This window comes from Streptosporangium sp. NPDC002607 (assembly GCF_053592655.1).
Map to the genome: position 1 here is coordinate 115,344 of NZ_JBSFWD010000010.1, position 115,343 is coordinate 230,686.

General features: G+C 68.3%; 92 protein-coding genes and 1 pseudogene (2 of these 93 cut by a window edge). 44 read left to right on the forward strand and 49 right to left on the reverse strand.

Features of this window, described 5'->3' with window-relative positions; all coding sequences use genetic code 11:
• Positions 1-950, forward strand: the 3' portion of a protein-coding gene (locus ACWD3H_RS14660; protein WP_451955314.1) for a DNA cytosine methyltransferase. 940 nt of this gene lie to the left of the window's left edge; 950 of the gene's 1,890 nt are visible here — the last part of the coding sequence; its start codon lies off the left edge, out of view; its stop codon occupies positions 948-950.
• A gap of 5 nt (positions 951-955) precedes the next feature.
• Here ACWD3H_RS14660 and ACWD3H_RS14665 read toward each other — a convergent pair whose 3' ends face one another.
• Positions 956-1,411 carry a very short patch repair endonuclease gene (locus tag ACWD3H_RS14665; protein WP_451955315.1) on the reverse strand — a complete coding sequence of 152 codons (456 nt, stop codon included), beginning with the start codon at positions 1,409-1,411 and terminating at the stop codon, positions 956-958.
• A gap of 172 nt (positions 1,412-1,583) precedes the next feature.
• On the opposite strand from ACWD3H_RS14665, the gene drmA reads away from it, so the two are divergent.
• Both drmA and drmB read left to right on the forward strand, forming a co-directional pair.
• On the forward strand, positions 1,584-5,480 hold the full coding sequence (gene drmA, locus ACWD3H_RS14670; protein WP_451955316.1) for a DISARM system helicase DrmA: 3,897 nt from the start codon (positions 1,584-1,586) through the stop codon (positions 5,478-5,480).
• A 2-nt stretch (positions 5,481-5,482) separates the two neighbouring features.
• The gene (drmB, locus tag ACWD3H_RS14675) at positions 5,483-7,225 is read left to right on the forward strand and encodes a DrmB family protein (protein WP_451955317.1); all 1,743 of its coding nucleotides are present in this window, start codon (positions 5,483-5,485) and stop codon (positions 7,223-7,225) included.
• Positions 7,226-7,268: 43 nt separating this feature from the next.
• Here drmB and ACWD3H_RS14680 read toward each other — a convergent pair whose 3' ends face one another.
• Positions 7,269-9,152, reverse strand: coding sequence for a DEAD/DEAH box helicase (locus ACWD3H_RS14680; protein WP_451955318.1), 1,884 nt, complete (start codon positions 9,150-9,152; stop codon positions 7,269-7,271).
• A 1,132-nt stretch (positions 9,153-10,284) separates the two neighbouring features.
• Between ACWD3H_RS14680 and ACWD3H_RS14685 the strand changes: the two genes are divergently transcribed.
• Positions 10,285-12,237: an ATP-binding protein gene (locus ACWD3H_RS14685; RefSeq protein WP_451955319.1), complete on the forward strand. Its 1,953-nt coding sequence runs from the start codon at positions 10,285-10,287 to the stop codon at positions 12,235-12,237.
• A 3-nt stretch (positions 12,238-12,240) separates the two neighbouring features.
• Here the strand turns inward: ACWD3H_RS14685 and ACWD3H_RS14690 are convergent, their stop codons facing one another.
• The gene (locus tag ACWD3H_RS14690; RefSeq protein WP_451955385.1) at positions 12,241-12,486 is read right to left on the reverse strand and encodes an HNH endonuclease; all 246 of its coding nucleotides are present in this window, start codon (positions 12,484-12,486) and stop codon (positions 12,241-12,243) included.
• Between ACWD3H_RS14690 and ACWD3H_RS14695 the strand changes: the two genes are divergently transcribed.
• Entirely contained in the window at positions 12,397-13,050 is a 654-nt protein-coding gene (locus ACWD3H_RS14695; protein ID WP_451955387.1) for a hypothetical protein, read from the forward strand. The two genes, ACWD3H_RS14690 and ACWD3H_RS14695, sit on opposite strands and share 90 nt — an antisense overlap.
• Before the next feature lie 669 nt (positions 13,051-13,719).
• Here ACWD3H_RS14695 and ACWD3H_RS14700 read toward each other — a convergent pair.
• A complete protein-coding gene (locus ACWD3H_RS14700) occupies positions 13,720-14,388 on the reverse strand; it encodes a hypothetical protein (protein WP_451955320.1) in 669 nt (222 codons plus the stop codon).
• 358 nt (positions 14,389-14,746) lie between these two features.
• Between ACWD3H_RS14700 and ACWD3H_RS14705 the strand changes: the two genes are divergently transcribed.
• The 5 genes from ACWD3H_RS14705 to ACWD3H_RS14725 all read left to right on the forward strand — a co-directional run bounded on the left by ACWD3H_RS14705 (position 14,747) and on the right by ACWD3H_RS14725 (position 20,679).
• Positions 14,747-15,271, forward strand: coding sequence for a hypothetical protein (locus ACWD3H_RS14705; RefSeq protein ID WP_451955321.1), 525 nt, complete (start codon positions 14,747-14,749; stop codon positions 15,269-15,271).
• 33 nt (positions 15,272-15,304) lie between these two features.
• The gene (locus tag ACWD3H_RS14710; protein WP_451955322.1) at positions 15,305-15,610 is read left to right on the forward strand and encodes a hypothetical protein; all 306 of its coding nucleotides are present in this window, start codon (positions 15,305-15,307) and stop codon (positions 15,608-15,610) included.
• A gap of 393 nt (positions 15,611-16,003) precedes the next feature.
• Positions 16,004-16,573: a hypothetical protein gene (locus tag ACWD3H_RS14715; RefSeq protein WP_451955323.1), complete on the forward strand. Its 570-nt coding sequence runs from the start codon at positions 16,004-16,006 to the stop codon at positions 16,571-16,573.
• Between the two features lie 997 nt (positions 16,574-17,570).
• On the forward strand, positions 17,571-18,128 hold the full coding sequence (locus tag ACWD3H_RS14720; RefSeq protein ID WP_451955324.1) for a hypothetical protein: 558 nt from the start codon (positions 17,571-17,573) through the stop codon (positions 18,126-18,128).
• A 457-nt stretch (positions 18,129-18,585) separates the two neighbouring features.
• Positions 18,586-20,679, forward strand: coding sequence for a C2 family cysteine protease (locus ACWD3H_RS14725; protein ID WP_451955325.1), 2,094 nt, complete (start codon positions 18,586-18,588; stop codon positions 20,677-20,679).
• A gap of 198 nt (positions 20,680-20,877) precedes the next feature.
• Here the strand turns inward: ACWD3H_RS14725 and ACWD3H_RS14730 are convergent, their stop codons facing one another.
• The 4 genes from ACWD3H_RS14730 to ACWD3H_RS14745 form a co-directional block, all read right to left on the reverse strand.
• Positions 20,878-21,501, reverse strand: coding sequence for a hypothetical protein (locus tag ACWD3H_RS14730; protein ID WP_451955326.1), 624 nt, complete (start codon positions 21,499-21,501; stop codon positions 20,878-20,880).
• A 389-nt stretch (positions 21,502-21,890) separates the two neighbouring features.
• Positions 21,891-22,673, reverse strand: coding sequence for a neutral zinc metallopeptidase (locus ACWD3H_RS14735; protein ID WP_451955327.1), 783 nt, complete (start codon positions 22,671-22,673; stop codon positions 21,891-21,893).
• A gap of 308 nt (positions 22,674-22,981) precedes the next feature.
• Positions 22,982-23,146, reverse strand: coding sequence for a hypothetical protein (locus ACWD3H_RS14740; RefSeq protein WP_451955328.1), 165 nt, complete (start codon positions 23,144-23,146; stop codon positions 22,982-22,984).
• A gap of 81 nt (positions 23,147-23,227) precedes the next feature.
• Positions 23,228-24,181: a LysR family transcriptional regulator gene (locus tag ACWD3H_RS14745; protein WP_451955329.1), complete on the reverse strand. Its 954-nt coding sequence runs from the start codon at positions 24,179-24,181 to the stop codon at positions 23,228-23,230.
• A gap of 730 nt (positions 24,182-24,911) precedes the next feature.
• Here ACWD3H_RS14745 and ACWD3H_RS14750 point away from each other — a divergent pair.
• From ACWD3H_RS14750 to ACWD3H_RS14760, 3 genes are all read left to right on the forward strand, one after another.
• Positions 24,912-27,518 carry a collagenase gene (locus ACWD3H_RS14750; protein ID WP_451955330.1) on the forward strand — a complete coding sequence of 869 codons (2,607 nt, stop codon included), beginning with the start codon at positions 24,912-24,914 and terminating at the stop codon, positions 27,516-27,518.
• A 747-nt stretch (positions 27,519-28,265) separates the two neighbouring features.
• On the forward strand, positions 28,266-29,144 hold the full coding sequence (locus ACWD3H_RS14755) for a hypothetical protein (protein WP_451955331.1): 879 nt from the start codon (positions 28,266-28,268) through the stop codon (positions 29,142-29,144).
• A 201-nt stretch (positions 29,145-29,345) separates the two neighbouring features.
• Positions 29,346-30,116 (forward strand): DUF899 family protein, encoded by a 771-nt coding sequence (locus ACWD3H_RS14760; protein WP_451955332.1) that lies wholly within the window; start codon positions 29,346-29,348, stop codon positions 30,114-30,116.
• Between the two features lie 301 nt (positions 30,117-30,417).
• Here the strand turns inward: ACWD3H_RS14760 and ACWD3H_RS14765 are convergent, their stop codons facing one another.
• Positions 30,418-33,204, reverse strand: coding sequence for a hypothetical protein (locus ACWD3H_RS14765; RefSeq protein WP_451955333.1), 2,787 nt, complete (start codon positions 33,202-33,204; stop codon positions 30,418-30,420).
• Positions 33,205-33,509: 305 nt separating this feature from the next.
• Here ACWD3H_RS14765 and ACWD3H_RS14770 point away from each other — a divergent pair, with 305 nt between their 5' ends.
• The 7 genes from ACWD3H_RS14770 to ACWD3H_RS14800 all read left to right on the forward strand — a co-directional run bounded on the left by ACWD3H_RS14770 (position 33,510) and on the right by ACWD3H_RS14800 (position 39,772).
• Positions 33,510-34,676, forward strand: a complete 1,167-nt coding sequence (locus ACWD3H_RS14770) for a Cmx/CmrA family chloramphenicol efflux MFS transporter (protein ID WP_451955334.1) — start codon at positions 33,510-33,512, stop codon at positions 34,674-34,676.
• Between the two features lie 174 nt (positions 34,677-34,850).
• Positions 34,851-35,375: an ArsR/SmtB family transcription factor gene (locus tag ACWD3H_RS14775; protein WP_451955335.1), complete on the forward strand. Its 525-nt coding sequence runs from the start codon at positions 34,851-34,853 to the stop codon at positions 35,373-35,375.
• Positions 35,372-36,529: an MFS transporter gene (locus ACWD3H_RS14780; RefSeq protein WP_451955336.1), complete on the forward strand. Its 1,158-nt coding sequence runs from the start codon at positions 35,372-35,374 to the stop codon at positions 36,527-36,529. The genes ACWD3H_RS14775 and ACWD3H_RS14780 overlap by 4 nt, the downstream gene beginning before the upstream one ends.
• Entirely contained in the window at positions 36,510-37,727 is a 1,218-nt protein-coding gene (locus ACWD3H_RS14785) for an aminopeptidase (protein ID WP_451955337.1), read from the forward strand. Before ACWD3H_RS14780 ends, ACWD3H_RS14785 begins: the two co-directional genes overlap by 20 nt.
• A gap of 226 nt (positions 37,728-37,953) precedes the next feature.
• Positions 37,954-38,973, forward strand: coding sequence for a sigma-70 family RNA polymerase sigma factor (locus ACWD3H_RS14790; protein ID WP_451955338.1), 1,020 nt, complete (start codon positions 37,954-37,956; stop codon positions 38,971-38,973).
• 24 nt (positions 38,974-38,997) lie between these two features.
• Entirely contained in the window at positions 38,998-39,372 is a 375-nt protein-coding gene (locus ACWD3H_RS14795; RefSeq protein ID WP_451955339.1) for a VOC family protein, read from the forward strand.
• A 124-nt stretch (positions 39,373-39,496) separates the two neighbouring features.
• Positions 39,497-39,772 (forward strand): winged helix-turn-helix transcriptional regulator, encoded by a 276-nt coding sequence (locus ACWD3H_RS14800; protein ID WP_451955340.1) that lies wholly within the window; start codon positions 39,497-39,499, stop codon positions 39,770-39,772.
• A 13-nt stretch (positions 39,773-39,785) separates the two neighbouring features.
• Here ACWD3H_RS14800 and ACWD3H_RS14805 read toward each other — a convergent pair whose 3' ends face one another.
• From ACWD3H_RS14805 to ACWD3H_RS14820, 4 genes are all read right to left on the reverse strand, one after another.
• A complete protein-coding gene (locus ACWD3H_RS14805) occupies positions 39,786-40,505 on the reverse strand; it encodes a GntR family transcriptional regulator (RefSeq protein ID WP_355554423.1) in 720 nt (239 codons plus the stop codon).
• Positions 40,506-40,632: 127 nt separating this feature from the next.
• Positions 40,633-42,327 carry a dihydroxy-acid dehydratase gene (locus ACWD3H_RS14810; protein ID WP_355554421.1) on the reverse strand — a complete coding sequence of 565 codons (1,695 nt, stop codon included), beginning with the start codon at positions 42,325-42,327 and terminating at the stop codon, positions 40,633-40,635.
• 50 nt (positions 42,328-42,377) lie between these two features.
• The gene (locus ACWD3H_RS14815; protein ID WP_355554419.1) at positions 42,378-43,352 is read right to left on the reverse strand and encodes a cyclase family protein; all 975 of its coding nucleotides are present in this window, start codon (positions 43,350-43,352) and stop codon (positions 42,378-42,380) included.
• Positions 43,353-43,370: 18 nt separating this feature from the next.
• The gene (locus ACWD3H_RS14820) at positions 43,371-44,234 is read right to left on the reverse strand and encodes a carbon-nitrogen hydrolase family protein (protein ID WP_451955341.1); all 864 of its coding nucleotides are present in this window, start codon (positions 44,232-44,234) and stop codon (positions 43,371-43,373) included.
• Between the two features lie 153 nt (positions 44,235-44,387).
• On the opposite strand from ACWD3H_RS14820, the gene ACWD3H_RS14825 reads away from it, so the two are divergent.
• From ACWD3H_RS14825 to ACWD3H_RS14840, 4 genes are all read left to right on the forward strand, one after another.
• A complete protein-coding gene (locus tag ACWD3H_RS14825) occupies positions 44,388-45,143 on the forward strand; it encodes an SDR family NAD(P)-dependent oxidoreductase (protein WP_355612739.1) in 756 nt (251 codons plus the stop codon).
• Between the two features lie 29 nt (positions 45,144-45,172).
• The gene (locus tag ACWD3H_RS14830) at positions 45,173-46,219 is read left to right on the forward strand and encodes an ABC transporter permease (RefSeq protein ID WP_355612735.1); all 1,047 of its coding nucleotides are present in this window, start codon (positions 45,173-45,175) and stop codon (positions 46,217-46,219) included.
• A 25-nt stretch (positions 46,220-46,244) separates the two neighbouring features.
• The gene (locus tag ACWD3H_RS14835) at positions 46,245-47,414 is read left to right on the forward strand and encodes a substrate-binding domain-containing protein (protein ID WP_355554411.1); all 1,170 of its coding nucleotides are present in this window, start codon (positions 46,245-46,247) and stop codon (positions 47,412-47,414) included.
• A 71-nt stretch (positions 47,415-47,485) separates the two neighbouring features.
• A complete protein-coding gene (locus ACWD3H_RS14840; RefSeq protein ID WP_451955342.1) occupies positions 47,486-49,978 on the forward strand; it encodes an ATP-binding cassette domain-containing protein in 2,493 nt (830 codons plus the stop codon).
• 75 nt (positions 49,979-50,053) lie between these two features.
• Here the strand turns inward: ACWD3H_RS14840 and ACWD3H_RS14845 are convergent, their stop codons facing one another.
• The 7 genes from ACWD3H_RS14845 to ACWD3H_RS14875 all read right to left on the reverse strand — a co-directional run bounded on the left by ACWD3H_RS14845 (position 50,054) and on the right by ACWD3H_RS14875 (position 58,878).
• Complete coding sequence (locus tag ACWD3H_RS14845; protein WP_451955343.1) at positions 50,054-52,363, reverse strand: glycoside hydrolase family 31 protein; 2,310 nt, start codon at positions 52,361-52,363, stop codon at positions 50,054-50,056.
• Positions 52,360-53,442, reverse strand: a complete 1,083-nt coding sequence (locus ACWD3H_RS14850; RefSeq protein ID WP_451955344.1) for a glycoside hydrolase family 15 protein — start codon at positions 53,440-53,442, stop codon at positions 52,360-52,362. The genes ACWD3H_RS14845 and ACWD3H_RS14850 overlap by 4 nt, the downstream gene beginning before the upstream one ends.
• A 28-nt stretch (positions 53,443-53,470) precedes the next feature.
• Positions 53,471-54,733 (reverse strand): ABC transporter substrate-binding protein, encoded by a 1,263-nt coding sequence (locus tag ACWD3H_RS14855; RefSeq protein ID WP_451955345.1) that lies wholly within the window; start codon positions 54,731-54,733, stop codon positions 53,471-53,473.
• A 12-nt stretch (positions 54,734-54,745) separates the two neighbouring features.
• Positions 54,746-55,552 carry a carbohydrate ABC transporter permease gene (locus ACWD3H_RS14860; RefSeq protein WP_355554401.1) on the reverse strand — a complete coding sequence of 269 codons (807 nt, stop codon included), beginning with the start codon at positions 55,550-55,552 and terminating at the stop codon, positions 54,746-54,748.
• Positions 55,545-56,474, reverse strand: a complete 930-nt coding sequence (locus ACWD3H_RS14865) for a carbohydrate ABC transporter permease (protein ID WP_355612715.1) — start codon at positions 56,472-56,474, stop codon at positions 55,545-55,547. Before ACWD3H_RS14865 ends, ACWD3H_RS14860 begins: the two co-directional genes overlap by 8 nt.
• A complete protein-coding gene (locus ACWD3H_RS14870; RefSeq protein WP_350953592.1) occupies positions 56,471-57,733 on the reverse strand; it encodes an ROK family transcriptional regulator in 1,263 nt (420 codons plus the stop codon). Before ACWD3H_RS14870 ends, ACWD3H_RS14865 begins: the two co-directional genes overlap by 4 nt.
• Before the next feature lie 125 nt (positions 57,734-57,858).
• Positions 57,859-58,878: a metallophosphoesterase family protein gene (locus tag ACWD3H_RS14875; RefSeq protein ID WP_451955346.1), complete on the reverse strand. Its 1,020-nt coding sequence runs from the start codon at positions 58,876-58,878 to the stop codon at positions 57,859-57,861.
• A gap of 394 nt (positions 58,879-59,272) precedes the next feature.
• On the opposite strand from ACWD3H_RS14875, the gene ACWD3H_RS14880 reads away from it, so the two are divergent.
• Positions 59,273-60,961, forward strand: a complete 1,689-nt coding sequence (locus ACWD3H_RS14880) for a protein kinase domain-containing protein (RefSeq protein ID WP_451955347.1) — start codon at positions 59,273-59,275, stop codon at positions 60,959-60,961.
• Positions 60,962-61,108: 147 nt separating this feature from the next.
• The gene (locus ACWD3H_RS14885; protein WP_451955348.1) at positions 61,109-62,050 is read left to right on the forward strand and encodes a transglycosylase SLT domain-containing protein; all 942 of its coding nucleotides are present in this window, start codon (positions 61,109-61,111) and stop codon (positions 62,048-62,050) included.
• 131 nt (positions 62,051-62,181) lie between these two features.
• Here ACWD3H_RS14885 and ACWD3H_RS14890 read toward each other — a convergent pair whose 3' ends face one another.
• Positions 62,182-62,406: a hypothetical protein gene (locus tag ACWD3H_RS14890; protein ID WP_451955388.1), complete on the reverse strand. Its 225-nt coding sequence runs from the start codon at positions 62,404-62,406 to the stop codon at positions 62,182-62,184.
• Between ACWD3H_RS14890 and ACWD3H_RS14895 the strand changes: the two genes are divergently transcribed.
• A complete protein-coding gene (locus tag ACWD3H_RS14895; RefSeq protein WP_451955349.1) occupies positions 62,355-62,762 on the forward strand; it encodes an HAD hydrolase-like protein in 408 nt (135 codons plus the stop codon). The two genes, ACWD3H_RS14890 and ACWD3H_RS14895, sit on opposite strands and share 52 nt — an antisense overlap.
• On the opposite strand, the gene ACWD3H_RS14900 is transcribed toward ACWD3H_RS14895, so the two are convergent.
• The 3 genes from ACWD3H_RS14900 to ACWD3H_RS14910 all read right to left on the reverse strand — a co-directional run bounded on the left by ACWD3H_RS14900 (position 62,749) and on the right by ACWD3H_RS14910 (position 66,049).
• On the reverse strand, positions 62,749-64,314 hold the full coding sequence (locus tag ACWD3H_RS14900) for a GMC oxidoreductase (protein ID WP_355554384.1): 1,566 nt from the start codon (positions 64,312-64,314) through the stop codon (positions 62,749-62,751). The genes ACWD3H_RS14895 and ACWD3H_RS14900 overlap by 14 nt on opposite strands.
• Positions 64,315-64,478: 164 nt before the next feature.
• Complete coding sequence (locus ACWD3H_RS14905; RefSeq protein WP_355554382.1) at positions 64,479-64,973, reverse strand: carboxymuconolactone decarboxylase family protein; 495 nt, start codon at positions 64,971-64,973, stop codon at positions 64,479-64,481.
• Entirely contained in the window at positions 64,970-66,049 is a 1,080-nt protein-coding gene (locus ACWD3H_RS14910) for an NAD(P)H-dependent amine dehydrogenase family protein (protein ID WP_355554380.1), read from the reverse strand. Before ACWD3H_RS14910 ends, ACWD3H_RS14905 begins: the two co-directional genes overlap by 4 nt.
• Positions 66,050-66,290: 241 nt before the next feature.
• On the opposite strand from ACWD3H_RS14910, the gene ACWD3H_RS14915 reads away from it, so the two are divergent.
• The 3 genes from ACWD3H_RS14915 to ACWD3H_RS14925 all read left to right on the forward strand — a co-directional run bounded on the left by ACWD3H_RS14915 (position 66,291) and on the right by ACWD3H_RS14925 (position 75,086).
• Complete coding sequence (locus ACWD3H_RS14915; protein ID WP_355554378.1) at positions 66,291-66,707, forward strand: hypothetical protein; 417 nt, start codon at positions 66,291-66,293, stop codon at positions 66,705-66,707.
• 7 nt (positions 66,708-66,714) lie between these two features.
• Positions 66,715-71,112 carry a CHAT domain-containing protein gene (locus ACWD3H_RS14920; protein ID WP_451955350.1) on the forward strand — a complete coding sequence of 1,466 codons (4,398 nt, stop codon included), beginning with the start codon at positions 66,715-66,717 and terminating at the stop codon, positions 71,110-71,112.
• A gap of 326 nt (positions 71,113-71,438) precedes the next feature.
• Positions 71,439-75,086 carry a CARDB domain-containing protein gene (locus ACWD3H_RS14925; RefSeq protein ID WP_451955351.1) on the forward strand — a complete coding sequence of 1,216 codons (3,648 nt, stop codon included), beginning with the start codon at positions 71,439-71,441 and terminating at the stop codon, positions 75,084-75,086.
• 76 nt (positions 75,087-75,162) lie between these two features.
• Here the strand turns inward: ACWD3H_RS14925 and ACWD3H_RS14930 are convergent, their stop codons facing one another.
• Both ACWD3H_RS14930 and ACWD3H_RS14935 read right to left on the reverse strand, forming a co-directional pair.
• Positions 75,163-75,933, reverse strand: coding sequence for an ABC transporter permease (locus ACWD3H_RS14930; RefSeq protein ID WP_451955352.1), 771 nt, complete (start codon positions 75,931-75,933; stop codon positions 75,163-75,165).
• The gene (locus ACWD3H_RS14935; RefSeq protein ID WP_451955353.1) at positions 75,930-76,862 is read right to left on the reverse strand and encodes an ATP-binding cassette domain-containing protein; all 933 of its coding nucleotides are present in this window, start codon (positions 76,860-76,862) and stop codon (positions 75,930-75,932) included. Before ACWD3H_RS14935 ends, ACWD3H_RS14930 begins: the two co-directional genes overlap by 4 nt.
• 216 nt (positions 76,863-77,078) lie before the next feature.
• On the opposite strand from ACWD3H_RS14935, the gene ACWD3H_RS14940 reads away from it, so the two are divergent.
• Positions 77,079-77,249 (forward strand): hypothetical protein, encoded by a 171-nt coding sequence (locus ACWD3H_RS14940; protein WP_451955354.1) that lies wholly within the window; start codon positions 77,079-77,081, stop codon positions 77,247-77,249.
• Between the two features lie 46 nt (positions 77,250-77,295).
• Here the strand turns inward: ACWD3H_RS14940 and ACWD3H_RS14945 are convergent, their stop codons facing one another.
• Together ACWD3H_RS14945 and ACWD3H_RS14950 are read right to left on the reverse strand one after the other, a co-directional pair.
• Positions 77,296-77,985, reverse strand: a complete 690-nt coding sequence (locus tag ACWD3H_RS14945; RefSeq protein ID WP_350926617.1) for a response regulator transcription factor — start codon at positions 77,983-77,985, stop codon at positions 77,296-77,298.
• Between the two features lie 2 nt (positions 77,986-77,987).
• The gene (locus ACWD3H_RS14950) at positions 77,988-79,220 is read right to left on the reverse strand and encodes a sensor histidine kinase (RefSeq protein ID WP_451955355.1); all 1,233 of its coding nucleotides are present in this window, start codon (positions 79,218-79,220) and stop codon (positions 77,988-77,990) included.
• Positions 79,221-80,082: 862 nt separating this feature from the next.
• Here ACWD3H_RS14950 and ACWD3H_RS14955 point away from each other — a divergent pair.
• Positions 80,083-81,231 (forward strand): anion permease, encoded by a 1,149-nt coding sequence (locus tag ACWD3H_RS14955; protein WP_451955356.1) that lies wholly within the window; start codon positions 80,083-80,085, stop codon positions 81,229-81,231.
• A gap of 94 nt (positions 81,232-81,325) precedes the next feature.
• Here ACWD3H_RS14955 and ACWD3H_RS14960 read toward each other — a convergent pair whose 3' ends face one another.
• From ACWD3H_RS14960 to ACWD3H_RS14970, 3 genes are all read right to left on the reverse strand, one after another.
• The gene (locus ACWD3H_RS14960; protein WP_451955357.1) at positions 81,326-82,009 is read right to left on the reverse strand and encodes a response regulator transcription factor; all 684 of its coding nucleotides are present in this window, start codon (positions 82,007-82,009) and stop codon (positions 81,326-81,328) included.
• Between the two features lie 135 nt (positions 82,010-82,144).
• Positions 82,145-83,563 carry an MATE family efflux transporter gene (locus tag ACWD3H_RS14965; protein ID WP_451955358.1) on the reverse strand — a complete coding sequence of 473 codons (1,419 nt, stop codon included), beginning with the start codon at positions 83,561-83,563 and terminating at the stop codon, positions 82,145-82,147.
• 5 nt (positions 83,564-83,568) lie between these two features.
• Positions 83,569-83,844, reverse strand: coding sequence for a hypothetical protein (locus ACWD3H_RS14970; RefSeq protein WP_451955359.1), 276 nt, complete (start codon positions 83,842-83,844; stop codon positions 83,569-83,571).
• Between the two features lie 99 nt (positions 83,845-83,943).
• On the opposite strand from ACWD3H_RS14970, the gene ACWD3H_RS14975 reads away from it, so the two are divergent.
• The 4 genes from ACWD3H_RS14975 to ACWD3H_RS14990 are packed head-to-tail and all read left to right on the forward strand — an operon-like array spanning position 83,944 to position 88,851.
• The gene (locus tag ACWD3H_RS14975) at positions 83,944-85,503 is read left to right on the forward strand and encodes an ABC transporter substrate-binding protein (RefSeq protein ID WP_451955360.1); all 1,560 of its coding nucleotides are present in this window, start codon (positions 83,944-83,946) and stop codon (positions 85,501-85,503) included.
• Positions 85,504-85,526: 23 nt separating this feature from the next.
• Positions 85,527-86,507 carry an ABC transporter permease gene (locus ACWD3H_RS14980; RefSeq protein WP_451955361.1) on the forward strand — a complete coding sequence of 327 codons (981 nt, stop codon included), beginning with the start codon at positions 85,527-85,529 and terminating at the stop codon, positions 86,505-86,507.
• Positions 86,504-87,334 carry an ABC transporter permease gene (locus tag ACWD3H_RS14985; RefSeq protein ID WP_451955362.1) on the forward strand — a complete coding sequence of 277 codons (831 nt, stop codon included), beginning with the start codon at positions 86,504-86,506 and terminating at the stop codon, positions 87,332-87,334. The genes ACWD3H_RS14980 and ACWD3H_RS14985 overlap by 4 nt, the downstream gene beginning before the upstream one ends.
• Positions 87,331-88,851: an ABC transporter ATP-binding protein gene (locus ACWD3H_RS14990; protein ID WP_451955363.1), complete on the forward strand. Its 1,521-nt coding sequence runs from the start codon at positions 87,331-87,333 to the stop codon at positions 88,849-88,851. Before ACWD3H_RS14985 ends, ACWD3H_RS14990 begins: the two co-directional genes overlap by 4 nt.
• 111 nt (positions 88,852-88,962) lie before the next feature.
• Here the strand turns inward: ACWD3H_RS14990 and ACWD3H_RS14995 are convergent, their stop codons facing one another.
• The 4 genes from ACWD3H_RS14995 to ACWD3H_RS15010 all read right to left on the reverse strand — a co-directional run bounded on the left by ACWD3H_RS14995 (position 88,963) and on the right by ACWD3H_RS15010 (position 93,089).
• The gene (locus ACWD3H_RS14995) at positions 88,963-90,027 is read right to left on the reverse strand and encodes an iron ABC transporter substrate-binding protein (RefSeq protein WP_451955364.1); all 1,065 of its coding nucleotides are present in this window, start codon (positions 90,025-90,027) and stop codon (positions 88,963-88,965) included.
• Between the two features lie 358 nt (positions 90,028-90,385).
• Positions 90,386-91,255 carry a M56 family metallopeptidase gene (locus ACWD3H_RS15000; protein WP_451955365.1) on the reverse strand — a complete coding sequence of 290 codons (870 nt, stop codon included), beginning with the start codon at positions 91,253-91,255 and terminating at the stop codon, positions 90,386-90,388.
• Positions 91,255-91,635, reverse strand: a complete 381-nt coding sequence (locus ACWD3H_RS15005; protein WP_350916141.1) for a BlaI/MecI/CopY family transcriptional regulator — start codon at positions 91,633-91,635, stop codon at positions 91,255-91,257. Before ACWD3H_RS15005 ends, ACWD3H_RS15000 begins: the two co-directional genes overlap by 1 nt.
• A gap of 197 nt (positions 91,636-91,832) precedes the next feature.
• On the reverse strand, positions 91,833-93,089 hold the full coding sequence (locus tag ACWD3H_RS15010) for an MFS transporter (RefSeq protein WP_451955366.1): 1,257 nt from the start codon (positions 93,087-93,089) through the stop codon (positions 91,833-91,835).
• A 67-nt stretch (positions 93,090-93,156) separates the two neighbouring features.
• On the opposite strand from ACWD3H_RS15010, the gene ACWD3H_RS15015 reads away from it, so the two are divergent.
• Positions 93,157-94,476, forward strand: a complete 1,320-nt coding sequence (locus ACWD3H_RS15015) for a sensor histidine kinase (RefSeq protein ID WP_451955367.1) — start codon at positions 93,157-93,159, stop codon at positions 94,474-94,476.
• Between the two features lie 51 nt (positions 94,477-94,527).
• Here ACWD3H_RS15015 and ACWD3H_RS15020 read toward each other — a convergent pair whose 3' ends face one another.
• Positions 94,528-95,838: an ATP-binding protein gene (locus tag ACWD3H_RS15020; protein WP_451955368.1), complete on the reverse strand. Its 1,311-nt coding sequence runs from the start codon at positions 95,836-95,838 to the stop codon at positions 94,528-94,530.
• Positions 95,835-96,500, reverse strand: coding sequence for a response regulator transcription factor (locus ACWD3H_RS15025; protein ID WP_451955369.1), 666 nt, complete (start codon positions 96,498-96,500; stop codon positions 95,835-95,837). Before ACWD3H_RS15025 ends, ACWD3H_RS15020 begins: the two co-directional genes overlap by 4 nt.
• 233 nt (positions 96,501-96,733) lie before the next feature.
• Between ACWD3H_RS15025 and ACWD3H_RS15030 the strand changes: the two genes are divergently transcribed.
• Together ACWD3H_RS15030 and ACWD3H_RS15035 are read left to right on the forward strand one after the other, a co-directional pair.
• Positions 96,734-97,480 carry a COG4705 family protein gene (locus tag ACWD3H_RS15030; RefSeq protein ID WP_451955370.1) on the forward strand — a complete coding sequence of 249 codons (747 nt, stop codon included), beginning with the start codon at positions 96,734-96,736 and terminating at the stop codon, positions 97,478-97,480.
• Complete coding sequence (locus tag ACWD3H_RS15035) at positions 97,477-98,607, forward strand: AbrB family transcriptional regulator (protein WP_451955371.1); 1,131 nt, start codon at positions 97,477-97,479, stop codon at positions 98,605-98,607. Before ACWD3H_RS15030 ends, ACWD3H_RS15035 begins: the two co-directional genes overlap by 4 nt.
• Before the next feature lie 37 nt (positions 98,608-98,644).
• On the opposite strand, the gene ACWD3H_RS15040 is transcribed toward ACWD3H_RS15035, so the two are convergent.
• Genes ACWD3H_RS15040 through ACWD3H_RS15055 form a run of 4 tightly spaced genes read right to left on the reverse strand, consistent with a single transcriptional unit; the run spans position 98,645 to position 103,638 of the window.
• Entirely contained in the window at positions 98,645-99,235 is a 591-nt protein-coding gene (locus ACWD3H_RS15040) for a sarcosine oxidase subunit gamma (RefSeq protein WP_451955372.1), read from the reverse strand.
• Positions 99,228-102,110 carry a sarcosine oxidase subunit alpha family protein gene (locus ACWD3H_RS15045; RefSeq protein ID WP_451955373.1) on the reverse strand — a complete coding sequence of 961 codons (2,883 nt, stop codon included), beginning with the start codon at positions 102,108-102,110 and terminating at the stop codon, positions 99,228-99,230. The genes ACWD3H_RS15040 and ACWD3H_RS15045 overlap by 8 nt, the downstream gene beginning before the upstream one ends.
• Complete coding sequence (locus ACWD3H_RS15050; RefSeq protein ID WP_451955374.1) at positions 102,107-102,388, reverse strand: sarcosine oxidase subunit delta; 282 nt, start codon at positions 102,386-102,388, stop codon at positions 102,107-102,109. The genes ACWD3H_RS15045 and ACWD3H_RS15050 overlap by 4 nt, the downstream gene beginning before the upstream one ends.
• A gap of 29 nt (positions 102,389-102,417) precedes the next feature.
• Positions 102,418-103,638, reverse strand: coding sequence for a sarcosine oxidase subunit beta family protein (locus ACWD3H_RS15055; protein WP_355565082.1), 1,221 nt, complete (start codon positions 103,636-103,638; stop codon positions 102,418-102,420).
• A gap of 73 nt (positions 103,639-103,711) precedes the next feature.
• Between ACWD3H_RS15055 and ACWD3H_RS15060 the strand changes: the two genes are divergently transcribed.
• A complete protein-coding gene (locus ACWD3H_RS15060; protein WP_355565085.1) occupies positions 103,712-104,386 on the forward strand; it encodes a GntR family transcriptional regulator in 675 nt (224 codons plus the stop codon).
• 13 nt (positions 104,387-104,399) lie between these two features.
• On the opposite strand, the gene ACWD3H_RS15065 is transcribed toward ACWD3H_RS15060, so the two are convergent.
• The 4 genes from ACWD3H_RS15065 to ACWD3H_RS15080 form a co-directional block, all read right to left on the reverse strand.
• Positions 104,400-105,782, reverse strand: a complete 1,383-nt coding sequence (locus tag ACWD3H_RS15065; protein WP_451955375.1) for a multicopper oxidase family protein — start codon at positions 105,780-105,782, stop codon at positions 104,400-104,402.
• A gap of 295 nt (positions 105,783-106,077) precedes the next feature.
• On the reverse strand, positions 106,078-107,133 hold the full coding sequence (locus tag ACWD3H_RS15070; RefSeq protein ID WP_451955376.1) for a TRM11 family SAM-dependent methyltransferase: 1,056 nt from the start codon (positions 107,131-107,133) through the stop codon (positions 106,078-106,080).
• A gap of 362 nt (positions 107,134-107,495) precedes the next feature.
• Positions 107,496-108,629 carry a sensor histidine kinase gene (locus tag ACWD3H_RS15075; protein ID WP_451955377.1) on the reverse strand — a complete coding sequence of 378 codons (1,134 nt, stop codon included), beginning with the start codon at positions 108,627-108,629 and terminating at the stop codon, positions 107,496-107,498.
• A 35-nt stretch (positions 108,630-108,664) separates the two neighbouring features.
• Complete coding sequence (locus tag ACWD3H_RS15080; RefSeq protein ID WP_451955378.1) at positions 108,665-109,327, reverse strand: response regulator transcription factor; 663 nt, start codon at positions 109,325-109,327, stop codon at positions 108,665-108,667.
• Positions 109,328-109,523: 196 nt separating this feature from the next.
• On the opposite strand from ACWD3H_RS15080, the gene ACWD3H_RS15085 reads away from it, so the two are divergent.
• The gene (locus tag ACWD3H_RS15085) at positions 109,524-109,766 is read left to right on the forward strand and encodes a hypothetical protein (RefSeq protein WP_451955379.1); all 243 of its coding nucleotides are present in this window, start codon (positions 109,524-109,526) and stop codon (positions 109,764-109,766) included.
• Positions 109,767-109,779: 13 nt separating this feature from the next.
• Here ACWD3H_RS15085 and ACWD3H_RS15090 read toward each other — a convergent pair.
• The 4 genes and pseudogenes from ACWD3H_RS15090 to ACWD3H_RS15105 form a co-directional block, all read right to left on the reverse strand.
• A pseudogene (locus ACWD3H_RS15090) lies at positions 109,780-109,959 on the reverse strand (GPP34 family phosphoprotein); the annotation flags it as partial.
• 383 nt (positions 109,960-110,342) lie between these two features.
• Positions 110,343-110,978 carry a GyrI-like domain-containing protein gene (locus ACWD3H_RS15095; protein ID WP_451955380.1) on the reverse strand — a complete coding sequence of 212 codons (636 nt, stop codon included), beginning with the start codon at positions 110,976-110,978 and terminating at the stop codon, positions 110,343-110,345.
• A complete protein-coding gene (locus ACWD3H_RS15100) occupies positions 110,975-111,748 on the reverse strand; it encodes a MerR family transcriptional regulator (protein WP_451955381.1) in 774 nt (257 codons plus the stop codon). The genes ACWD3H_RS15095 and ACWD3H_RS15100 overlap by 4 nt, the downstream gene beginning before the upstream one ends.
• Positions 111,749-112,073: 325 nt before the next feature.
• Complete coding sequence (locus ACWD3H_RS15105; RefSeq protein ID WP_355569288.1) at positions 112,074-113,267, reverse strand: esterase-like activity of phytase family protein; 1,194 nt, start codon at positions 113,265-113,267, stop codon at positions 112,074-112,076.
• A gap of 329 nt (positions 113,268-113,596) precedes the next feature.
• On the opposite strand from ACWD3H_RS15105, the gene ACWD3H_RS15110 reads away from it, so the two are divergent.
• The 3 genes from ACWD3H_RS15110 to ACWD3H_RS15120 form a co-directional block, all read left to right on the forward strand.
• Positions 113,597-113,848 carry a hypothetical protein gene (locus tag ACWD3H_RS15110; protein ID WP_451955382.1) on the forward strand — a complete coding sequence of 84 codons (252 nt, stop codon included), beginning with the start codon at positions 113,597-113,599 and terminating at the stop codon, positions 113,846-113,848.
• Between the two features lie 441 nt (positions 113,849-114,289).
• Positions 114,290-114,847 carry a helix-turn-helix domain-containing protein gene (locus ACWD3H_RS15115; RefSeq protein ID WP_355569295.1) on the forward strand — a complete coding sequence of 186 codons (558 nt, stop codon included), beginning with the start codon at positions 114,290-114,292 and terminating at the stop codon, positions 114,845-114,847.
• Positions 114,840-115,343 carry the 5' portion of an SRPBCC family protein gene (locus ACWD3H_RS15120; RefSeq protein ID WP_355569298.1) on the forward strand. It continues 378 nt past the right edge of the window, so 504 of the gene's 882 nt are visible here — the first part of the coding sequence; its start codon is at positions 114,840-114,842; its stop codon lies beyond the right edge, outside the window. Before ACWD3H_RS15115 ends, ACWD3H_RS15120 begins: the two co-directional genes overlap by 8 nt.

Below are 115,343 nucleotides of genomic sequence, written 5' to 3' on the forward strand. Positions count from 1 at the left end.
GCTACAGCGCGGAAACCTTTGACGACAAGTACAAGCGACTCGACTGGAACGACCTCAGCCGCTCCATCACCGCCCACATCGCCAAGGACGGCTACTGGTACATCCACCCCGAGCAGCACCGAACGATCACCGTCCGTGAGGCTGCCCGGATCCAGACCTTTCCCGACCACTTCCGCTTCGCCGGCACCCGAAGTGACGCGTTCCGCCAGATAGGCAACGCTGTACCACCAGAACTGGGCAGGTTTGCAGCCCAAGCAATCACCCCGGACAACACCCACCAGGAAGAGCTGTTCTCCTCCCCGAACCGATGGGCACTCATCCACAGGCAGCTGTCGGAGTGGGCCACCGGGCAGAGGGAAGGAGCGAACTGGTTCTGCTTCCCCGGACCGGACATGACGGCGACCGTGGCCGCCGTCGTGACCCTGCTCAGCCGCGGTGGCCGAACCGACATCCGGCACATGGCTCCCGCCCTGCACCCTCTCAGGGGACTGGAAAAGCTCACCCAGAAGGAGTACCGCGCGCTCGTCGAGGCGATCGACGACCCCAAGGTCGCGCAACGCCTGGAACGCCTGTCGGCTCTGACCACGAAGCAGAACGTGTGGAGAGATCCCGCCGCTCTGGCGGAGACACTCGCACTACATCCGGCAGAGGAGGCCCTGCTCACGCTGCTCAGTGACCACGACCTCATGCTCACGTCACAGCTGTCCCTCCGCGTGGCGGCCAGAGTCTCGGGCAGCGACTCCGACAAGACCAACCGACTCACCGACGGCCGCGTGGACATCGCACGACTGATCGGTGGAGGAAAGACCGCGCCACTTCGCATGGCCGCGCTCCGCGTGCTCGGTCTGACAACGTGCCTTCCGAACGAGCCACTCTGCGGCACCTGCCCGTTGTCAAGAACGTGTACCTTCGCCCTCCAGGAACGCCCGGGCACCGCAACCCTCTGGTAGAAGCCTCAGCCGGAGAATTTCTCAACCCCTCTGGCTTCGCGGGCCACACGCTCGGCCGCGACCTGCACGTCACGCTTGATCTCGCACTCCCAGACACGAAGCACACGCCATCCGGCCTCCTCCAGAAGGAAGTCGTTACGCCGGTCCCTGGCCTGATTCGTTTCGATCTTCTGACGCCACCGACCGGCGTTCGGCCCCCTGAACTCGGCGGGGGAATGGTCGGGACAGCCATGCCAGAAACAACCGTCCACAAACACCGCCAGCCTCCAACGTGGGAGCACGAAATCGGGAGTGCAGCGGGGAACGACCTGCGGATGCAGACGGAATCTGAGCCCAAGTCCATGAACGGCACGGCGTAGCGCGATCTCCGGCCAGGTGTTTCGAGTGCGTCTTCCCCGAAGGTGGACACCCTTGTCCGTCGCCTCCCATTTCCGACCATCAGGCGCGACAGCACCGTTCATGCAGGTTTCCTCTCGAATGCGAATGTGCAAGGCGTATTCCGGACTCCGGCAGAATCCGCGATGAGCGGAAAACTGTCGGCCCAGGTCCGTACCATCACTCTCCGACGGACAGGTTTTTACCATGTGACGTCCCAACTTTTAATGGTCCACCAACACGGCGAGGGGTTCTCCGGTGAGTGAGCGGGACAGTCTTGTTGAAGCTCTCGTGGCCGAGGCGCTCGGGCCTCGGGGGGGACCCACGGAAACGCTATCCTCCGACGAGGACCCTCTGGACGAATACATCGTCGGCGTCCTTGCTCCGGCCTCCTTGTCCCCTGCGGAACTTGACGCATACGAAGAACTCGCAGGTGAGGACGGGTTCGGAGCGGACGACGACGAGGAGTCCGATCCCGGTGTTCCGAGTCGCTCCACTTCCGTCGGATCCCCTTCCCTGAAGCTGGACCCGATGTCACGTCCTGCATCCATGGGGATCTCACTGTCGGTCGAGACCTCGGCATCGCCAGTCCTGGACGTCTGTGTCACGTGGGCACGGTACGCGAGAGGCGACGACACCGCCTGGCAACGCAGGCCGTACGGACAGATCTGGCGCAACGTCGACTGCTCCGAGGAGCCGGCTCTCAGCGACCCGCGGGACCCCGGACTCTCCGTGCGGATCCGGAGCCGGAGGGACCACCAGACCGGAACGTGGCAGGTGTCGTGCTTCATCGTCAACGACACACAGGTCGACACTGCGTCCCCCCGTGGCGAGCATCACGTCTACCAACCGCAGATCCGGATCCGGTGCGGAAAAGGCCGGATCGTGCCGGTTGAACGCCAACGGGCGTCACACGACCCCGAAGAGGAAGGACTGACCCTCCTCTACCAGGACCGTCCCGCCCTGGCCCGGGGCCACCTGTGTTCGGCGCTCTGGAGGTCCGTGGATCCCGAGCGACCCCACCCCACCGGTCTGCGTGGCACACGTGCCCCCTTCGTCTGGTCGGACGGAGAGCACCTCTTCGACGCCGGGACCGTCGCCGAGTTTTCGCCCGCGGACGTCCGCTCGGAGTTCGTCCCCGTCGTGCCGGTGAACGCACCGAACAAAGCATGGCCACAACACGTGGGCGTCACACCGGAGTTGAACCCGGACAGGCTGTGCGAGCTGGTCGACGCCGTGTCCCTCCGCCAAGCGCTCGTACCCCTCACCGATGGATACGAACGGTGGATCAATCACCTGGAGAAGCAGGCCGGGCACCCTCTTCAGGGAACACCGGCCCACCGACACATCGCAGGGTGCCAGCGGGCTCTCAGCCGAATCCGAGACGGCATCGATCTTCTCCACGACGACGAGGACGCACGCCTCGCCTTCTGCTTCGCGAATCGGGCGATCTCCCTCCAGTCGAAGTGGACGAAGGGGAAGACCAACCCTTGGTGGCCGTTCCAGCTCGCCTTCCTGCTGGTCAACCTGCGTGCGATGGTGGAGGAAAACCACCCGGACCGGGAGACCTGTGACCTGCTCTGGTTCCCGACCGGAGGCGGGAAGACCGAAGCGTACCTCGGGCTTGCAGCCTTCACCCTCGCCCACCGGCGACTCCAGGCCCGGCGTCACAACAGCCCTTGCGGCGGAGCCGGAGTCACGGTCCTGTCCCGGTACACCCTTCGACTTCTCACAATCCAGCAGTACCGCCGAGCACTGGCTCTCGTGACCGCCTGCGAGTACCTCCGTACGTCGGGACCGGCAGGCAACAGAGGCTGGCGCCCGAAGAGTCTCTCGAGCCTGGGCGACCTTCCCTGGGGCACACACCGGTTCTCGATTGGCCTCTGGGTCGGTGGCGGCGTCACACCCAACGGACTCGGCGATTTTCAGTACAGGGACAGCAACAACAAGCTCGTAAACAACTACGGGGCGATCTCAATCCTCGACGGGAAGAAAGGCGAGGGCGAACCGGCCCAGATCCTGAACTGCCCTGCATGCCGATCCACACTCGCGCTCCCGGCCGACGGCATCCGGGACGGAGACTCCACGACGCTGCACCTAGTGATGGGCGACATGGATCCCCTCCGGAGACCCGATCCCCAACAGCTCTCACAGGGGGAGATCGAGGTGACCTCCGTCTCGTACACCCCACACCAGAACGCCTCGTTCACAACGGTTTCGATCACCTTCGACGTTGCCGCGGACGTTCCCAGCAACCTGATCGACAACTGGGTCAAGGATCACGTCCGTAGACAGTTCGGTGACGACTGCCACAGCCTCTACGCCCGTGCTTCCAGGTCCGGTTACTTCATCAGGCAGGCCCTTTGGGGCAGGGGTGACAAGGACATCGACTTCGATATCTTCTGCGCGAACCCTGCCTGCCATCTCAACACCGACATCAGCTGGAGCGAAACCACCGAGATCGGCGACTGGCCCGTACCGGAGGCGTTCGATGACGGAAACCGTCGGTCCACCCACTGCCCCATCCCTGCCTGGACGGTGGACGAGCAGGTCTACGCCCGCTGCCCGTCTGTCATCGTCGCCACGGTGGACAAGTTCGCGCGCCTTGCCTATGAGCCACGGGCCAGTTCTCTCTTCGGCAACGTGAACCAGGTCAACGAGCATCTCGGCTACTTCCGCGCAGGAGCCCCTCCTACCGGCCCGGCCTCCCGACCTGAGCGCCCTCGACAACTGCCCCCGCAGGGAAGGAACATGGCGGTATCCGGCTTCCGGCCACCGGCCCTGATCCTCCAGGACGAGCTTCACCTGATCGAGGGCCCCCTGGGGAGCATGGTCGGGCTCTACGAGACCGGCATCGATCTCCTCTCGAGCGACCACAGACTCGACGTTCCAGTGAAACCCAAGTACATCGCTTCCACCGCAACGGTCCGTCAGGCGGAGGAACAGGTGCGGTCCCTGTTCGCCAGGAATCTGGAAGTCTTTCCCCCACCAGGCATCAGAGCCGAGGAGTCGTTCTTCTCCTGGGCGGAGTCCTCCCATCCACTGGACCACCAACAGCCAGGACGGCTCTACGTGGGACTCGTGGCTCCGGGCCGTGGCGCACAGACGCCCCTCGTACGAACATGGTCACGTCTGTTACAGGAACCCGCGGATCGGCGCGCGGCAGGAGCACCGGCAAAGGACCTGGATCCGTTCTGGACACTCGTCGGTTACTTCAACGCCATCCGCGAGCTCGCGGGAGCCGTGGCCCTCGTTCGTCAGGACATCATCCAGCGCCTGGCGAGCATCGCTACCAACCCACGGAAACTCGTCGAAACCGACGATCCCATGGAGCTGTCCAGCCGGGCGGACTCGCTGAATCTGCCCGCCATGCTGGAGGACCTTGCCGTGTCGCTCCATGGCAGCCGGGACCCGGTGAACGCAGTGGTGGCCACCTCCATGTTCGGCACCGGTGTCGACGTCGACCGACTCGGTCTGATGTTCGTGAACGGGCAGCCCAAGACCACGTCGTCGTACATACAGGCGACCGGTCGCGTCGGCCGGTCCATGGGTGGACTCGTGGTGACGTTCTACCGGTCCTCACGCCCTCGGGACCTCAGTCACTACGAGTACTTCGCCAGCTATCACAGCACCCTGTACCGTCACGTCGAACCCGTGACGGTCAACCCGTTCGCCCCCCGCGCACGGGACCGAGCTCTCGGCCCCGTGGCCGTGAGTATCCTGCGGCAGGCTGCTTTGCTTTCCGACGGAACCGGACCGGTCACGGTGAACCAGCGCTGGCGACTCCAACAACGGTTGCAGAAGGGCTGGCACTGTGGGGCCGAGGAGATGAGGACCGCGCGAAACGACGCCGACGTGGAACTCCTTCCTCAACTTCTGGAGGAGCGCGCCGCCCAGCAACCCGTGCTCCGTCGTCCCCCTTCGGGAGACACCGCCGAGCACGCCGCCTCCGAACTGGACCGCTGGCAACACCTCGCCGCCCAGAGCGGCGCAAACCTGCTGTTCCACGAGAGCACGACCACCCGGACACCGTCCCACCCGGTGGTCTTGGGCGACCTCGCCCACCAGGTGGCGGGTGTTGGTGAGGCGTACGAGAACGCTCCCAGCTCCCTTCGCGAGGTGGAGGCCACCACCACGATCAGAGGAAGGAGCTGAGGGTGTCCAAGTCCTACCAGGTGATCCGCCCGTCCCAGTTCATCACGACCTTCGGCCCCGGCAGCATCGTCGAGACGCCGTCGGGACCGGTCGTGCTCAAGTCCATGGACGCGCTCTTCACCTCGATACAACGGCAGCCTCACGACTTCGAGATCATTGACGACCGGCTCTCCAAGGGCAGTCTCGACGGCCATCGGATATCGAGAATCCCCACGAACGCGGAGATCGGCGAACCCACCGACAACTCGATCTATCCCACGTTCCAGTTTCCCTACTGGGCACTCTGCGGCCAGCACCCGGCATACCAGGTTTTGTACGAGGTCAGCAGTGGTTGCCCCGAATGCCCTCGGGCGCAGGACTGGCAGCTTCGCCAGAAGGGTGGTCGAGAGGCAATTCGTTTCGTGACGGCCTGCGAGGCCGGCCACCTCGACGAGGTTCCGTGGCGCAGTCTCGCCCACCCGAACACAAAGCCCTGTGGAACCCGCCACTACCGCTGGTACGGGGGTGGCCGAGCGCTCCGGCTCGTGCGAATCGAGTGTCCGACATGCAGGATCCCCGTCAGCTTCGGGACTGCCTACGGACGTCAGTGGAAGTGCAGCGAACGACAGGCGGAACTCGGTAACCGCCCTGAGCAGAGTGCCTGCGGCCAGCCTGCAACGATCGTGCAGCGTGGCGCCGCCAACCTTCGGATCTCAGAGATCGTCACTGCGCTGACCATCCTTGACATGCCTGCCCGGCTCCATGACCTGCTCGGAAACCGAGGTCTCCTGTCACGTGTCGACGTCCTCGTCGATGCAGATCTTCTCAACCACTCCAGCCTTCTCGCACAGGCGAAGAAGGCAGGAGTTGCCCCGGATGACGTGGACTACCTCGCCCGAACCCCCTGGTCGGAGACCAAACTGGCTCTGGACCAGCTCCTCGGCGCTCAGCCCACCGGACCCAACGCCGTACGAGATGCCGAGCTGGGAAGGCTTCGTGAAGGTGTCACCAGCGGGGCGCCACTCGGAGCCGAATCCCAGCGGGCCGGATCTCCCCCACTCTTCGAAATCAGGCGCGCCGACGTGCGGTCGGTGACAGGGCCCCAAGGTCAACTGACTTTCCGTGTCGCTCCAGTCAGCAGACTCCGCATGGTGATGGTCCAGACCGGCTACCGGAGGCTGGCTCCCGAGACCGGGCAGATCATCTCCACCGCCTTCAAGGACCGCGGGATCACCTGGTACCCAGGAGTTGAGCAGTTCGGCGAGGGGATCTTCATCGATTTGGCGGACACACCTATCACCCTCACCGGCCGCAGAGCCGCCCCCTGGCAGGACCGCCACATGCGAGGAGAACCTGACGACCTCGTCCAGCATCCGGTGCACGTGTGGTGGCACAGCCTTTCCCACCGCCTGCTCTGGGCTCTCTCCGTCGACTCCGGCTACTCCTCAGCTGCGATACGCGAACGCGTCTACGTACAGACGGAGAACAACACCGTCGTCAGCAGCGGGCTTCTGCTCTACACCGTCCAACCCGGCGGGGACGGAACGATGGGCGGCCTGATCTCTCTTGTCAACCGCTTCAAGCGCGTCCTGGAGCGGGCGCTCCAGGACGTAGACACCTGTTCCAACGATCCTCTCTGCGAAGAGGCTCCCCTGTCCGGGGCGGACGGTGCCGCCTGCTACTCCTGCCTCTTCGCTTCGGAAACTTCGTGCGAGCACCGCAACCACGGACTCGACCGACTTCTTCTGGTGGAAAACCTGCCGTAGCGGTACCGGCGGGAAATCGGTGTGGCCGCCGGCCACACCGACCTCAGTTGTCCGACTTGTAAAAGTCCGCGTACTTGTTGTAGGCGAGTTCGTCGCCATGGTGGCGAATGTTGTCCCGGACGTCAATCACGAGGCACTTCTCGGTTCCTTTGAATCGAGGACCCCGCATACCACGGCCTATCATCTGGGCGTACAGCACCCGACTCGTGGTGGGTCGGCCGATCACGAGAGCACCGACCTTGGGGGCGTCGAAACCCGTGGTGAGCACACCGAAGTTACAGAGCACGGAAATCCTGCCCGCACGGAACTCCTCGATCATGGCACGCCGGGTGGTGGCCCTGGTTTCACCGGTGACCACTTCGGCCGAACGTCCCTTCCGGCGCAGGAGGATCGACATCGCTTCGGCGTGCTCGACGGTGCACCCGAAGAACAATGTTGGGCATTTATCCGAGATCTGCATCAACCTGGCGAACAGCGCCCTGTTACGCGCCTCCGACTCTCCAATCTCCTGGAGGAAGCCCGAGTGGAAGTCATGAAACTGCTCGAAGTGCTCAAGAAAGCGCCGATCACGTCCCATGTCGAAGCGAGGCGCCGCATGCTCCAGTACCTCGTGTTCCACCATGGAAAGCACTTCACGTGCCCGTAGTTCCTTGATCGGGTTGGCTCCCAGCGACTCCGCCCTGAGGAGTCGCTCATGGAGCATCCCTGCCATACGCCGGGTCTCCCCGTCGTCGCTCCTGAAGGGGGTCGCGGTCAAGCCCAGCAGGGGGATGTCCGATTGAGCCGATGCGGACAGGTCGATTCCGAGAAAACGCAGAACGTCCCTGTAGCTCGGTGCATCGATCCTGTGTGCTTCGTCCACAACGACCGCGCCGAGCTGCTCGCCGAGCACTTTGAGAGCAGCGCGCTTCTCCGAGTCCACTTCGCGAACAGCAGCCTGAAGTTTCTGGATACTCGCCACGACAACATCGGACTTGTCCGGAACGGGGGCAGAACTCCCCCAGAATCTGGCAATCTCCAGATTCTCCCTCACCGGGTCGGAACGGTGACCAAGGTCGATCCAAACTTCCCTGAATGCCTGTACAGCCTGCTCACAGAGCTCCTCACTCTGTGCGATCCACAGCAGAACCGGTCGGTCCGCCCGTGCAATACGCCAGGCGACCAGACTCTCCACTGCCGTACGCGTCTTGCCTGCGCCCGTGGGCATCGTGAGAACACCGCGGTTGCTCCCGGCCTGCCCACCGAGGACCTCGACAGCCTGGTCCTTCAACTCGGATTGGAAGTCAGTAAGATCCGCCAGCGGAACAAAAGGCTGCACCTGTAGGGTTTCGGGTTCCTTGGGGGAGCCCGCCAGGCCGGCGAACACTGCTGGAATGTCCAGTTCCCGGACGAAGTGCCGCGGCCAACTCTTGCCCGAATGCCACTTCCGTTTCGCCACCGTATCGGCCTGCTTCGTCACGCTCCCCCGCACAGAAGCGCTTCCCTCGTAATCTGCCACACGGTCACGCTGATCAGGCGTCGCCCTCAGGTACAGGACCTTCCTGACCTCCTGGGACTCCAGGAGGGACAGCCCACGACGGTCAACGATGAACTCCGCCAGCTCCCCATCGGCAAGCTTGGTCCGCGGTCGACCTGCGGTCGCCACCCGCTCCGCGGCGACGACCAACGTTTCGACCGTTTTCCGACTCCTACCCCTGCCGTTCCTGTCGAGCGACTCGACCACATTACGGAGGTCGGAAGTGCTCAGACGCTGACTGAGGATCTCCACCATTCGACCCCTGTCCCCGTCGCCCAGCTGCCCGAAGACCTCCACTGCCACCCCTCCTGCAACGTTCCACGTCTCCACCGTCGAGGACGCCTTCAACGAACCCCTGACAGAGGTTGGGAACTTGTTATAGCAGGTTGAAAACCATTCATCTGCAACCATCGGTTCGAAGCATGACACCGACCCCGAAATAGATCATAACGATTCAGCAGCAGAGAGTGGGTGGTGACGATCCTCAACATTTCTTCACTGACTAAACCAAACTTCTCGAAACTACATAAAACATGGCGATGTATCAACTAAAACGCGCTGGGTTGAGCGAGGGTCTGATGCACCCCGGCTTTCGCGGAGTTGCTTTGGTTGACTTGTGTACCTCTGCCCCCTTCAGGAGAGGTCGGCATGTAAGGAGATACCTACCTGAGTTCCGCCGGAGGACTTGGACCTGTTGCAGGTCGGCCAGAGCATGCGGCAGGTGGCGTTCGATCCGCAGATCAGCGACCAGACGATCTACAACTGGCGCGGGAGGAGCTGATCGACGCCAGTCAGAAAGCTGGCATCGTCTCCGGTCACATCGGGCTGGCCGTGACCAGGCGTGCCGCCAAGCTATCCAAAGAGGCGCCACCCCCAAAGACGGTTCGAGGCCATCACGGTGATGGCCGCCGAAGGACTCCCCATCCAGGTCTGCTGCCGGATTGCAAACGTGTCGGAGTCGGGCTTCTGCGCTTGGCGAAGTTGCCCGCCCTCGGTTCGGGAATTGCAACACGTCTGGCTGACCGAGCAGATTCGGCAGGTATACGCCGCTTCCCGCGACCTCTACGGCGGGATGCGGATGCATACCATCACGCTGGGACGCGGTATAGCGGTCGGGCGCGGAGCGGTGGCCGTGCTGATGAGTCGGGCTAGCCTCAAAGGCCTGCCCGACAACCGGCGACATCGGCCCGTCCACCAGACGCCAATCGCCGCGGGCCTGGTCGACCGCTGATTCGCCCGCACCGCGTCGAAGAGGACGTGGAGACGAGCTTCGTTTCCTTCGGAAGCAGTAGTCACACCAACCGCGACCCACCGGAACAACCTCGCATTACGGTTGTTTCGAACATAATTACGACTTTTAGATATAAAATTCACCCAAGCAGAAAAGGGCCTGGCATGATCACATCCGTTTTTGTGACTACACATCCGGCACACCCGAATGGTAACGTAGAGTAAATCCAGGTTCCGGAAACTTTAAAAGCAAGATTGGCTGGTGTTTACAATGTACGCGGACAGGAATGATCGAAATTTCACGATGAAAGTCTTGGGGCGTACGCTGGAACATCTCGGTTCTCAAATGTACAAGCGACGTGATGTCGCGATCGCAGAGCTGGTCGCTAACTGTTGGGACGCCGGCGCCAAGAGAGTCGACATAGTCATTCCCATGGAGCAGGATTACGACCCCTCAACCAGTGTGATCTTTGTTACCGATGACGGCACTGGCATGACAGATGATGATGTTGAGAACAACTACCTGGTCTTAGGTCGAAACCGACGATCTTCGGGACAGATTTCGATGGAGGGACGGCCGGTGATGGGCAGAAAGGGGGTCGGCAAACTCGCCGGATTTGGCCTTGCGCGAACAATGCAAGTAACCACCTGGCGTGAAAATCGCTCCTGCACCCTCACTCTGGATTCCAGGGCTCTCAAAGTGAATCCAAATGAGAGCAGCGCCGTAGTTATTCCTGGCTATACGGAACGCGCACGACACGACCTGCCCCACGACAGTGGAACCAGAATCGTTATGTCGAATCTAAAACACAAGACGCCGATCAACATTGAATCTTTGAATAGGGCTCTCGCGAGACGGTTCAGCACTAGAGTGCGCGGGAAAATGGAGATCTACTTAAATAGTGAACGAGTATACGATCCCGCCATAACGTTTGACCTGCGTGAACCAGAATCAGGAGAAGCGAAGAAAGAAATCACTCCCGGCCAGGTAGTCACATGGTGGGCTGGTTTTAGCGAGACAGTTCTTCCGAAGGAACTGCAGGGATTTACCATCATTGTCAACGGCAAGACCGCTCAGGCGCCCCCGTACTTCTTTGACGTTGAAGGCACTGCCAGCGGTCAGCACGGGACCAAATATCTCACCGGAGTGATCGAGGCGGATTACCTCGATAGCGGCGACGATGACGAGAGCGACCTCGTCTCCACCGACAGACAGGAGATTGACTGGGATGATGAAGTAACCAACCCTCTCAGGGAATGGGGAGATGCCCTGACGAGACGACTCTTGCGCGACAGGAGCGACAGAAAGGGAGAAATTTTCAAAACACAAGTGAAAAGCGATCCCAAGTTCGTCGAGCGTCTCGCCCGACTGGAACCGCAATCAGTCGCACAGATAGACAAGTTTCTAGAGCTACTTGGAAAAGCTGGCACCGAAGATGGAAAGGTAACACCTCTTGCAGATACCATCGTCCGAGCTTTCGAGTACCAGCAATTCCATGACTATATATCGGAACTGAACACTGCGGCGGTCGACCCAGAGGGATTTCAGCAGGCCGTAGAGTACATTCGCGAGTGGAAGTTGCTTGAAAGCCGAGCGATTCTTGAGGTAGTCCGCGGAAGACTCGACATCATAGATAAATTTTATGAAATGATCGTCAATGACGCTCCAGAGACTGCGCACCAAAAAGGGCGTGAGAACATGCACGACCTCATCGCAGACTACCCGTGGCTACTAAACCCCGAATGGCAAGTCTTCTCAGAAGAAAAGCGTGTCACCACAATGCTGAAAAACTGGGGCCGCGAAGATCTGGACGATCCAAGCTACGAAGGACGCTATGACTTCTTAGCGCTGACCAACAACAGCGAACTCGTGGTGATTGAGATTAAGCGTTCAGGTCATGCGGTGACGACGAAAGACCTGTACAACCTTGAAGAGTACGCCCGTAAGCTCGGCGAAGCAGAAAAGGTCGGATTCATGGCCTTTATATCGAGCGAGACATACGATATAAGTGGTGGCCTACGCAAGTCTTGGGACGAACGCGAAGACGCAGCGCTACTCACCTGGCGAGAGATTCAAAAGCGTGCCAGAGTCTACTATGAACACTATCGAGCGATCCTGGAGGGCGACGTAGAAAGCGTTTATTTTGCCAAAAAACAGAAAGAAGTAGCGAGAACCCGCCAAGTACTACAAGCAGGCGCTTACAGAGGCCAAGAGCGGCGAAAAGACGGCGTTGGCCCTCAGGATGTCGAATACGAGCTTCCCTAGAAGCTAGGAGCGATGTGTCTTCCAATGCTCTCTTAACCATCTGACGTGTCCGGAGGAGAGAGCTACTAGGAGCGGAGCTCCATGAAGGCGTCCGTACTCACCGAAGCGAGTGATGGACGACGCAACATCGATGGTCTTGGTATCTGGGTGGACAGCTAGTTGCCCCAGGTCGAAGAGACGATGAATGTCACGGCGCATGAGCATGCCGCCGTGGGAATGGTGGGCTGCGTGGTCAGCGTAGCTGTACAAATGCGCAGCCTCCAGAGCAGCTGCCGGAGCCGGACCAGTGAAGGCGCACATATCTCCGTGCTCTTGGAGGAGATTTCGGCGGAATTCCGCTTGGCCGATCCGCACACGGACGGTGGCTGTGGAATGGCCGCCTCGGACGCGCTGTTGCGTGATCCGAAGGAGAGGGAGTGCGAAGTCTCCGAGGCGCTGACTGATCTCTGTGATGAAGGCCGGCCAGTTGAGCTTTCGGAAGCTGTGTTGAGTTGCTGGGATGAGGCACAGCTGTCGAAGCTCACTGCCGGAAAGTGTTCCCGCCAAGTCGATCCACGCGACGTCATGATGCGAAGCATAGGCGGTCACATCCTTGTCCTGGCGGACCGCTGTGTCGAACTCGCTCTTGCATCCGTAGCAACGGTACTTAAGACGTTGCTGGCTACGGGTTTTGATGCTCGAATTACCACAGCTCGGACATTTGTAAATCGGCTTCTGGATCTGGGTGGTCGTGATCTCTTCGATCACCGAGACACCCAGCAGCGCATGTTTGTCCCAGAGCGCGATGACGTCGCCAGCCGCGACGGCGGCTGAGTGGGGAACGGTACTGTCCCAGCGGTAGGAGCTCCTGGGCACATCGAGGTAGCCGTCATTGCCTCCATGTTCTCGCTTACCCGACACGGTCAATGCCAGCCATGCTGCCGGCTCGCTCATGCTGCCTCCAAGAAGTCGAATCTAGAACATCAACGCTGGCCAAATACCTACGACAGGAAAATCGTAGCGATCCCTCGAAACCGTGGAGACTTTCCGCTTTCCCTCCGTCGCGGGACATTCACGGGATGATCTCATGAACGAGGCGGGCTGAGCATAGCGTCTGCGCTGGTCAAACCGCGTAAGCCAGCCTTACGACCATCGCTCTCCTAAAGCGGGTGTCGCATGTTCGAATCATGCCGGGGGCACTCTTCTGACCAGCGGATACACCCCTGACCTGGAGTGATCCACGATCGCGCCTCAGCGCACCTAGGCAACCGAACGCAGCTGTAGGCAGCCCTGCGCCAGTGGCCGCGGAATATACACGGAATGATCTTGACGGCGTTTCCGCAGGCCGTCCCCAATTCGGCGAACCACCGGCACGCCAGAGCCTCCCGATTCCATAGCCGCCTCAGAGCCCCCAACAGAATGATCTCTGTGCGGGTCATGCCCATCGTGTAGATGAACCGGTCAGCGGGCTGGCTGGAAACCGCATGTGGATGAGCCCACGGACTACGGACGAGGGCTGGAAGCGCTCTCCAACTCGGTGATGTACGTGACATCGGTGTCCGAGGGCAGGCCGAAGACCTCGCGGGCCTCTTCTCTGACCACATCGTGCATGTCCGAACCGGTGGCGGTCAGTTTCAATGCCCGCGGTGCTCCTCCGTGAGAGAACATCTCGCGCACCGAAGGGACATTCAGGTCCCCGTCCAGAGGTTCCTCCACCTGCCGTACAGTGAAGCCTCCGTTGACCGACTCGACGGTCAGAAGAAGCGAGGTCCGGTAACCGGTGCCGCCGACGAGCAAGGTCCCAGAGCGGGCGAGTTCCTCACACGCGGCCACGATCCCGAGCAGTAGTTGAGAGCTTTTCCGGCGTACCTCCACGAATTCCTCATGGCAGAACACGCGCGGACTCAGATCCGGCCTGTCACTGGCCAAGGCATAGCTTCCGGCACGATCGGGATCTGTCTCCAAAAAACGGTCAGCGGCCTCAAGGAGCGCCTCGCGCGTCGAGGAGTCGACCGAGACAACCTCCTCTTTGGCTGTGCCAGGGTAATCAGACCAGGACGGTTGCAGCGCGGACCAAGCGGCGGCCGCGACCCCAAGCGCTAGAGCGGCGCTTCCCCCTGCAGCCAGCCACCGGCCCGAAGCCGCCATTCGTCCCCCGTGCGGTTTTGACATCGCTGCTCCCCTGGTTTCAGCCGAGCCGCTTTCTGTTCTTCTCACCGCCGCTACAACGAGAGATCAAAGCACAATGTAGATCATTTTGTTGTGAGTTCTCAGAGGGCGTTTGATCTGCGTTGTTTGCCCTAGTACGTCCCTCGCCAGGTTGGTGTGGCTTTGGGCTTTCCCTCGTAACGTAGAGACATTGGTCCTCCCCTCGTACCGTGGAGGTCTGACCTAAGTCATGGGAGAGGGCTTTTTGAGATCTCTGAGCCCTGCCGAAGATCAGAGACCACAGGCCGACCGCGACGGTCACGTCCTGTGTGAACTCCTCACAGAATGATCTCCCAAAGCGTCGCGACGGTACGGTGTGCCGATGGGGGACATCTACGAACTCGTGCTGTCGGTGAACATTCGTGCTGACGTGACCAACGACGAGCTCGCCGAGCTGCAGTGGCATGTGGGGCAAGGGCCACGACCTGAGCGGCTGCCGATCGGCTCTGACAGATACGTGGAAACCTATCCACTCGGTGATCCCGACGACCCCGATTGCGAGTGGGAAGACGCGGAGGCGGAGCCCGTGTTCGCGCAGCGAGGCGCTGCCTGGCGGGTAGGGGGCGCGCTCGTCGCCGAGTTGGTCGCGCGAGAGCGATCGGACGGCTGGGCGCTGACGGTACGCCAAGAACTCCATCCCGACGACTTCTACCGGCTCCGGACACTGCTGGACTGGCTCGGCCGGTGCTCGGTCAGCGCACATGCCGGCGGTGTCGAATCCTTCGTCGGCTACCTGCGCTTCCACGAGAGCGCTGAGATCGCGCCACTTGTTCTCCTGAACGGGCGGATTCGCGTGCCGGAGGACATCGAATCGCATACCCCGCACTGGGAGGACGCCACGTTGTGACCGGTCCGGCCCGTGACATGGTGGAGGAGACAGGTGATCAGGAAGGATCCGCTGAGATTCGGGCCTGGACGGGCATGGTGCTACTGGCTGATGTTTGTGCTGAGCGTCGCTTTGGTGCTCACAGTCGGAGTCCATATGGCCAACCGTGACGACCTGGAGAAGGCGAGGCGATCAGTCACCACGCCGGCCGAGGAAGACGACACGTCGAACGCGAAGATCATCGACAAGGATCAGCGCATCGAGATTGACGAGGACAGCCCGTTCTGGCCGCTGATCGAGGAGCTTCGAAGTGCTTCCCCTCACAGCGATTCCACGGCTACGGATTCCAAGAAGGAGTGATCGGGCCGGCTGCGAGCGGCCGCCGGCCCTGGAGAGGTTATGGAATGATCATGTTCCGGGTGACTGTTGATCGAGAGATCATCGCAGGTCAGAGCAGGTGTCTTGCTGGATGAGCGATCGCACTCCTAAGCGGGTGTCGCATGTTCGAATCATGCCGAGGGCACTCTCTTGACCAGCCGGTAGGCCCCTGACCTGGGGCTTAGTGCTTTCTCTCTTGATGATCACATGCAGCCGAGTGCCGCCGTAGGCAGCCGCATGTCAGTGGTCACGGGATATACGCGGGATGGCTCTGGACACCTTTGCCCAGGTCGAGGCGTGAACTTCTGTGTGGCAGAGCCTCACCTACCGCCGTCCACGGTCCCGGCGTTCCCGCCGCGCGGAAAGCTGGACACCATGACCTCGTATCAGGATCAGCTACGCGCTCGTTTCCGTGCCGCCCCTCTTCAGCCGCCGCCCGCGCCGTGGCAGCCGTTGACCCCAATAGCGGTGGGCGGTCTGTCCTGTGTCGGGTTCGGTGCGGTCCCCGAAAGTCACGATGACCTGTTGCTCGTCGTATCAAGCAACGGCAGAGGCCTGTTCGAGTGCTCGACGGGCACCCGGATCGCTCGCGACCCGGACCCCGATGCTGGGTGGCCCGACACCAACGAGCTCGTTCATGAGGGGATCGGCCCGCTTTCCGGCGTCGCCGTGCCCATGGCCGGCCTCTGGGGAGGCGGTCTCCACACCACCACGCCCGATGGCTGGACGGTCGATGTCATGGCCCCGGACTGGCCCGTTGAGAGTGTGATGCTCTCCTTGAACGGCAGTCCCTATCGAGGCGAAGCCGGCTCATCCTGGTGGCATGTTCATCGAGAGGATTCCTGCGAGCTGCGCGCTGTCGGTTTCTCCCCCAGCGGCAAGACTCTTGCGATCGCCTCAAGCTGCACGCTGACGCTCTTCACCCGACCGCTTGGTCCTGGCTAGAAAGCAGAACGGATACGTATCCGGGGTCCAATCATTGAGAGCATCGTCAATTTTACCGTTGATTCGGTGCCGTTGCCCCTCCATGCACTCGTCATAGACATGGAGTAGCCAGCTGGTGAGGTGGACGGCCCGAGGATGTCTTCACATATGTAGCCACAGCCATAAAAAATCCATTGCGGTAGTCTCGTGATCAATGAGAGATTCTCGGTCTACGCACACCCAACACCTTGAAACGCCTACGGAAGTGGGACGATGGTCAGACGGTTCACGCGTAAATTCGACCCCCAGAAGCCTCGCGACTACGAGGCTGAGCTCTACGATACTCACCAGTCCCAGCAGCGACCCGCCATCCCCCGTGCGCCTATCGGCTCAGCCTTGGTTCTGCCTGGCTCCCGGCCCCACGCCCTCTACCATTCCCTTCACGACTGCGCAGCCCTGGTAGCCGACACGTATCTGGCAGAGCATTGTGGACATGAAGCCCGAGTCACCGTATCCAAGCTCAAGCTTGTCCGTACGATGAAGGATCGAGTCGGATGCGTCCTGTGCCTGCCCACGGAAACCGACTACACGAAGATCAAAAACTGCCTGATATCGACCAACTCGGGACCTCTAGAGGGCATGCTCCTGCAATGGCGACGAGACCGAACGAGGCGCTGGCACGGGATCGTGGTCTATAAGCTGCGAACTCACCTCGTCGCAGATATTCGGGCAGCTGGAGAGCTACAACCGTTACCTGCCCGTCAGTAGCCAGGCGGCTACTGCGGCGCCAGACCGGTAGCGACGTGGCGGCGCGCTGACCCGGCACGCTTGCCGCTCATACTCCTCGGCGAGTGCGTCGACCATCGAGTCGAACTCATCCACCACCCGCAATCACCCCTCATTCGGCGCTGTGGCATTCCCGTATTACTGTGGCTCAGGCGACAAAAGGGAAAGTCGTAACGTCGTTCGCGCGACGCGGTGGCGTACAAGGAGCGGCTGGCGGAGCTACCTTGTCCACATGCGACGGGTCGTCGGTTTATTCGCCATCGGAGCACTTGTTTTTGGAACAGCCGGGTGCACTGTTCCCAGAAACGGGATCACCGGCATCACCATTGACGCCGTGGGAAACCTCGTTGTCGTTCTCGCCTGGTGTGGTCGCCAGCCCGACGCAGTGATTGTCTATCACGATCGTTCCTCTGAGGGGGCCGCCGCCCCTTCAGAGTACGAACCTTCCTCTGGCGGCTCATCCATAAAGGATGCCGTCTACGTCGCTCCTCGTATTGAGGGTGGGATCGCGTCTTTCCGCCTTGACGCACCCGACAGCGGATGGGAAGCCGTGCTCAAGCCTTCGGCGTTCGATTCGACCATCACCTACAGCGCATACGGTGCGACCAATGACAACAGCTATTCAACACGTCATGTCCGGTTTCGAATAGGTGATGCGGAAGAGCTCAAGCGCAGGCCGGGCACCGTGCTCGACAATCGGTACGATCTTCAGACGGGGGAGGAGTCCAACGTGTTCGTGCCGCGGGCGGAGTTCGATCGGCAAGGCCAGGAGGAATCCTGCCTGGAGTAGAAATCCCCCAGTCCGTCGGCCGCGACACCGGAGAACGTTGACATCCGGGCGGCCCGGTGAAGAGAACCCGGCCGGGTCAGGGAGCATTCGAGGAAATGGCCCTGAAACGGGAGCCCTGTGTCGGCCGGGGTGAAGTGTCAGGGGACACCGGGCCGGAAGCCAAGGATTCTCAAGACGGAGCGCGTTCCGGACTGGCGGCGGCCACCGCCGCATCGGCCGTCGTCAGCGTGACGCCCGCCGAATCGGCCGACCCTGTTCACATGGTTGCCCAGAGTCACAAAGATGTATCCATTCATTGACCGTATACAGGCCAAGTGAAAGGATCTGCCGACTCGATCGGAAATACGCCCCGGAGTGGCCTGTGAACGGAACATTCATCAGCGAGTCTGGATTTACCCCTAATGGTAGTAAAACGCCCAAAATTCTCCCCGTCGGGATGGTCTTCACCTTCGCCGACATGCCTTTTAAGCTCGAAAATGGAAACGTCCGGATCACGATCGGCAGCGAGACCGGCTGGGTGGACGCCGCGGCGGTGGTCTCCGACGCCGACGCGGCCCAGGTCGAGGCACTCGTCACCGTCGGATCCGCGCCGTCGATCCAGGACGTCACGAGCGTGCCGGAGTTCGCCGCCCACTGCGAGGCGGTGCAGTCCGCCATCACGAACCTGACCGACGCCGTTCCCGGCCGGGCGATGCTGAAGGGGCGACTGGAGAAACACCTCGACCGGTTGTCGGGTCTCCTGCTGAAGGTCAGCGCCGTACGGAAGGTGGCCGAGCAGGCCGCTCTGCACTTCGCCACCGAGGACAGCGCAGGACGGTGGCCGACCATGTTGCGGCTGTGGGCCGGCCGCACGGCAAAGGAGCGCGAGGCGGCGTTCAAATGCATTCCCCCCGAGCTCGCCGAGGCGCTCACCGATCTGATCGAGGTGTACGCGGACGGGGCGGCGGACTTCGACAGCGCGGAGGCGGAACACAGTGAGCTGTCCATCACCCTTCGGGTGGCGCTCGACACGGCGACGCTGCGCCCGGGGACCTTCCTGACAGACGAGATGCAGGCGAAGGCGGCGTACGCGAAGCTGCACCTGCACGGACCGAACCTCTTCTCCACTCAGAACGGTTTCATGGTCGAGCTGCCCGAGCCCCGTGTCGCCAAAGGGCTCACCGTCCACTCCAACGACGTGGTCCTCGACAAGCCGGCGGAAGTCCCCGACGAGAAGCTGCCGAAGGTGGTAAGCCTGACCCAGGAGAAGGAGAAGCTGTACCTCGGGGGCGGGCCGAGTGGCGATGACGTGTGCCAGGGAAGCCTTGGCGACTGCTATTTCCTGTCCCTGCTCGCGTCCATCGCCGACCACGACCCCGATCAGCTGAAGCGGATGATCAGGAAGAGCGAGTCGGCCTTCCTGGTCACGTTCACTCGGACGATCTCCTTCATGGATCGATCGTTCCGGCTGCCGCAGCTCGTCGAGGTCGAGCCGCTCTTCGCGCAGAGCACGACCTTGGGTGCGAAAAACATCCTGCTGGGGGCCCGAGCCAGGGCCATATGCGGGAACTCCGTGGTGCGGCGCCGCAGGACCCTGGGGGGCGACGTGTACCTGGAAGAGGCGTTCCCGGTGACGACGGCCATCTGGGTGCCGATCATGGAGAGGGCGTTCGCCGCCTTCGTCGCCGCCTACGGCCTCTACTTCACCGACGCTCCCACCGAGGACGCCCCGGAGGAGGACGGCTATCGCCTGATCCGTGAAGGCATGCAGTTCTCCGAGGTACTTTTCGCCTGCCTGTACGGTCACCGGCTCCGCTACAGCCGCGGCGTGAAGGTGGAACCGTTGGGCAAGGCGGTCGTCGAGCGCCCGGAGCGGCTCGACCTGGTGACCGGCGAGCTGTTCAACATGCTGCTCATGGTGGCCGATCAGGCGGCGGGGAGCTCGCCGTGCATCGCGGTGCCGACCGCCTCGGTGAGCTGGCGAAAGGTCGGTGCGGAGCTGATCGCGCTGGGAGAGCGGTACGAGGGCCCGTTGGCACAGTACTTCGCCGAGATCGGGAAGAAGCTGCGGCCCGTGCTCGACGAGGAACGTGACACCGTCGCGACCCTGACAAACGATGCCGCCTTCCAGAACGCGTGCGCGCAGGTCACGAAGACTCTGCGGCCGCTCCGGCCGAAGGACCTCTGGGCGGACAGGGTCGTCAGGCTGCTCGCGTCACTGGCGGAGCCGATGGCCGAGCATGGCCCGTGCCCCTACATCTTCGCCCGCCACGAGTATGCGATCAGCGGGGTCCGCCTGGTGCTCGCGGGAGACTCGCCGGCCCCCGACTACGTGACCAACCCCGCGCTGGACACCGCGCTGACGAACGCGGCGTCACTCGTCAAGGCGGTCGCCGCTCTCGACCTCCAGAAGTCGACCGTCACCCTGCGCAACCCGCACCACCGAGGCTCCCCCGACCTGGACGGGAACCTCCCCTTCGAACAGAACACCGGGCTGTTCACCCTGTCTCTCCAGGAGTTCCTGAACTTCTTCCACGACGTCCAGTACGCCGTCGTCAGCCGCCACGCCTGACCACACCCGCATGGCCCGTCAAAGGTCCAGGCCGTCGGCCATGCCCGTGGCCGTCGCGGCTGAGGGGCCGCGGCGATTCCGGGCGCCGAGCCGGTCGACTCGGGTGGCTCATGGGCCACCCGGCGGCATACGGTGCCCCCTGCCGGTACTGCTCGACACCGGCGAGGGGTACATGGGTCTTTTCCCGAAACGGGCGACTTACCCGCATACCCCGGGCAGGTCACACACCTTCTTCGTCATCTTCTTCGCCTGATTGACGATTTTCTTGCCCGCTCCCAGACCGTTGCCGATGTCGGTGTAGAAGAACAGCGCGGCGCCCCGGCGGGCGACGATTCCCAGCTCGGCGGGCTCACGCTCACGCTTCCCCTGCTTGTACAAGTGACCTGAGACAGACAGGGCCTCGTCTCCGACTCGCAACGGCTTGCCGACGTAGCCGAACCCGGAGCCGGTGTCGCCCTTCGCCGTTGCCCGCCTCGGGCACCTGGCCAGGTCCGCCCGAAGCTTACGGAACGCGGCCTGGGCGGACCTGGTGCTCCTGTACAGCACGAGCTGTTCGCTGCTCCCGGCGGGAGCGCTGTTCGAGTATGTGATGGTGCGCATCGCGACCCGGCCGTCGCGGGGTTTCCCCTTCGTGCCACAGGGATTGAGTTCGAGCTGCCGGGACAGACTGTTGCTGATCTTCCACCACTCCTCGCCCTCCACGATCGGTCCCGCGGTCGCTGCGGGCTCGGTCAGCAGGAACCCCTTGGGGATCTCGGCGGCGCCCGCGCGGGCCACGCCGGTTCCGCCCAGCAGCGATCCGATCACCAGTACTGTTGCCATCGCTTGGTTGATCACAACTGTTGAGACGTGGGGCTTTCTCGACGGGTTCCCCGCTTCCTCACGACGAGTTGGGCGTAGAAGGAGCCTCCCGCAACTCGCCCCTGGCGAGGGTTTGGTCTGGCTGCCGGGGTTGGGGTCTCCCGGGACCCATCAGGGATGGCCCCGGCGCGATCTTGCACCTCGGCCGGGCGCACCGTTACCGCCCTTCGCCAACGGCTCGAAGCTCGTGGGCGGACAGGAAGTCGATGCGCCTGCGCGTCCGGTACTACCCGGCCGATACGGCCAGGTAGTACCTCGGATAGCCCGTCCAGGTGCGGCACGGCGCCCGCGAAGTGAGAGCCGTGCCGTCGAACGGGAAAACGGCGGCAACAGGACTCCGCCGCGACGGGCTACGCGACCTTGCCGGCCGGGGCGGTCCAGGTGTTGCACGACTTGGGGTTGCCGGTGGAGTGGCCCCGATTGAACCAGTAGGCCAGGTTGGCACCCTTACCGAATATGTCGAACTTGCCCTTGTCCGCCTCGGCCTTCGCCAGGCCCGCCAAGCGTTTGGCATCCTTGGCGGGGTAGCCGAGAGCGGGCCACAGGCTCTTGGCGGTCACTCCGCTGATGCACTGCGCCTGCAGGTTGTAGCGGCGAAGCTGTTCGGACATCTCAGTGCCGTCGTCGGCGTGCAGGGCGTTGTAGGCCTCGGCGATGTCGACCATGTTCAGCACGTGCTCGCCGTACGCCGAGCTCAGCCGCGCGAAAATCTGAACGTCGTCGGACGCCTTGATCCAGTCAGAACGGATCTGCACGATGAAGTTGGCGTGTCCTCCGCAGTAGAAGACCGCTGATTTCTTCGGGCTCAGCGTCCGCCCTCGGCAGTCGGTCTTGTACTTGCCCTTCATCTCCACCAGGGTCGGGACGAACTGCAGGTTGGCTTCCTTGAGGTAGGAACCCCAGGTGTTGTTCAGGCAGGAGATGATCGCGTTGACGTGTTTCGTGACCGAGGCCAGGGTCTTTCCCTTGGCGGGCTTCTTCGCGCATGCCGCGCCGGGGAGCTTACCGGCGGCGTAAAGAGAGTTGTTGGTCAAGTCCGGGGCATCGTTGACCGGATATGCGTAGGCACTGGTCGTACCGGAGAAGAGCAGGACGGACGCCCCGGCAGCCACCATGATCGCACGAGTCTTCATGGCGATGAACATTAGGGGTATATGTCTAGAAGCGGTAGGCATTTGACATACGTCCGCTCCTTCCCTTATCTCGAAAATGGGCAACTTGGGCTGCATCATCCCCGGGTCGCCCACTGATTCCATGGCAAGACGTTGTGGCCTATGCGCGTCATACGTATCTCTTGAGCAGCACAGCATCATGAAGATGGGCAGGGAAGCGATTTAACGCGGCCTGTACGGCGCGCACGGCCGCGGTTGGCCGACCAGGTGCTCGGGGCCGTACTGGGAGCAGGTCTCCGCCAGGCGTGTCTCGGCCTCGACCGGCACGGCTACCATTCATGATCGTGTCGATGCGGTTGAACCTGGCAAAGATCGATGTCGAGCTGCTGGAGTCCGTACGGGCGAACCCCGCCCTGATCGGCACGGTCCTCTTCAACGGCGGGCAGACGCCTGCCGGCTTCCAGCGGGAAACCGACATGTTCGGCGATGACCACCGGACCCTCGACACCATCGCGGAGGGCAGGGCCGAGCATGGGAGTACGCGGTGCAGGACGCGCGTCCCCGGGCGAGCGGCCTCACACCAGCGGATGCACCTCGGGGTGTGCCTCCCACCAGCGTCCGAAGAGAGGATTGTCGTGCACATGGTCGATGAACGCCGCGGCGAGGCCGCGATAGAGCGCCCCGGCGGTCGCATCGCCCAGGCGGTCCCTGTGCCACGCGACGAGCAGCCGTGCCACCTGTGGCTCTCCCATGAGCGGTCGTACGGCGGTGCCCGGCGCCGCGGTCCAGCAGGGATCGACCAGCCGCACGCCGTGCCCGTCCGCCACCAAGGGACGGCCGGCGCCGCTCGGCGCCTCGAAGCGTAACCTGGGTTCGAAACCGGCCGCCCGGCACGAGGCCCGCAGCGCGGCAAGGGAGCCGTCGTCGGCTCCCGGAGGGCTGATCCACGCCTCGTCCTTGAGGTCGGCCAGCCGGATCTCCTCGTTTCCCGCGAGCGGGTGCCCCGCCGACAGGGCGACGAATATCGGATACCTGTATACCAGCGCCCGGCTGGTGACCGGCGGCGCCAGCGTGACTTCGAAGCCCTCGATGACACCGAGCAGCGCCGCGTCGAGCCGCCCGTGCGTGAGCGCCTCCGCCAGCAGCGCCGTGGAGGGCTCGATCCGTAGTGAAATCTCGCGCCCGGGCAGGACGTCGCCGACCCGGTTGACGATGCTGCCTACGCAACCGACGTGGACCGAGCCCAGCCGCAGGGATCGGGCCTCCGACGGCCCATGCAGGTCGCCGAACAGCGCGTCGACCTCGGACAGGACGATCCGGGCGCGGGCGATGACCTGGCTGCCAAGCGGTGTCGGCTCCACTCCGGAGCGGCTGCGGACGAAGAGCTCGCCCCCGACGAAGGTCTCTATCCGGCGCAGCAGGTTCGTCATGGCCGGCTGGGAAAGCCCCACCTGGGCCGCCGCTCTGGTCAGGCTGCCCGACTCTGCTATCGCACAGATCATACGGAGATGACGGATATCGAGATCCATAACCGAGAATTATGCGGCAATTAATGACCAGCACCTGAATTTTCGGACAAAATTCATTTCTCCCCCTTACGCATCCCTGCTTCTTCCTCCTTCCCGCCCCCGTCTCCACCAGCCCGGGGATGCCCCGGCGCTTCGTTCCGGCGCGCCGCGAGTCCGGCCACGGGTTCACGGCGGCGCTGTCGGCGGAAGGGCGGGGGCGGCGGTCGCAGGTGGGGCAAGGCCATCCGGCCGAGCGACACGAAGACGATGGCATCGAAGCAGCCTGCTGAGCCGGACGAGCAGGTACTCGCCCGCGACCAGCGACCAGGCCACAGCCACGGTAATGGGCCCGCCGGACCGCCACTCGATTCGCCACCAGAGGGCGGGCGCCATCGTGGCCGCGCGATCAGACTGCGCGCCGCAGGTTCCGGGCCGGCCACGTGTGCTGCACGAGGCCGGACGACACCCGCTTGTTCACACCGAGCCAACCCGCTCCGCCGCAGCTCGGACTGGGCTGCAACGAGGTCATAACCAAGAACTATGTGCGCCTTTATGACCGCTGGTTTGGTTTCGTCACCAAACTACGGGCGGCAACACCTCTTCGCTCTCCGAAATCCCTGAGCCACGTGGCCCGCCGGTCCGCCAGGACCCGGCGGAGCCCCCGCCGCGTCCTGGCCCGTTCCGGCCGCCGCGGCATCCCCTGTCACATCCAACCTCACGCTCGTTCTTCCACACCCCCCGGAGGTTGCTCGTGGGAATCACCCCACCCCTGCGCGCGCTCAGAAAATCGTCACTGGCCGCGCTCGTCCTCGTCCTCGTCCTCGTCCCGGCCCTCGGCCTGGGGCTCGCCCTACAGCCGGCGGCCGCATCGGCCGCCACCGAGCCCATCGCCAAGCCCGTCGTGACGGCATCCGCGGGTAGGACGCCGCCCCCCGCGCCGGCGCTGCTCGCGACCGACGGCGCCGACCACGTCCGGCGTTCTCCGCTCCCGGTCAGCGAACGGGCGCCGATGCCCTCCTCCAACGAGCGGCTGCGCCATGACTACGATCGGCCCGAGCCCGCCCCGGCGCACCCGCGCCCGTCCATGAAGGAGAAGGCGAAGTCCGCCGCCACGGTGCAGGCGGCGGCCGCGTGCAACGTGAGCGACTTCACCGGCCGGACCGGAAGCGCCCTGGTCCAGCAGATCAAGTCCTCCACGACCGACTGCATCAACACCCTGTTCAGCCTCACCGGCAGCGACGCCTACTACGCCTTCCGCGAGGCGCAGATGAGCAGCGTCGCGTACGGCCTGCGTGACAACGGGTCGTACTACCCCGGTGACAACTCCACCGGCACCGCTCAGCTCGTGCTCTACCTGCGCGCCGGCTACTACGTGCACTGGTACAACGCGTCCACCGTGGGCACGTACGGCTCGTCGCTCAAGACCGCGATCGAGGCGGGCCTGGACGCCTTCTTCGGCAACTCCAAGTCCTCGGCGGTGAGCGACGCCAACGGCGAGGTGCTGGCCGAGGCGGTCACGCTGATCGACAGCGCCGAGGAGAACGACCGCTACCTCTACGTGGTGAAGCGGCTGCTCAACGGCTACAACAGCTCCTACAACGCGAGCTGGTGGATGCTGAACGCGGTCAACAACGTCTACACGGTGCTCTTCCGCGGCCACCAGCTCCCGGCGTTCGTGACCGCCGTCCAGTCGGACCCCAGCGTGATCGACACGCTGTACGGCTTCGCCGACAACAACTGGAACCTGCTCGGCACCGACCAGAGCTACCTGGCGTCGAACGCCGGCCGGGAGATGGCCCGCTTCCTTCAGGAAACCGCCCTGCGGTCGAAGGTGCGGCCGATGGCCAAGGCCCTGCTCGACCGCGGCAACATCTCCGGGACGACCGCGCCCATGTGGGTCGGCGTCGCTGAGATGACCGACTACTACGACAAGGCCAACTGCTCCTACTACGGCACCTGCGACCTGCAGGCGCGGCTCGCGGCCGCCATTCTGCCGATCCGGTACACCTGCAGCTCCAGCATCACGATCCGTGCGCAGGCCTTGACCTCCGCGCAGCTCACCACCGCCTGCAACAGCCTCAAGAACCAGGACGCGTACTTCCACAACCTGGTGAACGACGGCAACCGCCCCGTGGCGAACGACAACAACACCACCATCGAAGTCGTCGTCTTCCACTCCAGCACCGACTACCAGAACTACGCCGGGACGATGTTCGGCATCGACACCAACAACGGCGGCATGTACCTGGAGGGCGACCCGGCCGCGGCCGGTAACCAGCCGCGCTTCATCGCCTACGAGGCGGAGTGGCTGCGGCCCGCGTTCGAGATCTGGAACCTCAACCACGAGTACACCCACTACCTCGACGGCCGGTTCGACATGTACGGCGACTTCACCGCCGGCATCACCACCCCGACCATCTGGTGGATCGAGGGCTTCGCCGAGTACGTGTCGTACTCCTACCGGAACGTGACCTACGACGCGGCGATCACCGAGGCGGCCAAGAAGACGTACACGCTCAGGACGCTGTTCGACACCGACTACTCGCACGATACGACCCGCATCTACCGCTGGGGTTACCTGGCCGTGCGATACATGTTCGAGAAGCACCCGGCTGACGTCACCACCGTCCTCGGCAACTACCGGACGGGCAACTGGAGCGGCGCCCGCACCTTCCTGACCAGCACCATCGGCACCCGCTACGACAGCGACTGGTCGAGCTGGCTCGCCGCCTGCGCGTCCGGCTCCTGCTCGGGCGGCGGCAGCACGAACAAGCCGCCGACCGCGAACTTCACCTTCACGGTCGGCAGCCTCAACGCGACCTTCACCGACACCTCGACCGACTCCGACGGCACGATCGCCTCGCGCTCGTGGGAATTCGGCGACGGCACGTCCTCGACCGCGGCGAACCCCACCCACGCGTACGCCGCGGCGGGCACCTACCCGGTGAAGCTGACCGTCACCGACAACGGCGGCGCCACCGCGTCGACCACCAAGCAGGTGACCGTGACGTCCGGAGGCGGCACCCTGCCCGAGTGCACCTCGTCCGACACCAGGGAGCTGGGCAAGAACTGCCAGCGCGGCAACGTGTCCGCGACCGCCGGTAACCACGCCTACTTCTACCTGTACCTCCCGGCCGGCACCACCAGGATCGTCATCACGTCGTCTGGCGGCACCGGGAACGCCGACCTCTACTACAGCCCCAGCACGTGGGCCACGAAGTCGGCGTACACGCAGCGGTCGACCAACTCCGGCAACAGCGAGACCCTGACGATGACCAACCCGGCGGCCGGCTACCACTACATCAGCCTGTACGCCACCACCGCATTCTCCGGGGCCTCGGTGAAGGTCGAGTACTGACGCTCACCATCGCCTCATAACGGCTGATCATCCATGCCGGGACCGGGCCTCACGTCCGGTCCCGGCCCTCGGCACCGCCGGCCGGATCTCGACGCCACAGAGATTTCACCGCGGCACCGGCACGACGCAGTACCGACACACCCCGGCCGGGACCGGCTCACGCCGGTCCCGGCTCTGCGATTTCATATGTGGACTTCGGCTTTTGGGATGAGAGGCTGAGATCATTCCGGTCAATGCACCTGCGCATCGGCCACTGCCTGACCGGCCGAGCGGTGTCGCACATCGGATAGGGCACGCGCCCGAAGAAGACCCGGAGAAACCTTCTCATCCAGCTGATGACGATCGTCTAAGTTGTCAGTGGTGCTTTGAAAAGTGCGATCGGGGGTGTTCGCGGTGACCCCTGGACGGCAGGCGGGTCGCGGTGCCGACGGCACGGACGTCGCCGACAGTGTCCTTCGAAGCCGCGATCGGGAACCTCCCGTCCCGGTACGGACGCGGGTGAAGCGCCGTCCCCGCATGATCGCGGCCGCGCTGCTCATGGGAGTCTGCGCCTGCGGACCCGCCGTACCGCCGTCGGCCACCGACGGACAGGCTCCGAGCGTCCCTTCCGGAGAAAGTGCTTCGCCGGAGTGGCTTGGCCCGTCGGAGACACCCCCACCCGTGCCCTCTCCCGTTCGGAAGGCCGAAACGCCTTTCGTACGGGCCTATCCCCGGGCCAGGATCCTGTGGATCCCTGCCAAGGACACGATGTCCCGTTCCGTCGTCGGCGTCCTGCCCAACGGGCGGCTCATCGTCCGCAAGTTCTCCCGGTACCTCCCTTACCTCGACCACGTCGACATCCTCGACCCCGTCACCGGCCGCAGCACGCTGCTGCAACGCAAGAACAGGGAGTCGTACACCGCCGCCGCCGCGGCGCACGGCACGCGCGTGGTGAAGCTCCTCGGAAACGACGAGCCGGGCGGATGGATTCTCGAGGTCACCGACATGCGCACCGGCCTGACCCGGCAGATGATGAACACCTGGGGCGTTCCCGGGGGGTACTGCGGGACCGGCTGGCAATACCCCGTCGACCTCCAGTTCCATCGGGGCGAGCTCTACTTCTCCCGGTGCGTCACCGGCACCTCCGGAGACGTGGGCGTCTACCGCATGGGCCCCGGCGACAGGACTCCCCGGCTGTGGCTGCAGGGGCTGTACGACATCGCCTGGGAGGGCGACACCTTCCTCGCGAGGTCCCCTGTCATGGTGCCGGATTCATCGGATCCGGGGGAGTTCACCGGCTCGCCGCCGGCCCGCTACGGCCCGGACGGGGCCAGGCGCGGCGTTCCCGATCCGGCCTCGTACATCGCCCAGGTGGGCAGGGACCGGGATCGCCTGGAGTACGGCGACGGCACCGTCGCCGGCCTGAGCCCGCGTGCCAAGAACGTCGATATCTCGCGGCACGGGCGCTTCGCGGCGTGGCGCGAGGACGGGGTCGGATGGCTTCTCGACGCCCGGACACGTACCGCGGTGCGCCTGCCAGGCCAGGAGACGGACAAGGTGAGCATCTCCAATGCCAGGTACCTCCACTGGAAGACGGCGGGCGGCTACCACGTCCTGGACCTGGCTGCCCTGAACGACCGGGGTTGAGCGCCCTCATCTCCGGCGTAGACCGGAGCCGGGCCGTGCGGCCGGGCTCCCGGCAGGAACACTCCCCCGCATGATTTCTCTCCGGTTAGAAAAGCCTTATGACAGAGCGGGGGGAAAGCTCTCTTAGCGTCTCGGGGCTGCTTCGCCATGGGCCGGGGACGCGTCTTGTTCTGCACTCTCCAACTGGGCTAGACAGGTCGCATGACAGAGACGTCAGCAACCGAACACCCCCTTCCACAGGTCGCCGAGCGGCAGACCTGGCAGGCGAAGATCGACGAACTCCGGGTCAAGGAGAAGGCCCACACCAGGGCCGGGGACGCACTGGCCGCCGAACGCCGTCGGCTGCCGATGGTCGAAGTCGATCCGCAGACTCCGCTGATCGGAGCCGACGGTCCGGTGCCGTTGATCGACATCTTCGGCGGCCGGTCCCAATTGATCGCCTACTTCCAGATGTGGCACACCGGTAGGCCCGCGGCGGAGCAGTGCGAGGGCTGCACCTTCTCCACGACCCATATCAACGAGTTGTCCTACCTGCACTCGCGGGACGTCAGCTACGCGACCTTCTGTCAGGGACCGTACGAGGAGAGCTCGCGCTATCGCGACTTCATGGGCTGGACGATTCCCTGGTACTCGGTGCCGCAGGACGCCGTGGACCGGTTGGTCGCAAACCGGCACTTCGGCATCCTGGTCACCTATCTCCGGGACGATGACAAGGTCTACGAGACCTACTGGACCACCGGCCGCGGCAACGAACTGATGGCACCGTCGTACGGACTGCTGGATCTGACCGTCTACGGCCGGCAGGAGTTCTGGGAGGACTCGCCGGAGGGCTGGCCGCAGCGCTGGGGTTCCAAAGGTGGTCAGTTCCGGCTGGACGGCCGCCCGACCGCCCAGTGGTCACGGATCAAGGTCGGACGCAACGACGACCTCGGCACCTCATCCGATGATCATCACCAACCGCACCGCCACTGAGTGAGCGTCCAAGAACTCGGCAGGCGCATGGTCACAAGGCGACAAAGCACGGCGTGTAGTGGAGCTCCTGGTAGGTCGACGGTTGTCCAGGCCGGCCGTTCACCAAGGTGAGGCACCGTGCACCGCCAACGTCGGTCGCACGCCGCGTAGACTGTTTGCCCAGCTCAGGCAACGTGCGCCACCGCTCTCCTACAGCGGATATCTGGCATCACCGGACGTGATGATTCGCCAGGGGCCCGGCCTGTGGGACCTACACCGCTATAAGCCGCTAGCACTGTCGGCGCCGTTTCGCGCGGTACTTCTAACTAGGTTCGGAGACGGTCGACCCATCGAACGTCAAACCCCGGCGCGAGATCGCGGCCGCCTCCTCCGTACGGTCCGTTCGTGTCATCATGACCACGAGAAGGGGCAGGGCTTCGGCGTTCCCGCAGGACACAACGGCATCGCGCAACAAGCTCAATGCCTCTTCCGTCCGTTCCGTGTTAAAGAGCAGCACGGCGGCCCGCCGCACCGAGCCGGCTCGTCCTGCCCGCGAGGCTGCTCTCACCATCTCCACGACTTCCGCAACATGTCCGTCCTTGAGGAGCCGCCGCACGAGCTCCTGAATCGCCGCATCGACTCCTTCCGCCGCCGCCGAGCGAAGCAGTCGATCGGATTCCTCATCCCTGCCGAGGTCGCGATACACCTGCGCCAGCAAATAGCGGGCCTTGGCGCCATGTAGTCCGATCCCAGCCTGTAGGACCTCGACACACGCCTCGCGCCTGCCTGACTTCGTCAGCAGGTCGGCGAGAGCCGAGAGCGCCTGAAAGTCGAGATCGACCAACCGGCGCAGGAGATGCTCAGCTTCGGCCTGGCGGTCGCTCTTGAGCAGCAACTCCGCCAGCAGCAGACCAAGGCCCGGATCCTTTTCCGGAGCGGCTTGTACGTCGTCCAGGGCTTGAAGGGCCTTGCCCCTCATGGGCTCGTCACCGAAGAGGCCGGTCAGTGCCTTGCTCGCCTCGTTGAACCGGCCGGCCATCATCCGCCGTCGCAGCCGCTCGCCGTCGGATCCGGGATGCCTCTGGCGCAGCAGGTGCAGCAATGCGCTCACCACCTCGGGGAACGCCGTGGCCGCCCGCATGTCGCGTTCGAGCAGTTGCCACCTCGACAGTTCAGTCCGGCGACGGGTGGGCGTCACTACCGCCCTGTTGTCGAGGAGGCGTCTGATCTCCTCCGCCTCGTTCGTCCGGCCGAGGCGTTGGAGGAGAATGAGCAGAAGCCTGGCAGCGGACCGGTCTCCCCTGCGGAACGCCGTCCGGAGCAGCTGCTCGGCTTCTCGCTTTTGTCCGCCGTTGTACAGCAGGGTCGCGAGTTCGCGTTCGGCCTGCGGGTTGCCGTTGGCGGCCATCCCGCGGAGTACCTGCTCTATTTCCCTGCCGCGGCGTGCCCGCCGCAGCATGGCTAGCAGTAATTGCTGCGCATAGATGTCCCCAGAGTCGGCGGCTTGCCGAAGCACGTCCTCAGCCTCGCGTGACCTGCCCATCTGCCCCAGCAGCTGCCACAGCGACGACCACGTGGACAGCCTGCCCCGGGAAAAGGACGCCCGCCACAATGCGAGTGCCTGGAGGTAGCGTCCACGGCTGGACGCGGACGCTCCCAAACGCTCAAGGTCGTCTGCATCGCCGCTATGGACGACCAGCGTTCGCCACATCTCGTCGGAGACCGGCGAGCAGCGGCGCGCCGCACGGCCCTGCTGGTCGATGAAGTCCGCGAGCACGTAGCCTTCGACGCGACTCTCCGCTCGTGACGTCGCTGTCAGGAGAGAGATGCCGCCTCTGAGCGGCTCGCACGCGTACCCCAAGGAGTCCTCGAACCACCCTGGCGGAGCGGCGGCCCGTTGCGGCCCATTCAACGACGCGACACTGAGCTTACGGAGCAGTTCGGCAGACAGCGGGCTGAGGTGCCCCAACCGACGTGCGTCGATCGCGGCGTTGACGACCGCCCGCTTGTACGGGTCCGGAGCGTCCTCCCATCGGCTCATGAGATCGGGCCCGCCGGACAGGGTCTGTGTGACCCCGTATCCGTTGTCCAGTGCCGTCAGGGCGGTGGCCAATCGGGAATCACGCTCGGCGATCTGGTGCGCGCTCTTCAGTTCGGTAGGCGTGAACGCGTCCGGGACGGAGATCTTCGTCGCGTTTTCCAGTAGCGCCCGCACCTGGTGGTGAGGGTCGGGCGTGCCCGGCCGCGGCGTCCTGGTGTAGGCGAACCAGTATTCGGGCCACATGGAGCCGATGGCGACGACTTCCGAGGTCACGGTGAGGAGACGACGTATTTCCGCCGCGGCGGCCTCACCGTGGTCGCCCTCGAAGTAGATCTGGCTCTCGTTCAGCCACAAGACGGTGCGCGGTTCGACTCCTCCTTGCAGAGTGGCCAGCAGATCGGTGGCATGCAGGGGGTGCAGGAGCGTCCAGTCGGGCAGGCACTTCGCGACGGCCTCATATGCGCTGCGTGTTTTTCCAGTCGAAGAAGTCCCGACCAGCATCACCAGTGCGGGATGTTCCGGACTGTCCAAGACGTGCCGCAGGAGCCGGTCGTGGTCGCGCTGCACGTACGTCGGGAGCCTCCGGGACAGCTCAGGCCTCTCAATGGCCAGGTCCAGCGCGATCGCCGGATGCACGCCCAAGGCGATCGGATCGCTCTCCTTGACGGTCGGCGTGGACGCGACCATGGCAGGCGTACCCTCTGGGGCGCTGCGGTCAGCGGGGCGGGATTGCGCGATCTGGCTCACCATGGCAGCCCCGACGAGCAGAGCGGTCACCGTCCAGGTGAGCGGGACCCACCACCACGCCTCTATCTCCACGGTGCTGGTCGCCAGGTTCCCCACCAGACCGATCGCCACCGGAATCGCGACCATCGCCACCGGCGACGCCGCCCAGCGCCTCCCACCGTCCCCGCCCATGTGACTCATCATCACGGCGTGCGCCCCTAACGGACAATAAGCCCCGGCAGGCAGGTCGGGCGGTATCGGAGCGCCGTGGTAGGCCAGGTTCACGGTTAACGAAATCGAAGGCGTGATGTCGCCAAGGTGCGGCCGGTTGCGGTCAGGCATCCGTGGACGAGGTCGCTGTGGTACTGGAGTCTGCGAAGTCCTCGACGCAGGCTGCCGAGCAGGTGGTCGGGGTCGGTGAACCGGGAGGAAAACCAATGTGCGCAGAGTGGTTCGACTGAGTATCGTGCTTGCCATGTCGAGCCCAGAGGCATCCAAGGTGGGGGCTTTCGGTCACCCGTCAGCCCCCTGAACCACTGAACAATCCTGTTCTGCCGCACGGTGGCGGCAGATGACAGGAGTAGTCGGGCCGCTGACCGCGGTGACGAGACGTTTCATCTGATCTCTCATCACCTCGGAGTTTCTCGATGCCTCTACCTCTCTATCTGCTTGCCGTGGCGCTCTTCGCCATGGGCACGTCAGAGTTCATGCTCGCCGGCCTGCTGCCGGACATCGCCGCGGACTTCGGCGTTCCGGTTGCGACGGCGGGACTGCTCACATCGGCCTTCGCCATCGGAATGGTGGTAGGTGCCCCGCTCATGGCGGGCCTTGCGCGCCGGTGGCCACGGCGATCCAGCCTGCTGGGCTTCCTCGGCCTGTTTCTGGCCGCACACGTCCTCGGCGCCTGCACCGGCAGCTTCACGGTTCTGCTCGCCACCCGAATCATCGCAGCGCTTGCCAATGCCGGCTTTCTGGCGGTCGCGCTCACCGCAGCCGCTGAACTGGTCCCCTCCGACCGGAAGGGCCGGGCCCTGGCCGTCCTGCTGGCGGGCACCACGGTCGCCACCATTGCAGGGGTCCCCGGTGGTGCCTTGCTGGGGACACTGCTCGACTGGCGCGCCACCTTCTGGGGGATGGCGATGTTGTGCCTACCCTCGGCGCTCGGCGTAGTGCGTGGCATTCCCGCCAAGACAGAACGACCAGACGAGCCGGCAGGCCCGGATCTACGTCGGGAGCTCACTGAACTACAGCGTCCGCGACTGCTCCTGGCCCTGCTGCTGGGCGCACTGGTGAATGCCGCAACGTTCGGCACTTTCACCTTCCTCGCTCCGATCGTCACCGATGTCGCCGGGCTGGATCCGCTGTGGGTCTCTGTCGTGCTGGTGCTGTTCGGCCTAGGGTCCTTCGTTGGCGTCACCGTCGCCGGGCGGTTGTCCGACCAGCGGCCCGGTGTCGTCGTCGCAGTCGGCGGGCCGTTACTGCTCGGCGGCTGGGTCACCCTCGGCCTCGTCGCGTTCAACCCGATCGCTCTGCTGATCCTTGCCTTCACCCAGGGTGCGCTCTCCTTCGGCCTTGGGAGCACGCTGATCGCACGCGTGCTGTATGAGGCCGCAGAAGCGCCGACCATGGCAGGCTCCTACGCCACCGCCGCTCTCAACGTCGGGGCTACCGCCGGTCCCGTCATCGCCGCCGCCACGTTGAACACTTGGTTGGCCGAACTGGGACCCGTCTGGGTCAGTAGCGCCTTGGTCTCAGTCGCACTCCTCCTCGCTCTGCCCTTTCGCCAGGCGCTGCCCGTAGGAGTGGCGGAGTAGCCACCCCGGTTGTCGTACGAGCTCACACAGGTGCCGGCGGAGACGTCTTGTCGATTTGTGCCACGGATTCACACACGTCGGCTCCCGGGTCGGCGGACGCGTCCGGTCAAGCCGATCCGCTCATGTGACTCCAATCCCTTTCCCAAGAGATGTTGGAAATGTCATAATCCCAACATGTCTTGGGAAAAGGGTGACGACCTGGTGCCGCTGCGGGCGCTGGCGAACCCGCTCCGGATCCGCATCGTGTCGCTGCTCACCGGCGCGTCCATGTCGGCCACCGAGGTCGCGGAGGAGCTGGGCATCGCCCACGCCTCGGCCAGCTACCACCTGCGCCAGCTGGCCGAGGCCGGCTTCCTGCAGCAGGTGGACGAGCGGCCGGCACCGGGCGGCAAGGGCAGACCCCGCCGGCTCTACCGTTACGACCCCTCCAGCGGCGCGCGGCTGGACCGCGCGAACGGCCGGCAGCTCATGCACGAGGCGCTCGCCACCGACCTGGCACGACGCCTCGCCCAGACCAAGCTGCAGCGCATGTCCATGGACGCCGAGGTATGGCTGGATCGCGCCGTGTGGGAGGAGATCGTCGGGCTGATCGAGCAGGCGGTCGCGCTGGCCCACGACAAGGCCGGGCCGCCCCGCTCCGGCGACCGGGTCAAGGTGAGCATGACCGCGATCCTGCTGGAACTCGACGACGTGCGATGACCCGCCTGCTGATGGCGTGTGCGGGAGCGTGCTTCCTGTCGCTCGGGCTGCTCATCCCAACGATCCCCAAGTACGTCACCGGCCCGCTGGACCAGGGTCCGGGCCTGGTCGGCGGTTGCTTGGCGATCACGGCCGGGTGCGCCGTGCTCTTCCGCCCACTGGCCGGTCGGCTGGCCGACCGGCGCGGCCGCAGGGCGGCGGCCTGCACCGGCGCCGCGCTGCTGGCGATCACCTCCTTCGCCGTGCTCATGGCCGAGTCGCTGCCGCTGTTCCTGGCGTGCCGGGCCGTCGCGGGAGCGGGGGAGGCCCTGACCTACGTCGGTCTGGCCGCCGCGGCCAGCGATCACGACCGTCCGGGTGCCGCGATCAACCGCTTCTCCATCGCGGTCAACGCCGGCCTGCTCGCCGGACCGGCGCTCGCCGAGGCCGGCCATTCCGTCGCCGGCCTGCGGGCCACATGGGCGCTGTCCGGAGCCGTCGCCCTCGCGGCCTTCGTGGCCTGCCTGTTCCTGCCCGCGGGCCCGGCCGTCGCCGGCGATCCCGCCGGCGCGAGGAAGGCCGGGCCGCTCGTGCATCGCGCGGGGCTGCGTCCCGGGCTGGCGTACTGGGCGTCGGTGTGGGGATACACCGCCTTCGGCGCCTTCCTCCCGCTGCACGTCGCCGCGCTGGGCGGGAGCGGCAGCGGCCCGCACTTCCTCGTCTACGGCTGCGTGCTGCTCGCCGTGCGGCTCGGCGGCCAACGATGGACGGACCGGATCGGCCCGCGTGGGACGGCGACCGCGGCCCTGCTGGTCACCGCGGCCGGGCTGGCCCTGCTCGTCGCCTGGCCGTCCGTGACCGGGGCGCTGGCCGCCGCGGCGGTGATCGGCGCCGGGCAGGCGCTGGGGCTTCCCGCGTTCCTCACGATGGCGGTGACCGGTCTGCCCGCCGCGCAGCGCGGCTCGGCGGTGGCCACCACGACGGCGTTCTTCGATCTCGGGTTCATGACGGCCGCGCTCGCGCTGGGCGCCATCGTGCAGTCGTCCGGCCTGGCCTACGGCTTCGCCGTCGCGGGCTGCGTGCCGGCCCTGGCGCCGTTGCTGTTCCTCTCCCGCTCTCGCAAGGCCCGCAGGACATCCCCCCAAGGAGACAGCCATGACCATTCCCACCGCTGAGCTGGCCGGCTACGCCGACGTCGTCTTCGACGTCGCCGTACCGGTCGTCGCCGGCGACCGGGTGCTGATCAACGCCGAGATCGAGCACGCCCCGCTCGCCCGCGCCCTGGCCGAGGCGGCATACGCCCGGGGTGCCCGCTATGCCGACATCTGGTATTTCGACCCCTACGCGAAGCGATCCCGGGTCCAGCACGCGGACGCGGCCACCCTGAGCGAGGTCCCGGCCTGGCTGGACGCGCGCAACGAGGAACTGGCCCGCCACTGCGGCATCCTGCTCAACATCCGCGGCGTCGCGGCACCGGATCTCCTCGCCGGGCAGGACCCGGTACGGGCGGGCCTGGACCGCATGCCGTACCTCACGTCGAGGCAGCGGCTGCAGCTCGGCAGCCTCGTCCGCTGGGCGATGGTCCCCTGCCCGACCGCAGAATGGGCGCGCGCGGTCTTCGGGGAGCCGGACGGAACCCGCCTCTGGCAGCACCTGCGCCCGATACTGCGGCTGGACCGGCCCGATCCCCGCGCCGCCTGGGAGCAGCGGATCGCCGAGCTGCTGGGCCGCGCGGAGGTGCTGAGCGGGATGCGGCTCGACGCCGTCCGGTTCGAGGGGCCGGGCACCGACCTGACCATCGGCCTGCTCCCGGACGCGCACTGGACCGCGGCGCGCCTCGAATCCGTGCGGGGGCACCGCTTCCAGGCCAACCTCCCCACGGAGGAGGTGTTCACCACGCCTGACTACCGCCGGGTGGAGGGCACCGTCCGTTCGACGCGGCCACTCGCGCTCAACGGGAGCGTCATTCGCGACCTGGAGCTGACCTTCACCGGCGGGGTGGTGACGGAGGTGCGGGCGAGTGCCGGCGCCGACGTGGTCCGCACCCACCAGGCGACCGACGCGGGCGCGGCCCGTCTGGGCGAGCTGGCCCTGGTCGACGGCTCGTCGCCGGTCGGGCGATCGGGCCTCACCTTTCTTGAGACCCTGCTGGACGAGAACGCCACCTGCCATCTGGCCTGGGGTGCCGGCCTGCCTCCGGGCGTGCCCGAGCATCTGCGCGAGCGGGACGCCGCCGGGCTCGATGCGGCCGGGGTCAACCTCTCCGGTGTGCACGTCGACTTCATGGTGGGCGGCCCCGACGTCACCGTCACGGGGATCGGGCACGACGGCGGCGCGATCGAGTTGCTCCGCGACGACGAGTGGCAGGTCTGAGTCGAATCCACCTAGGACGGCGCGAGCCGCGCGGGATCAACGGACATCGCCGTCGGTACCGAGGAGCGAACCTCTCTGTACCGACGGCGATGAAGCCCCATCGCGAGTCACCTCCACGGCCCCTGTCACGCGGACGGCCGCCGTCACCGGCTTCGGGAACTACCGGGAGAACCGCGTCGCGGTCTCCCCCGCGTGATGTGTCGGTGACGGCGCATATGGTCGGGGGATGGCGGAGACACTGACCGGTGCAGGTTCCCGGCTGGAGCCGTTCCGGGCCGAACTGACCGGTTACTGCTACCGGTTGCTCGGCTCCGGTTTCGAGGCCGAAGACGCGGTGCAGGAAACGCTGCTGCGTGCCTGGCGGGCGTTCGACCGCTACGACGAGCGACGGGCGTCGCTGCGTACCTGGCTCTACGGCATCGCCACCAACATCTGCCTCGACATGCTGCGCAGCACGCAACGCCGGGCCTTGGCCATGGATCTCAGCCGGGCCGCGGACGGCGGGCCGAGCATCGGTGAGCCGGTCTCGGAGCGGATCTGGATCCAGCCGGTTCCAGACGGTCTCGTGCTGCCGATGGACGGCGATCCGGAAGAGCTGGCCGTGCGGCGGGAGACGATCCGGCTGGCATTCGTCGCCGCGCTGCAGCACCTGCCGCCCCGGCAGCGGGTGGTGCTGATCCTGCGCGACGTGTTGCGGTGGAAGGCCGGGGAGGTCGCGAACCTCCTGGAAACCACCGTCGCGTCGGTGACCAGCGCGTTGCAGCGGGCAAGGTCGACGCTCAAGACGGTTGACGTCATGCCCGGTGAGCCGCTCCGGCCGTCCGACCCGGGCCAGCGCGAACTGCTCGCCCGCTATTGCAGCGCGTTCGAGCGTCACGACATCACCGCGCTCGTCGCCCTGCTGCACGAGGACGCGACGATGTCGATGCCTCCCTTCACCTGGTGGCTTCGCGGCCGCGACCGGATCGAGCAGGCGCTGCTGGACCCGAACGCGTCCTGCGCGGGCGCGCGCCTCGTCCCGGCCGCGGCGAACGGCTCGCCGGCGTTCTGGCAGACCAGACCCGGCCCCGACGGCGTTCACGTTCCCTTCGGACTGGTCCTCCTGGACGTGTCCGAGGGGCTGATCAGCGGCATCACCACATACCTGGACGCCGACCGGCTGATCCCGCTTTTCGGCGCTCCGGCCGAGTCCTCCCGCACACCGATGAGTTTCGTGACGCCACGGCGTATCACCATGGACGGCTAGTCACAGCAGACCGGAGGAGCGGACATGACGACTGTCCAGCCCATCATCATCACATCCGACCTGGATCGACTGCGAACCTTCTACGAGCGCCTGCTCGGCGCGGTGGAGGTGAGCCGCTTCCCCGACGACGGGCCCACCTTCTTCGTGAACCTGAAGCTGGGCGACTCGGAACTCGGACTGGTCAACGAGGCGGCGACCGACCTGTCCGCCCCGCAGCGGATCCTGCTGCGCGTGCAGGTCGACGACGTCGACGGTCTGCTGGACCGGGTCGAGTCGGCCGGCGGACGGGTGCTCGGCCCGTCGACCGACATGCCCTGGGGAGAACGTGTGGCCCACATCCACGACCCTGACGGAAACATGGTCAACCTGACCCAGTACCTCCAAGAAAGCGCCGGATAACTCAGGCGATGACGCGCCGCGGCGACCGTGTCCGGCTTCTTGGATCCTTAGCCAACCCCACTCTGACCAGGGGCAGAACAACGGAGCACCGGATGTGCGCGCCCCGAAGATGACGATGCCGCTCATGTCACTCCGATCTGGCCGCGTATGGGAACCGCTGCGCGGCATCACCCCGAAAGTGCTCACCCAGACCCTGCGGGCGATGGAGCGCGACGGTCTGGTCACCCGCACCGCGTACGACGAGAACCCACCCCGGGTCGAGTACGAGCTGACCGCACTGGGACGCAGTCTGCTGACCCTTATCGCGGCCGCACGCGCCTGGAGCGGGGATCACCTCCCCTCGCTTCTCGAAGCCCGCGACGCGCACGACTCCGCACCCGGCCCGTCACCGCTGGGATAGATCGCACGAAAGGCTACGTGCGGTCCTGGTGTGGGAAGGTGGGGAGGGTCGGGGGTTCGAAGTCGGCGCCGGTCCGCGGGTCGCCGGTGGACTGGGTCAGCAGCAGGCGGGTGGTCTCCAGCAGGTGGTCGTGCATGGCCTGCGCGGCGCCCTGGTTGTCACGGGCCCGGATGTTGTCGAGGATGCGCTCGTGGACCCGCCAGATGTCGGCGAGAGTCCGCGTCTGGGTGGTGGACAGGCCCCGGGCGGACATCTGGGCGCGGGTCGTCGCGACGGACTGGGTCACCCGTGCGTTGCCCGCCGATTCCAGGATGAGCTGGTGGAACTTCACGTCCTCCTCCTGGAAGAGGCGCTCGTCCCCGGCCTCGCCCGCCTGGCGCATCTTCTCCAGGGCCGTGGCGACCAGTGCCATCTGGACCTCGTCCATCATGGTCGCCGCACGGTACACCGAGGGGACCTCCAGCAGGAAGCGGAGCGAGTAGATCTCCTCGATGTCACGCGTGGTCATCTGGAGGATCCGGACACCGCGGCTGCGCTCGAATCTGACGACTCCGTGCGTGGCCAGCTGGAGCAGGGCCTCCCTGACCGGGGTTCTGGACACGCCGAGCTGGGCCGCTATCCCCACCACGGAGTGCAGCGTCCCGGGAGCCAGCTCGCCGGTGATGATGGCACGGCGAACCACCTCGAAGGTCCGGGCCGTCAGCGATGCCTGGTCCACCGAAATCTGTTCCATCCGACAAGACTCCCGGGGGGATCGGTCCGGCGCCCGACTGAATGATCAGGCGCCCCTGGTTGGGCAAAAACGGTACCACGCGCACAGTAGTGCAGCATGCAACATGCAGCATTACCGCTCTGCGGGATCAGAGGAACGACAGATCGGCGCCCTCACCCGCGGGGAGAACCGTCTGCGCGTACAGTCGCCGCCAGCCTCGCTCGGGCAGCTCGGGCGGGGTGAAGTCCGCCCGGCGGCGCTCAAGCTCGTCCTCGTCGACCAGCAGATCGAGCCGTCGCGCCTCGACGTCCAGCCTGATGAGATCGCCGTTGCGGACGAGCGCGATCGGCCCCCCGGCGGCGCTCTCCGGGTCGCAGTGCAGCACCACGGTGCCGTAGGAGGTGCCGCTCATCCGCGCGTCGGAGACCCGCACCATGTCCCGGATCCCGGCGCGGGCCAGCTTGGCCGGGATGGGCAGGGCACCGGCCTCGGGCATGCCCGCGGCGATCGGGCCCGCGTTGCGCAGCACCAGTACGTGGTCCGGGGTGACGTCCAGATCCGGGTCGTCCAGGATCCGCTGCGCCTCCTGCGCCGAGTCGACGACCAGGGCGGGGCCGGTGTGGTTCATCAGGTGGGGGCTCGCGGCGGCGGTCTTGATGACCGCTCCCCCCGGGGCCAGCGTGCCCCGGAGCACGGCCAGGCTCCCCGCGGGTCCGAGCGGGTCCTCCAGGGGGCGGATCGTCGTCTGCCAGTCCTCCCGCGCGGGGGTCTCGGCGAGCAGCGATTTCAGGCTGTCCCCGGAGACCCCGACGGTCTCCGGTTCGAGCAGCGGTTCGAGGACCTTCAGCAGCGCGGGAAGCCCTCCGGAACGGTGGAAGTCCTCCAGGTACCCCGAGCCCGCGGGCTTGCAGTCGACCAGGAACGGCACCTCGGCACCGATCACGTCGAAGTCCCTGAGTTCGAGCTCCACGCCGGCCCGCCGGGCCACGGCGAGCAGGTGGATCAGCGCGTTCGTCGAGCCGCTCATCGCCGAGAGCACCCGGATGGCGTTGCGGAACGCCGCGGGGGTCATGATCTCCTTGGGCACCGGGCCGCCCGACCGGGCGAGCTCGACGGCGCGGCGGCCGGTCTCGGCGCCGTGCCTGAGCCGGGCACCGGTGGCGGCCGGGGGCGTCGCGCCGCCCGGCAGCATCATGCCGAGGGTCTCGGTGACGCAGGCCATGGTGGAGGCGGTTCCCATCACCGCGCAGGTGCCCGCGGTCGTCACGAGCTCGTTGCGCACACTGGTGATCTCGGCCTGGTCGAGTTCCCCGCCCCGGTGCCTGCCCCAGAAGCGCCGGCAGTCGGTGCAGGCTCCGAGCCGCTCACCCCGCCAGCTGCCGGTCATCATCGGGCCGACGACCTCGAGCAGTACCGGCTTGTCCGAGGAGGCCGCGGCCATGAGCTGGGCCGGCACGGTCTTGTCACACCCGCCGAGCAGCACCGCGGCGTCCATCGGGAGGGCGCGGATCATCTCCTCGGTGTCCATCGCGAGCAGGTTGCGGAACAGCATCGTCGTCGGGGAGGTCAGGATCTCCCCGAGCGAGATGGTGGGGAACTCCATGGGCAGGCCGCCGGCCTCCAGGACCCCGCGCCTGACCGCCGCCAGCAGCGCGGGCATGTCGCGGTGGCAGGTGTTGTAGTCGGAGTTGGTCACCGCGATGCCGATGATCGGCCGGTCCAGCGCCTCGTCGTCGTACCCGCTGGAGGCCAGGAAAGCACGCCGGAGATATTTGCTGAAACCGTCATCACCGTAGGACGTACGACTCCGGTCGATGACCGATTCAGTGGGTTTGGCGTGCATGGTGGTAATGCCTCCGGGGGTCAATCCGATCAGGGAAGAATGGGGCCGCGTCAGGGGCGGAGCGGCATGGCCAGCGGGCGCATCGGGGCGCCGGTCGCGCCGCGCAGTTTCATGGCGGCGGCCACGAAGGCGAACTCGTAGAGCCGCTCGGCCGAGATCTGCTCGCAGTCGACCACCTCCATGATGGGGATGCCCGCCTCCCCCAGCAGATAGGTGTGGACGACCTGCCAGTTCTCCTCGTCCGCGGCGGGCATCTGCTCCAGGGCGAGGGTGTCGCCGCCGATGACCGACGCGCCCAGGTGGGCGAGGAACCGCGCCCCTTCCAGGTTCAGGCCGGGGCTGTTGTCGATGTAGGCGTCGATCTTCGGCCACGCGCGCATCCGGCCGGTACGCACCAGCGCCACGTCACCCGGCCGGAACTCGACGTTCTGGCGTCGCATGGCCTCGCGCAGGTCGTCCGCGCCGATCCCGTGATTGTCCGGGAGCACGTCGACGTCGTGCAGCGCGGCGATGTCGAACAGGACCCCGCGGGCGATGATGGGAGGGATCTTGTCGGCGCCGCACTTGGTCCAGTGCCGGGAGGTGATGTGCTCCTCGGCGGAGAACCCGTTCCAGATCCGGCCGTTGTACCCGAAGTGGTTGAGGGTGTCGATGTGCGTCCCGCAGTGGGTGTACATCGAGATCGCGTCACCCGAGTAGGAGACCAGCTCGTTCTGCGCGCGGCCCATTCCGGTGATGTCGTCCAGGACGGTGCCGGCGGGCGTGTGCGTCATCCACTGCTGGAAGCCCGGGTCGCCGGCCTTGGTCCACGAGGGCATCCCGACGAAGTAGTCGACCGACAGGTCGATGACGCTGCCGCCGTCCGCCCGCCGCAGCACCTCACGTGACGCCTCGGGGGTGAGCAGGTTCAGCATGCCGATCTCGTCGTCGGGACCGAATGGGCTACGGGTGACCTCGCGGAACTTCGCGCAGTACGCCGCGATCTTGTTCCTGGTCGCCTCGCTGATGAGTGCCGGCCCGCACATGTGGTGTCCGCCTTCCTGTTACCGGTCCGGGGTCACCGGACGGGTGATCTCGCCGTACATCTCGGGGCGCCGCCCGGAGAACACCGGGAGCTCGAACTCGCCCGGCCTGATGATCAGCCTCTTCGCCCGGGATTCCCGGACGTCGATCGCCGCCCCGAACAGCCCTTCCTTCTCCCCCGCGTCCACCAGCACCGTCCCGGAGGGGGCGATGATCTGGCTCCTGCCGATGAAGCGGGTTCCGGACTCGGAGTCGGCGCGGTCCGCGACCGCGAGATGGACCAGGTTCTCCAGGGCGCGCACGCGGACCATGTGGTCGGCGAGGATGTCCGCTCCCTCCGGCCAGTTGGTGGGCATCGCGATGACGTCGGCGCCCTGCAGCCCGAGCTCGCGGGCGGATTCGGGGAAGCGCAGGTCGAAGCAGATCATCACGCCGACCCGGCCGAAGGGGGTGTCGACCACCCGTGGCGCCGCGTCGGTGCCCGGGTCGACGAACCGGTCCGCGCCCAGGTAGGGCAGGTGCTGCTTGCGGTACCTGCCGATGATCCCGGTGGGTCCGAGCACCAGGGCCGTGTTGTGGACGCGTTCGTCCGCCTTCTCCAGCAGGCCCACCACCGCGTGGGTGGAGTACTCGCGGCAGGCGTCCACGATGCGGCCGATCCTCGGGTCCCCCGCGCTGATCGCGGCGGCGTGCGTCTCGGCCCGGGAGCCGAGCAGGTACCCGGTGAGCACGCATTCCGGGAAGACCACCAGTTGCTGCCCGGTCGCGGCACCCTCTCGCAGGGTGTCGACGACCCGATCGACGTTCGCCGCCACATCGGTTCGGTCGACGCCGACCTGAGCCACGCCGATCCGGATGCCGGTTTCGGTATCTGCGCCGGGCAAAGTGCCACCCCTTGGGTCCGCCGTGAGTTGAATACGCCCCAGAGTGGCATGCAACATGTTGCACGTCAACGCAGCCTTCATCATTGACATGCAGCGTGCTGCATGCCAGTCTGGCCGACCAAATCGGACATTGTGCTTGAGAGGGATTGAGTCGTGCCGGAAGTAGTGATCCTCAGTGGCGCCGGAGGCGGGATCGGCGCCGCGACGGCCCGCGAATGCGCGGCGGCCGGCGCGTCCGTCCTGCTCACGGATCAGCGGGTCGAGCTCGTCGAGCGGCTCGCGGCCGAACTCCGCGCCGACGGTGCCGACGCCGTGGCACACGGGCTGGACGTCACCGACGAGGAGGCGGTCGCCCATGCGGTACGGGTCGCCGTCGACCGGTGGGGCCGGATCGACGGGCTGGTGAACTGCGCCGCCACGATCGTGGCGAAACCGCTGGTCGACACCACTCTTGACGACTGGAACCGGGTCATGACCATCAACGCGACCGGGACCTTCCTGCTGTGCAAGCACGTGGTGACCGCGATGCTCGCCCAGCGGACCCCCGGGGCGATCGTCAACCTCTCCTCGATCTCCGGGACGGTCGGCCTGCCCAACCAGCCCGCGTACTGCGCCTCCAAGGGAGCGGTGCTGCAGCTTTCCCGCCAGATCGCCGTCGACTACGCCGCCTCGGGAATCCGGTGCAACGTGGTCAGCCCCGGCTCGGTGGCCACCGAGCAGCTGGCCACCTACCTGCGGTCCCAGCCCGATCCCGAATCCGCCCGGCAGAGCCTCATCGCCGGCCATCCGATCGCGCGCCTGGCGGATCCGCACGAGGTGGCCAAGGTGGTCGCCTTCCTGCTGAGCTCCGCCGCCGGCTTCATGACCGGCGCGGACGTGGCCGTCGACGGCGGCTACACCGCCATCTGAGCACGGATTTCCAGGAAGGGACTCGGAAAATGTCTCGGCATACGACCTTGCCTCCGGCGGAGCGCGCCGGTCCTGGTGGGCTGCTCGACCTGCGCCGCCTCAAAGGCGGCCGGTTCTCCTCGATCTGGCTGATCACGCTGCTGCTCTTCGCCGTCAGCCCGCTGATCTCACCCGGCAGCCTGTCCGGATCCGCCGTGCTGTCGATGCTGCCGTTCGCGGCGGTGATGGCGATCGCCGCGCTCGGGCAGACCCTCGTCGTCTCGCACGGCGGCATCGACCTGTCGGTGCCCGGCGGGATGGCGCTGGCCGCGGTGCTGGCCACCAAGCTGCCCGCGGTGTCGGGCGTCCCGGTCTGGGCGGCCGTCGCGCTCGGGCTGGTCGCGGGCGCGCTGGGCGGACTGGTCATCGGCATCGCCGTGGTCCGGCTCTCCATCGCGGCGTTCGTGGCCTCGCTGGCGGTGAACTCGATCCTCATCGGTGTGGTCCTGCAGGTCTCCAAGGGCTTCCCCGCGTCGGCCGGTCCCGCGCTGAGCGCGTTCGCGGTCGGCTCGGTGGCCGGTATCCCCAACCTGCTGCTGGTCGCGGTCGTGGTGATCGGCCTCGCGCACTGGGGCATCCGGCACACGGTGCTCGGCCGGCGCTTCATCGCGGTCGGCGCCGGACGGCCCGCGGCCCGGCTGCTCGGCCTGCCCACCGGCTCCTACGAGGTGGGCGCCTACGTGGTGGCCGGAATCTGCTACTCGCTGGCCGGAATCCTGCTGGCCGGCTACCTGCGCACCCCGGACATCCTGCTCGGCGACACCTACCTGCTCCCCACCATCGCGGCCGTCGTCCTCGGCGGCAGCCTGCTGTCCGGCGGCATCACCAACCTGGCCGCCACCGCCGTCGCCGCGCTGTTCCTCACCCAGCTGAACCAGGTGGTCCTCGCCGCCGGCGCGTCCACCGCCACCCAGCTCCTGGTCCAGGCCGGCGTGCTCGCGCTCAGCGTGGTGGCCCGCGGAGTGCCCTGGAGCTCCGTCCGCGCGCGGCTGCGAAGCCGCTCCCTCGAACCCGCTTCCACGCTGTCCTCGCCCTAGAGGCCTCCCCCAACAGGAGATCACAATGCCCCTCACCAAAACCCGCCTGCGGGCCCGTCAGTCGGTCGCCGTCCTGGCCCTCGCCGCCCTCGGCGCGGCGGGCTGCGCCGGTGGCCCCGGTGAACCGGCCGCCGCGAACGGCGGTGTCGAGGCCGTCTACAACGACGCGGCCCGGACCGGAGACGTCTCCGCCCTCCGCCCCATGGCGGACTTCTGCGGCACCAAGCCGGTGAAGGTCGCCCTGGCCGACGGCACCGGCGACAACGCCTTCCGCAAGACGGCTCGCGCCGAGTTCGAGGACGAGGCGAGCAAGTGTCCCAACATCACCGTGCTGCCGTACGCCGACGGCCAGAACAACCCGCAGAAGGCGATCAGCGACGTCAAGGCCCTGGTCGCCCAGGGTGTGGAGGCCCTGGTGGTCTTCCCCGACGCCGGCGAGGCGCTGCTGCCCACCCTGCGTGAGGCGTACAAGGCGGGCGTCCAGGTGGTGCCGTGGACGGCCAACCCCGGCGGCAAGCCGGGCACGGACTACACGACGTTCGTCGGCCACAACACGGTCAACGACGGCGTGACCTGGACCCGCTGGATGTGCGAGGCGCTCGGCACCAAGGGCGGCAACGTGGTCTTCCTCGGCGGTACGCCGGGCAACACCCAGAGCCTCACCGAGCTGGTCGGCATCGAGAAGGAGCTCAAGGAGAACGCCGGCTGCTCGGCCGTCAAGCTGCTGAACGACCCGGGCAAGCCGATCGACACCAACTGGAACCCCGCCCAGATGCAGAAGGTCGTGTCCGGGCTGCTCACCAAGTACCCGACCATCGACGGTGTGATCACCGACTCCGGTGACGCCTCCCTCGGTGGCATCCGCGCCTTCCTGCAGGCCGGCCGGCCGCTGCCGCTGTGGACCGCCAACGACCTCAACGGCTTCGCCTGCGCCTGGAAGGACAACTCGGGCAAGCAGCCGAACTTCCAGACCGTGACCGTGTCCTCGCGTACCTGGATCATCCGTCTCGCGCTGCGCAAGGCCGTCGCCGCGCACCAGGGGATCAAGAACGACGAGCCGGAGATCATCAACATCCCGATCTTCGAGAACACGCTCGACAAGTCGAAGCTCCCCAAGTGCGACCCCTCCCTTCCCGCCAGCGCGATCCTGTCCTCCGAGCTCACGCCGGAGCAGCTCAAGCAGGCCTACAGCTGATCACTTGTCGTCTTCCGCCGGGCACGCGCCCGGCGGAACGCACTGAGCCGGAGTAAGGAGTGATCCTTCGCATGGTCGAATCGACCGCTGGACTGGTTCTCCGTGGAGTGACCAAACGCTTCCCCGGCGTGGTCGCGCTCGACGGGGTCGATTTCCAGGCGCACCCGGGCGAGGTACACGCCCTGGTCGGCGGGAACGGCGCCGGAAAGTCCACGCTCATGGCGGTGGCCTCCGGTGCGCTGGCGCCCGACGCGGGCACCGTCGAGATCTCGGGCTCGCCGATGCGGCAGTCGTCCCCGATCGCCGCCCGGGAGCAGGGCCTGGCCATCGCCTTCCAGCATCCGGCGCTTCTCCCCGATCTCACGGTCACCGAGAACCTCCTGCTGAGCGTGCCGAAACGGCTCCGCCCGTCCTTCGGCGACGCCCAGGACTGGGCCAGGGAAAAGCTGCTGCCCATGGGGATGGACATCGCCCCGGCCGCCGCGGCCGGCCGGTTGACCCTCGCCGAGAAGCAGGCCGTCGAGATCTGCGGAGCCCTCGCCTGCGAACCCGGCGTCCTGATCCTCGACGAGCCCACCGAACCGTTCATGGTGGCCGAGATCGAGAGGCTGTTCGAGCAGATCAGGAAGCTCGCCGCCGACGGGATGGCGGTGGTCTACATCAGCCACCGGCTGCCCGACGTGATGGCCCTGTCCGACCGTCTCACCGTGCTGCGCGACGGGCAGATCCGCGGCACCTTCCTCGCCTCGGAGGTGACCGAGGAGGAGATCGTCACCCGCATCGCGGGACGGGAGATCGACGCGCTGTTCCCGCCGCGCCCCTCCTCGGTCGGCGACGTCGTGATGGAGGTCCGTGACCTGCGCTCGGACCGGCTCCGCGGGATCACCACCACGCTGGCCCGCAACGAGGTCCTCGGCCTCGCCGGGGTGGAGGGCAACGGGCAGCGCGAGTTCATCCGCGCGCTGGGCGGAGCCGACCCGGTCACCGGTGGCGCCGTCACCGTCGACGGCCGGACCGTCGAACTCGGCAGCCCCCGCCGGACCCGGCGGGCCGGGGTGGTGCTCATGCCCCAGGAACGGCACGTCGAGGGCGTCGCCACCGTACTGTCGGTCAAGGAGAACCTGGGCGTCGCCGCCACCGGCAGGACCGCGGTCGCCGGAGTGGTACGGGGCTCGGCGGAGAACGCGATCGTGGCCGAGGAGATCAGGAAACTCGGCATCAAGGTGGCCTCACCCGACTCCGCCGTCGACCACCTGTCCGGCGGCAACCAGCAGAAGGTGGTACTCGGCCGGTCACTGCTCTCCGCGCCCAAAGTGCTGCTCTGCGACGAGCCCACCCAGGGCATCGACGTCGGCGTCCGCTCCGATATCTACCACCGGCTCCGCTCCACCGCCGACTCGGGGACACCGGTGGTGGTGCTCAGCTCCGACAACGTCGAGCTCGCCGGGCTCTGCGACCGGGTGCTGGTCTTCTCCCGGGGGGAGGTCGTCCGCGAGCTGATCGGGGACCAGATCTCCGAGCACGCCATCACCGAGGCGTCCCTCACCGCCGCGACCTCGGCGCGGAGCGCCGAGACCACCGAGCGGGCCCGGGGCACCGGCCTGCTCGGCGGGTTCCGCAGGCTGCTCTCCAGCGAGCAGGCGCCCAGCGCGTTCCTCGCCGTCGCGATCGTGCTGCTGGCCGCGGTGAGCGCGACCCGGAGCGACCGCTTCCTGTCCGAGTTCAACATCGCCAGCATGCTGGGGCTGCTGGCCCCCGTGCTCTTCCTCGCCGCGGGCCAGCTCATCGTCATGCTCACCGGAGGCATCGACCTGTCGGTCGGCCCGCTGAGCGGGACCCTCGTGGTCATCGCGTCGTTCTACGTCCTCGACGGGTACGGCGCCGGATGGTGGGCCCTGGGCTTCCTGCTGATGGTCCTCGCGGCGACCGGCGTGGGACTGACCAACGGCATGCTGGTGAGATTCGCCCGGGTGACCCCGGTGGTCGCGACGCTGGTGACCTACACCGCGCTCCAGGGACTCTCCCTGGTCATGCGGGACTCGCCCGGAGGATCGATCTCCACCTCCGTCACCGAGGCGCTCGGCGCGCGCATCGGCCCCATCCCGTACGCGGTGATCGTCGGGGCCGGTGTCCTCGTCGCGCTGGAGGTGATGTCCAGGCGCTCCATGACGGGGCTCCGGCTGCGCGGGGCCGGCTCGTCCGAGCAGGCGGCGCGAAAGCGCGGCATCCCGGTGGCCCGCGTCCACCTCGTGGTCTACCTGGCCAGCGCGCTGTTCACCGTGGTCGGCGCCCTGCTGCTGATGGCGCAGATCGGCGTGGGCGACCCGACCGCCGGCGTCAGCTACACGATGGCCGGCATCACCGCGGTCGTGCTCGGCGGGGCCTCGATCTTCGGCGGCCGGGGCAGCTTCGTCGGCGTCCTGTTCGGCGTCATCCTCCTGCAGGTCATCCAGAACGCCACGGTCTTCCTCGGCCTCTCCCAGTCGTGGCAGTACTGGATGCTCGGCCTGATGGCCCTGGCGGCGACGGCCGTCTACTCCCAGGCCCGCACGGCGCGGGCCTAGGCATCGTTGTCGCCGCACTCCGGGAGCGGGCATCGTCCGTGGGCGTTCCTCAACGGATCACGGGGGGTGCTCCTCTCAGGGTTCGAGCACAGCGGATTCGAACACGGAGGAGAGGCCCGGCCAGCGTTCCGCCGCACAGAGCACGGGAGGCCGGTCGACGGGGGCGGGCAGCGTCACCTCCCGCGAGCCGCCGAGGACCGTGCCGGTCCAGACGTCGACCCACTCCCCCTCAGGGAGGTACACCGATATTTCCGAAATATCCGGTGCGGTGACCGGGGCGACGAGCAGCGCGTCCCCGAGCTTGTACTGCAGCGGGAAGTCCCACACCCGCGGGTCGCGGGGGTGGTCGAAGAAGAGCCCGCGCATTAGCGGCGCGGCCCCGCCGACCGCCTCGCGAGCCTGCTCGGCGAGGTACGGCACGAGCCTCTCGCGGATCTCGACCAGCCGCCTGAACACCGGCACGACCCGCTCGTCGCCGGTCTGGGCGGCGATGTTCCACGGCGTGCGGTCCCTGCTGGGCGTGCGGTGGTGGTTGAACTCCGAGTGATACTGCATGATCGGCATGAACGCCGCCGCCCCGGCCGCCCTGAGGTAGAGCTCCGCGCTCGGCACCTCGCCGGAGAAGCCGGCCAGGTCCCACCCCCAGTAGACGATCCCGCAGGCGGACGCGGTGATCCCGGCCCTGATCGAGGAGCGGAAGGCCTCCCAGGTGGAGTCCTCGTCCCCCGCCCAGAACGCGCCGTGGGGCTGCGACCCGGCGAACCCGGCCCGGCTGAACGTCACCGGAGCCCTGCCGTGCCGGCGCAGCAGATCGCCGAAGGCACGGGCGTAGTGCACGGGGAACAGGCCGTTGCCGTCCGCGCCGCGCCGCCCGTCGGCGTAGCGCAGGTCGTGCCCCCAGGCGTGCTCGCCGCCGTCGGTCTTGAAACCGTCGATCCCGACCTCCTCGACCAGGTAGGCGCGCTTGGCCGTCCACCAGTCGCGCACCTCCTGCGACGACAGGTCGGGCATCAGCGCGAGCGGGAACCACCAGCCGCGGTTGCGGTACGGCCTGCCGTCGGCCTCCCGCACGCCGTACCCGCGCTCGACCAGCTGCCTGGCGTCGACGGCGGCCTGGTGCCTCGGGTGCGGGCGCGTCTTCTGCAGCGGGATCTGCCAGAGCAGCACCTTGACGTCACGTTCGTGGAGCTCGTCCACCATGCCCTTGGGGTCCGGCCACGGCCCGTCGGCCGGGAAGGTGTAGTCGGCGAGCCGGTGCGGTTCCTCCGACGGCTCGTACTCGGCACCCCTGAACGCGGTGAACGTGCTCTCGTCGCTCCACGCCTCGATCACCACGGCGCCGACGGGGATGCCGTGCTCGCGGTGCCGGTCCAGCTCGGCCAGCACGCGCCGCTGGGTGTTCCACTCGTTGCCGCTGGCCCAGAGCCGGAACACCCAGGAGGGCAGCTCGCTGGGCCGCCCGACGTCGTCGAGGAAGGCGTGCAGCACGTCACCGGGGGTCACCCGGGGCGCGCCGTCGGAGGTCGGACCGGAAGCCGTCGCCAGGGACGCGCTGTCGTAGACGCGCAGGGTCGGCTCGGCGTCGGGCCCGACCTCGGCCTCGACCCGGAGCCGGCCGGGCGTGCTCGCGCCCACGTCGTACCAGGTGCGCCGGGATGTCTCGATGTGCAGCCCCCAGCTCTCCTCGCCGCCCACCACCAGGGCGAACGGCATCGGCAGGTACGTGCGGCCGTGCGCGCCCTGCGTCTTGTACTGCTCGAACACCACCGCGTCGAGCTCGCGTCCGCGCTGGTCCACGGCGTCGAAGCGCTCGCCGAAGCCCACCACGTGCTCGCCCTCGGCCAGGGCCAGCTCGAACCGGACCCGCCGCACGCCTTCGCCGTCGCCCAGCCATCGGACGCTGCCGGGTACGACCCGGTCGCTTCCGCGCACGTGGAGCACCCCGCCGGTCTCCGACCAGGTCGCCGCCGTCACCTCGAACCACTTGCCGCGCCGGCTTCCTCCGCCGTCCAGCGCCGCCACGAACCGGTAGGAGTAGTGATGCCCGCTGCGCAGCACGGGTGTCGTCACCACCCACGACCCGGACGCCGCTCGCGCGGCCCGGGCCTGCGCGGCGGCCAGATGCCCTCCGTCGATGACCGCGCCGCCGCCGCTCGGGGCGGCGGAGGGGACGCCCGGTCGCGCGGTCGAGCCGTCCGCGCGGCTGAGCGGGAGCTCGACCCGGGTGGTGTGGTCCACCAGCCACTCGCAGACCACCGCCGTCACCTTCGCCGACGCGCGCACCCGCAGCTCCACCGTCTCGCCGTCGAGCGGCAGAGCCGGCACGCGCTGGTCCTCGGTCGTGGCGTACGGATGCCCGGACCCGTACGGACGATGCCGGATCATGCCCGCACCCCCAGCTCGTCGGCGAGAATCAGGTACATCCCGTGCGACCACAGCAGGGGCGTGGCGACCGTGCCCCACCGAGCCACCCACTCGTCGTGTCGTTCGGGAGCCAGCAGCACGTCCGACACCTGCTCGGGCAGATCGCCCTCGGGGGTCGCCTGGGCCGCCATCCAGTCGAGGTACCGGGTGGCCTCGGCCGTCCGGCCCGCCCGCGCGTGGTTCCAGCCGAGGAACCCGGCGAGCAGCACCCACCGGCCGCCGCCGTAGAAGGTGTCGGCGAGGTACCGGAACACGCCGCCGTCCCTGGCCAGTTGCCGCTCCACCTCGGCCACCGTCGCGGCGCCCACCGGGTGGTCGGCCGGGTAGAGCCCGAACGGCTCGACGCAGGCCAGCAGGCTCGCGTCCACCGCGTCGGTGCCCAGCCACTTCGTCAGGCGGCCCTCGACGACGCCTTCGGCCGCGACCAGCGCGGCGATGCCCGCCACGGCCTCGGCGGCGGCCTCCGCCTCGGGGCCGCTGAGGACACCGAGGGCCAGGGCCGCCCGCAGGCCGGCGTGGACGGAACCGAGCGTCGCCACGTGCCGCTGCTCGACGTGCTCCTCCCACCAGTCGTAGCAGGGCAGCTGCCAGAACGCCGCCAGGTACCTGACCGCGGTCCTGACGCCCTTCTCGACACCGGGAACCGCCCTGCCGTGCCGGCGGGAGTGCTCGCGCAGCGCCCACAGCCAGGCGCCGTAACCGTCGAGCTGGAAGTCCCACCATTCGTCATCGCCGTCGACGCCGTCCAGGGTGAACCTGGTGGGCAGCATCTCCGCCGGCGAGACGCGCTCGCCGCGGGCCGCGCGGGCGACGAGCGCGTCGACCTGGCCGGCGCGGTCGCCGAGCACTCCGGCACTCCAGGCGTGGAAGGCGTCCGCCCCGGCCACGTCGCCGTGTCGGCTCACCCCCTCGGCGATGAACGCGCCGTCACGCAGCCACGAGTAGCCGCGGTAGGCGGAGAAGGTGGGCGACGCCGGGTACGCGCCGGTGTGGGACTGGAACCTCTTGATCACGTCGAGGCTGTGCGACACGAGGGTCACGAGAACGTATCTCCTGGAAGTAGGGAAACTAGCCGAGCAGGGCGTCGACCGCTGCGGCGGCGGCCTTGAGCGCGTCGGGCACCGGCTTGCGGCCGGCCGCGGCCTCGCTCAGCTCCTTGGTCACGGCGTCCTGCATCTCCTGCTGGCGCTTGATGACCGGCGGCAGCGCGATCGACTTGAGCGCGTCGAACACGGCCTGGCGGTTGGCCGGCTTCGGGTCCTTGAGGTAGCCCGACAGCACCGCCTGGTCGGAGACGGGTGGCAGCTCCCACGACGACTCGATGCGGGTGGTGGCCGCGGTGCCCGAGGATGACAGGAAGCGGGCCCAGGCCCAGGCCTCCTTGCCGTGCTTGGTGGTGGAGGACGCGGCGACGGCGTTGTGGAAGACCGCGCTGGCCTGGGCGGCGTCACCGGGCTCGACGACCACGTCCCACTCGAACGGCACGTCCTTCAGCCCGGCGAACTGCCAGATGCCGTTGTGCCACATCGCGAGCTTGCCGGACTTGAAGAGGTTGGTGTCGTAGTCGGCGGTGCCGCCGATCTCGGCCTCGGTCGGCATGGTCTTGCCCACCTTGGACACCAGCCACTGCGCCGCCTTGACGCCCTGCGGGCTGTTGAAGGCCGACTTCTTGCCGTCGGCCGTCAGGAACTCGCCGCCCGCCTGCTTGAGCGTCTTGTAGAACTCGAAGAACTGCACCGGCTGGAAGTCGCCGAACACGCCCTTCTTCTTGTCGGTCAGCTTCGCCGCCGCGGCCTGCTCCTCGGCCCAGGTCCAGTCTGCGGTCGGGACGTCCACCCCGGCCTTCTCGAACAGGTCCTTGTTGTAGAAGAGCACGACCGTGGAGAAGGAGGCGGGCAGCGCGTACTGCTTGCCGTCGCGCTTGAAGGCGTTCAGCGACTCCTGCGCGTACACCGACGGGTCGCCGTCGCCCGCGACCGAGCCGAGGTCGAGCAGCGAACCGGCGCTGGCGTAGGTGACGAAGTTCTCGTAGTTGAGCTCGAAGGTGTCGGGCGCGGTGCCGCCCGCGATGCTGGTCTGGAGCTTGGTGAAGTACTCCTCGTAGGGCGCGGTCTCCACGACCACGTCGATCTTCGGGTTCTCCCGCTCGAACGCGGCGACGATCTTGTCGAGGTCCTTCAGGTGGTCCGGCGCCGCCGAGAAGGTGAAGTAGCGCAGCGTCGTCTTGCCGTCCTCACCCGACGAGGTCCTCGTCGCCGAGCCCTGCGAGCATCCGGAGGCGAGCAACGCGGCCGTCAGCACGGCGGCCATCTGGAACTTCCTGGTGTGCATGGGGGGATTCCTTTACTTGAGCCCGGACTGAGCGACGCTGGCGATGACGTGCTTCTGCGCGAAGACGTACAGGATGAGAATGGGGACGACGCTGATCACCGAACCGGCCATCACCACGTCCCACTCGGTGGTGAACTGGCCGTGCAGCGTGGCCAGCCCCAGCGGGAGCGTCATGAACTCGGGCGACTTGATGATGATCAGTGGCCAGAGGTAGCTGTTCCAGCTGGCCATGAACCCGAAGATGGCGAAGGTCGCCAGGGCGGGCCTGATCAGCGGCAGCACGACATACACAAAAATCCGGAAATGCCCGGCGCCGTCCAGCACGGCCGCCTCGTCGAACTCCTTCGGCACCTGGTTGATCGCCTGCCGGAGCAGGAACACCCCGAACGCCGAGGCGATGGTCGGCGCGAGCAGCGCGAAGTAGGTGTCGACCAGGTTGAACGTGCGCATCTCGATGAACAGGGGCACGACCAGCACCGGCAGCGGCATCATCAGCGTCGCCAGGTAGACCGCGAACAGCGCGCCCCTGCCGGGGAACGGCAGCCTGGCGAACGCGTAGGCCGCCATCGCGCTGGTGACGAGTTGCAACGCGGTCGAGGCGGCCCCGATCCAGGCGCTGTTGGCCACGATCCGCCAGAACGGCAGGGTCTCCAGGAGCTTGCCGTACGCGTCCAGGCTCGCGTTGTCGGGGGTGAAGTCGGGCGGCACGGCCAGCACCGCGTCGCTCGGCGTGATCGAGGTGATCACGGCCCACGCGAACGGGAACAGCATCACCAGCGCGCCCAGCCACACCAGCAGGTAGCGGATCGCCTTACCCATAGGTCACCCACCGCTTCTGGCCCCGGATCTGGACGATGGTCACCAGCAGCACGACGGCGAACAGCAGCCACGACAGCGCCGAGGCCGCGCCCGCCCTGCCGTACCGGAAGGTGAGGTCGTAGATCTGCGACACGACGACCTGCGTCGCGCCGGCCGGCCCGCCGCCCGTCATGATCTTCACCTGGTCGAACACCTGGAAGCCGTTGATCAGCGAGATCACGATGACGAAGAACGTCGAGGGGGAGAGCAGCGGCAGCGTGATGTGCCGGAACCGGCGCAGCGCGGTGGCGCCGTCGACCATGGCGGCCTCCTGGTACTCCTTCGGGATCGCCTGCAGGCCCGCCAGCAGGATGATCATCACGAAGCCGAGGTCCTTCCAGGCCGAGGCGAGGATGACCGACGGCATCGCCCAGCCTGGATCGGTCCACCAGCCGGGCCCGCTGATCCCGAAAAGGCCCAGTGCCCAGTTCACGATCCCGCTGGCGGGGTTGAGCAGCCACTTCCACATCAGCGCGACGACGACCCAGCTGGTGATGACCGGCAGGAAGTACACGCCGCGCAGCAGGCTCCGCCCGGCCATCGCCCGGTTCAGCAGCACGGCCAGCCCGAGCCCGCCCAGGTAGACCAGCGGCAGGTAGCCGGCGATGAAGTACAGGGTGTGCAGGAAGGCCGCCCTGGTCTGGGGGTCCCCGATCAGCTCGGCGTAGTTGCCGAGGCCCACCCAGCGCATCTCGGTGATGAGGTCCCATTCGTGGAGGCTCGTCCAGAACGACCAGATCATCGGGATCAGCGTGTAAAGGATCAGCGGGACGAGACTGGGCAGCAGGAACACCGCCACGGTGGCCGCGTACCGCAGCCGCCGTCTCGGCGCCCGCCGCACGTGCGCGGGCCCGGCCTCCGGCCGGGCCGCGATGAGGGTCATGCGATCGCTCCCTTACTCGTACGGCGGGCGCTCACCAGGCCGCCCTCGATGAGGCGGGCCCTGACCAGGCGGCCCTGTTCCCCGGCGGCTCCGGCGGCGTCGAACGGCGTGGCCAGCACCAGCGCGGCGGCGCCCTGGGCCCAGCTGGTGTCGTCCCAGCTCTCCACCTCGATCGAGATGTCGCGCCGCCCGGGATACAGCTGCGCCCGCACGGCCCGGTCGAACCCGGCCTGCCAGAGCGGCCAGTCGGCCGTCCCCTCGCCGAGCAGGACGACGACCTCGGGGTCCACCACGTTGATCAGCCCGGCGGTGGCCCGGCCGAGGATCGCCCCGGCCTCGGCGAACACGGCCAGTGCCGCCCGGTCCCCGCCCGCCGCGGCCCGCCCCAGAGCGGCCACGGCGCCGAGGGGGTCCGTCTCGTCCTGCCGGCCGCCGTCGCGCTTGGCGCGGGCCGCCGCGAGGAGCCCCGCGGAGCCGACGAAGGCTTCGAGGCACCCCCGGGCGCCGCACCCGCACACCGGCCCCGAGGGATCGACGGGGAGGTGACCGAACTCGCCGGCCCCGCCCCTGGCACCCCGGTACACCCGGCCGTCGGCCACGATCGCCGCGCCGACGCCCCGGCCGATCGTCAGCACCAGGAAGTCGCGGTGCGTCCGGCCCCTGCCGTACAGCCGCTCGGCCGCGGCCAGCGCGTTCACGTCGTTCTCGACCAGCACCGGCAGGTTGAGGCGGCGGCGCAGCCGCTCGCCGACCGGCATGGCCTGCCAGCCCAGGGTGGGCGCGTTGACCGTGCCCACCGCCTGGTCGTCCACGCTCCCCGGGACGCCCACACCGATGCCCAGCAGGGGCGGTGCCTGCCCGGCCGCTGGAGCCGCCGACATCACCGACTCGACCGCGTCGGCCAGGTCGCCGAGCGCGTCGAGCGAGGCGGGGTCGAACGGACGCTCCCAGGAGCCGAGCACCTCACCGTCGAGCCTGACGTCCACCAGCACCAGGTGGTCGGCCGTCACCTTCACGCCGAGCGCCCTGCCCGCGCTGCCCACCAGGCCGAGCCGCTGGGCGGGCCGGCCGCCGCGCGACGGCTTGAGGTCGAGTTCCTCCAGCATGCCGTGGCCCATGAGCTCGCGCGTCAGCTGCGTGACGCTCGCCGGGCTGAGGTCGAGCTCCCGAGCTATCTCGGTCCGGCTAAGCGGGCCGACCGTGCCGAGGAGGGCGAGGATCGCCGTCCTGGTGAGGTCGCCGCGGTCAGTGCCTGCCATGAGGGACTTTCTATAGAGGTAAAGTTAGTGGTGAAAATATGACCGCCCGAAACGTCGCTGTCAAGCCCCCGAAACACGCGAAAGGCCCCGGCCCGCGAGTGCGGGCCGGGGCCTGGGGCAGGTGGTCACGGCCCCTTCAGGCCGATGGGCGGTTCGGGCACGGCCAGCCCCAGCGCGGCCGCCATGTCGATCGTTCTGCGGGGGGTCGAGCACCGCCTGGCCAGGCCGGCCTGGTCGAGCCGGCCGTTACGGGCCTGGAACAGGTACTGCGCGGCGGGATGCCGTCGCAGCTCGTTCGTGGTGAGCCCGTCGGCGACGCGATGCGCCGCGGCCACCAGGGCGGGAAACGACGACCGCAGATCCGCGGCCCACTTCTCGACCGTCTCCAGCCAGCCGCGCGCGGCGGCGTCGGGCGTCGAGGAGAATCGCACGATCGCCTCAGCCAGCTCTGACCAGGTGAAGTCATGCCAGGGCTTGGTCTTCAGGACGGGCAACTGCCACTGGCGCTTGGCGATCGACCAGTGATCCGCGTGCGCCTCCACCGAGTGGACCGTGAATCCCGGCACGCACAGCGCGGTCAGGTTCCAGCCGTGACAGGCACCGGTGTCCAGGCCGAAGATCCTGCCGTCGCGGATCATCGGCTCACGCCCGGTCACATGATGGCCGAACACGACCGGCTTGACGTCGGTGTAGTGGTCGTGCCAGTGGCCGTCCGGGAACAGCGCGGTGAGCTCTCGTTGGCCGCTGGTCGAGCCGCAGAGGATTTCCTCTTTCTGGTCGGCCGGCGGAATTCCGGGCAGCATCGCGGCGTGGACGACCCGGACATGCTCGTTCTCGAAGTAGTACGGCAGCGTCCGCATCCAGTGGACCGTCTCGGCGTAGCGGTCGCCCAGCTGCAAGCGCGTGATCTCCTGCGCGTAGGAGAAGATCCCGCGCACGTGCTTCCTCTCGTGGTTGCCCATGACCACGACCGAGTTCGGACGCTCGCGGAAAAGCCTGACCACCTCACCGGGCGCCGGGCCGCGGTCGACCAGATCGCCGACGCTGACCAGCAGGTCGTCCGGGCGGAGGTCGACTTTCTCCAGCAGTTCGAGCAGTTCGTCGAAGCAGCCGTGGATGTCACCAACGATGACGGTACGTCGCACCCCTGTGAGCCTAGGCGGGCAGCGATTCGGCGTGCAAAGGATTATCCACCGCGTGCGACTCTCAAGCACTCCCATGGGCGGGCATGACCTCCCGGACAGATTGCCGCAACGACGGCAACGTCGGCTTCGCCGCGGGGCTCGGCGGCCTCGCCCTCGACCCCTTGCGCTCTCGGGTATCCGGTCAAGAGGCGAAACTCCGTATTCGTTTATGCGCCGTCGCGCTCTATGATCTTTACTCGGCAGAGTGCGTCACCTGGGCCGCCGTTCACCTTGAGCGGATCGATCGGCCCGATGAGCTGGTCCCACGGGAGAATCCAGCAATAGATCGCCATTTCTTTTATTTCGAGGGATTCGTTAATTTGATAGCTCGCCCGGTGCGGCGAAGGGGGCACGCGTGACGGCTGACGGTCTTGAGGCGCTACTCGCCGGCCGGTACGAGCTGCTGGGAGAGATTGGCACCGGGGGAATGGGCACGGTGTGGAGAGCCCGCTCGGTGGCCACCGGCGAGCCTGTGGCGGTGAAGGCTCTCCACAAGAACCTCAGCTCCGACGACGGTTTGGTGCTGCGGTTCGTGCAGGAACGCAACGTGCTGCGCGCGCTGCACCATTCCCACATTGTCACGATGCGCGACTTCGTAATGGGGGGCGACCAGCTCGCCCTGGTGATGGATCTCGTCGACGGCAAGGATCTACGGGCGCTGCTGCGTGAGCGTGGCTCATTACCTCCCGCCGAAGCCGTACGCCTGATCGGCCAGATCGCCGACGCACTGACGCACGCCCACGCCCACGGCGTGGTTCACCGTGACGTCAAACCGGAGAACGTCCTGATCGATGCCGCCGGACAGGCACGGCTGACCGACTTCGGCGTGGCGCGTCTCGCGCACGGCCCCGGTCTGACCCAGACCAGCTTGATCCTCGGCACCCCTTCCTACCTGGCGCCCGAAGTCGCCGATGGGCAACCTGCCACCCCTGCCGTGGACGTCTACGCGACAGGCCTGGTGCTGTACGAGCTGCTGGCCGGACGTCCGCCCTTCGTCGGCGACCATCCGATGGCCGTGTTGCGCCAGCACGCGATCTCGGCCCCACGCAGGCTGGCCGGGATGCCCGATGCCGTCTGGTCGATGATCACCGCCTGTGTCGCGAAAGATCCGGCGCAGCGGCCCTCCATCGATCACGTGGCCGCGACCGCACACGCCCTGGTGCCGGCCCTGGCCGGCTTACCCGCGCTTCCCCCGATCAGCCGGACGGCCGACCCCGCGATCACCCGCGAACCCCTGGCCCCCGACGTGGCCCCCGATATGGCCGCCACCTCGCCTCGTCCCCGTCCCGAGTCACGATCACGGCTCAGACGGCGCCTGATCGGCGCGGCGGCGGTCACGACCGCGCTGACCGCCTCAGCCGCCGTAGCCCTGGTCGTGAACTCCGCCGGCGAGGCCGGTCTCACCGCGCCGGCAGAGCGTTCCACGACCGCGGCCGCCCTGGCTCCCCCCATGACGGCCCGGAACACACCACCGATCCCGCAAACCGACGCCTCCGCCTCGGAAGAGTCCCCTCTACCCAAGCCCAAGCCCAAGCCGGTGCCCAATACCCCGCCGATCACCGCCGCTGAGCCCGCCAAGAAGGACGAGGTCACCGCCAGGCCGTTGCCGAAACCCACACGGCCGAAGACGGAGGTCGCACCGGCAGTCGAGGGCCCGGCGGACACCCCCGCTTCCGAACAGCCGAAACCCCAGTGGCGGTGTAGGGCATGGATCTCCACCGGAGACGGCACCGGCACGCAGATGTCACCGTGCATGGCCCTGGTCGGCGATGTCTTCCATCTCCTCGGCCGTATCCGGGGCGCCGCCGATGTGCGCTCGGACGTACATGTCCAGCTGTACAACACCGACGCCGATACCAACGTGTCCCCGCCCATGATCTGCACCGGTCTGTCACCGGCCGGCAACGGCGCGGTCGCCACCTGCGGCCCGTTCACCATCACCGCTCAGCGCGTGGGTGCGAAACTCGACGTCCGGCAACGCTGGCGCAGGAGCGGCACCTCCGCCTTCGGCGGGGGCAGCGAAAGCCCCTGGGTGTTCTGGTAGCTCCGGTTCTGGCGGTCGCCCCTGAAAGGTCGTCGCTCGGGTACGTTGAGACCGATGAGTGATCAGCGCGCGGGGATTCGTGGCCACCGACCGAGCGGGCGGGCGGTGCCCGTACCGCCGGCCCCGCGTACCGGCCGGTGGAGACCGATGGCCGCGGCGCTCGTCAGCCTGGCCGTGGCGACCTCCGGCTGCGCCGCCTCGTCTGGTGCCACCTCGTCTGGTGCCGCCTCGTCGAACGCGCCGAGCCGGACAGCTCCGAGCGAGACAGCTCCAGGTCGGACAGCGGCACAGCCTGCTCCGGAGCAGTCGGCGGAGTCGCGACCCGCCCTGCCCGATCCGAAGGCGGCGATCCCCAAGGACCCCGCGAAACTGGCCCGTTCCCTGACCGGCACCGTCGCGGAGCTTCGGCGCACCACCGACGACTGGATCCGCGACGGGGACCCCGGCAAGGGGCAGCCCCCCGAGCCGGTGGTGCTGCTGGCCCTGCAACAGCAGCGCGTCTACCGCTATCTCGCCCGCAATCCGGAGGTCGCCTCCCGCACCTACGCCGGGCTGTCGAAGTCCCTGGCCGCGCAGGCGAAGGACAACGTGACGGCCATCCGGAACCTGCTCTCCCTCGTCCACCCCATCAGCGGGTCGGCGAAGTTCCGCGTCCAGCCGGCCAAGCCCGCCGATGTCCTGCTCGGCCACTTCAAGCACGCCGAGCGCCGGTTCGGCGTCGACTGGGAGATCCTGGCGGCGGTGATGTTCGTCGAGACCAAGTTCGGCCGGGTACGCTCACCGAGCCACACCGGCGCCAAGGGACCCATGCAGTTCATGCCGGGCACCTGGGCCGCCTACGGGATGGGCGGCGACATCCAGGACACCCGCGACGCCCTGCTCGCCGCGGCCAACTACCTGCGCGCCTCGGGAGCACCGCGCGACTACCGGCGAGCGCTGTACGCCTACAACCACTCCTGGGCGTACGTCGACGCGGTGCAACTGCACGCCCGCCAGATCAAGCGGGACATCAGGAACTACTACGCGTACTACAACTGGCAGGTCTACGTGGTCACCACCGACGGCGACCGCCGCCTCACCGGTCCCTGACCCGGGGGTGCTCACCGGCGTTCTTGCGAAGGGGTCCGGCCGTCAAGGTGCTCCGCGGGGAACTCCCGACGCGGGAGTCGCCGCCCCGGGAGGTCCTCATCGCATGGCGCCGCCGCCGGGCCCGCTGGCCGCTAGGGCAGGCCGTCCTTGTCCTCAAGCTTGGTGGTCACCTTGTTCGCGGGCGGAGCCTTGATGGAGACCCTGCTCCCCCAGCCGGTGAAGCGGGTTCCGAGCAGGACCGACGCGGCTCCGCCGAACTCGATGTGGTCATCCGAGACTGGACGGTCCCTACCGAGCGGCAGCGATGAGTCGAAGGCATTTCCGTACACCAGGTCCCGTTGAGAAAGCGATCTCATGCCGGGATTCATGGTCTTGGGGCGCTGTGCGCGTCCGGAGCCACGATCGTTGGCAATCATTCGGAGACGACCTCATAGCCGATATCGGCGGCGGCCAGACGGCCGGGCTGCGAACGATCCGGGTCGACCGGGGCACGACCACTCAGCTGACCATGTCGTCATTGACGCCATTCAAGCGACGGAGATCCCGGAGACAACGAGGATCGTACGGACGCCTGGGTGCGGGCCGAAACGGGCCGGGCAGCGAGGCGAATTCCCCGGAAGCAGGAGGACGGCCATGCGCGTCCCGCGGGGAAGGGTCGGCCACACGCGCCCGTGGCCGACGACATCATCGGGTCATCGCTACAGGTCGGTAGCGATGATCTTTTCGATGTTCCGTTCGGCCAGGGCCGTGATGGTGACGAACGGGTTGACGCTGGTGTTGCCCGGGATCAATGAGCCGTCGATGACGTACAGGCCCGGGTAGGCGGTGAGGCGGCCGTAGTTGTCGGTGGCCTTGTTCAGGACGGCGCCGCCGAGGGGGTGGTAGGTGAGGGTGTCGTTCCAGATCTTGTAGACGCCGAAGAGGTCGGTCCGGTAGATCGTCCCCTCCTTGGAGTTGATCTTGTCGAAGATGGTCTTGGCCATGTCGATCGACGGCTGCTTCCAGGCGAGCTGCCAGTTCAGGTCGACCTTGCCCGTGGCGGCGTTCCAGGAGAACTGGGCCCGGTTCGGGTTCTTGGTGATCGACAGGTACAGCGAGGCGAAGGTCTCGATCCCGGTGGGCAGCGGGGCGACCTCGGCGAACGCGCCGCCGGCGTCCCAGTTGTCGATGCCGGAGCAGGGGATGGTCGACTGGAGACTGCCGGTCGGGTCCCACAGGTGGTTGGCCCGGCCGCACATGACGTTGCCGTTGTCGCCCCAGCCCTTGCCGATCTCGTTGTTCAGGTTGGGCAGCGCGCCGGTGGCCTTCAGCTTGACCAGCAGCTTGCTGGTGCCGACGCTGCCGGCGGCGAAGAACACCCGGTCCGCGGTCACGGTCTTGGTGGTCGTGACACCACCGGTGGTGTTGAGCTGGTCGATGACGACCGTGTAGCCGCCACCGGCCGCCGGGGTGACCGAGGTGACCTGGTGCAGCGCCGAGACGGTGACCCTGCCGGTGGCCTTGGCCTGGGCGATGTAGGTCTTCTGCAGTGACTTCTTGCCGTGGTTGTTGCCGTAGAGGATCTCGCCGGCCAGCGCCGACTTGGTGACGGTTCCGGCCGCCTCCTGCTTCATGTAGTCCCAGTCGTACACGTCGGGCACGAAGACGAACGGGAAGCCGGAGCGCTGGGCGTGCTTGCGGCCGACCCGGGCGTACTGGTAGCAGGCGGTGGAGTCGAACCAGGCCGGGTCGATGCTGCCGACCCCGAGCCCGGCGTTGGCGCGCGGGTAGTAGGTGTTGTACATCTCGTCGGCGTTCACCGACGGCAGGATCGCGGCGAAGTTCTCCCGCTTGGGAGTGACCGCCATGCCGCCGTTGACCAGCGAGCCGCCGCCGACGCCGCGGCCCTGGTAGACGGTGATGCCGCCGAACTCCTCGGCATCCAGGATGCCGGTGTAGCGAGAGATGTCCCGGTCGATCGGGAAGCCGAGGAAGAAGTTGAGGGGTGCCTTGGTCCTGGTGCGGAGCCAGTAGGAGCGCTGGTCCGGCGAGGTCGTGTTGCAGAAGATCTTTCCGTCGGAGCCCGGGGTGTCCCAGGCCATGCCCATCTCGATCATGTGCACGTCGACGCCCGCCTGGGCGAGGCGCAGGGCGGCGACGGAGCCGCCGTAGCCGGTGCCGATCACCAGGGCCGGGACATGGGCCCCGGAGGCGATCGGAGCGGCTACGCGTGCGGCTTTTGCCTGGGCTGCGGTGGCGGGAGTCGCGAGGGCCGCGACTCCCAAGATAGAACCGGTTCCAGTGATGAATCCACGGCGCGAGATGCCTTCGGAACCTGTCCTACGCGAGGTTTTGTCACTCATGTGATTTTCCTCACTCTTGACGTATTAGAACAAGTTCTACATGTTTCTCGGATGTTAAGCCACCACGTACCGGGAAGTAACTTGTGTCAGATCGAGGGTGACCGACCGCTGGGCAGCATGCACACGGTGTCCAGGCCCAGCACGTGGTTGAGCCGGCCGAACGCCAGCCAGGAGCCGATGCTCATGCTCAGCTCCACGATCTCCAGCTGGCTGTAGTGCGCGGTCATCCGGGTCCAGAACTCGTCGTCGAGGCCGTGATGGTCCAGGGCGTACCGCTCGGCGTACTCGGCGGCCAGCCGGGTGCGGTCGTCGAAGGCGTCGGTGGTACGCCACTCGGTCACCGCGTCGGCGAACTCCTCCTCGACCTTCCGCCCGTCCCGTTCGGTCCGCCAGTCGAGGCAGAAGACGCACCCGTTGATCTGCGCGATCCGCAGCCGGGCGGCCTCGAACTCGCGGAGTCCGAGGGTCGTGTGGGCGTACACCGCCATCGAGAACTTCGAGGCGGCGACCCCGATGCCGGGGACCATCTCACCCCACACGTAGCCGATCGCGTCCTTGCCCTCGGGAATGTCGATATTCATGGTTCTCTCCTTACGAGTTTGCCGACCGCCGGGCGCAGCGGGACGTCGAGCGCGTCGTAGAGTCCGGGTTCCGCGTCCACCAGCCAGTCGATGGCGCTCACCAGGCGGCCGACCGCGGTGGCGTTCCCGCCCGCCGACCGGTTGCCGCCCTCGTCGGTGGCCTCGACCGTGACCTCGATGCGCGGGCGGCCCTCGATGATGACCCGGTGGGCACCGACGCCGTCGGGCGGCATCGGCCAGTCCGGGGCACAGGAGGCGTGGATGCGGGTGACGTGCTCGATGACGATGCGGGGTTCGCCCTCGACGATGCCCTGCACCTCGAACCGGACCGCGCCCTGGGTGCCGGCCTCGAACTCGCCCATCGTCTTGGTGCTCACCGTGGCGTCGAGCGCGCGCCGGTCCAGGGTCTCGCGGATCTCGTCGAGTTCGACACCCAGCGCCCTGGCCATCAGCCGTACCTGCCCGCCCCAGACCATGGTCGGGACCGTCGGCGCGGTCATCGGCGGTTCGTAGTCCATCGGCTGGCCCATGCCGACCAGGTAGCGGACCGAGTCGGGTTGGTCGTAGGTGGAGTAGTCGAAGATCTCCTGGCAGCGGATCACGTCCACGACGGTTCCGAGCCCGCTGATCAGCAGGGGCAGTACATCGTTGCCCCAGCCGGGGTCGACACCGGAGACGAAGAGCGAGCCGCCGCCGTCCGCGATGGCGGCCAGCACCGGTTCGCGCAGTTCCGGCGGGGCGCCCCGCTGGTCGTAGAGCGCGTACAGCGAGGGGGTGACGACCACGGCTCCGGCCCGGATCGCCCTGATGATGTCGGCGAGGGCCTCGTCGGGGCGGATGTCGCCGGACGCCGCGTACACCACGGCGTGCGGACGGGTGGCCAGCACCGCGTCGATGTCGTCGGTGGCGGCGATCCCCAGCTCGTGGCCGAGGTCGCCGAGGTCGCCCGCGTCGCGGCCGACCTTGTCGGGGTTGTGGACGAGCACTGCCGCGAGTTTCAGCGCCGGATGGGCCTCGACGGCTCGGATGGCCGCACGGCCGACGTTGCCGGTGCCCCAGACAATCGTGGAGAGCATGCGCGGAGAGTAGCAAGCGCTTGGTTTGGTGTATAGTGCCGCCGCACCTTCCGGACCGCCACTTTCGCCCCCTGGCCGACAGGCCACCACCTGCCGGGGCTGTTCACCGGGCGAGAACGGCGGTGGATGCCAGGAAAATGCGTCTCCTTTCTGCGCCTCGCCAAGAAAGGCCCTCATCTCCACTTCTATCGGCTAAAAATGACATGGGCCATTTTCGCTTGCTCGGGGATGAGGAGGCATCATGCCGGTGCGGATCGTGGTCGAGGGCCGCACGGCCGCGCGGGACGCCGCCGACCTGGCCGCGGAGATCGGCGCGCAGGCCCAGCTCAGCGGGCTTCCGCCGGGCCACAAAGGGCCTCTGGAGGTCATCACCGCGGTCGTGACGCTCGCCGGGACGGTCGTCGCGCTCGCCGACACCGTGTACGGGTGGGTGGAGCGCATCCGCCGGCGCGACGAATCCGAGCCGCCGCCGCGCGTCATCGTCGTGTTCGACCGGTTGGGTTCCCGCCGCGTACTGGATGACCTGTCCCCGGACGAATTCGATTATCTTCTGGCATCAGAACGGGAAGCAGAACAGGAATCGGGCCGGGACTCAGATCCCGGACCGGACCCGGAGGCCGATTCCGGGTCCGCACCCGGCCCGGGCACGACCGACTGACACCACCATGCCGTGGACGCTGAAGATCGCCCTGAAACATGCCGGGCAGCGCCCCGACCTGGGATACCTGCTGACCCACAATCGCGGCGGCGGCGAGGCGCCGTTCAGCGAACGGCTCGCCTACCTCGACCTGCAGAACGCGCTGCGGCAGGCCGACACCGGCTACTACCTGCACGATCCGGGCGAAGACGCCCTGGAACGGGAGAACAGGCTGCGGACACTCGGCCGTTCCCTGTACAAGCTTCTCGACACCGACCACCTCTACCTGTCGGAGTACCTCAAGCGCCGGCCGAACGACCTCGTGGTGATCCTGCTCGACGTGACGGCCGGACTGGGTCACCTACCGTGGGAGCTGCTGCACGACGGCCGGGACTTCCTCATCGCCCGGCCCAACCCGGTGATCCCGATCCGGTCCGTGGACGTGGAGCCGCGCACCCGCGACCAGGCGCGGCATCCGCTCCGGCTGCTGTTCATGGCGTGCGAACCGATCGACGGCCCCGGTGTCCTGAACTACCAGATGGAAGAGGCGATGATCCGGGACGCGGCGGCCGACGGCGGCGCCCCCTTCTATCTGGAGTACGAGCCGACCGGCAGCCTGAGCGAGCTGGGTCGGCGGCTGGGCTTCTACGACCGCGGCCACTTCGACGTGATCCACCTGACGGGGCACGCGCTGCGCGGCGACGGGCGCGGCCTGTTCCTGACCGAGGACCGCGACGGCCGGACGCACCGCGCGTTCGCCGCCGACCTGCACGAGGTCCTGTGGCAGAGCGAGCCGGGCCTGGTGTTCCTGTCGGGCTGCCAGACCGCCGAAGGCGGCGATCTGGGGGCCGCGCCGTCGCTGGCCGAGGAACTGGCCACCATCTCGGCGCCGATCGTGGTCGGCTGGGGCCGCCCGGTCAACGACCGGGCCGCGAGCGAGGCGACGGCCGCGTTCTACCAGCAGCTCATGCTGGGCCGCAGCCCGGCGATCGCGCTGGCCCGCAGCTACCAGGAGCTGATCAAGGCGGGCCGTGAGCACTGGCACATGCTGCGCATGCACGTGCAGGGCACTGACATGCCGCGCCCGCTGACCGTCGCGGTGGCGCAGATGCCGCTCGACCAGATCTGGATCGGCCGGGAGCATCGCGAGATCGGCGCGTCGGGGCTGGCCCGGGTGTCGCTGGCGGACTTCTTCGGCCGCAGGCGTGAGATCCAGCGGCTGGACCGGATGCTCAACCCGCTGCGCGAGTTCCGGCGGCCGGGCGCCGTCGTGCACGGGGTCGGCGGGGTCGGCAAGACAACGCTGGTGGCCAACGTGCTGGAGCGCATCACCACGACCCAGGAGGGGCGTGGCAACCCGGTCACCTACGTCTCGATCAACGTGCCGTTGACCCGGGAGATCCTGCTTCAGGAGCTGGGAACGATCCCGGAGTTGGGCGGTGTGCTCGGTTCCGCGCCGCCCGGTAGTGACCTGAAGGGGCTGCTGGTCCGTGCGCTGCGCCGGATGTTCCGTCCGGTGATCATCGTGCTGGATGAGTTCGAGCAGCGGAACATCACCGCGGGCGGTCCCGAGGCGGTGCCGGGGCCGGAGGCCGTCCGCGCGCTGTCCGCGCTGATCGACGCGCTGGCGACGGTCCGCGGGCCACACCGGATCGTGATCACCAGCCGGTATCTGCCGAAGTCGCCGGGTGTCGAACTGCTCGACGACCTGGCCCTGGACGTGCTGCCGGAGCACTTCCAGCAAGCGCGGATCGACCGGCTCGCGGTGCAGGGCCAGGTGGACGCGCGGGCCGTGGAACTGGCCCGGCAGATGGCACGTGACAATCCGCGGCTGCTCACCTTCCTGTTCGACGTCGCTCGCGACAGCCCCGAGACCGGCGAGGAACTGCTGCGCCAGCGCTTCCAGCAGCGTCGCAAGGAGTTCTACGACAAGCTGGCCGTCGACGAGCTGATCGGGCGGCGTGATCCGCAGGACGCGGCGCTGCTGCGCGCGGTCGCGCCGTTCCGGATCCCGGTCCCGGCCGAGGTGCTGGCACGGCTCGCGGGCCCGGCGTCCTGGATCGCCGCACCCGCGGTCCCGGATCTGGCCCGGCAGGAGGCGGTCGAACGGGCCGAGCGTCTGGCGGGCTGGCACCTGCTGGAGTACGCCGAGCGTCCCGGCGGCGCCGACTACCGCGTCCCGGCCGTCTTCGAACCGGTGCTCACCGACCCCGACCCGGTCGCCGGTCACGCGCGGTGTGCCGCCGCGCTCGCCGCGCACCTGGGCGCCTTCGACGAGGTCAACGACCCGGACCTGCTCGACCTGCCCGCACTGGCCGAGGTGCAGCGCCTGGCCACGGCGGGGCGCGGTCACCGGCTCGTCGTGCGCGCGGCGGCGACGCGGGCGGCGGTGGCGGCCCGCCGGTTCCGGTACGCCGAGGCGCAGCAGATCTGCCGCCAGGCCATCGACGTCGTCCCGCATCCGCTGCTGTTCGCCCTGCTGGGGAACGCGCAGGCCGACGAGGGCGACGCGCAGGCCGCGCGGCAGTCGTTCGAGGCCGCGCTCGCGGGGGCCGATGGCATCCCCACGCGCGATCGGGCACGCGTACTGTCCACGGTCGGGTTCTGGAGCCAGTTCTACGATCCGCCGAAGACGTTCGCGCTGCTGACCGAGGCGCTCGGGCTGGCGAGGGCCTCGGGTGACGCGTTCACGCAGGCCGACTGCCTGCGGCTGATCGCGGGCGGGTGGGCTCAGTACGGCGCCCCGTCCCATCTGCGCCGGGCGGCCGAGCTGTACGAGGAGTCGCTGGAGCTGTTCCGGACGGTGCGCGGCGGGGACCTCGCCCAGACCATCGTCCAGCTCGACCAGGTCGCGTTCATCGCGATGGCCGAGGGGCGATTCGGGGCGGCGCAGCGGATGCTGGACGAGCTGGCCGGACGTTACACCGGGCCCGGGGAGGAACTGCCGCTCTCGGCGATAAGGGTCCGGCTGGCCGGGGCGTATCTGGGCGACAGCGCGTTCGACGCGGCGGAGCGCGAGGCGCGCGCGGCCCTGACGCTCGCCCGGGAGGTCGGCTGGGGGCGCGGCGAGTTCGACGCCCTCTGTCAGCTCGGCGACATCGCCGCCGCCCGGCACAACGCGGCGGGCGTGCAGACCGAGAGCGAACACGTGCTGCGGGCGATCGCGGTCATGGAGGAGGCGCGGACGCTGGCCGAGCGGATCGGCTGGCCCACCCTCATCCGGGTCGCGCTGGGCCGGCTGGCGCAGCATCTCCTGGTCGCCGGGAGGGAGGCCGAGGCCCGCCGGCTGACCGTCGACCTCGACGCGTTGGAGGCGGCCGAGGCGGTCCCGCCGCACGAGCGGGCGGCGCGGCTGGTCACCGAGGCTGAGACGCGTCTCGCGCTGGACGACCACACCGCGGCGAGTGCCGGGGCGCGCCGGGCGCTGACGCTGCTCGTGTCGTCCGACCACGAGATGCTCGAGACGCGGGCCCGGCGGGTGCTGGCGCAGATCATGGACTTCACCGAGGCGCCGGCGGCCGAGCTGGCACCGCAGCTGGACCGGCTGGAGGAGCTGTACGGGCGGATCTCCCCGCGCGAGCTGGCCACCGTGCACCTTTGGCGTGGCCGTATGCATCTGCGGGAGGAGTCCCCGGGCCAGGCCCGGCACGAGCTGGAGCGAGCGGCGGCGGGCTTCGCAGAGGCCGGGAGCCCAGCTGACGAGGCCGCCGCCCACGAGCTGTTCAGCGGCCTGTCCGGCATCTCGGACGAGGAGAAGGCACACGCGATACGGCTCGCGGCCCGGCTGCGGTACCAGGTTCCCGACCACAAGGCCGCGGCCGTCGCCCTGCGTGAACTCGCGCCGCTGCTGGCCTACGGGCAGCGTAGGCGCACCTACGAGGCTGTCGTCCTGCTGGCCCAGGCGTCCGGAGCGCGGGACGTCGAGGGCCATGGGCTGAACGGGCTGGCCGACCTGGCATTCGGATTCGAGGAGGTGGAGCTGCGCGCGCGGGCGCGGCAGGCCACGCTGGAGAGCGAACCGCTGCACCTGGCCGTCTCGACGCCGTTGGGCGAGCTGCTCGATCCGGACAACGGCGGCACGATCCTGGACGAGCTGGCGCAGCAGCGGGAGGAACTGCGCCGAGACCACGGCATCGTCCTGCCGTCGGTCCGCATCTACGACACCTCGGATCTGGGCGATGGGCGCTCCTATCGCATCCACCTGTGGGGACAGGAGCGCGTCTCCGGCGAGATCCGCGGCAGGGGAAAGAACCGCAGGGCCAAGGCCGCGGCGGCCCGTGAGGTGATCGCCGACCTGATCCGTATGGCCGTCTCGGAGGCCGACCGGCTGGACGGGCCCGCACCGGCCTTCGCGCCGCGCACGCTCACCGACGAGGAGCGCCACCAGATCGAGGAAGTCCTCGCCGAGGACAACGACCCGAACTGACCCGGACGTCCCGGGCCTTCGGATCTCGCCCGGCATCGCCGCCGACTCGACCGTTCAGGTCATCACGGCCGCCCCGATCTCTTTCACACCCGGTGTCAAACCAGTTCGGGAAGCCGTTTTTCACCCGTTGACGCGGTCGTAGCACGTATGTAACCTTTGGCCAACACTACGCAAGAATCTTGCAAAGAAAAGTTCTTTTTCTCGCGGCTCTTCGCAACTTCAGGAATGCGCTGCGCCCATGCACCTGCCCCCCATCCGTGTGCGGTGAAGGCGCATGCCTTCACGTCTCGGCCCTGTCGTGCTCGACGAGAGATGGAAGAACGCGAATGAGAAAACCGTACGGACCGTTACGGCTGGTGGCGGCCATGCTGGCAAGCACGGTCGCCACCGGTCTGCTCGTCATGGGGTCGGTCGTGCCGGCCTCCGCCGCGGGCGGACCCAACCTGTCGCCGGGCAAGGCGACCCAGGCCAGCAGTTCCACCGCCGAGTACACGGTGTCGGCCATCAACGACGGCAATCAGAACACCTACTGGGAGAGCGCGAACAACAGCTTCCCGCAGTGGGCGCGGATCGACCTCGGCACCGCCACGAGCGTCGACCAGATCGTGCTGAAGGTGCCCGCCCCGGCCGCCTGGCAGACCCGCACCCAGACCCTCTCGGTCCAGGGCAGCGCCGACGGCATCGGCTACAGCACGGTGGTGGCCTCGGCGAACTACACGTTCGACCCGGCGACCGGTAACAAGGTCACGATCGACTTCAGCGCCGCGACCTACCGCTACTGGCGCGTCAACGTCACCGCCAACACCGGCTGGCCCGCCGCGCAGATCTCCGAGTTCGAGATCTACGCCGCCGCCGGCGGCGGCGACACCGAGAAGCCGTCGGCCCCCGGCAACCTCGCCTTCACCCAGCCGGTCTCCGGCCAGATCAAGCTGACCTGGAACGCCTCGACCGACAACGTGGGCGTCACCGGGTACGACGTCTACGCCAACAACCAGCTCCGGGGCAGCGTCGGCAACGTGCTGACCTACACCGACAACCAACCGGCGTCGGCGACCGTGACGTACTTCGTGCGGGCCAAGGACGCGGCGGGCAACGTCTCGGCGAACAGCAACACGGTGACCCGCAACGGCACCGGCGATCCCGGTTCGAACCTGGCCATCGGCAAGGAGATGGTCGAGTCCGGCCACGTGCACACGTTCGTCGCGGCCAACGCCAACGACAACAGCACGGCCACCTACTGGGAGGGCAACGCCGGTTACCCGAACACGCTGGCGGTCAAGCTCGGCGCCAACGCGAGCGTCAGCTCGGTCGTGCTGAAGCTGAACCCGGACGCCGCGTGGGGCACCCGTACCCAGAACATCCAGGTCCTGGGCCGGGAGCAGAACGCCACGGGCTACACCAACCTGGTGTCGGCGCAGAACTACACGTTCAACCCGGCCTCCGGCGGCAACACGGTGACGATCGACGTCAACGCCACCGTCGCCGACGTCCAGCTGAAGTTCAACGGCAACACCGGCGCACCCGCCGGGCAGGTCGCCGAGTTCCAGGTCATCGGCGTCCCCGCGCCGAACCCCGACCTGACGGTCTCGGCTCTCACCTGGTCCCCGAACGCGCCGATCGAGACCAACCCGATCACGCTGACCGGCACGGTGCGCAACATCGGCACCGCCGCCTCCGGCGCGACCAATGTCAACTTCTACCTCGGCGGCACGCTGGCCGGCACCGCTCCGGTCGCCGCTCTCGCGGCCGGCGCCCAGGCCACGGTGACCGCGAACATCGGCCCCCGCGGCGCGGCCAGCTACTCCGTCAGCGCCAAGGTGGACGAGTCGAACACGGTCTTCGAGCAGAACGAGGGCAACAACACCTTCACCGCGGCATCGCCGCTGGTGGTCACCGAGGCTCCCGGCCCCGACCTGCAGGTTCTCAGCATCAGCTCCAACCCGCCGAACCCGGCGGTCGGCGCGGCGGTCACGTTCACCGTGGCGGTGAAGAACCGCGGGAACACCGCGACGGGCGCGACCACGGTCACCCGGCTGACGGTGGGCGGCACCACGCTCAACACCAACACCCCGTCGATCGCCGCGGGCGCGACGGTCAACGTGGCCGTCAGCGGCAGCTGGACCGCCACCAGTGGCGGTGCCACCATCACCGCCACCGCCGACGCGACCAACGTCGTCGCCGAGACCAACGAGACCAACAACACGCTCTCCCAGGCGATCGTGGTCGGGCGCGGGGCGGCGGTTCCGTGGGTCGAGTACGAGGCCGAGGCCGCCAGGTACCAGGGCACCCTGCTGACGGCCGACCCGCTGCGCACCTTCGGGCACACCAACTTCGCCACCGAGTCCTCCGGCCGGCAGTCGGTGCGGCTGAACAGCACGGGGCAGTTCGTCGAGTTCACCTCGACCAACTCCGCCAACTCGATCGTGGTGCGCAACTCCATCCCCGACGCGCCGAACGGCGGCGGCATCGAGGCCACCATCAGCCTGTACATCAACGACACCTTCGCCCAGAAGCTGACCCTCTCGTCTCGGCACAGCTGGCTGTACGGGAACAGCGACGGCCCGGAATCCCTGACGAACACCCCGCAGGCCGACGCCCGGCGGTTGTTCGACGAGTCGCACGCGCTACTGTCGTCGACCTACCCGGTGGGGACCAAGTTCCGGCTGCAGCGCGACGCCACCGACACGGCCTCGTTCTACATCATCGACCTGATCGACCTGGAGCAGGTGGCACCACCGGCGAGCCAGCCGGCCGGTTGCACCTCGATCACGGCGTACGGCGCGGTGCCCAACGACGGGCTCGACGACACGGCCGCCATCCAGCGGGCGGTGACGGACGACCAGAACGGGGTCATCAGCTGCGTGTGGATCCCGGCGGGACAGTGGCGGCAGGAGAAGAAGATCCTCACCGACGACCCGCTGAACCGGGGTCAGTTCAACCAGGTGGGCATCAGCAACGTCACGATCCGCGGAGCGGGGATGTGGCACTCCCAGCTGTACACCCTGACCGAGCCGCACCTGGCGACCGGCGGCATCAACCACCCGCACGAGGGCAACTTCGGCTTCGACATCGACGACAACGTCCAGATCTCCGACATCGCCATCTTCGGCTCGGGCCGCATTCGCGGCGGCGACGGCAACGCCGAGGGCGGGGTGGGGCTGAACGGGCGGTTCGGCAAGAACACCAAGATCTCCAACGTGTGGATCGAGCACGCCAACGTGGGCGTCTGGGTCGGCCGTGACTACGACAACATCCCGGATCTGTGGGGACCCGCCGACGGGCTGGACTTCAGCGGCATGCGCATCCGCAACACCTACGCCGACGGCATCAACTTCAGCAACGGCACGCGGAACTCACGGGTGTTCAACTCGTCGTTCCGCACCACCGGCGACGACTCCCTGGCGGTCTGGGCCAACCGGTACGTCAAGGACCCGGCGGTGGACATCGGGCACGACAACCAGTTCATCAACAACACCATCCAGCTGCCCTGGCGGGCGACCGGCATCGCGATCTACGGCGGCTACGGCAACAAGATCGAGAACAACCTGGTCTACGACACCATGAACTACCCGGGCATCATGCTGGCGACCGACCACGACCCGCTGCCCTTCTCCGGGCAGACCCTGGTGGCCAACAACGCGCTCTACCGGTGCGGCGGCGTCTTCTGGAACGAGGACCAGGAGTTCGGCGCCATCACGCTCTTCGCGGCGAACCGGGACATCACCGGTGTCACCATCCGGGACACCGACATCTACGACTCGACCTACGACGGCATCCAGTTCAAGACGGGGGGCGGCAACATGCCGGGCGTCGCGATCACCAATGTGCGGATCGACAAGTCCAACAACGGTGCCGGCATCCTGGCGATGAGCGGCGCCCGCGGCAGCGCGACGCTGACGAACGTCACCATCACCAACTCGGCCAAGGGCAACATCGTGAAGGAACCGGGGTCCAGCTTCGTGATCACCCCCTAGTCTTCCCGCGCCTGAGAACGACCGGCCATGTGGTGTGCTCCCCAACCTGGACACCGCATGGCCGGTCGTACCGGTCCTAGGCCGAGGTACGGCGCCGGAACAGCACCGCCGCGATGGGGATGCTGATCGCCACGCCGGCGGCCAGCCAGGCGGTGGCGAGCCACCCCGCGTCGCCCATGGGGTGGTCGAGGAGCAGCCCGCGTAGCGTCTTCACCATCGGCGTGGTCGGCTGGTGCTCGGCGAAACCGCGGAGCAGGCTCGGCATGGTCTCCGCGGGGACGACGCCGTCCGACAGGTACGGGAAGAAGATCACGACGAAGCTGAAGGCACCGGCGGCCTGGGTCGAGGTGACCAGCAGTCCCCAGAGCACCGCGATCGCGGACACCGCCAGGACGTACCCGATGACGAGAAGCAGCGCCAGTGCCCAGTCGGCGAGCGTGGCGTCCGGGCGGAAACCCAGGGCGATCGCCACGGCCAGGGCGATCCCGGTCGCCACCACGTTGCGGACCACCGAGGCGACGACATGCCCGGCGGGCACCACCCAGCCGCTGATGGGCAGGGTCCGGAAGCGGTCGATCATTCCTCGGGTCATCTCGTCCGTGACGGTCACGGCGGTCAACGCGGCGCCGTACCCGCCGGACATGAGCAGCACGGTGGGAACGACGAAGTCGATGTAGGTCAGCCCGCTGGACCCGGTGGTGATCGCGCCACCGAAGACGTAGACGAAGACGATCATGATGAGCGCCGGCAGCGCGATGTTCACGATGAGCGCGTCGGGGGTGCGCGTCTCGTGGCGCAGCGCGCGGGTGACCAGACGCCCCAGATCGCCCATCGTCGTCCCGCTCATACCGCCACCGCCGTGAACTCGAAGAAGACGTCGTCCAGGGTGGGGCTGCGCAACTCGACCCGCTCGACGGCGATGCCCTCCCGGTCCAGCAGGTTCAGCGTGTGACGCAACTGGTCGGGGCCCTGCAGTGCCAGGGTGACCTCCCGCGCGTCGGCGTCGAGATGCGGTCCGGTGCCGGTGGACAGGACGGCGCCGGCCCGGGAGACGTCCTCGGCCCGTGACAGGTGCAGCACCAGGCGCTCCGCGCCCACCTGGCGCTTGAGGGCGGCCGGGGTGTCGTCGGCGACGACGCGGCCGTTGTTGATCACCGCGATGCGGTCGGCGAGCCGGTCGGCCTCCTCCAGGTACTGGGTGGTCAGCAGGATGGTGGTGCCGGAGGCGAGCAGTTCGCGGATCACCGACCAGAGCTCCGCCCGGCTGCGCGGGTCAAGGCCGGTGGTGGGCTCGTCGAGGAAGAGGATCCGTGGTACGGCCACCATGCTCGCCGCCAGATCGAGGCGGCGGCGCATCCCGCCGGAGTAGGTGGAGACCCGGCGGTTCGCGGCGGCGCCGAGATCGAACCGTTCGAGGAGTTCGGCCGCCCGCCGCCGGGCTTCCCGCCTGCCCAGGTGGTGCAGGCCGGCGAACAACTCCAGGTTCTCCCTTCCGGTGAGCAGGTCGTCCACCGTGGCCTGCTGGGCGGTCAGGCCGATGCTGCGCCGTACCGCGACGCCTTCCCGCGCGACGTCGTGGCCGCCCACTGTGGCGGTGCCGCTGTCCGCGGCGAGCAGCGTGGTCAGGATCCGGACCGTTGTCGTCTTGCCTGACCCGTTCGGTCCGAGCAGGGCCAGCAGCGAGCCGGTCGGAACGGTCAGCTCGACTCCGTTCAGCACCCGCGTCGCACCGAAGGATTTGCCCAGGCCACGGGCATGGATCGCGGCGTCGGTCACGTCTGCCCTTTCTGTGTATGTCGTACCGTGTATCTTATACATAGATTAATCTGTACCAGATACACAGTTGGAGTGCCAGGGCTTCCGGCGTTCGACGGCAGGGGACCCGTCATGACGCGAACCGGCGCCGGGTACCGCGGCCACGCCCGGGTCCGGCGGGAGCCTCGGCCGCCGGACCGGCCTCCCGGGCCGGCATGACGACAACGGCGCCGAACCGTGGGCGGGGAAGGCGAGGACGCGCCACCTGTCACCGGAGTCGGAGACGATGGACGGCTCTCCGGCGAGGTCGGTGCGGCCGTGCCGAGCGGGATGTTCGGCGCCAAGGCTCCCGAGAACCCGCGGGCAGGCGCCCTGGAGCAGGCGCCCTGGACCGGTCCACGTCGCTGATCCTGACCGGGATCGCGATGTTGGAACCGTCGCGCCGGTAGGCGGGTCAGCCCGCCTGTCGACGCGAGGTGACCAGCCCGCAGTCGTAGGCGGTGGCGACGACATGGGCGCGGCTGGACAGACCGAGTTTGCTCATCGCGCGGTTGAGGTGGGTTTTCACGGTGGCCTGGCTCAGGCACAGCTTCTGGGCGATGTCATGGTTGGACAGCGTCTGGCCGACCAGGGTGAAGATCTCAAGCTCGCGAGCGGTCAAAGCAAAAAGCTGGGACATGTCATGATCGGGCACCGCGGGCGGAGCGGGCGTGAACGCCTCGATCAATCGCTGGGTACTGGTGGGTGACAGCAGGACGTCCCCGGCCGCGACGGTGTGAATGGCGGACAGGAGGCGCTTGGCCGGGGTCTGCTTGAGCAGGAAGCCGGAGGCTCCGGCGCGCAGCGCCTGGTAGACGTACTCATCGATGTCGAAAGTGGTCAGAATGAGTATCTGCGGGGTACGAGACGCGCCGCCGTCGGCCAGGCTGTCGGCCAGGATGCGCTTGGTCGCGGCGATGCCGTCCATGCCGGGCATGCGGATGTCCATCAAGATCACATCTGGATGGGTGGCGGCGGCGCACTGGACGGCCTCGTGACCGTCCGAGGCCTCACCGACTACTTCAAGGTCCGGGGCGGCGCGCAGGAGGGCGGTCAGTCCCGCCCGGATGAGTTCCTGATCGTCGGCTACCAGAACCCTGATCATCGTCACCTCTCGCTGGTTAGGGCGGCGGGCTCCTGGCCGGGACGGGTGAGCAGGGGGAGGGTCGCCACGACCTGGAATCCGCCCGTGGGGCGAGGACCGGTGATGATCGTGCCCTGGTACAGCTTGACCCGCTCAGTCATGCCGATCAATCCCTGGCCTGGTGTGTTCTGGATCACTTCGACCGGTTGGCCGGTACCGAGGCGGCCGTCGTCGCACACCTGTAATGTCAGGACGCCCGCGCCGTAGGTGAAGGTCACCCGCACCCGGGTGGGCGCGGCGTGCTTGACGACGTTTGTCAGGCACTCCTGGATGATCCGATAGACGCACAGATCCAGCCCCTGGGGCAGGGGCTGCTCGTTGCCGGTCACGGTCACCTCCACCGTCACCCCGGCTGTGCGCACCCGTTCGACCAGTGTTTCCAGGTCCCCCAGTCCGGGCGTCACGTCGTAGCGCGTCTCCCGCTCGTCGTCGGCCCCGATTCGCAGGATCAACAGCAGCAGTCGCATCTCGTCCAGGGCCTCACGGGTGGTGTCGGCGATGGTGGCCAGTGCCGTGCCGGCGGTGGCCGGATCGGTTGACAGCACGTACTGGCCCAGCTCGGCCTGGACCGCGACCACCGACAGATGATGGGCGACCACGTCGTGCAGTTCGCGGGCGATCCGCGTTCGCTCCTGGGCCACCGCCAGCCGGGCCTTGTTCTCCTGCTCGTCACGCAACTGCCGGGTCAGCTCGGTGAGCCGCCGGTTGCTCTCGATGACCATCCGGGTGGCGTTACCGAAAGCCCAGGTGAAGCCGACGGCCAGCAGCGGCCACACGACGGCCATCCAGAACTTGGTGCCCGGGAACACCATCGAGGAGCACCACCACAGGCCGAAGGTGAGCGCCGCCCCCGCCAATGACACCGCCACGGGCCGCTGGACGGCCACGGTGTACAGCACCAGCAGCGCTCCCATCTTGTTCACCTGGGAGTGGTAGCCGAGTGCCAGGTGGACCAGGGACACCGCGCACGAGACCACCAGCACCGTGCACGGTATCCGCCGTCGCAGGGCCAACGGCATGTTCACCGCGATGGTCAGTGCGAGCGACAGGCCGTCCGGCGGACGCGACCCGTACCTGGCATCGCTGAGTTCCCACATCCACATGACGGCGGACAGCGCCACCGCGATCACAGTGTCGATGAGCAGTGGATGCGCTGTGAGAAGTCTCCGCCAGGATGTCCTCGCATAGCTGTACATCAGCGCATGCTAGTCATATTCCCGCTGACTGACATCCCTCTTCGTGCCATATACCGCAGGAGGTGTACAAGGCATAACGCCGTAGGTGTAGAAAAAAACAAACTTTGCGCGGTATGTGGCGGATATATCACTCGGGTAGCTTTTCAAGTGGGGCTCCATCCCGCCGAAAAACGATCGCGATCCTCTTTCTTCGGAGGCAGAGAGGATCCACGCCGACAATCCGTCCATGACCATGATCCGGACCACTTCGGACCACCGACCCCGGGGAAAGGCCCGAAAACGCTCCCGCGTTCACGGGCCGGTGGGTCGGGGTCCAGGTCGGCCCGGCCCCGTTAATGGATCACCACTCGCCATCCACCAAGACGGCGGGGCCGACCTGGACATGGCCTCTCTATCAGTCAACCGACCGGACACGATCCCGATGACATCGAATCTGACGCAACGTCCACGACTTCGCATCAGCTTCAATTCCGGCGATTACCTATTCACCGTATTTCCTGGCAGGCCGGAAACCGGGCCGGTATCCGCACGGGAAGGCGGATCCGCCGATGTCGTTCGGCCCGCCCGGTCGCGGCACGACACGTACGCCGGCCCCTGGCGCCGGCGTTCGCGGTGCTGCCCGTCATGGCCAGGCTGACGCCCGCGGAACGAGCGGCGTACGTTCTCCGGAAGGCGTTCGACCACCCGTACCGGCCGGGCGCGGTGTCCTCCGGCTTCCCACCGCCGGGTCGCCTCGATCCGGGTCCTCCAGGACGGGTCGCCGGGCACCGCGTTGGCAACAGGCGGCCGACGGGAAGGTCAACTCTGCGCGATGGACACTCTGACGTGCTTAAACGTCGTCCGAGGTGTCATAGGTGAGGGCATGGATGCGAACATCGTGTTGCTCGCCATCGTGATCGTGACGGCGCTGTCCTTCGACTTCACCAACGGTTTTCACGACACGGCCAACGCCATGGCGACCTCGATCGCGACCGGGGCGTTGCGGCCCAAGGTGGCGGTCGGGTTGTCGGCGGTGCTGAACTTCGCCGGGGCGTTCCTGTCGCTGAAGGTCGCGGCGACCATCGCGACGGGCATCGTCGACACCGGCGCGATCACCTTGACGGTGGTCTTCGCCGGCCTGATCGGCGGTCTGGCCTGGAATCTGCTGACCTGGTACTTCGGTATTCCCTCCAGTTCCTCGCACGCGTTGATCGGTGGTGTGGTCGGGGCCACGGTGATCGCGGCGGGCACCTCGGCGGTCAAGGGAGCCGAGATCGTGTCCAAGGTGCTGGTCCCGGCCGTGCTCGCGCCGCTGGCGGCGATCCTGGTGGCGGCGGCCGGTACGTACCTGATGTACGTCATCACCGGGAACGCACCGGAGGAGACCCGCGGGCGAGGGCTCAGGTACGGCCAGATCGGCTCGGCGTCACTGGTGTCGCTGGCCCACGGCACCAACGACGCGCAGAAGACGATGGGCGTCATCACGCTGGCGATGATCGCTGCCGGGGCGATCGGCAAGGACGCGGGAACGCCGCTGTGGGTGATCGTGGCCAGTGCGACCGCGATCGCGCTGGGCACCTATCTGGGCGGCTGGCGGGTGATCCGTACCCTGGGCAAGGGGCTGACCGACATCGAGACCCCGCAGGGGTTCACCGCGGAGGGTTCCTCGGCGGCCGTGATCTTCGCCTCCTCCCACTTCGGCCTCCCGCTGTCGACCACGCACGTGTGCACGGGGTCGGTGATCGGCGCGGGCATCGGCAGGCACCTGGACCGGGTGCGCTGGAGCGTCGCGGCCCGGATGGCCGCCGCGTGGCTGGTCACCCTCCCGGCCGCGGCTGTGGTGGGGGCGCTGGCCTGGGCGGGCGCGAGTGTGATCGGCGGCGTGCTGGGCGTGGGAGTGGTCTTCGCCGTCGCCCTGATGCTGTCGGCGGGGCTGTACGTGGCCTCGCAGCGCCGTCCGGTCAACGCCGGCAACGTCAACGACGAGTGGACCGGGCGCCTGACCCCGGTCCCGGCGATGCGAGAAGGCTGAAGAGGGCTCATACCACCGTGGCGCAAAGATGCGCGTGGCCGGCGTCGTGACGTCGCCACACCGCGAGGGCGATGAGAGCGGACCGGAAGGCGGACTAGAGATCAACTTCGTAGCGGTAGCCGCGCCCTCGCAGCGTGGTGATCCGCTGTGGATCCTCCCCGTACTCGCTGAGCTTGCGGCGCAGGGCGAACACGTGCACATCCAGCGTCTTGGTCGGCCCGAACCAGTTGGCGTCCCACACCTGCTCCATCAGCTCCTCGCGGGTGACCACCTCACCGGCGTGGCAGGCCAGCACCGTCAGCAGGTCGAACTCCTTTGGCCGCAGCATGACCTCGTCCTCGGCGATGTAGGCGCGCCGGGCGCGCAGGTCCAGACGCAGGCGGGCGACGGACACACCGGACTCCTGCTGCGATACGGTCTGGCGACGCAGATGCGCCCGCAACCTGGCGAGCAGCTCGGTGAGCCGGAACGGTTTGGTCAGATAGTCGTCGGCACCGGCGTCCAAGGCCACCACGACCTCGAACTCCTGGACGCGTGCGGTCAGCACCACGATCACCGCCTGCGACAGGACCGTCCGCAGCCGCCGGCAGACCACCACCCCGTCGGCATCGGGGAGACCGAGATCCAGCAGGACGAGATCGGGGACGAACTGCCGCGCCTGATCCAGCGCCTCACCCCCGGTGATCGCCAGACTCACCTGGTAGCCGCCACTTGACAGCGCCTCGGTCAGCTCCGAACCGATGGACAGATCGTCCTCGACGATCAGTACCCGCGTCATGTATCGATGGTAGGGACACCGGCATCTGGCGGCCTCCTGACGAAGGCCGGCCACCACCGTGTTCCTCCGGCCGCGTCGCCAGGTCAGGCGTTGTTCACCTGGGAACGTGGCGTGGGAGAACCACGGGCGGCTCCGCTACGCGGAAGCGACGGCGTGCTGGGCGTCGGCGCGGGTGGTGAGGGAGCCGGAGTAGCGGCGTAGGAGGAGTACGGCGGTGGTGGCCAGACCGGTGAGCAGGCCGAGCCAGATGCCGATGGTGTCGAGACCCAGGGGGTAGGCCAGGAGCCAGGAGGCGGGGAGTCCGACGCCCCAGTAGCCGATGAGAGTGATCCGGAAGCCGCCCTTGGTGTCGTCGAGGCCACGCAGGAGTCCCACGCCGATGTTCTGCGCGCAGTCGAAGAACTGGAGGAAGGCGGTGACCATGAGCAGGTGGGTGGCGATACTGAGGGCTTGGTCGGAACCGGAGTACAGGAACGGGGCCAGGACCAGCCGGGGCAGTCCGAGGTAGGCGACGCCGACGACGGTCATGACGGCTGCGGCACAGGCGAGTGCGGTGTTTTTGATGCGTCGTGCGTCATCGATGCGGCCGAGAGCGAGTTCACGGCTGACGTTGATGGACGCGGCGTGGGAAAGGCCGACGGCGACCTGGAAGACGATGTAGACGAGTTGGTTGACGGCGGTGTGCGCAGCGAGGGCCGCAGGCCCGAAAGATCCGGCCATCAGTGCGGTGATGGAGAAGAACCCGGCCTCTGAGCCGTAGGTGGCCGCGATCGGCACACCGAGGCCGATGAGCCGCTTGATGGTGGCCGGATCGGCTTTGGCGGCATTCAGGGCGAGCAAAGGTGCCAGCTCGCTGTCCTTCCTCACCGAGATGTACAGGGCGAGGAAGGACAGGAGGTAGACGCTGGAGGTGGCGACTCCGATGCCGGTCAGGCCCAGGCGGGGCAGTCCCCAGGTGCCGTGGATGAGGATCCAGTTCAGGCCCGCGTTGACAGCGATGGACGCGACAGTGATCTGTAGCAGGGCTTGGGGGCGTCGCATGCCGACGGTGAACTGGCGGATGGCCTGAAACCACAGGCAGGGCAGCAGGCCCGGGGCCAGGGCGATCAGCATGCTCTGGGCGCGTTCGACGACCGCGGCGTCTTGTCCGAGCCAGGTCAGAGCCTGGCCGATGAGGATCATGAGGGCGCCCCCGGCGATACCGGCGAGCGTGGCCACGGCCATGCTCGCCCGGATGATCCTGTGCACCTCCTCTTGTGTCTCTCCCTTTCCTGCGGCTTCCTTGTCCTTGCCGTCGCTGGTTGCGGCCTGCTCGGCGCGGGCCGCGGCTGCTGCTATCTGGTTGCCGACGGAGGTGAGCAGACCGACGCCCATGGTGCGCAACTGATTGAAGATGACGATGGCCAGGCCGCCGGCGGCCAGTTCCCGGGTGCCGAGCAGGCCCATCATCACGGTGTCGGTGGTGGTCAGGGCGACCTGGGCGAGCTGGGTGAGGATGAGCGGGACGGCGAGGGCGGCCAGGTCGCGGCTGTCGCGGAGAAGGGTGGTCAGCATGGGGGTTATCGGTTCCTGCGCGGTTCGGTGGGGAGCTCGCCGATCTCCCGTTCCGCTTCGGGATCGAGAAGGTCGCGGGCTTGCGTCCAGTCGTCGTCGAAGACGGTGTCCGTGTGGTTTTCTCCTCCGTCGTTGACGAGGGTGACCATAGTCGTGCCCGGAGGAAGTGACGACAGGCGGGTCAGTGCCCTGTGAACGACGCCGCCCGCGGAGCCGCCGGTGGGGGCACCACCGGCCTGCGCCGTCCCCACCTCGGAGAAGGTTGTGGCAGGACTCTTCATTCCGCTGTTCTCCGACCTCGATGTCTCGCCCGGGTCGGATGACATTAGGATAGCCAACCCTAAGCAACATCATTGCTTTGCAGTGGATCGAGGACGTACGTGGATATCAACAGGCGCCAGATGCTGTGGGCCGGCGGAGCGATCGGCATGGCGGCACTGCTCGCCGCCTGTTCGGGGGACGGCGACGGCTCGGCCGAGCCCGCGGCCACGTCCGCGGCCGCGGACGGCACGCCCAAGAAGGGCGGCACCCTGCGGATCGGTGCCCTCGGCCGAGCCAGTGCCATCACCCGCGACCCGCACGGCACCCAGGGCAACGAGAGCGACTACCTGGTCCTTGCCCTGGTCTACGACACGCTCACCGTGCCGGGCGCCAAGCCCAACACCATGCCGCGCCTGGCCACCTCCTGGGAGTCCTCAGAGGACCTGAAGACCTGGCGCTTCAAGATTGCCCAGGGGGCCGTCTTCCACGACGGCAGCCCGGTCACCGCCGAGGACGTCGTCTGGTCGCTACGCCGCCTTCGCGACACCCCGTCCGGCGCCGCGCGTCTGCCCGGTATCAAGACGGAGAACATCACCGCCGACGGCACCGACACCGTCGTGCTGGTCTCCGACTACGCCAACGCCGAACTCCCGCTTCTGACGCGCCTGACGACGTTCGTCCTGAAGAAGGACACGTCCGACGACGCGCTGGAGAAGGCGCCGGGCACCGGCCCGTTCAAGCTCGACTGGTACCGCGGCGGCAACGCCCGCCTGGTACGCAACGACCAGTGGTACGGCGGCACCGTCCACCTCGACGCCATCGAGGTGACCATGTTCGAGACCCCGCAGGCGATGGCCAACGCCCTGCTCGCCGGGCAGATCGACGTCGCTTCCAACGCCGGTGCCATCGCCGCGCGGACCGCCCAGTCCCGCAAGGACATCCAGGTCGTCCGCCGCCCCAACGACATGTCGATGCCCCTGGTGATGCGTACCGCGAGCGGCCCGTTCGCCGACGCGCGCGTCCGGGAGGCACTGCGTCTGGTCGTCGACCGTGAGGCCATGGTCAAGCAGGTCCTGTCGGGGTACGGCACCGTCGCCAACGACATCATGGGCACCGCGGACCCCAACTACGCCAAGGACATCCCGCAGCGCAAGCGTGACCTGGCCACGGCCAGGCGGCTGCTCACGGAGGCGGGGTTCGACTTCTCCAAGACCTACGAGCTGATCACCACCGAGGACATCCCCGGACTCGCCGAATCCGCGACCCTGTTCGCCTCCCAGGCCCAGGAGGCAGGCATCAAGATCAACATTGTCAAGCAGGAGTCCGGCGCCTTCTACGAGAAGACCTGGCTCAAGGGCGACCTGTACACCACCTACTGGGGCACCAACGACTCCGTGGTGTTCTTCGCTTCCAAGACCATGGTCGGTGAGGCCGGGCAGAACGAAGCCGCCTGGGCCGACAAGGACTTCGACGCCGCCTACCGCAAGGTCCTCGCCACCACCGACGCCACGGCACGTGCCACGGCCCTGCACGACCTGCAAAAGATCGAGTTCGACAGGTCCGGCTACCTGCTGTGGGGCATGGCTGACGGCATCGACCTCGCCACCGACAAGGTCCAGAACCTGCCCAGACTCGCCGGCTACGGCCGTGTCCAACTCGAGAACGTGTGGCTGCGTTGAGCCGGACGGCCAAAAACAGCGCGGTGGCCGCCTCCGTCGGGGCGGCCACCGCGCTGTGCCGTACCGCCCCCCTTCTCGCTCGCGTCGCCGCGGTCGTGGCCCGGCGTGTGCTGATGCTCGCCGTGCTCCTCGCCGTGGTGTTCGCCGCCGTGGAACTCCTGCCCGGCGACGCCGCCACCGCGACCGCCGAACGGGGCGAAAGCGCCGCCGACGTGGCAGCACGGCGTCACCTGCTCGGCCTGGACCGGCCCGTGTGGGAACGCCTCTGGGACTGGATGACCGCCCTGCCCACCGGCGACCTGGGCACCTCCGCCCGCGGCGAGAAGGTCACCGACCTGCTCGCCGACCCCTTCCCCAACACCCTCCTGCTGGGCGTGAGCGCCTTCGCCCTCACTGTCGCCGCATCGCTGGTCCTGGGTTGCTGGGCCGCGGCCAGGCCCGGCGGCCTGACCGACCGGATCATCGGGCACGTGGCCACCTCCGCGTTCGCCGTACCCGAATTCGTCGTCTCCGTCGCGTTGTTGCTCGTCCTGTCGCTGTGGACAGGCTGGCTGCCCGCCGTCACCGTCACCGGCGCCGATGGCGCCCCCGCCACCTGGACCATGCTGATCATGCCGGTGCTGGCCCTGGTCATCCCCCAGACCGGCTGGAACACCCGGATCGTGCGGGGCGCACTCGCCGACCAGGCCGCCACGCCGCACGTCGAAGCCGCCCACCTGGACGGCCTGCCGGCCCACCAGGTGGTGCTGCGCCACGCCCTGCCCGGCGCGGTGCCCGCCATCGCCATCGGCATCGCGACCTCGACCGGCATGCTCCTGGGCGGCGCCGTGGCCGTGGAGACCCTGTTCAACTATCCGGGGATCGGCAGCGTCCTGGCCGGTGCCATCGCCAACCGGGACACGCCGCTCATCGCCGGCGTCGTCATCTGCGCCGGTGCCACCATCAGCCTCGTCCTACTGGCCGCCGACCTGATCCGCGCCCGCGTCCTGGGAGTACGCCCATGAGCGCCATCACCACCGCGGGCCCCCGGCCCCGTGCTCTGCGCCGCATCGCACCCGGTCTGCTTCTCGTCCTGCTTGCCCTCATCGGCCCGCTGCTGGCCGCCCACCCCATCGACACGCCGATCACCGCCCCTTACGCGCCGCCCGGCGACGGCGCGCCTCTCGGCGGCGACCAGCTCGGACGTGACGTTCTGAGCCGTCTCCTGGACGGCGGCACAGCCCTGATCGGCAGCGCCCTGATCGTGGCCGTCGTCATCACCCTGCTGGCCACCCTCCTGGGCTGCTTCGCCGTCTTGCGCCCCGCCCTCGGTCACGCCGTCGAACGCACCGCCGATGTTGTCATCCTGCTGCCACCCATCCTGGGCATCATGCTTCTGGCCCTTGCCTGGCCCGGCGGCGGACGCGTGGCCGTCATCATCGCAGCCATCGTCCTGGGCACCCCTTACGCCGTCCGCATCGTCGCCGGCGCCGCCGCCCCCCTCACCAGGGCCGGCTATATCGAAGCCGCCACCGCCCGTGGCGAAAAGCTCTGGTACCTGGCCCTGCGCGAGCTGCTGCCCAACCTGCGCGCCACCGTGCTGGCCCTGTTCGGCCTGCGCTTCGTCGAAGCCGTCTACGTCATCTCCATGGCGGGCTTCCTGCAAATCGGCCCGCAACCCCCCGCCGCGGACTGGGCGTTGATGATCCGCGAGAACGCACCCGGCATCCTCCTCAACCCCTGGGCCGTGGTCGCTCCCGGCTTGGCCATCGCCGCCCTCGCCGTCAGCGTCAACCTCGCCTCCGCTTCACTCACCCCTCGCTTCGCACGTAAGGCGGTGACCGTCTCGTGAGCTACTTCGCCCGTTCAGCCGCCTCCCAGGGCGTCCCGGACGAAACGACCACCCCGGCCATGAGCGGTGCCGCACCCCTGGTGAGAGTCACCGACCTCGAAATACGCATTCCCGGCGGCCCGGTCCTGCTCCGGCCTGTCGGCCTGAGCATCCACGCGGGCCAGATCATCGCACTGACAGGCGTCTCCGGATGCGGCAAGACCACGCTGCTCCGCGCCGTTCTCGGCCACCTCCCGACAGGCGCCGTCATATCCGCCGGAACCCTGGACGTCCTGGGGCACGATCCCTCGGCCTTGTCTCCCGAGGCACTGCGCGAACTGCGACGCAACCGCCTCGCCTACGTCGGGCAAGACCCCGGATCCGCCCTCAACCCACGGATGAAGATCCGTCGGCTGGTCGCCGAGACCGCCACCGACACCAGTGAGCAGGCCGTCCTCGGCCTGCTGCGCGAATGCCGGCTGCCCACCGACGACGGGCTGCCCGACCGGCGGCCAACCGCCGTCTCCGGCGGCCAGCAACGTCGCGTCGCCCTCGCTCGCGCGCTGGCCCGCACCCCGGACATCCTGCTGCTCGACGAACCCACCGCCGGACTCGACACCGCGCTGCGCGACGACATCGCCGACCTGCTACGCCACCTCGCGAACACGCGTGATCTAGCCATCATCATGGCCTGCCACGACCCCGAACTCGCCGATGCCTGCGCCGACCGCGTCGTCCGCCTCTGCCCACCGCCGCAGCCCCGCCCGTCCGCCCCCCGATCCGCATCGTCCACGGGCATCCCGGAGAAGAAATCCTCCACGGCCGAGGGGATCGCCGCACACGGCCTCAGCGTCGCCTTCCGGCATCGGGGCGGCATCCAGCACGCCCTCGATGCCGTGGACTTCACCGCACCACCCGGCTCCGCCACCGGCATCGTCGGGCCTTCCGGCTCCGGAAAGACCACACTGCTACGCGTCCTGGCCGGCCTGCACAAGCCCGACTCCGGTACCCTTACCCTCCACGGTCATCCCCTCGCCGCCACGGCGCGTAGCCGGCGACGCGAACACCTCCGGCGCGTCCAACTGGTTCCGCAGAACCCGCTGGACGCACTCAACCCCTCCCGCACCGTCGGTGCCGCTCTGGCTCGTCCGCTCCGGCTGCACCGCTCCCTCACCAGGAACCAGGCATGCGACCGGGTCGCGGAACTACTCCGGCAGGTCGAGCTACCCGCCGACTTCGCCCACCGCTATCCCGCCGAGCTGTCCGGCGGCCAGCGTCAGCGCGTCTCCATCGCCCGCGCCCTGGCCACCGAACCCGACTACCTGCTCTGCGACGAGATCACCTCCGCCCTCGACCCGGACACGGCCACCGCCATCATGGAACTGCTGCAACGCCTGCGTACCGAACGCGACATGGCCATCGCGCTGGTCAGCCACGAACTTCACCTGATCGGCGCCTACACCGAGACCGTGCACCTGCTGGACACCGGCAGGCTCACCCAGTACGGCCCCACCGCAACGCTCCTGCCGACCGTTTGACTCATCTGATCCCGCGAATCGGCCATACCCACGAGCACGGTCGGCAGCACCGCGGCCAGGTCGCGGCAGATCCGCCGCGACCTGGCCGCCTCGCACAGAGCGGTGACGCTCTCAGGGGACCAGTCCCGATTCCTTGATGAGCGCGATCGTCGCCTCGAGCTGGTCGAGGTCGTTCAGGTCGACCGAGGGAACCTTCAGCTCGTCCAGAGCGGGCACTCCCGCGGGCGGTGCGGCGTCGGCCAGGACCGGGTACTCGTAGGTCTCCTCGGCGAAGTACTTCTGTGCCTCGGCGCCGAGCAGGTAGTTGACGAATGCCTGCACGTCAGGATTCTGGGCGGCCTTCTTCAGCACGCCGACGCCCGCCACGTTGACCAGGGCGCCGCTGTCGCCGTCGGGGAAGAAGTGCAGCTTGGCGGTGAGCGTGTCAGGCGTCTTACCCCTCTCCTTGGCCAGCTCGCCCAGGTAGTAGTGGTTGATCAGGCCGACCGCGAGCTTGCCGGAGTCGACCTCCTCCAGGATGGGGCCGTTGCCCTCACGGATCTGCGGGTCGTTGGCCTTGAGCCCGGCCAGGAACTCCTTGGCCTTGACCTGTCCGTGCTGCACCGTCACCGCGGTGACGAACGCCTGGAAGGACGCGTTGGTCGGGGCCACCCCGACCTTGCCCTTCCAGGCCGGATCGGTGAGGTCGAACACCGAGGCGGGCAGCTGGGCGGCGGGGACCAGGTCGGGGTTGTAGGCCAGCACCCGCGAGCGGGCGGTGACACCGACCCATTCCCCGCTCTTGGCGCGGTAGGTCGCCGGCACCTTGTCGAGCACGGTGGCCGGGAGCGGCGCGAACATGCCCTTCTTGGCCACGGCGCCGAGCGCGCCGGCGTCCTGGGCGAAGAAGGCGTCCGCCGGTGACTTCTCCCCCTCTTCGAGGAGCTGGGCGGCCATGGCCGCGGTGTTGGCGTAGCGGGCCTCGACGGCGATGCCGCTCTGCGCGGTGAACTTGTCCAGCAAGGGCTTGACCAGCGACTCGCTGCGCCCGCTGTAGACGGTGATCTTCTTGTCGGCCGTCGGGCCGGCAGCGGCTCCGGTGGTGTCCGCGGACTCGCCACCACAGGCGGCCAGCCCGAGGACGAGAACACCGGTGGCGGCCAGCGCGAGCACGGTTTTGGGGAGGAACGTCGGCACCGTGGTGCTCCTTCGGTCATGGAGAAGAATTCCCGATTACAGCTACATCGCTGTAGAAGTTAGCAGAGCCTAACCTAAGTGCTCACCGCAGGGCCAGAGCCGGCCACGGTAAGGGGCCAGGTCGGCGATGTGGCGACGCGACGGAACCGCGACACGCGGCCTCAGGGGAGGTTCCCGGCTACGCACGTGGTACGGGGCGAGACGAGGAGCGCACCCGGCTGCGGGCCTCCCGGGACGATCACCGGACCGCCTGCGCGCAACGGACCGATCACTTCCGGCGTCGGCGGGAGGACGAGTGTGTCATCGCCATACCGGCCTGGGCGGAGTCAGCGGCGGGTGTCGACGCCGCTGAGGTTGACTACTCGCAGGGGCCGCCGGACTGCGTCAGGTCGACGATGGCCTCTCCGGTCCACACCACCGATCCCGCTGCCACCAGGACGGGAACCGCGAGCAGGAACGCGCCGCGCGGGCTGGGCAGTGGTTTGAGCAGGGCGGCGATCCGGCGCGGGACGGGCCCGGGACCTCGAAGGCCCAGGAACGGCACCGCCCCGGACGGCATCTCGCCGTCGGGGGACAGCAGGGCCGCCTCACCGATCGCCCGGGCCGTCGCCCTGCGGTCACCGGTCTGCTCGGCGGCCCGCTCGTCGGCCCAGCGCTCGATCATGTATCCCGCCAGGTGACGAACCTGCCACAGAAAGGGGTGCGCCGCCACGGCCAACCGGCTGGCCAGCAGCCATCGGTGATGATGGCCGCTCAGATGGGCGTGCTCGTGCGCCATGACCACCGCGTGACTCTCCTCGCCGAGAGCGTCCAGCATGCCCTGGGTCACCACGATCCGGCCCGGCCGCCCGGGGAGGGTGAAGGCAGCCGGTCGTTTCTCGGCCACCACCACGACGTCGCCGTCGGGAAGGGCGGCGGCCTGCTCACGAGCGGCGCACAGCGACCGCCGCTCCCGCCGGGCGCCGCCGGCGAAGCTCGCGACGGCGATCACCAGGAAGGCCAGGGCGATCCAGTACGGCCATTCCAGCAGATCACCTCGGATGAGGACCAGGAGGGCATGGATCGAGACAGCCGCCACGCTCACCGCACTCGCGGCCGCGACCACGACGGCTGAGGATACGAAGGCCACCGCCGCCGGTGCCGGATGTTGCCGGTCGACCAGCACCGCCATTGAGACGACCAGTGCCACGGGAGCCACGAGCGTTGACAGCAGGAAATGGTCGATCATCAGGTTTCGCTCTCGTCTTGCCCCAGCAGCAGTCGCCGGACCAGTTCCTCATCGCCGGCCGAGAGCCCGGAGATGAAATGCGTCAGGGCGGGTGCGTGGTCGGCCTCGGCGTCGAGCAATCGTCTCATCCGCCAGGCGACCAGCCCCGAGGGGTCGGCGGGCGCGGCATAGCGGTAGGCCCGCCCGGACCGCTCACGCGTCACGACGCCCTTGTCGTGCAGCCTGGTCAGGGTGGTCACCACGGCACTGTAGGAGAGCTCGCCACCCCCTTTGCCGCTGAGCAGGTCACGTACCTCCCCCGGTGACAGGGCGCCGGACGCCTCATGAAGCACGGTGAGGATCTCCGCTTCCAGGACCCCCGGGGATCGGCGAGAGCTCATCGGACGACCATAGCGGCCCCCGCCACCGGCCCGGAAGCGGTCATTTCCAGACCGTCGCCGGCCTCCACGACGCCGGTACGGCCGGAGCACGCCGCGACCGGTGGGATGACGACCGGACCGCCGTCATCGACCGGGCGGGTGGTGAGGCGAAAAACACGATGCCTCGCGTGCGTACCGTCACGTTACGAACCACCCCGTCAGCGCTCGATGAGAGCCGGTTCACCTTTCACCCAGGGCGGGGTGAGCAGCCGTCGCCGATCCAGCAGCGTCATCGCCAGCGCGCAGCCCCACCCGATCACGACCAGGATGGCCCAGGGCAGCCAGGCCAGGCCCCACCGTCCGGCGGCGTCCCACAGCGTGCCGGTCAGCACGCTGCCGGCCGTGACCCCGATGCCCGACAGGGTGGCGTACAGCCCGTAGTGGGTGGCGACCAGCCGTCCGCCGGACATCGCGACGATCACCTCCATCTCGAACGGGCAGATCAGCATGGTGCCGAGCGCGAGGAGCGCGGCCGCGACCAGCATCGGGGCCATGGCCGACTGCCCGGCGAGGCCCTCGTCGGCCACCGCCACGTGCGGGACGGGACCGGGCCAGGCCACGAGCGGGACGAAGGCCAGCCCCATCACGGCGAGCCCGGCGCTCATGGCGCGAGGCGCGGTCATCGTGCGGGCCGCCCACGCGGTGACGCGCCCCTGCAGGGTGATGACGAGGAGCGCCGACAGCGCGAACATCTCCCCGACGCCCAGATCGCGCTGCGCGCCCAGCGCCCGGCCCATGGCCAGGGGCAGCGTCAGGTAGACCTGGAAGGACAGCAGGTACGCCCCCGACATCGCCAGCGAGAAGTACCAGAAGGACCGGTTGCCCAGCACGATCCGCCATCCCCGGCGTTCCCGGCGAAGCTCGGGTGAGACGGCCGGAAGCCCGACCCCCTGCAGGACGGTCAGCAGCACGAACACCCCGGCCGCGACCAGCGCCACGACGCGGAAGTCCAGCCCCGACATGGCCAGCCCGGCCAGCGGGCCGAGCAGCAGCCCCGCCTGCCCTGCCATGTTGAACCAGCCGAACACCCGCACCCGCCGGTCCGCGGCGGCGACGGCCAGCAACGAGCGCACCCCCGGATCGAACAGGGCCCCGGCGAACCCGGTCGCCACCGACGCCACCACCAGCGCGCAGACGCCGTCGGCGAAGCCGAGCAGCGCGAAGCCGGCCGCACGAAGAGCGCATCCGGCCACCACCGTGACACGGCCCCCCAGCCGATCCGCCAGGTAGCCGCCGACCAGCGCCATTCCGCGCTGGCTCGCGTTGCGCACCCCCATCACCAGGCCGACCACCCAGGCTGCCAAATCGAGCTGGTGGGTCAGGTGGAAAGCCAGGTACGGCATCAGCATGTTGAACCCGAGCTTGATCGTGAACTGGTTGAGCAGCAGCAGCCGCACGAGATTTTCGTTACTCATAGTGACAAAGACGATACGAAAGGTAAGGTTAGCGCGACGTTTACCTTCGGCTTGGGAGCCTGGCCCGATGCCCTCGACCCCGCCGCGACCGGCTTCGTTGCGCCGACGCGTGCTCGTCGCGATCACCGTCGTGGCGGCGTTCACGGTCACCCTGTTCGCGGTGCCACTCGCCATCGCGGTCAGCCATCTCTACCGCAGCGAGACCATGAACGCGCTCAGCCGTGACGCCACCTGGATCGCCGCCGCCATCCCCGACGACGACGTCGAGAACGGCGCCCGGGCGATCACCCTGCCGACCGGCGTGCCCGCCGGTCTCACGGTCGGCGTCTACTCCACCTCCGGCCACCTCCTGCACGGCGGCGGCCCCGCCGTCTCCGGCCTGGTGGCCGCCGCCGTCGATGGGCACCCCCACGAGGGCGTCGAGGCCGGATTCCTCGTCGCCTCCGCGCCGATCCCCACCGACGAGACCCAGCTCGGGGTCGTGCGGGTCGCCACGCCGTACGACGGGGTCGAGGACCGGATCCATCTCGCATGGCTGCTGATGGCCGCTCTCGCCACCCTCGCCATCGCGCTCGCCGCCGCCTTCGCACTGCGCCAGTCGGCTCGCCTGGCGGCTCCGCTGGAGCACCTGACCAGGGCCGCCCAGGCACTGGGTGAGGGTGACTTCTCCATCAGGCCGCTCCGCTCGGCCATCATCGAGGCCGACGCCGCCGGGCAGGCGCTGGCGGCCACCGCGCACCGCCTCGGCGAAGTCCTCGACCGCGAGCGCTCCTTCAGCGCCGACGTCTCCCACCAGTTGCGCACCCAGCTCACCGGCCTGCTCCTCGGCCTGGAATCGGCCCTCACCCGGCCCGGCGCCGACCTGACCCGGGCCATCGCCGTCGCCGTCCAGCGCGGCCGGCGCCTCCACACCATCATCGACGACCTGGTACGGCTGGCCCGCGACACGCGCACCGCCTCCGAACCCCTCGACGTGGCCGCCCTGCTGGAGGAGGTCCGTTCCGACTGGCACGGCAGGCTCGCCGCACAGGGCCGCCGGCTGACCATCGACCTGCCGGGTGAGTTGCCCCCGGTGGTCGCCTCGCTCCCCGCCGTACGGCAGATCCTGCGGGTGCTCGTCGACAACGCGCTCGTCCACGGGGCGGGGAAGGTCTGTGTCGGCGTCGTCGAAATCGGAGACGCGCTCGCCATCGAGGTCTCCGACCAGGGGCCCGGCGTCCCGGAGGAAAGCGACCCGTTCGTGCGCCGCGCCTCCGCGGGTGACGGACACGGCCTCGGCCTGGCGCTCGCCCGCTCCCTGGCCGAGGCCGAGGCGGGACGGCTGGTCCTGAGCCGTGGTTCGCCGCCGATCTTCAGCCTGCTGCTGTCGCCTTCGAGGAGCACCTGACGAACCCGGCGACGCCCGGCCCGGAGCCACGACCCGCACGGTGGCGTGAGCTCAGGCCACCGGAAGGCGCAGTTCGACCAGACCGCCCCGGGACACCTTGGGGGTCAGGGTGCCGCCGGCCGCCTCCGCAAGCCTGCGGGCCAGCGCGAGGCCCAGCCCGGCGCCCTCGCCGGACGCGGCCGCCCGCCCTTGTGTTCCTGGACCGAGGACGGCCTCAAGCTCGCCGACGCCGAATCCGGGGCCGTCGTCGCTGATGGCGAACACCGCGTCGTTCCCGGATCGCGAGACGCGGAGCAGCACCGCCGAACGGCCGTACCGCAGCGCGTTGTCCAGTAACGGCTGGAGCATGCGCAGGACCACCTCCCGATCACAGCCGACGACCAGTCCGGCCGCGCACTCCAGATCGAGCTGGATCTCACGTCCCCGCGCACGGCAGGCCCGCAGCACGTCCGCCGCCACGTCAACGGCCGCGGCCGTGCCCGCGGAGGGATCTATGCTCTGCTGCGCCAGGCCGATCAGGGTGTCGAGGGCCGCGGCCATCCGGTCGGTCCCGTCGAGAACACGCCGCAGCACGGCCTGGAGCTCGGCGGCCGAGCGATCCCGGCGGAGAGCCACCTCCGTCTCCAGCCGTAGCCGGGTGAGCGGGGTGCGCAGTTCGTGGGCGATCTCGGCGGTGACGCGCTGTTCGTGACGGAGCGCCGCGGAGAGCCGGCCGAGCAGGCCGTCCAAGGTCGAGGCGAGGCCCGTCAGCTCGTCACGGGGCGAGCCGAGGCCGAATCTGCGATCGAGGTCCCGTTCGGACCACTTGGCCGCCTGGGCGGTCATCTGCGCGACAGGCCGCAGGGCCTGTGTCACCGAGCGCCGGACGAGCAGGGCGCTGAGCCCGAGGACCAGCATGTCGAAGACCAGCGCGCCGATCAGCGCGGTCCGCTCGGCATCCTGGTACGGGATCATGGAAAGGGCAACCACCACGACCGCGTCCGGCGTCGGAGGGTCGTGCAGCGGTACCGCCAGCATCCGCACGTCGCCGACATCGTGGAAGGTGGGGCGGGAGGCCGCGCTGAGCTTTTGAGCGGAGGAGTCCAGGGGGCCGGGTACGGGCGGTGTGCTGACCGGAACACCGCCGGCGTCGAACACCCACACCCCACTGTCGAGAACCTCGTCGAATGGTGTCTCGTTGACCCTCAACCGACCCTGGAGGGTCGTCACCGTGGCCGCCGCCGCTCCGGCCCGCGCCCGGAGGACACCGTCGGCGCCCTTTTCCAGTTGCCGGGAGAGCACCAGGTAGAAGCCCATGGTCAAAACCACGAGGGCGGCGGCGAGTGCTGCGGTCGCGGTGACGACGAGCCTGCGCCGGATCACCCGACCGAGTATCCGATGCCGCGGACCGTCGTGATCGCCGACGACTGGTCGATGCCGTCGAGCTTGCGGCGAAGCCGTACGACATAGGCGTCCAAGGTGTTGTCATGGACGATCGCCCCCGGCGGCCAGGCCGCGGCGATCAGTGAATGACGGCGGACGACCTCCCCGCGGTGCGCCAGCAAGGCCGCCAGCAGCCGGAACTCCGTCGGAGTGAGGCCGACCCCCCTGCCCTCATTGCGCGCCTCGTGTGCCGCGAGGTCCAGATACAGGCCAGAGGGCGGGTCCGCGGCCTTGCCTCCGCGCCGTACCAGGGCCCGCAGCCGCAGCACCAGCTCCTCGAAGTGGAACGGCTTGGGCAGGTAGTCGTCGGCGCCCGAGTGGAAGCCCGACAACCGGTCGGTGATGCCTCCGCGCGCCGTGAGCAGCAGGACCGGCGTGTGCACGCCGCGCGCGCGCAGGGCCAGGCAGAGATCACGGCCGTCGACGTCGGGAAGGCCGATGTCGATGACGAACACATCGGGCGGGAGGTCCTTGAGGCCGCGCAGCAGAGCGGTCCCACCGGCCACCGACAGGGAGACCTCGAACCCCTCCTCCCGCAGGCCGCGGCTCAGACCGGCACGCAGGGCCAGGTCGTCCTCGACGATGGCGACGCTTGGAGTCAAAAGATCGTTCCCCGCTTCCCGTGGCTGGTGGGTCTCCTCCGTTCATCAGAGTATGCGGCGCGGGAAACAGCAGGCACGGCCACCATCCGGCCTGCTCTCGTGACGGTGAGGAGCCTGGAAACGCAGTCAGGTTGCGTTCAGGTGAACCGTGTCAGCCTGGCGCGATGACAACCCACGCAGGATGGCTCAAGGCCACGCCACGAGGCCGTCAGATGTTGAACAAGGTTCCGGAAGTGACGATCTACTTCTGGATCATCAAAGTCCTGTGCACCACGGTGGGCGAGACAGCGGCGGACTTCCTGAACGCGAACCTGAACCTGGGCCTGACCAACACCACCTACGTCATGGGCGGCCTGCTGATCATCGCGCTGGGCTTCCAGTTCGGGACGAGGAGGTACATACCGGGGATCTACTGGCTCGCGGTGATCCTGATCAGCGTCGTCGGCACGCTGATCACCGACAATCTCGTCGACAATCTCGGGGTCTCCCTGGAGACGACCACCGTTGTCTTCAGCATCGCTCTGGTTGTGACCTTCGTGGCGTGGTACGCCAGCGAAAGGACCCTGTCCATCCACACCATCTCCACGATCCGGCGCGAGGCCTTCTACTGGTCGGCCATCCTGTTCACCTTCGCCCTGGGCACCGCGGCGGGCGACCTGGCGGCAGAAGGACTGAGCCTGGGGTACGGGGTGTCGGCGCTCGCGTTCGGCGCGCTGATCGCGATCGTCGCCCTCGCCCACTTCGGCGCCAAGCTGAACGCGGTCCTCACCTTCTGGATCGCCTACGTCCTGACCCGGCCTCTGGGAGCCTCGATCGGCGACTACCTGTCCCAGTCCCGCGTCGACGGCGGTCTCGGCCTGGGGGCCATCGTGACCAGCGCGCTCTTCCTCGTCACGATCTTGAGCTTTGTGGTCTACCTGACCGTCACCGGAAAAGACAAAGCCACTCCCATGACCGCCGCGGAGGGCGGCAGGGCTTGAACGCGCCCCGTGCGGCCCCCGGCAGCGGCATCACCGGCCGGGCCGTCAGGCTCGTCGCGTGGGCGGCGGTGCTGCCGATCACTGTGGTGGCCGGTGAACTGGGCGAACCTGCCGTGCCCTCCTCGCACATGCTGATACCACTGCTTCTCGGGCTGACGATCGCGCTGACCGGCCGGATGCGTGATCACGCTCCTGCCGTGCTCAACCGAACCTCACAGGCACTGCTCGGCGTGCTGATGGGGACCTACCTGGACCTGTCGGCACTGGGCCACGTGGCCGGATCGATCGCGCCCCTGGCCGCGGTGACCCTGGTGACGCTCCTTCTCTGCCAGGCGGCCGCGTTCGCCATGGCCCGTTTCAGCGGAGTGGATCGAGCCACGGCCACCCTCGGCATGATCGCTGGAGGATCGGCCGCCGCGGTCGCCTCCGCCGAGGATCTCGATGCCGACGGCCGCCTGGTGGCGTTCATGCAGTATCTGCGGCTGGGCTTCATCGTGGCGAGCACACCGGTCCTGCTGAGCTGGATCTCCCCCCGGCCACAGGAGGGGACCGGCACCGGCGCGCGTGGCGGTGCCGGCGGCCCCTGGCACCTGGTCAGCGGCCACGACCAGGCATGGGGCCTGATCGTGCTCGCGGCCGTCGCACTGCTCGGCGTGCTGCTGGGCTCCCGCCTGAGACTGCCCAGCCCGGCCATGATGGGCCCCATGCTGGTGTCCGCCGTTCTCACCGCGACCGGCCTCGCGGGCGGATTCGCCCCCAGCGGAATGCTGCGGACCCTGCTGTTCACCATGATCGGGCTCGATGTCGGCCTGCGGTTCTCCCGGCGAGCCGTGCGGCGCCTGCGCCGGATCCTGCCCGCCGCGTTGGCCTGCACGCTGGCCGTCAGCGCCGCGTGCGCGGCCATGGCCTGGACGCTCTCCGCCGTCACCCACATCCCGTTCGGCGACACCTATCTCGCCACGACGCCCGGCGGGATCAACGCGGTCCTGGCGACGGCCTCCTCCGCGCACGCGAACCTGCCACTGATCTCCAGCGTGCAGAGCCTCCGGCTCTTCGCGATGGCGTTCCTGGCACCGCTGCTGATCCGCCTGACCGTCCACAGGTCCCGGACCGGGAGCGCCCGGTGATACGGCGCCCCCCTGGCCGTCGGCGACCGCGTCGACGTCACCCGGCTCGTGAGGCGAACTCGGTCATCGCGTCGAGCAGCCACCGGGCGACGTAGTCGGCGAAGGAGGCGCGGGGCAGGATCAGGTACGTCGAGGGACCGGACTGCCAGAGCAGCACGGGCACCGGTCCGAGCGTGGTCGTCACCGCGTCGCCGGGGCCGAACGACCGGGGATGCAGGTCGGCGGGGCAGCCCTTCTCCAGCACCTGACGCGCCGCGGCCCCGCTGAGCTCAAGAATCGTCCGGTTCGCCGACACGTCGACCACCGCGCCGGAATCACCCGCCAGGGCCTCGACGAGGTCCGCCACCAGCGGGCCGGGGTCGGCCGACGAGACCACGAGCCATTCGTCCGGGCCCAGCCACAGGGCGGTGTGCGCTCCCGCCCGAGCGGTGTCCGCGACCCGCTCCGGCAGGCCGGCCCCCAGGGCCGCCCCGATCCGGTCGAAGGCCGCGGATCCGGGTGCCACCCGGACGGAGACCATGGTCAGGAACGGCAGCTCCCGCAGTGCCCCGCCCCGGGCACCGCGCATCCGGTCCTCCAGGTGCGCCAGCGGGCTGCGCCGCAGTTCGACGGGACCCGTCTCAGCCATCACGCCTGTTCCCTTCGGGGTCGTACAGCACGGGTTCGGCGACCTGGACCTCGACCAGGGAGTCGCCCACGTGGGCGATGAGGATCTCCCCGATCCGGTCCCGGCCGCCGGCGACGAGCGCGAGGGCGAAGGGCCGGCCGAGCGCCTCGCTGTGGTAGCTGGAGGTGACGTGCCCGAGCATCGGGACGGGTCCCTGCTCCGGGGTGACCGGCGTGTCCGGCGCGATGATCTGCGTGCCCTCGGGCAACCGGGTCACCCGGTCGATTGGCAGCAGGCCGATCAGGTGCCTGCGGTCGGCCCGCGCGGTGTCCGCCCTGGTGTAGGAGCGGTTACCGATGAAGTCCTTGCGTTTCGAGACCACCCAGTCCATGCCGGCGTCCTGCGGCGTGACGGTCCCGTCGGTGTCCTGCCCGACGATGGGGTAACCCTTCTCCGCGCGGAGCACGTGCATCGTCTCGGTGCCGTAGGGCGTGATGTCGAGGTCCGCCCCGGCGGCGTACACCTCCTCCCAGACGGCGAGGCCGTACCAGCCCGACACGTTGATCTCGTAGGCGAGCTCGCCGGAGAAGGAGATCCGGCAGATCCTGGCGGGTACGCCGGAGGCCAGCATGGTCTCGCGGAAGGTCATGAACGGGAACGCCTCGGCCGAGACGTCCAGGTCCGGGGCCACCCGCGCGACCACCTCCCGCGACTTCGGGCCCACCACCGCGATCGTCGTCCACTGCTCGGTCACCGAGGTGCAGTACACGTCCAGCTCGGGCCACTCGGTCTGCAGCCACTCCTCAAGCCAGTCGAGGACACCGGCCGCACCACCGGTGGTGGTGGTGAGGAGGAAGCGGTTCCGGTCGAGGCGCAGGTTCACGCCGTCGTCCAGGATCATGCCGTCGGGCTTGCACATGACCCCGTACCTGGCGGAGCCGACCGGCAGTCTCCGGTGGGCGTTGGTGTAGACGCGGTCCAGGAACTCGCCCGCGTCGGCGCCGCAGACCTCGATCTTGCCCAGCGTGGAGGCGTCCATCATGGCGACGCCCCGCCGGGCGGCCCGGCTCTCGCGGGCGACCGCCGCGTCGATGTCCTCGCCGTCCCTCGGGAAGTACCGGGGACGCAGCCACTGCCCGACGATCTCGAACCTGGCGCCGTGCGCGACGTGCCAGGGGTGGATCGGGGTGGTCCGTTCGGGGTCGAAGAGGTCGCCTCGCTCGCGCCCGGCGAGGGCCGCGAAGGAGACCGGGGTGTACGGCGCCCGGTAGGACGTCGTACCGATCTCCCCGGGGGTGCCGCCGAGAGCGGCGGCGATCACGCCGATCGCGTTGACGGCGGAGGTCCTGCCCTGGTCGTGCGCGGTGCCGATCGTGGTGTAGCGCTTCACGTGCTCGATGCCGCGCAGGCCCGCACCGGTCGCCCGCCAGATGTCGGCGACGGTCTGGTCGCGCTGCAGGTCGACGAAGTGCTCGTGCCAGTCGGCCGGCTCACCGGTCCGCCCCGGCACCAGCCAGAGTTGCCGGACCGGCCCGTACTCGCCGGTGGCCGCCCGTCCCACCGGAGCCTCGGCCTCGATCGGGAACCCGGCGGCCACGGCGGCCTCGACCCCGGCCTCGGTGCCTTCCGAGAGGCAGCCGCCGAGGTCGAAGGTGCCCCGGGCCGAACCGGCCACCCGCTGGTCGCGGACGATCCCTTCGGGGACGAAGGCCGCGAGCACGTCGTCCCAGCGCAGCCCGCCCTGCCGCTGGCTGTGCAGGTGTACGACGGGGCTCCAGCCGCCGGAGACGGCGAGCAGGTCACACGCGATGGTCTCGACGTCGCCGCTGAGCAGTCCGTCGTCGTCCAGAGCGCTGACCAGGACGCCGCCGACCCGCGGGGCACCGGTCGTCTCGACGACCGCGCTGCCCGGCACGACGCGCACTCCGGTCCCGGCGATCTCGGCCGCGCGCGGCGACAGGGTGGGACGGGCGTCGATCACGGCCGCCACCTCGACGCCGGCCGCGACCAGGTCGGTCACCGTGTCGTACGCGCTGTCGTTGGTGGTGCTCACCACGGCGCGGGAGCAGGGCGTCACGGCGTACCGGTTGAGGTAGCCGCGCACGGCCGAGGCCAGGAACACCCCGGGGCGGTCGTTGCCCGCGAAGACCAGCGGGCGCTCGTGCGCGCCGGTGGCGATCACGACCCGCGCCGCCCGGATGTGCCAGATCCGCTGGCGGGACACGCCCTCGGGGGCCGGGTGCCCGAGATGGTCGGTGCGGTGCTGGACGGCGACGACGTAGTTGTCGTCGTAGCCGCCGAAGGCGGTGGTGCGGCTGAGCACCCTCGCCTCGGGGGCGGATTCGAGTTCGGCCACGACCTCGCGCACCCAGTCCAGCGCGGGCGAGCCGTTCACCGTCTCCTCCCGGCAGGAGAGCAGCGATCCCCCCGGCTCGGACTGCTCGTCGAGGAGGATCACCCGGGCGCCCGACCTGGCGGCGGCGGAGGCCGCGGCGAGCCCCGCCGGGCCGGCACCGATGACCAGGACGTCGGTGTGCGCGAACATCTTGTCGTAGACGGCCTCGTCGGGGGTGGGGTCGAGCCGGCCCAGGCCGGACAGCGTCCGCACGGCCAGCCCGTCGACGAGGGAGACCGTGGTGGCCGGGAGCATCGACTCCGAGCACCGCCCGAGGACCTCAAGCAGCGCGTTCGGCTCCTCGACACCGGCCGCCACGATGCCGCGCGGGCGCCCCCGGTAGATCGAGGGGGCGACGTCGAGCCTGCCCGCGGCCAGCATCGCCGAGGCGACGGTGTCACCCGGGTGGCCGGTCAGCTCCTGGCCGTCGACGGTGAGGCGGAGCACCGTGTCACGGTCGATCCGGCCGCCGGACGGGAGCCGGTGGGGCTGGGCGCTCATCGCGATCCTTCCGGGCGGGGGTCGGTGGGCCGGTAGACGGCGAGCACCCGGTAGCTGGTGGTGTCCCGCACGACGTTGAACCAGCGGCGGCAGCCGGTGCTGTGCACCCAGCGTTCGGCGAAGGGGCCCTCGGGGTTGTCGCGGAAGAAGAGGTACTCGGCCCATTCCTGGTCGGTCAGGTCGGCCGGGGCCTGCGGGTAGCGGACGTGGGCCTGCCCGCCGTAGTGGTACTCGGTCTCGTCCCGTGGACCGCACCAGGGACAGTTCAGCAACAGCATGCGGTGGCTCCTTGGCGAGATCGCGGGGGTCAGTGGGCCACGGCCGCGGCGCCGTGCTCGTCGATGAGGGCGCCGGTGGTGAACCGCTCCAGGGAGAACGGCGCGTTCAGCGGGTGCGGCTCCCCGGTCGCCATGGTGTGGGCCATGGTCCATCCGGCCGACGGGGTGGCCTTGAAACCGCCGGTCCCCCAGCCGCAGTTGACGTAGAGGTTCTCCACGGGCGTCCTGCCGATGATGGGCGAGGCGTCGGGGGAGACGTCGACGATGCCGCCCCAGGTACGGAGCACGTGCGCGCGGGCGAAGATCGGGAACAGTTCGATCGCCGCCGCCATCTGCTTCTCGATGACATGGAAGGAGCCGCGCCGGCCGTAGCCGTTGTAGGAGTCCACTCCGGCGCCCATGACCAGCTCGCCCTTGTGCGCCTGCGAGACGTAGACGTGCACGTGGTTCGACATGACCACGGTGGGGTGGACCGGCGCGTACAGCTCGGAGACCAGTGCCTGCAGCGGTTGCGACCGGACCGGCAGCCGGAAGCCGGCCTGCTCCGCCAGGACGCCGCTGTGACCGGCGGCGACCAGGCCGACCACCCCGGCGTTGACGGTGCCCCGCGTGGTGCGCACGCCGACGACCCGGTCGCCGTCCTTGACGAAGCCGGTGACCGCGCAGTTCTGGATGAGGTCCACGCCCAGCGCGTCCGCGGCGCGGGCGAAGGCCCAGGCCACGTGGTCGTGCTTGGCGATGCCGGCCCGGGGCTGGAACGTCGCGCCCAGCACCGGGTAGCGGACGTCCGGGGAGATGTTGATGATCGGGCACACCTCGGCCACCTCCTCGGCCTCCAGCCACTCCGCGTCGACACCGTTGAGCCGGTTGGCGCTGACCCGGCGGCGGGCCTCGCGGACGTCCTGGAGGGTGTGGGCGAGGTTGAGCACGCCCCGCTGGCTGAACAGGAAGTCGTAGTCCAGCTCCTCGGGCAGCCGCTCCCACTGCTTCAGCGCGAACTCGTAGATCCCGGCGCTCTCGTCCCACAGGTAGTTGGAGCGGATGATCGTGGTGTTGCGGGCCATGTTGCCGCCGGCCAGCCAGCCCTTCTCCAGCACCGCCACGTTGCCGATGCCGTGGTTTCTGGCCAGGTAGTAGGCGGTGGCCAGCCCGTGCCCGCCGCCGCCCACGACGATCGCGTCGTACGACGGCTTCGGCTCCGGGTTGCGCCAGAGCAGGGCGGGGTGCTCGGGGAGCGGGTTCGTGGTCACGCCGAGGCTCCGTTCGGGTCGAGGCCACCTAGAAAACTATTGATATATCAGTTAGTGGGGTAACCTACGTCAGGTGCGAGCGACGGTCAACGTAGGGGGCGGGGACGACGAGTCACCGCTCTCGCTCGCCGAGCAGGCATACCGCACCATCCGCGACAGGCTCGTCATGCTCGACATCCGCCCCGGGATGCCGATCAAGGAGGATCACCTCGCCGCCTCACTCGACATGGGCAGGACACCCGTCCGCGAGGCGTTGAAGCGGCTGGAGGGTGAGCGGCTCGTGGTCGCCTACCCGCGCCGCGGCACCTTCGCCACCGACGTCAACATCACCGACCTCGCCCACATCTCCGAGGTCCGGCAGCAGCTGGAGCCGGTGGCCGCGGCCAAGGCGGCCCTGCGCGCCACGCCGGCGGACCGGATCGCACTCGGCGAGCTCGGCGCGGAACTGGCCCCCGAGCGCATCTCCACCCTGCCGCCGGAGAAGCTGATGCGTCTCGACCTGCGCGTGCACCGCGCCCTGTACGCCGCCACCGGAAACCCCTACCTTGAGGACACCCTGGTCCGCTACGACAACCTGGCCACCCGGATCTGGTGCCTGTTCGTCGACCGGCTTCCCGGCATGGCGGGCCATGTCGGAGAGCACGGCCCGCTGCTGCGCGCCGTCGTCGACGGCGAGGAGGAGCAGGCCGCCCGGCTCGCCGCCGAACACGTCGCGGGCTTCGAACGCGAGGTCCGCGCCCTGCTCTGACCTCCCGGCCCGATCACTTGACGATCTCCAGGACCGCCATCATGCCCGCGTCCTCGTGGTTGAGGATGTGGCAGTGCAGGACGGTCCTGCCGGTGTAGTCGGTGAAGTGGATCCGGATGACGACCCGCCCCCTGGGGGGAATGTTCACGGTGTCCTGCCAGCCGTGGGCGTGGTGAGGCCGCCCGTTGGTGCTCATCAGCTGGAAGTCGTTGGTGTGGACGTGGAAGGAGTGTTCCTCGTCGCTGTCGTTGCGGACCGTCCACTCCTCGACCGTGTTCAGCTTCGACCGGATGTCCACCCGGTTCATGTCGAACTGCCTGCCGTTGATGTAGAACTCGGTTCCCGCCTTGTTCTCGGAGAACACGATGGTGCGCCGCGCGGCGAGGGCGGCGTGGCTCAGGTCCTCCGTCGGCGCGAAGGTCGCGGGCAGCTCCACCGGGTGCGTCGGCGTGCCCTCGGAGACCAGGGTGGCCAGGGTCGCCTGCGGGAACCTGTTCCCGGCCGATCCGGTGCTGTACGGGAGCGTCTGCAGCCGGGTACGGCCGGGCGGACCACCTCGTACGAGCACGTCGAACCGGGAACCGGCCGCGAGGAGGAGCGAGTCCGCCGACCAGATCCGGTCGACGGGGTTGGCGTCATGGGCGATCACCTGGAACCGCTGCCCGTCCAGGTGGACCTTGTAGTAGATGTTGGCGCTGATGTTGGCCAGCCGCCACAGCTGGGTCTCACCCGGCCGGATGTGGATGGTCGGGTTCAGCTGGCCGTTGACCGTACGGTTGGTGGGCGCGCCGATGTGCAGATCCTGGGTCCTGATCGCGTCACCCTGGATCTGGAAGTCCTTGAGCGCGATGACGTGCTCGGTGATGTCGCGCAGGCCGGGCGGGAGATACCGCTTCAGACCGTCGACGACGATGACGCCCGACAGCCCTCCGGCGACCTGCACTCCGGATATCGGATGCGCGTGCGAGTGGTACCAGTAGGTGCCTGGCGCGAGGTTGTCCGGGAATCGGTAGGAGTAGTGGAACGTCTGCCCGGGATCGATGTGGATGAAGACGTTGTCGGAGTTGCCGCTCGGCGACACGTGCAGCCCGTGCACATGGAGGTTGGTGTACTTGCCCAGCCGGTTCTCCATCGCCAGCTCCAGCCTGTCCCCCGGCCGGATCCGCAGCGTGGGCGGCATGTAGTCGCCGTTGTACGTCAGGGACCACAGCCGGTGCCCGGCCACCTCCACCTGCCGTCTCTCCACGACGAGCCGCGCGCGCAGGACCCCCCGGTGGCTCACCAGTTGCGACGGGTCCCGCAGTGGGGCCCCCTCCCGAACCGGCGGCGACGGCGACGGCGACGGGCTACCGGCGAAGCCGCTCACCACCGTGGCGACGACAAGGATCGCGACCACGACGAGACGGGACAGACCGCATCGAGACCGCATCCCACCCCCCGATGTGAAGCGCTCTGAGGTTACCGAGCCGTCTGTCGTTATCGGCCGGTACGGGACGGGCCAAACTGCCGCCTTGGACACGGGGGCCTTTGCGTGCCAAATATTTGACCGGCCGACACCTGCCTTCCTTGACTCCCGCCACCGTTGGGCACCCGTACGGACGCCCCCTGCCGGAGCGGCCAGGGTCCGGGTACGGCGGGGTCGCCCCCGCCGTACCCGCCACCGCCCTGACCTTCCCCTTCGACCTGCGCGCTCATCCTCCCTGTGCTCGGCGCCGGGACGTCCGTCGTTGACGCCTCTCCCCCGCCATGAGCCGGACGATGTACGACCTGGCGCCGGAGAGCCGGACCTGCTGGACGTGGACGGGGACCAGCCGATGCCGGATGGCGGTGCCGAGGTCGTCGGTGTCGGGGATCAGCACCACCGCCATTCCGTCGGGGGCGAGGACCCGTCGCAGCTCCGTCCACCACCGGGAGGGAGCCCCGTCGAGCAGGCCGTGCGCGGCGACCTGCGTACCCCAGGGTGGGTTGCACACGACGCGGTCGATGCTGCCGTCGGCCAGCGGCAGGTCGCCGGCGTCGGCCGGGCGGACGGTGATGGCCCGGGAGTCCGCCGCGTTCGTGCGCGCCGCCCGCAGCGCGTCCGGGTCCAGGTCGAAGCCACAGAAGCGGGCGTCCGGCCGCAGGTGTCCGGCCTCGATGAGCAGGGTTCCGGCACCGCAGCAGGGGTCGAGCACCCGGTGATCGGACCGGATGTCGGCCATCCGGGCCATCGCCGCGGCCAGCGGAGGATGCAGGGTGCCCGGGATCGTGCACCGCTTGTAGGTACGGCGGTGCAGCGGCCGGTCGGTGATCCTCAGCATGAGCGTCGCCCGGGTACCGTCCAGGATCAGCCGCCACGCGCTGTGGGCCGGCGGCGGCGCGACGCCCCCGCGCCGCGAGTGGTAGCCGGCTCCCAGCCTCCGCGCCAGGGCCCGGCCGACGGCGTCCTCGGCGTCGTACCGGCTGAAGTTCCGCCTTCCCAGGAAGGACGCCGACATCTCGACACCGGTGAGCTCGCCGGAGCCTCCGCAGCCCAGCCGGTGCCGGAGCAGCGTGTCCACATCGGTGACGGCCGCGAGCTCGGCGAGCGCGTCGACACCCGTTCTGGCCGCTCCGATGTCCGGCAGTTGGGCGGCGAGCAGGAACACGTCGTCCGCGGTGCGCAGCCGGACCACCCCGGGCTCCGGTCGAGGCGCGCGGAAGTGCACCTCACGGTGGCCCAGATGGGTGATCGGACCGAGTCCGAGCTGGAGGATCTCGGAGGCCACGATGGGCTCCAGTCCTCGGACGCACCGCGCCACCAGGCGCGCCGCCGTCACGAGACGGCGAGGGCGCTGGGACGCGGGGCGGTGAGAAAACGCGCGCGAGTGCGCATGATGATCGTTCTTCTCCCACGTCAAGGTTCGGGACGGCGCCACGCCGCCCCGCCTCGTCGACGACGGGGGTTCCTCGCCTCGCCGACGGTCCCTTAACGCAGGTGGAAGAAGAAGATCATGGAATGGATGGTAACAGTCCCAGTCCGTGATCATCCAGCGCCGTATCGGCTCGGGAGCCCACGCGGATCACGCCTCCACGACACCGGCCCGCGAACCGACCCGGATGGCGGCGGCTCGCGCTGTTCGGCCCGCCCTCATTTCGAGCCGCCGGACGGCAGGCCGATGACGAGGGTCAGGCCGCCGGTGGGGTTGGCGGTCGCGGTGAGCGTGCCGTGGTGCGCGGTGACGACCGCGCGGACTATCGCGAGCCCGAGACCGTGCCCGCGCCCGCCCTCCTCGGGGCCGTGACGGATGCGGCCCGCACCCCGCACGAAGGGCTCGAAGAGCTGCTCCAGCCGGTCCGGTGTCACCGGGGGGCCGGTGTTGCCGATGGTCATCACGGCCTGATCCCGTTCGGTGGTGACGGTGACCATGGCCCGGCCGGAGGGCTGGTTGTGCCGGATCGCGTTGGTCATCAGGTTGACGGCGAGCTGGCGGAGCAGGGTCGGATCACCGATGACCGGCGCCGCCTCCAGCCGCGAGACCACCGCCACGCCCCGCCGGTCGGCCTCGCCGGAGGTGACGGCGATCGCGTCGCGGGCGAAGTCGGCCAGATCGGCGGTCACGACGGCGCTGACGCCGTGGTCGGCTCGGGCGAGGTCGAGCAGCGCGCCGACGATCCGCTCGCTGCGCGCGTTGACCTCGGTCAGGTCGGCGAGCAGCGCGGGCACGTCGCAGGCCGAGGGCTCGGCCGCGGCGACGTCGAGGAGTGCCTGGCTGGTGGCCAGCGGGGTGAGCAGCTCGTGCGAGGCGTTGGCGGCGAAGCGCCGATGGCCGTCGAAGGCGGACTGCAGGCGGGCGAGCATGCCGTCGAAGGTGTCGGCCAGTTCCTTGAGCTCGTCGGCGGGGCCGTGCAGGGCGACGCGCTCGTGTAGGTTCCCCCCGGCGATTCCCGCCGCGGTGGCGGTGACCCGGCGGATGGGGGCCAGCATGCGCCCGGCCACGATCCAGCCGATGGCCACCGCGCCCAGCGAGCACACCGCCAGCGCCAGCCCGGAGACGCGCAGCAGGTCGTCGAGCACCTGCGGGGCGCCCTGGACACCGGGTCCGGCCGACGTGCCCGGCGTGACGCCTGCCGGTACCGGCGCCACCGGGGCCACCGCCGGGGTGAGCAGCCCGGACATCAGCAGGTAGACGGCGGCCAGCGCGGCGGCGGTGGCCGCGGTGAAGGTGACGCCGTACAGCAGGGTGAGCCGGGTACGGATCGTCATCCGGCGCCGGGCGGTCATCCCGTGACCAGGCCGATCGCCACCGGATCGGGCGCTCATTCCGGAGCCAGCCGGTAACCGACGCCGATCTCGGTGTGGATCAGCGGTGGCTCGCCGAGCTTGCGCCGCAGCGAGTGGACGGTGATCCGGACCGCGTTGGTGAAAGGGTCGGCGTGCTCGTCCCAGGCCTTCTCCAGCAGGTGCTCGGCGCTGACCACACCGCCCCGGGCGGCCAGCAGGATCTCCAGTACGGCGAACTCCTTGCGGGGCAGGCGGATCTGCCGGCCGTCCCGGCTGACCTGCCGGGTGTAGGGATCGAGCCGTACCCCGGCGGCGGCCAGTACCGGCGGGCGGGCCTGTGACGGGCGGCGCCGCAACGCCAGTACCCGTGCGACCAGTTCCGGGAGCCGGAACGGCTTGGTCAGGTAGTCATCGGCGCCGAGGCCGAGCCCGGTGACGGTGTCGTCGAGCGTGCGCGCCGCGGTCAGCATCAGGATCCGGCACGGCGTCCCGGCCTCGACCAGCCTCCGGCACACCTCGTCGCCGTGCACGACGGGTAGGTCACGGTCGAGGATCAGCACGTCGTAGTCGGTGACCGCGAGCCGTTCCAGCGCCGTGGCCCCGTCGGTGGCCACGTCCACCGCCATGGCCTGCCGGCGCAGCCCGGCGGCCAGGGTCCGGGCCAGCAGCGGCTCGTCCTCGGCTATCAAGATCCGCACAAGCCTGTCCCTCCCCGAGCGTCCCGCGTGCACACGGCTTCATCCTCGCCGACGAGGTGTTTGTCCCGCGTTTGGTATTCACACCGGCCGGCGTTCGGCCGTGGAGGGCTCCGGATTTTCCCGAACGCCGGCCGAATGCCGGGTGCGGCTGAATGGGCGGTGATCCGAAACAGGAACCCCGACAGAGGGAGCTTTGATGAACATCCCCCGCAAGCTGGCGGCCGTGATCGGTGCCGCGCTGGTCGTGGGCGGGCTGGCCGCCGCCGGTGTGGCGTACGCCGCCAACGACGGTGACGTCTGCGTGGTGGCCGGTCTGCTGACCAAGGCGGCCAGGCCGGCCGGCAGCGCCCCGGCCGACGCCGAGCAGCCGACGGCCGAGGACGGGCCGCTGTGCGTCCCGGCCATCCCGGCCGCTCCGGTGGCTCCCGCGGCCGAGTAGGCGCGTCACCGGCCGGCGCCGCGTCGACGGCGACGAGCCATATCCGTCCCGCCTCCGATCTCACCGCGACCTGCCCGGCGAGCATCAGTTCCCCCAGGATCGCGCCGGCCGGCCCCAGCCCGGTCAGCCGGGAATGGAGCCTCATACGACCTGTTCTTTGTCGTGCACGACAAAGAACAGGTCGTCGGCCAATCGGGGTCCCGAAAGATCAACTTCAGCCACGAACGGCGATCGTATAGCCAAATTGTTAAATCTGTCATTACACGAATAAAATTCCGGCGCGTAGCGGATGACTCGGAGCGGGAATCGGAGAAAAAGAAGTCGCCCGCCGGCGACCGAGGCGGCAATGGCCGGAACCTCCGGTCGGAAAGCTCCCGGGAGGGCCCGGACGCCCCCTCCCGGAGATCGGCGATCACCCGGATGACCTGGTACGCAAAGGCGAAGGCCCGCCTCAAACCGGCAGCGTGAGGCGGGCCTTCGAAGGCTTTCCCAGCCGGGAGAATCCAGCCGAGCGAGCCGCGCGGAGCGGGAATCAGCGGGGCCCGGATAATTAGTGTCGGTCTTTAATGAGGAAAGTTACGCCGACCAGGGGCCGGAATAGCGCGGTAACGGATTCCGTACACTCGGTGTCGAATCACGGCCACGGGTCCAGGCGACGCGAACGGGCTGGCGGAGCACGGTCAGCATCTTCTCCGGGTCGGTCTCCGACGTATCGGACAGGTAGATCTCGTGGTGCAGGCCGTTCCGGACCAGCCCCTCGCTCCGCATCAGCGCGTCCATCCTGGCGAGGGTCTTCGGCTCCTCCGCGTACGGTCCGCGGTGCAGAGCCTGCACGCACAGTCCCTCGGTGAAGGTGACGAGCTGCACCCTGGCGGCGGCCGGGTGCCCCGCGGACTGGCGCGCCTCGTCGGCCCACGCCTCGTCCACCGGCTCCGGCAGCCGCAGGAACAGGTGCCACCACCACTCCTCGCGCGGCACGTCGAGCGGCGGCCGCTCGTCCTCGGCCCACCAGCGGCCTTCCAGGGGGGGCATTTCGAACGGCCGTACGGAGCGGGCCGCGATGCCGAGCAGCGCCCCGGCGACGGCGTACAGCGCTCCCACGCTCGTCGTGTAGACCGGTCCGCCCGGCGCTCCCTGCCCGGTGACCGAGAGCCCGCGCGCGGGGCCGAACTCCACCACTTCGGGATCGTCCGCGGCTGAATACCAGTTCACTCCGGATCCTCCAGTTTGATCATCAGATGGGTCACCAGCCGGTCCTGCGGTGTAGTGGCGGGATTGGAGACGTACACCTCGCGCAGCGGGCCTTCGGGCGTGTGCCCGCGCTCGCCCACCCAGGCGAGCAGCGCGTGCGCGGTGAGCGGGATCTGGTGGTAAGGACCGACGTGCGTCACCGAGGCGTACAGACCGCCGGGCAGGACGTCCGGGGACGTCCCCGGCACATCCTCGGACGTCTCCACGGCGACGGCCACGGTGAGCTCCGGCGCGAGGTCGAGTGGGAACAGCCCGATCATCAGCTCCCTCGGGTCACCCACGGCGGCGAGCAGCCGGGCCACGCACGCCGAGGTGACGACGCCGATCCGGTCCAGTGTCGCGACGTCCCTGACGACGGCCACCCGCCGGGCGGGCTCGCGGACCACCGTCACCTCCGGCCGGTGCAGCCCTTCGGAGAGGATGCGTTCAAGCGCGGCGAAGTTGCGCTCGCGGCGCGCCAGATCGGCCTCCATCCGGTCGCGTACGTCACCGAGCGCACCCGTGTCGCCGGACAGCACCCGCCCGATCGAGGGCAGCGGCACGTCGATGGAGCGGAGCAGGCTGATCAGCATCGCGGCGCGTGCCTGGTCCGGCCGGTAGTAGCGGTAGCCGGTGTCCGGATCGACGTGGTCCGGGGTCAGCAGGCCCAGCTCGTCGTAGTGCCGCAACTGCTTGACGCTGAGCCGGCAGAGCCTCGCGAACCGCCCGATCGGCAGATATCCCTCGTTCACGCCACCAGCATGGAGGTTCCCACAGTGGGAGGGTCCAACCGGGCGAGAATCGATCGAGCCGTAGGGCCGGAGTGCGTCCGGGAGGTCGCCCCAGCGGGGTTCGGCACGCTCAAGAGCCGACCCCGGAGATCACATCCGGCCTCGTCCCAGCCGTCCCGCCACTCCGTGACGGCACATTCAAGGACCGACGCCGGAGATCGCATTCGGGGATCCTCGTCGGCCTCCCGCGAGGTGGCCCCACATGGGCCGACGCGGCCGGGACCCGTGTCGTGGGTCCCGGCCGCGCCGGAGTCTTTCAGCGTCCGGGTTGGTGCCGACCGCCCTGTCAGCAGCCCCTGGCGGCGAAGGCCAGGAACTGGGTGACCTCCTGCTCGCTGAAGTTGTCGTCGGAACCGATCACCAGCGTGCACTCACCGTTGCGCAGACGCGGTCCCCAGGCGAGGCTCTCCAGGTTCTGCACCGGTGTCCGCACCGTGCTGAGGTCGGAGACCAGGCGCTTGGAAACCGGGCGATACGGGCGGCCGGTCGACAGGCTGTCCCTGTTCAGCACGTTCGTGGCACCGCGCAGGTCGATCTCATACAGCTTGACCTTGTAGTTGACGCCTTCGATCCAGGAGCGTTCGAGGGCGAGGTAGCGGTAGTCGTCGATCGCCAGGATCTCCGAGACGCCGCTGTCGGACTGGCCGGTCGGCGGGATCGGCGCCGCCGGCAGCGGGTCGATCGGGTAGACGTACTGCCCGCGCGGCCTGCCGTCGCGGCTCCACACGGTGATGCGGGCCGGGGCGCCCTTGGTGGCGGTCGGCGGCTCGCCGTCCTCGTACCTGGGGCCCTCGGTGACCGCCGTGATGGTGCGCGCCGTGGAGGTCAGGCCCTCGAAGCCGAAGTTGCGCCGGGGGCCGCTGTCGGTGGTGGTCATCTTCATGTTGCGGGGGGTCGTCAGCTCTCCGAGGTGGCGTCCCCGGGTGTTGGTCCAGCGGACGAACAGGTCGGAGACCGGGATCTCGGGATGCGTCGCGTCCGGCCGGTCGCCCTCGTGGCCCCAGAGCAGCCGGTTGCTCCACCTGTCGTAGCGGATCGTCTCGGGATCGGCGGACTCGGCCTGGCCGTAGGCGGGATAGGGGGTCCCGTCGGGGCGCCGCAGGGTGGTGACCCCGGTGAGGTTCACCCCGGTGAAGGCTCCGGTGACCGGGTTGATGTCAAGGCGGCCGGTGTAGAAGCGGGCCGGGTTGTAGCGCCACCGGTCGTCGGAGATGAAGTACCAGGTGCCGGTACGCGGGTCACGGTCGATGCCGGAGATGCCGCCGACCGTGGTCCCCCGGAACCGCATCTTGTTCGGCAGGCGCTGCTCGCCGAGGAAACGGGTGATCCGGACCCCCCTCGTGGGCGCCGCGGCCTCCGACCGGGCGTCCGCCGTCGACCGTCGGGCGTCCGCCGTCGACGCCTGCGCGCCGACGGCCCCGAGGCTGACCGCCGTCGCGATCGCGGCCGCGATCGCCGCGATTCTTCGCGAATTGGCCATATGACTCTCCTCATCCCAGAAAAGATCCCGAAGGACTGGCGGGAATATGAGATCGCGGATTGCTGAGAATATCCACGAGAATCAGCACTTGAATGCTCATTGGCCGCTCAATGACAAGGAAGAATCAGCCATTTTTCCTGCATTTTCAGTTTTGAAGTCGAGGAATACGACAATGCGCCCGAAAGCATGCGGGCAGGGCATCCCATCACCGCCGATCAGGATGGCCGGTCACCCGCCGGACACGGGTCCGGGTGCGCGCGCACGGCGGGAGTACGCTCGAAGGGACGCCGACAACCCCGCCGGGTCTATGCCACATTGGACGGCGAATCATGGCGGATATCGAACCCACGTGCGAACTACATCTACGGATATTCGGTCAGCCCCACGACCTGATGCTGCGCCTGCACGGCCACGAACCCACCGAGGACGACGTGGCGAGTTGGATGCGGGCCGGTTCCGTGATCAGGCTCCAGGTCACCGAGACGGCAGGCCGGACCCCGCACACCATGCTGGTGAATTTCGGCAGCGTGGTTTTTGCCTGGATCTGCCCTTACCAGTCCAGCCGGGGGATGAATCTGTGAAGCCGGGCTGCCGCCCCCAGGTATCCGCAGGTCCGGACAGACACAATGATGACCGACTATTTACGCACCTATCGCGACATGTACGAGAATAGACCCCTAATACCGCCAAAGTGCCGCAGCGCCTGCGATCCATTCCAGTGCCGAGCCCCGATGAGGCCGCCCCCCGGCGCCAGATTCTCCCCCCACATCCGCCACCGTGACCGCCGATGGGCGCTTTAACCGCGTGAGGCCCGCATCCGCCATCCGGAGCGGCCAGTGACCCGGCCAGCGACCGGGCCGATGACCGGGCTGATGACCGGAAGGTGAGGCGGCCGGCCCGCCCAGGCGGCCCTCTCAGCATCCACCCACCCGCGCCCTCGGCTCCGTCCCGGCCGCCCCGCCGGGGGCGATGCGCCCGAGTCATTGACAAAATAGAATTTTATGTACAGGCTCGATTTTGCGATGAGAGATGTCCTGTATCTGGAGCAGATCGATCAGGCCGAGGCGCTGCTCAAACCGCAGCGTATCGAGGTGCTGCGGCGGCTCGCCGAGCCGCGCTCGTGCACCGAGGTGGCGGCCCTGCTCGACCAGACCCCGCAGCGGGTCTACTACCACGTGAAACGCCTGGTGGAGGCGGGCCTGGTGACCCAGGTGTCCGAGCGCAGGGTGCGCGGCATCCACGAGGGCGTCTACCAGGCGAGCGCCCGCTCCTACTGGCTCTCACCCCGTCTCGTCGGCCGGATCGGCCTGCGCAGAACCCAGGACGAGCTGGGCCTGGGCTACCTGCTTGACCTCATGGAGGAGGTCCAGGCCGATATCGGCGCGCTGGACAGGACCGCGCCCGAACTGCCTTCCGTCGGCGTGTCCGGCGAGATCCGGGTGCCGCCGGAACGACGTCAGGAGTTCCTGAACGACCTCCAGTCCACCCTGCAGGACCTTTTCACCCGCTACGGCGGCGCCGAAGGTGACGCTTTCAAGCTCGCCGTGGCCTGCTACCCCAAGGGAGAACCCCGTGAGTGAGCCGATGAGGCTGAACGCACGCGTGGCCGCACCGCTCAAGGCGGTCCACCACGCCCTGACCGACCCGGGCGAGCTGCGGATCTGGCTGGCCGAACACGCCGAGGTCGAGCTGCCGCACCGGTACGAGTTCTGGGGACGCCACACCCCCGAGGGCCACGCGCCCCACCAGCGCCCGCTGCACGTCGACGACCACACGCTGCGCCTGTCGTGGCTGATCGACGGCGAGGAGACGACGGTCGAGATCCGGCTGGAGGAGGAGAGCGCGGAGTCGACCGCCCTGTCGCTCTCCCAGACCCATTTCGACTACCGGGAGGCGATCTCCGGCAACGGCGGCGTCCGGGGGACGCTGCAGACGTTCTGGTGCCTGTCGATCGCGAACCTGATCGACCACCTGGAGGGCCGCGAGCTCACCCCGAAGTGCGACTTCACCTCCCCGCGAATGCAGGAGCGGTTCCTCATCGGCGCCTCGCCCGAGGAGGTGTACGACTCGCTCGTC

What these genes read in the sequence shown, in the direction of transcription:
- ACWD3H_RS15005 (WP_350916141.1), bottom strand. Translation starts at nt 91,635, where the DNA reads ATGAGCTCTCGCCGATCCCCGGGGGTCCTGGAAGCGGAGATCCTCACC.
- ACWD3H_RS14775 (WP_451955335.1), top strand. Translation starts at nt 34,851, where the DNA reads ATGTCTTGGGAAAAGGGTGACGACCTGGTGCCGCTGCGGGCGCTGGCG.
- ACWD3H_RS15040 (WP_451955372.1), bottom strand. Translation starts at nt 99,235, where the DNA reads ATGGCTGAGACGGGTCCCGTCGAACTGCGGCGCAGCCCGCTGGCGCAC.
- ACWD3H_RS14680 (WP_451955318.1), bottom strand. Translation starts at nt 9,152, where the DNA reads ATGGTTGCAGATGAATGGTTTTCAACCTGCTATAACAAGTTCCCAACC.
- ACWD3H_RS14905 (WP_355554382.1), bottom strand. Translation starts at nt 64,973, where the DNA reads ATGAATATCGACATTCCCGAGGGCAAGGACGCGATCGGCTACGTGTGG.
- ACWD3H_RS14885 (WP_451955348.1), top strand. Translation starts at nt 61,109, where the DNA reads ATGGCCGCGGCGCTCGTCAGCCTGGCCGTGGCGACCTCCGGCTGCGCC.
- ACWD3H_RS14785 (WP_451955337.1), top strand. Translation starts at nt 36,510, where the DNA reads ATGACCATTCCCACCGCTGAGCTGGCCGGCTACGCCGACGTCGTCTTC.
- ACWD3H_RS14800 (WP_451955340.1), top strand. Translation starts at nt 39,497, where the DNA reads ATGTCACTCCGATCTGGCCGCGTATGGGAACCGCTGCGCGGCATCACC.
- ACWD3H_RS14780 (WP_451955336.1), top strand. Translation starts at nt 35,372, where the DNA reads ATGACCCGCCTGCTGATGGCGTGTGCGGGAGCGTGCTTCCTGTCGCTC.
- ACWD3H_RS14755 (WP_451955331.1), top strand. Translation starts at nt 28,266, where the DNA reads ATGTCCCGTTCCGTCGTCGGCGTCCTGCCCAACGGGCGGCTCATCGTC.
- ACWD3H_RS14890 (WP_451955388.1), bottom strand. Translation starts at nt 62,406, where the DNA reads ATGAGATCGCTTTCTCAACGGGACCTGGTGTACGGAAATGCCTTCGAC.
- ACWD3H_RS14665 (WP_451955315.1), bottom strand. Translation starts at nt 1,411, where the DNA reads ATGAACGGTGCTGTCGCGCCTGATGGTCGGAAATGGGAGGCGACGGAC.
- ACWD3H_RS14795 (WP_451955339.1), top strand. Translation starts at nt 38,998, where the DNA reads ATGACGACTGTCCAGCCCATCATCATCACATCCGACCTGGATCGACTG.
- ACWD3H_RS14810 (WP_355554421.1), bottom strand. Translation starts at nt 42,327, where the DNA reads ATGCACGCCAAACCCACTGAATCGGTCATCGACCGGAGTCGTACGTCC.
- ACWD3H_RS14860 (WP_355554401.1), bottom strand. Translation starts at nt 55,552, where the DNA reads ATGGGTAAGGCGATCCGCTACCTGCTGGTGTGGCTGGGCGCGCTGGTG.
- ACWD3H_RS14705 (WP_451955321.1), top strand. Translation starts at nt 14,747, where the DNA reads ATGGGGGACATCTACGAACTCGTGCTGTCGGTGAACATTCGTGCTGAC.
- ACWD3H_RS14950 (WP_451955355.1), bottom strand. Translation starts at nt 79,220, where the DNA reads ATGTACAGCTATGCGAGGACATCCTGGCGGAGACTTCTCACAGCGCAT.
- ACWD3H_RS15085 (WP_451955379.1), top strand. Translation starts at nt 109,524, where the DNA reads ATGAACATCCCCCGCAAGCTGGCGGCCGTGATCGGTGCCGCGCTGGTC.
- ACWD3H_RS14700 (WP_451955320.1), bottom strand. Translation starts at nt 14,388, where the DNA reads ATGTCAAAACCGCACGGGGGACGAATGGCGGCTTCGGGCCGGTGGCTG.
- ACWD3H_RS14815 (WP_355554419.1), bottom strand. Translation starts at nt 43,352, where the DNA reads ATGTGCGGGCCGGCACTCATCAGCGAGGCGACCAGGAACAAGATCGCG.
- ACWD3H_RS14955 (WP_451955356.1), top strand. Translation starts at nt 80,083, where the DNA reads ATGGATGCGAACATCGTGTTGCTCGCCATCGTGATCGTGACGGCGCTG.
- ACWD3H_RS14945 (WP_350926617.1), bottom strand. Translation starts at nt 77,985, where the DNA reads ATGATCAGGGTTCTGGTAGCCGACGATCAGGAACTCATCCGGGCGGGA.
- ACWD3H_RS14930 (WP_451955352.1), bottom strand. Translation starts at nt 75,933, where the DNA reads ATGAGCGGGACGACGATGGGCGATCTGGGGCGTCTGGTCACCCGCGCG.
- ACWD3H_RS15015 (WP_451955367.1), top strand. Translation starts at nt 93,157, where the DNA reads ATGCCCTCGACCCCGCCGCGACCGGCTTCGTTGCGCCGACGCGTGCTC.
- ACWD3H_RS14830 (WP_355612735.1), top strand. Translation starts at nt 45,173, where the DNA reads ATGTCTCGGCATACGACCTTGCCTCCGGCGGAGCGCGCCGGTCCTGGT.
- ACWD3H_RS14895 (WP_451955349.1), top strand. Translation starts at nt 62,355, where the DNA reads ATGAGTCGAAGGCATTTCCGTACACCAGGTCCCGTTGAGAAAGCGATC.
- ACWD3H_RS14805 (WP_355554423.1), bottom strand. Translation starts at nt 40,505, where the DNA reads ATGGAACAGATTTCGGTGGACCAGGCATCGCTGACGGCCCGGACCTTC.
- ACWD3H_RS15000 (WP_451955365.1), bottom strand. Translation starts at nt 91,255, where the DNA reads ATGATCGACCATTTCCTGCTGTCAACGCTCGTGGCTCCCGTGGCACTG.
- ACWD3H_RS14760 (WP_451955332.1), top strand. Translation starts at nt 29,346, where the DNA reads ATGACAGAGACGTCAGCAACCGAACACCCCCTTCCACAGGTCGCCGAG.
- ACWD3H_RS15075 (WP_451955377.1), bottom strand. Translation starts at nt 108,629, where the DNA reads ATGACCGCCCGGCGCCGGATGACGATCCGTACCCGGCTCACCCTGCTG.
- ACWD3H_RS14715 (WP_451955323.1), top strand. Translation starts at nt 16,004, where the DNA reads ATGACCTCGTATCAGGATCAGCTACGCGCTCGTTTCCGTGCCGCCCCT.
- ACWD3H_RS14745 (WP_451955329.1), bottom strand. Translation starts at nt 24,181, where the DNA reads ATGGATCTCGATATCCGTCATCTCCGTATGATCTGTGCGATAGCAGAG.
- ACWD3H_RS14845 (WP_451955343.1), bottom strand. Translation starts at nt 52,363, where the DNA reads ATGATCCGGCATCGTCCGTACGGGTCCGGGCATCCGTACGCCACGACC.
- ACWD3H_RS14960 (WP_451955357.1), bottom strand. Translation starts at nt 82,009, where the DNA reads ATGACGCGGGTACTGATCGTCGAGGACGATCTGTCCATCGGTTCGGAG.
- ACWD3H_RS14965 (WP_451955358.1), bottom strand. Translation starts at nt 83,563, where the DNA reads ATGCTGACCACCCTTCTCCGCGACAGCCGCGACCTGGCCGCCCTCGCC.
- ACWD3H_RS14730 (WP_451955326.1), bottom strand. Translation starts at nt 21,501, where the DNA reads ATGGCAACAGTACTGGTGATCGGATCGCTGCTGGGCGGAACCGGCGTG.
- ACWD3H_RS15110 (WP_451955382.1), top strand. Translation starts at nt 113,597, where the DNA reads ATGGCGGATATCGAACCCACGTGCGAACTACATCTACGGATATTCGGT.
- ACWD3H_RS14725 (WP_451955325.1), top strand. Translation starts at nt 18,586, where the DNA reads ATGCCTTTTAAGCTCGAAAATGGAAACGTCCGGATCACGATCGGCAGC.
- ACWD3H_RS14985 (WP_451955362.1), top strand. Translation starts at nt 86,504, where the DNA reads ATGAGCGCCATCACCACCGCGGGCCCCCGGCCCCGTGCTCTGCGCCGC.
- ACWD3H_RS14855 (WP_451955345.1), bottom strand. Translation starts at nt 54,733, where the DNA reads ATGCACACCAGGAAGTTCCAGATGGCCGCCGTGCTGACGGCCGCGTTG.
- ACWD3H_RS15105 (WP_355569288.1), bottom strand. Translation starts at nt 113,267, where the DNA reads ATGGCCAATTCGCGAAGAATCGCGGCGATCGCGGCCGCGATCGCGACG.
- ACWD3H_RS15050 (WP_451955374.1), bottom strand. Translation starts at nt 102,388, where the DNA reads ATGCTGTTGCTGAACTGTCCCTGGTGCGGTCCACGGGACGAGACCGAG.
- ACWD3H_RS14865 (WP_355612715.1), bottom strand. Translation starts at nt 56,474, where the DNA reads ATGACCCTCATCGCGGCCCGGCCGGAGGCCGGGCCCGCGCACGTGCGG.
- ACWD3H_RS14925 (WP_451955351.1), top strand. Translation starts at nt 71,439, where the DNA reads ATGAGAAAACCGTACGGACCGTTACGGCTGGTGGCGGCCATGCTGGCA.
- ACWD3H_RS14840 (WP_451955342.1), top strand. Translation starts at nt 47,486, where the DNA reads ATGGTCGAATCGACCGCTGGACTGGTTCTCCGTGGAGTGACCAAACGC.
- ACWD3H_RS14735 (WP_451955327.1), bottom strand. Translation starts at nt 22,673, where the DNA reads ATGAAGACTCGTGCGATCATGGTGGCTGCCGGGGCGTCCGTCCTGCTC.
- ACWD3H_RS14790 (WP_451955338.1), top strand. Translation starts at nt 37,954, where the DNA reads ATGGCGGAGACACTGACCGGTGCAGGTTCCCGGCTGGAGCCGTTCCGG.
- ACWD3H_RS14765 (WP_451955333.1), bottom strand. Translation starts at nt 33,204, where the DNA reads ATGCCTGACCGCAACCGGCCGCACCTTGGCGACATCACGCCTTCGATT.
- ACWD3H_RS14915 (WP_355554378.1), top strand. Translation starts at nt 66,291, where the DNA reads ATGCCGGTGCGGATCGTGGTCGAGGGCCGCACGGCCGCGCGGGACGCC.
- ACWD3H_RS15010 (WP_451955366.1), bottom strand. Translation starts at nt 93,089, where the DNA reads ATGAGTAACGAAAATCTCGTGCGGCTGCTGCTGCTCAACCAGTTCACG.
- ACWD3H_RS14910 (WP_355554380.1), bottom strand. Translation starts at nt 66,049, where the DNA reads ATGCTCTCCACGATTGTCTGGGGCACCGGCAACGTCGGCCGTGCGGCC.
- ACWD3H_RS14920 (WP_451955350.1), top strand. Translation starts at nt 66,715, where the DNA reads ATGCCGTGGACGCTGAAGATCGCCCTGAAACATGCCGGGCAGCGCCCC.
- ACWD3H_RS14870 (WP_350953592.1), bottom strand. Translation starts at nt 57,733, where the DNA reads ATGGCAGGCACTGACCGCGGCGACCTCACCAGGACGGCGATCCTCGCC.
- ACWD3H_RS14770 (WP_451955334.1), top strand. Translation starts at nt 33,510, where the DNA reads ATGCCTCTACCTCTCTATCTGCTTGCCGTGGCGCTCTTCGCCATGGGC.
- ACWD3H_RS15045 (WP_451955373.1), bottom strand. Translation starts at nt 102,110, where the DNA reads ATGAGCGCCCAGCCCCACCGGCTCCCGTCCGGCGGCCGGATCGACCGT.
- ACWD3H_RS15115 (WP_355569295.1), top strand. Translation starts at nt 114,290, where the DNA reads ATGAGAGATGTCCTGTATCTGGAGCAGATCGATCAGGCCGAGGCGCTG.
- ACWD3H_RS14720 (WP_451955324.1), top strand. Translation starts at nt 17,571, where the DNA reads ATGCGACGGGTCGTCGGTTTATTCGCCATCGGAGCACTTGTTTTTGGA.
- ACWD3H_RS14835 (WP_355554411.1), top strand. Translation starts at nt 46,245, where the DNA reads ATGCCCCTCACCAAAACCCGCCTGCGGGCCCGTCAGTCGGTCGCCGTC.
- ACWD3H_RS14970 (WP_451955359.1), bottom strand. Translation starts at nt 83,844, where the DNA reads ATGAAGAGTCCTGCCACAACCTTCTCCGAGGTGGGGACGGCGCAGGCC.